This is a genomic window from Natronospira proteinivora, from assembly GCF_024170465.1.
In the GTDB taxonomy this organism is placed as follows: domain Bacteria; phylum Pseudomonadota; class Gammaproteobacteria; order Natronospirales; family Natronospiraceae; genus Natronospira; species Natronospira proteinivora.
Genome location: NZ_JALJYF010000003.1, coordinates 1 through 112685, shown reverse-complemented (window position 1 = coordinate 112685; position 112685 = coordinate 1). Strand labels below are relative to the sequence as shown.

The 112685-nt window shown below is 60.4% G+C and carries 115 protein-coding genes, 1 tRNA gene and 2 pseudogenes (1 of these 118 running past the window's edge); 39 read left to right on the top strand and 79 right to left on the bottom strand.

All coding sequences use genetic code 11. The features are described 5' to 3' along the window. Positions 1-1348: the 3' portion of a bifunctional 23S rRNA (guanine(2069)-N(7))-methyltransferase RlmK/23S rRNA (guanine(2445)-N(2))-methyltransferase RlmL gene (gene rlmKL, locus J2T60_RS13010; RefSeq protein ID WP_253451194.1), read on the top strand. The gene continues 728 nt to the left of window position 1, outside the view; the window shows 1348 of its 2076 coding nt (coding positions 729-2076); the start codon falls outside the window, past its left edge; the stop codon is at positions 1346-1348. 42 nt (positions 1349-1390) lie between these two features. Here rlmKL and J2T60_RS13005 read toward each other — a convergent pair whose 3' ends face one another. From J2T60_RS13005 to ttcA, 4 genes are all read right to left on the bottom strand, one after another. Continuing rightward, positions 1391-3226: a sensor domain-containing diguanylate cyclase gene (locus tag J2T60_RS13005; RefSeq protein WP_253451191.1), complete on the bottom strand. Its 1836-nt coding sequence runs from the start codon at positions 3224-3226 to the stop codon at positions 1391-1393. Between the two features lie 262 nt (positions 3227-3488). Beyond that, positions 3489-5141 (bottom strand): chaperonin GroEL, encoded by a 1653-nt coding sequence (groL, locus tag J2T60_RS13000; protein WP_253451188.1) that lies wholly within the window; start codon positions 5139-5141, stop codon positions 3489-3491. A gap of 67 nt (positions 5142-5208) precedes the next feature. Beyond that, a complete protein-coding gene (gene groES / locus J2T60_RS12995) occupies positions 5209-5499 on the bottom strand; it encodes a co-chaperone GroES (protein WP_253451185.1) in 291 nt (96 codons plus the stop codon). A gap of 230 nt (positions 5500-5729) precedes the next feature. Beyond that, a complete protein-coding gene (ttcA, locus tag J2T60_RS12990) occupies positions 5730-6557 on the bottom strand; it encodes a tRNA 2-thiocytidine(32) synthetase TtcA (protein ID WP_301288478.1) in 828 nt (275 codons plus the stop codon). An 88-nt stretch (positions 6558-6645) separates the two neighbouring features. Between ttcA and J2T60_RS12985 the strand changes: the two genes are divergently transcribed. From J2T60_RS12985 to purD, 14 genes are all read left to right on the top strand, one after another. After that, positions 6646-8316: a serine hydrolase gene (locus J2T60_RS12985; protein ID WP_253451182.1), complete on the top strand. Its 1671-nt coding sequence runs from the start codon at positions 6646-6648 to the stop codon at positions 8314-8316. A 103-nt stretch (positions 8317-8419) separates the two neighbouring features. Then, positions 8420-8743: a divalent-cation tolerance protein CutA gene (cutA, locus tag J2T60_RS12980; RefSeq protein WP_253451179.1), complete on the top strand. Its 324-nt coding sequence runs from the start codon at positions 8420-8422 to the stop codon at positions 8741-8743. Beyond that, a complete protein-coding gene (gene dsbD / locus J2T60_RS12975) occupies positions 8740-10620 on the top strand; it encodes a protein-disulfide reductase DsbD (protein ID WP_253451176.1) in 1881 nt (626 codons plus the stop codon). The genes cutA and dsbD overlap by 4 nt, the downstream gene beginning before the upstream one ends. A 38-nt stretch (positions 10621-10658) precedes the next feature. Continuing rightward, entirely contained in the window at positions 10659-11237 is a 579-nt protein-coding gene (locus tag J2T60_RS12970) for a TlpA family protein disulfide reductase (RefSeq protein ID WP_253451173.1), read from the top strand. Next, the gene (locus tag J2T60_RS12965; RefSeq protein ID WP_253451170.1) at positions 11234-11461 is read left to right on the top strand and encodes a hypothetical protein; all 228 of its coding nucleotides are present in this window, start codon (positions 11234-11236) and stop codon (positions 11459-11461) included. Before J2T60_RS12970 ends, J2T60_RS12965 begins: the two co-directional genes overlap by 4 nt. 20 nt (positions 11462-11481) lie before the next feature. Continuing rightward, a complete protein-coding gene (aroQ, locus tag J2T60_RS12960) occupies positions 11482-11919 on the top strand; it encodes a type II 3-dehydroquinate dehydratase (RefSeq protein ID WP_253451167.1) in 438 nt (145 codons plus the stop codon). Between the two features lie 34 nt (positions 11920-11953). After that, on the top strand, positions 11954-12424 hold the full coding sequence (gene accB, locus J2T60_RS12955) for an acetyl-CoA carboxylase biotin carboxyl carrier protein (RefSeq protein ID WP_253451164.1): 471 nt from the start codon (positions 11954-11956) through the stop codon (positions 12422-12424). 85 nt (positions 12425-12509) lie between these two features. Further along, positions 12510-13856 (top strand): acetyl-CoA carboxylase biotin carboxylase subunit, encoded by a 1347-nt coding sequence (gene accC / locus J2T60_RS12950; protein ID WP_253451161.1) that lies wholly within the window; start codon positions 12510-12512, stop codon positions 13854-13856. 127 nt (positions 13857-13983) lie between these two features. Further along, positions 13984-14871 carry a 50S ribosomal protein L11 methyltransferase gene (gene prmA / locus J2T60_RS12945; RefSeq protein WP_253451157.1) on the top strand — a complete coding sequence of 296 codons (888 nt, stop codon included), beginning with the start codon at positions 13984-13986 and terminating at the stop codon, positions 14869-14871. Positions 14872-14873: 2 nt separating this feature from the next. Further along, entirely contained in the window at positions 14874-15806 is a 933-nt protein-coding gene (locus J2T60_RS12940; RefSeq protein WP_253451154.1) for a DUF3426 domain-containing protein, read from the top strand. Positions 15807-15886: 80 nt separating this feature from the next. After that, on the top strand, positions 15887-16873 hold the full coding sequence (dusB, locus tag J2T60_RS12935) for a tRNA dihydrouridine synthase DusB (RefSeq protein WP_253451152.1): 987 nt from the start codon (positions 15887-15889) through the stop codon (positions 16871-16873). Continuing rightward, positions 16870-17220, top strand: a complete 351-nt coding sequence (gene fis / locus J2T60_RS12930) for a DNA-binding transcriptional regulator Fis (RefSeq protein ID WP_253451149.1) — start codon at positions 16870-16872, stop codon at positions 17218-17220. The genes dusB and fis overlap by 4 nt, the downstream gene beginning before the upstream one ends. A gap of 118 nt (positions 17221-17338) precedes the next feature. Then, entirely contained in the window at positions 17339-18904 is a 1566-nt protein-coding gene (purH, locus tag J2T60_RS12925) for a bifunctional phosphoribosylaminoimidazolecarboxamide formyltransferase/IMP cyclohydrolase (protein WP_253451146.1), read from the top strand. Positions 18905-19047: 143 nt separating this feature from the next. Then, a complete protein-coding gene (gene purD, locus J2T60_RS12920) occupies positions 19048-20343 on the top strand; it encodes a phosphoribosylamine--glycine ligase (protein ID WP_253451143.1) in 1296 nt (431 codons plus the stop codon). 297 nt (positions 20344-20640) lie between these two features. Here the strand turns inward: purD and J2T60_RS12915 are convergent, their stop codons facing one another. From J2T60_RS12915 to trxA, 3 genes are all read right to left on the bottom strand, one after another. Beyond that, positions 20641-21135: a hypothetical protein gene (locus J2T60_RS12915; RefSeq protein WP_253451140.1), complete on the bottom strand. Its 495-nt coding sequence runs from the start codon at positions 21133-21135 to the stop codon at positions 20641-20643. A 149-nt stretch (positions 21136-21284) separates the two neighbouring features. Beyond that, entirely contained in the window at positions 21285-22541 is a 1257-nt protein-coding gene (gene rho, locus J2T60_RS12910) for a transcription termination factor Rho (RefSeq protein WP_253451137.1), read from the bottom strand. Between the two features lie 66 nt (positions 22542-22607). Beyond that, positions 22608-22934: a thioredoxin TrxA gene (gene trxA, locus J2T60_RS12905; RefSeq protein WP_253451134.1), complete on the bottom strand. Its 327-nt coding sequence runs from the start codon at positions 22932-22934 to the stop codon at positions 22608-22610. A gap of 301 nt (positions 22935-23235) precedes the next feature. Between trxA and rhlB the strand changes: the two genes are divergently transcribed. Together rhlB and yrfG are read left to right on the top strand one after the other, a co-directional pair. Continuing rightward, complete coding sequence (gene rhlB, locus J2T60_RS12900) at positions 23236-24537, top strand: ATP-dependent RNA helicase RhlB (protein ID WP_253451131.1); 1302 nt, start codon at positions 23236-23238, stop codon at positions 24535-24537. Further along, positions 24530-25210 carry a GMP/IMP nucleotidase gene (gene yrfG / locus J2T60_RS12895; protein WP_253451128.1) on the top strand — a complete coding sequence of 227 codons (681 nt, stop codon included), beginning with the start codon at positions 24530-24532 and terminating at the stop codon, positions 25208-25210. Before rhlB ends, yrfG begins: the two co-directional genes overlap by 8 nt. A 12-nt stretch (positions 25211-25222) precedes the next feature. On the opposite strand, the gene cysQ is transcribed toward yrfG, so the two are convergent. Both cysQ and queD read right to left on the bottom strand, forming a co-directional pair. Continuing rightward, entirely contained in the window at positions 25223-26011 is a 789-nt protein-coding gene (gene cysQ, locus J2T60_RS12890; RefSeq protein WP_253451125.1) for a 3'(2'),5'-bisphosphate nucleotidase CysQ, read from the bottom strand. Between the two features lie 66 nt (positions 26012-26077). Continuing rightward, positions 26078-26440 carry a 6-carboxytetrahydropterin synthase QueD gene (gene queD, locus J2T60_RS12885; protein WP_445376066.1) on the bottom strand — a complete coding sequence of 121 codons (363 nt, stop codon included), beginning with the start codon at positions 26438-26440 and terminating at the stop codon, positions 26078-26080. A 139-nt stretch (positions 26441-26579) separates the two neighbouring features. On the opposite strand from queD, the gene J2T60_RS12880 reads away from it, so the two are divergent. The 4 genes from J2T60_RS12880 to rpmG all read left to right on the top strand — a co-directional run bounded on the left by J2T60_RS12880 (position 26580) and on the right by rpmG (position 28318). Beyond that, positions 26580-27434, top strand: a complete 855-nt coding sequence (locus J2T60_RS12880; RefSeq protein WP_253451118.1) for a PHP domain-containing protein — start codon at positions 26580-26582, stop codon at positions 27432-27434. Continuing rightward, the gene (locus J2T60_RS12875) at positions 27424-27633 is read left to right on the top strand and encodes a DUF465 domain-containing protein (RefSeq protein ID WP_445376064.1); all 210 of its coding nucleotides are present in this window, start codon (positions 27424-27426) and stop codon (positions 27631-27633) included. The genes J2T60_RS12880 and J2T60_RS12875 overlap by 11 nt, the downstream gene beginning before the upstream one ends. A 282-nt stretch (positions 27634-27915) precedes the next feature. After that, the gene (gene rpmB / locus J2T60_RS12870; RefSeq protein WP_253451115.1) at positions 27916-28152 is read left to right on the top strand and encodes a 50S ribosomal protein L28; all 237 of its coding nucleotides are present in this window, start codon (positions 27916-27918) and stop codon (positions 28150-28152) included. Positions 28153-28162: 10 nt separating this feature from the next. Continuing rightward, on the top strand, positions 28163-28318 hold the full coding sequence (rpmG, locus tag J2T60_RS12865) for a 50S ribosomal protein L33 (protein ID WP_253451112.1): 156 nt from the start codon (positions 28163-28165) through the stop codon (positions 28316-28318). A gap of 91 nt (positions 28319-28409) precedes the next feature. Here the strand turns inward: rpmG and J2T60_RS12860 are convergent, their stop codons facing one another. Further along, positions 28410-28898: a DUF192 domain-containing protein gene (locus J2T60_RS12860; RefSeq protein WP_253451109.1), complete on the bottom strand. Its 489-nt coding sequence runs from the start codon at positions 28896-28898 to the stop codon at positions 28410-28412. 77 nt (positions 28899-28975) lie between these two features. Then, positions 28976-29629 carry a hypothetical protein gene (locus J2T60_RS12855; protein ID WP_253451106.1) on the bottom strand — a complete coding sequence of 218 codons (654 nt, stop codon included), beginning with the start codon at positions 29627-29629 and terminating at the stop codon, positions 28976-28978. A gap of 123 nt (positions 29630-29752) precedes the next feature. Between J2T60_RS12855 and J2T60_RS12850 the strand changes: the two genes are divergently transcribed. Then, positions 29753-30373, top strand: coding sequence for a DedA family protein (locus J2T60_RS12850; RefSeq protein WP_253451103.1), 621 nt, complete (start codon positions 29753-29755; stop codon positions 30371-30373). 6 nt (positions 30374-30379) lie between these two features. Here J2T60_RS12850 and J2T60_RS12845 read toward each other — a convergent pair whose 3' ends face one another. Continuing rightward, entirely contained in the window at positions 30380-30949 is a 570-nt protein-coding gene (locus tag J2T60_RS12845; protein WP_253451100.1) for a DUF2845 domain-containing protein, read from the bottom strand. 110 nt (positions 30950-31059) lie between these two features. Between J2T60_RS12845 and J2T60_RS12840 the strand changes: the two genes are divergently transcribed. After that, complete coding sequence (locus J2T60_RS12840; protein ID WP_253451097.1) at positions 31060-31878, top strand: alpha/beta hydrolase; 819 nt, start codon at positions 31060-31062, stop codon at positions 31876-31878. 75 nt (positions 31879-31953) lie between these two features. On the opposite strand, the gene J2T60_RS12835 is transcribed toward J2T60_RS12840, so the two are convergent. Continuing rightward, positions 31954-32559 (bottom strand): chalcone isomerase family protein, encoded by a 606-nt coding sequence (locus tag J2T60_RS12835; protein WP_253451094.1) that lies wholly within the window; start codon positions 32557-32559, stop codon positions 31954-31956. Between the two features lie 177 nt (positions 32560-32736). On the opposite strand from J2T60_RS12835, the gene J2T60_RS12830 reads away from it, so the two are divergent. The 5 genes and pseudogenes from J2T60_RS12830 to J2T60_RS12810 form a co-directional block, all read left to right on the top strand. After that, positions 32737-34065, top strand: a complete 1329-nt coding sequence (locus J2T60_RS12830) for a pyridoxal phosphate-dependent aminotransferase (RefSeq protein WP_253451091.1) — start codon at positions 32737-32739, stop codon at positions 34063-34065. 64 nt (positions 34066-34129) lie between these two features. Further along, positions 34130-35098, top strand: coding sequence for a PhoH family protein (locus J2T60_RS12825; protein ID WP_253451088.1), 969 nt, complete (start codon positions 34130-34132; stop codon positions 35096-35098). Next, complete coding sequence (ybeY, locus tag J2T60_RS12820; RefSeq protein ID WP_253451084.1) at positions 35095-35637, top strand: rRNA maturation RNase YbeY; 543 nt, start codon at positions 35095-35097, stop codon at positions 35635-35637. The genes J2T60_RS12825 and ybeY overlap by 4 nt, the downstream gene beginning before the upstream one ends. 60 nt (positions 35638-35697) lie before the next feature. Beyond that, positions 35698-36585 (top strand): CorC family transporter, encoded by an 888-nt coding sequence (locus tag J2T60_RS12815; RefSeq protein WP_253451081.1) that lies wholly within the window; start codon positions 35698-35700, stop codon positions 36583-36585. Between the two features lie 131 nt (positions 36586-36716). After that, positions 36717-36920 (top strand): annotated as a pseudogene (locus J2T60_RS12810) (type II toxin-antitoxin system Phd/YefM family antitoxin); the annotation flags it as partial. 113 nt (positions 36921-37033) lie between these two features. Here J2T60_RS12810 and J2T60_RS12805 read toward each other — a convergent pair. The 3 genes from J2T60_RS12805 to J2T60_RS12795 all read right to left on the bottom strand — a co-directional run bounded on the left by J2T60_RS12805 (position 37034) and on the right by J2T60_RS12795 (position 39190). Beyond that, a complete protein-coding gene (locus J2T60_RS12805; RefSeq protein WP_253451078.1) occupies positions 37034-37906 on the bottom strand; it encodes a sensor domain-containing diguanylate cyclase in 873 nt (290 codons plus the stop codon). After that, positions 37906-38562 (bottom strand): NADPH-dependent FMN reductase, encoded by a 657-nt coding sequence (locus J2T60_RS12800; RefSeq protein WP_253451076.1) that lies wholly within the window; start codon positions 38560-38562, stop codon positions 37906-37908. The genes J2T60_RS12805 and J2T60_RS12800 overlap by 1 nt, the downstream gene beginning before the upstream one ends. An 85-nt stretch (positions 38563-38647) precedes the next feature. Continuing rightward, a complete protein-coding gene (locus tag J2T60_RS12795; protein WP_253451073.1) occupies positions 38648-39190 on the bottom strand; it encodes a class IV adenylate cyclase in 543 nt (180 codons plus the stop codon). A gap of 268 nt (positions 39191-39458) precedes the next feature. Here J2T60_RS12795 and J2T60_RS12790 point away from each other — a divergent pair, with 268 nt between their 5' ends. Then, positions 39459-40592, top strand: a complete 1134-nt coding sequence (locus J2T60_RS12790; protein WP_253451070.1) for an ion transporter — start codon at positions 39459-39461, stop codon at positions 40590-40592. A 23-nt stretch (positions 40593-40615) separates the two neighbouring features. Here the strand turns inward: J2T60_RS12790 and J2T60_RS12785 are convergent, their stop codons facing one another. Further along, positions 40616-41698: a DUF4236 domain-containing protein gene (locus J2T60_RS12785; RefSeq protein WP_253451067.1), complete on the bottom strand. Its 1083-nt coding sequence runs from the start codon at positions 41696-41698 to the stop codon at positions 40616-40618. 897 nt (positions 41699-42595) lie between these two features. On the opposite strand from J2T60_RS12785, the gene J2T60_RS12780 reads away from it, so the two are divergent. Beyond that, positions 42596-43438: an alpha/beta hydrolase gene (locus J2T60_RS12780; protein ID WP_253451065.1), complete on the top strand. Its 843-nt coding sequence runs from the start codon at positions 42596-42598 to the stop codon at positions 43436-43438. Between the two features lie 14 nt (positions 43439-43452). On the opposite strand, the gene J2T60_RS12775 is transcribed toward J2T60_RS12780, so the two are convergent. The 14 genes from J2T60_RS12775 to J2T60_RS12720 form a co-directional block, all read right to left on the bottom strand. After that, on the bottom strand, positions 43453-44343 hold the full coding sequence (locus J2T60_RS12775; RefSeq protein ID WP_253451062.1) for a hypothetical protein: 891 nt from the start codon (positions 44341-44343) through the stop codon (positions 43453-43455). Between the two features lie 157 nt (positions 44344-44500). Next, positions 44501-44971, bottom strand: coding sequence for a cupin domain-containing protein (locus J2T60_RS12770; RefSeq protein WP_253451059.1), 471 nt, complete (start codon positions 44969-44971; stop codon positions 44501-44503). 125 nt (positions 44972-45096) lie between these two features. Next, entirely contained in the window at positions 45097-45825 is a 729-nt protein-coding gene (locus tag J2T60_RS12765; RefSeq protein WP_301288479.1) for an alpha/beta hydrolase, read from the bottom strand. Positions 45826-45920: 95 nt separating this feature from the next. Next, the gene (locus J2T60_RS12760; RefSeq protein WP_253451056.1) at positions 45921-47639 is read right to left on the bottom strand and encodes a hypothetical protein; all 1719 of its coding nucleotides are present in this window, start codon (positions 47637-47639) and stop codon (positions 45921-45923) included. A gap of 101 nt (positions 47640-47740) precedes the next feature. Next, entirely contained in the window at positions 47741-48571 is an 831-nt protein-coding gene (locus tag J2T60_RS12755) for a hypothetical protein (protein ID WP_253451053.1), read from the bottom strand. Positions 48572-48648: 77 nt separating this feature from the next. Continuing rightward, positions 48649-49818, bottom strand: a complete 1170-nt coding sequence (locus tag J2T60_RS12750) for a DUF2971 domain-containing protein (protein WP_253451050.1) — start codon at positions 49816-49818, stop codon at positions 48649-48651. Positions 49819-49937: 119 nt separating this feature from the next. Then, positions 49938-50153, bottom strand: a complete 216-nt coding sequence (locus J2T60_RS12745; protein ID WP_084638734.1) for a GDCCVxC domain-containing (seleno)protein — start codon at positions 50151-50153, stop codon at positions 49938-49940. Beyond that, complete coding sequence (locus tag J2T60_RS13445; protein ID WP_103685823.1) at positions 50135-50518, bottom strand: MerC family mercury resistance protein; 384 nt, start codon at positions 50516-50518, stop codon at positions 50135-50137. Before J2T60_RS13445 ends, J2T60_RS12745 begins: the two co-directional genes overlap by 19 nt. A gap of 59 nt (positions 50519-50577) precedes the next feature. After that, entirely contained in the window at positions 50578-50973 is a 396-nt protein-coding gene (locus tag J2T60_RS12740; RefSeq protein WP_035525842.1) for a MerR family transcriptional regulator, read from the bottom strand. A 98-nt stretch (positions 50974-51071) separates the two neighbouring features. Beyond that, positions 51072-51287: a GDCCVxC domain-containing (seleno)protein gene (locus J2T60_RS12735; protein ID WP_253451047.1), complete on the bottom strand. Its 216-nt coding sequence runs from the start codon at positions 51285-51287 to the stop codon at positions 51072-51074. Further along, positions 51269-51652 (bottom strand): MerC family mercury resistance protein, encoded by a 384-nt coding sequence (locus J2T60_RS13440; RefSeq protein WP_366518319.1) that lies wholly within the window; start codon positions 51650-51652, stop codon positions 51269-51271. The genes J2T60_RS12735 and J2T60_RS13440 overlap by 19 nt, the downstream gene beginning before the upstream one ends. Positions 51653-51711: 59 nt before the next feature. Beyond that, positions 51712-52107 carry a MerR family transcriptional regulator gene (locus J2T60_RS12730; RefSeq protein ID WP_253451044.1) on the bottom strand — a complete coding sequence of 132 codons (396 nt, stop codon included), beginning with the start codon at positions 52105-52107 and terminating at the stop codon, positions 51712-51714. Positions 52108-52204: 97 nt separating this feature from the next. Next, the gene (locus tag J2T60_RS12725) at positions 52205-52663 is read right to left on the bottom strand and encodes a PH domain-containing protein (RefSeq protein ID WP_253451041.1); all 459 of its coding nucleotides are present in this window, start codon (positions 52661-52663) and stop codon (positions 52205-52207) included. A gap of 116 nt (positions 52664-52779) precedes the next feature. Beyond that, the gene (locus J2T60_RS12720) at positions 52780-53532 is read right to left on the bottom strand and encodes an endonuclease/exonuclease/phosphatase family protein (protein WP_253451038.1); all 753 of its coding nucleotides are present in this window, start codon (positions 53530-53532) and stop codon (positions 52780-52782) included. A 471-nt stretch (positions 53533-54003) separates the two neighbouring features. Here J2T60_RS12720 and lnt point away from each other — a divergent pair, with 471 nt between their 5' ends. Further along, complete coding sequence (gene lnt / locus J2T60_RS12715) at positions 54004-55509, top strand: apolipoprotein N-acyltransferase (protein ID WP_253451035.1); 1506 nt, start codon at positions 54004-54006, stop codon at positions 55507-55509. Between the two features lie 607 nt (positions 55510-56116). Here the strand turns inward: lnt and J2T60_RS12710 are convergent. Together J2T60_RS12710 and leuS are read right to left on the bottom strand one after the other, a co-directional pair. Further along, positions 56117-57046 (bottom strand): LPS-assembly lipoprotein LptE, encoded by a 930-nt coding sequence (locus J2T60_RS12710; protein WP_253451033.1) that lies wholly within the window; start codon positions 57044-57046, stop codon positions 56117-56119. Between the two features lie 65 nt (positions 57047-57111). Then, the gene (gene leuS / locus J2T60_RS12705) at positions 57112-59700 is read right to left on the bottom strand and encodes a leucine--tRNA ligase (protein ID WP_253451030.1); all 2589 of its coding nucleotides are present in this window, start codon (positions 59698-59700) and stop codon (positions 57112-57114) included. A gap of 190 nt (positions 59701-59890) precedes the next feature. On the opposite strand from leuS, the gene J2T60_RS12700 reads away from it, so the two are divergent. Next, the gene (locus tag J2T60_RS12700; protein WP_253451027.1) at positions 59891-61183 is read left to right on the top strand and encodes an aspartyl/asparaginyl beta-hydroxylase domain-containing protein; all 1293 of its coding nucleotides are present in this window, start codon (positions 59891-59893) and stop codon (positions 61181-61183) included. 42 nt (positions 61184-61225) lie between these two features. Here J2T60_RS12700 and J2T60_RS12695 read toward each other — a convergent pair whose 3' ends face one another. The 10 genes from J2T60_RS12695 to J2T60_RS12650 form a co-directional block, all read right to left on the bottom strand. Continuing rightward, positions 61226-63859, bottom strand: a complete 2634-nt coding sequence (locus J2T60_RS12695) for a M12 family metallo-peptidase (protein ID WP_253451025.1) — start codon at positions 63857-63859, stop codon at positions 61226-61228. A gap of 51 nt (positions 63860-63910) precedes the next feature. Next, positions 63911-64474: a hypothetical protein gene (locus tag J2T60_RS12690; protein WP_253451024.1), complete on the bottom strand. Its 564-nt coding sequence runs from the start codon at positions 64472-64474 to the stop codon at positions 63911-63913. Between the two features lie 232 nt (positions 64475-64706). After that, on the bottom strand, positions 64707-65897 hold the full coding sequence (locus tag J2T60_RS12685; RefSeq protein WP_253451021.1) for a DesA family fatty acid desaturase: 1191 nt from the start codon (positions 65895-65897) through the stop codon (positions 64707-64709). An 81-nt stretch (positions 65898-65978) separates the two neighbouring features. Next, the gene (locus J2T60_RS12680; RefSeq protein WP_253451018.1) at positions 65979-67982 is read right to left on the bottom strand and encodes a hydantoinase/oxoprolinase family protein; all 2004 of its coding nucleotides are present in this window, start codon (positions 67980-67982) and stop codon (positions 65979-65981) included. 60 nt (positions 67983-68042) lie between these two features. Continuing rightward, positions 68043-68858: a bifunctional DNA-formamidopyrimidine glycosylase/DNA-(apurinic or apyrimidinic site) lyase gene (gene mutM / locus J2T60_RS12675; RefSeq protein ID WP_253451014.1), complete on the bottom strand. Its 816-nt coding sequence runs from the start codon at positions 68856-68858 to the stop codon at positions 68043-68045. Next, positions 68851-69687 (bottom strand): DUF4340 domain-containing protein, encoded by an 837-nt coding sequence (locus tag J2T60_RS12670; protein WP_253451012.1) that lies wholly within the window; start codon positions 69685-69687, stop codon positions 68851-68853. The genes mutM and J2T60_RS12670 overlap by 8 nt, the downstream gene beginning before the upstream one ends. A gap of 13 nt (positions 69688-69700) precedes the next feature. Further along, positions 69701-71023, bottom strand: a complete 1323-nt coding sequence (locus tag J2T60_RS12665) for a GldG family protein (RefSeq protein ID WP_253451009.1) — start codon at positions 71021-71023, stop codon at positions 69701-69703. A gap of 2 nt (positions 71024-71025) precedes the next feature. After that, the gene (locus tag J2T60_RS12660; protein ID WP_253451006.1) at positions 71026-71778 is read right to left on the bottom strand and encodes an ABC transporter permease; all 753 of its coding nucleotides are present in this window, start codon (positions 71776-71778) and stop codon (positions 71026-71028) included. Then, positions 71775-72725, bottom strand: a complete 951-nt coding sequence (locus tag J2T60_RS12655; protein WP_253451003.1) for an ABC transporter ATP-binding protein — start codon at positions 72723-72725, stop codon at positions 71775-71777. Before J2T60_RS12655 ends, J2T60_RS12660 begins: the two co-directional genes overlap by 4 nt. A 99-nt stretch (positions 72726-72824) precedes the next feature. Beyond that, complete coding sequence (locus tag J2T60_RS12650) at positions 72825-73403, bottom strand: SRPBCC family protein (protein ID WP_253451000.1); 579 nt, start codon at positions 73401-73403, stop codon at positions 72825-72827. A gap of 164 nt (positions 73404-73567) precedes the next feature. On the opposite strand from J2T60_RS12650, the gene J2T60_RS12645 reads away from it, so the two are divergent. Continuing rightward, entirely contained in the window at positions 73568-75436 is a 1869-nt protein-coding gene (locus J2T60_RS12645; RefSeq protein WP_253450997.1) for a M1 family metallopeptidase, read from the top strand. Positions 75437-75500: 64 nt separating this feature from the next. Here J2T60_RS12645 and J2T60_RS12640 read toward each other — a convergent pair whose 3' ends face one another. Further along, positions 75501-76328, bottom strand: coding sequence for an ion transporter (locus J2T60_RS12640; protein WP_253450994.1), 828 nt, complete (start codon positions 76326-76328; stop codon positions 75501-75503). Positions 76329-76672: 344 nt separating this feature from the next. Here J2T60_RS12640 and J2T60_RS12635 point away from each other — a divergent pair, with 344 nt between their 5' ends. Further along, a complete protein-coding gene (locus J2T60_RS12635; RefSeq protein ID WP_253450991.1) occupies positions 76673-78652 on the top strand; it encodes a putative bifunctional diguanylate cyclase/phosphodiesterase in 1980 nt (659 codons plus the stop codon). Between the two features lie 286 nt (positions 78653-78938). Here the strand turns inward: J2T60_RS12635 and J2T60_RS12630 are convergent, their stop codons facing one another. From J2T60_RS12630 to J2T60_RS12620, 3 genes are all read right to left on the bottom strand, one after another. Beyond that, positions 78939-81140, bottom strand: coding sequence for a PDZ domain-containing protein (locus J2T60_RS12630; protein WP_253450988.1), 2202 nt, complete (start codon positions 81138-81140; stop codon positions 78939-78941). A 22-nt stretch (positions 81141-81162) separates the two neighbouring features. Beyond that, on the bottom strand, positions 81163-81816 hold the full coding sequence (locus J2T60_RS12625; protein WP_253450985.1) for a response regulator: 654 nt from the start codon (positions 81814-81816) through the stop codon (positions 81163-81165). 291 nt (positions 81817-82107) lie between these two features. Beyond that, positions 82108-82183 (bottom strand) — tRNA-Phe (locus J2T60_RS12620). A 165-nt stretch (positions 82184-82348) separates the two neighbouring features. On the opposite strand from J2T60_RS12620, the gene J2T60_RS12615 reads away from it, so the two are divergent. The 3 genes from J2T60_RS12615 to egtD all read left to right on the top strand — a co-directional run bounded on the left by J2T60_RS12615 (position 82349) and on the right by egtD (position 86474). Continuing rightward, the gene (locus J2T60_RS12615; protein WP_253450982.1) at positions 82349-84109 is read left to right on the top strand and encodes a serine hydrolase domain-containing protein; all 1761 of its coding nucleotides are present in this window, start codon (positions 82349-82351) and stop codon (positions 84107-84109) included. Between the two features lie 38 nt (positions 84110-84147). After that, positions 84148-85422 (top strand): ergothioneine biosynthesis protein EgtB, encoded by a 1275-nt coding sequence (gene egtB / locus J2T60_RS12610; RefSeq protein WP_253450979.1) that lies wholly within the window; start codon positions 84148-84150, stop codon positions 85420-85422. 86 nt (positions 85423-85508) lie between these two features. Further along, positions 85509-86474 (top strand): L-histidine N(alpha)-methyltransferase, encoded by a 966-nt coding sequence (gene egtD, locus J2T60_RS12605; protein WP_253450976.1) that lies wholly within the window; start codon positions 85509-85511, stop codon positions 86472-86474. A 6-nt stretch (positions 86475-86480) separates the two neighbouring features. On the opposite strand, the gene uvrA is transcribed toward egtD, so the two are convergent. The 3 genes from uvrA to ggt (J2T60_RS12590) form a co-directional block, all read right to left on the bottom strand. Beyond that, positions 86481-89336, bottom strand: a complete 2856-nt coding sequence (gene uvrA / locus J2T60_RS12600) for an excinuclease ABC subunit UvrA (RefSeq protein ID WP_253450973.1) — start codon at positions 89334-89336, stop codon at positions 86481-86483. Between the two features lie 445 nt (positions 89337-89781). Then, complete coding sequence (gene ggt / locus J2T60_RS12595; protein ID WP_445376063.1) at positions 89782-91431, bottom strand: gamma-glutamyltransferase; 1650 nt, start codon at positions 91429-91431, stop codon at positions 89782-89784. 59 nt (positions 91432-91490) lie between these two features. Continuing rightward, positions 91491-93203, bottom strand: coding sequence for a gamma-glutamyltransferase (gene ggt / locus J2T60_RS12590; protein WP_253450967.1), 1713 nt, complete (start codon positions 93201-93203; stop codon positions 91491-91493). A gap of 263 nt (positions 93204-93466) precedes the next feature. On the opposite strand from ggt (J2T60_RS12590), the gene metF reads away from it, so the two are divergent. Both metF and metH read left to right on the top strand, forming a co-directional pair. Continuing rightward, positions 93467-94408 carry a methylenetetrahydrofolate reductase [NAD(P)H] gene (gene metF / locus J2T60_RS12585; RefSeq protein ID WP_253450964.1) on the top strand — a complete coding sequence of 314 codons (942 nt, stop codon included), beginning with the start codon at positions 93467-93469 and terminating at the stop codon, positions 94406-94408. Next, a pseudogene (gene metH, locus J2T60_RS12580) lies at positions 94405-98141 on the top strand (methionine synthase). The gene metF and the pseudogene metH overlap by 4 nt, the downstream one beginning before the upstream one ends. A 564-nt stretch (positions 98142-98705) precedes the next feature. On the opposite strand, the gene rplQ reads toward metH, so the two are convergent. The 29 genes from rplQ to J2T60_RS12435 all read right to left on the bottom strand — a co-directional run. Continuing rightward, a complete protein-coding gene (gene rplQ, locus J2T60_RS12575) occupies positions 98706-99092 on the bottom strand; it encodes a 50S ribosomal protein L17 (RefSeq protein WP_253450962.1) in 387 nt (128 codons plus the stop codon). A gap of 39 nt (positions 99093-99131) precedes the next feature. Continuing rightward, positions 99132-100127, bottom strand: a complete 996-nt coding sequence (locus tag J2T60_RS12570) for a DNA-directed RNA polymerase subunit alpha (protein ID WP_253450959.1) — start codon at positions 100125-100127, stop codon at positions 99132-99134. Positions 100128-100144: 17 nt separating this feature from the next. Continuing rightward, on the bottom strand, positions 100145-100765 hold the full coding sequence (gene rpsD, locus J2T60_RS12565) for a 30S ribosomal protein S4 (protein ID WP_253450956.1): 621 nt from the start codon (positions 100763-100765) through the stop codon (positions 100145-100147). A gap of 70 nt (positions 100766-100835) precedes the next feature. Beyond that, positions 100836-101225, bottom strand: a complete 390-nt coding sequence (gene rpsK, locus J2T60_RS12560; protein ID WP_253450953.1) for a 30S ribosomal protein S11 — start codon at positions 101223-101225, stop codon at positions 100836-100838. A gap of 59 nt (positions 101226-101284) precedes the next feature. Beyond that, the gene (gene rpsM / locus J2T60_RS12555) at positions 101285-101641 is read right to left on the bottom strand and encodes a 30S ribosomal protein S13 (RefSeq protein WP_253450950.1); all 357 of its coding nucleotides are present in this window, start codon (positions 101639-101641) and stop codon (positions 101285-101287) included. 84 nt (positions 101642-101725) lie between these two features. Continuing rightward, the gene (rpmJ, locus tag J2T60_RS12550) at positions 101726-101842 is read right to left on the bottom strand and encodes a 50S ribosomal protein L36 (protein WP_253450947.1); all 117 of its coding nucleotides are present in this window, start codon (positions 101840-101842) and stop codon (positions 101726-101728) included. A gap of 47 nt (positions 101843-101889) precedes the next feature. Next, positions 101890-103227, bottom strand: coding sequence for a preprotein translocase subunit SecY (gene secY, locus J2T60_RS12545; RefSeq protein ID WP_253450944.1), 1338 nt, complete (start codon positions 103225-103227; stop codon positions 101890-101892). 3 nt (positions 103228-103230) lie between these two features. Next, on the bottom strand, positions 103231-103668 hold the full coding sequence (rplO, locus tag J2T60_RS12540) for a 50S ribosomal protein L15 (protein WP_253450941.1): 438 nt from the start codon (positions 103666-103668) through the stop codon (positions 103231-103233). A gap of 2 nt (positions 103669-103670) precedes the next feature. Then, positions 103671-103865, bottom strand: a complete 195-nt coding sequence (rpmD, locus tag J2T60_RS12535; protein WP_253450938.1) for a 50S ribosomal protein L30 — start codon at positions 103863-103865, stop codon at positions 103671-103673. Between the two features lie 5 nt (positions 103866-103870). Beyond that, positions 103871-104374: a 30S ribosomal protein S5 gene (gene rpsE, locus J2T60_RS12530; RefSeq protein ID WP_253450935.1), complete on the bottom strand. Its 504-nt coding sequence runs from the start codon at positions 104372-104374 to the stop codon at positions 103871-103873. A gap of 13 nt (positions 104375-104387) precedes the next feature. Then, the gene (rplR, locus tag J2T60_RS12525) at positions 104388-104741 is read right to left on the bottom strand and encodes a 50S ribosomal protein L18 (RefSeq protein ID WP_253450931.1); all 354 of its coding nucleotides are present in this window, start codon (positions 104739-104741) and stop codon (positions 104388-104390) included. 13 nt (positions 104742-104754) lie between these two features. Further along, the gene (rplF, locus tag J2T60_RS12520) at positions 104755-105291 is read right to left on the bottom strand and encodes a 50S ribosomal protein L6 (protein WP_253450928.1); all 537 of its coding nucleotides are present in this window, start codon (positions 105289-105291) and stop codon (positions 104755-104757) included. A 19-nt stretch (positions 105292-105310) separates the two neighbouring features. Further along, the gene (gene rpsH, locus J2T60_RS12515) at positions 105311-105709 is read right to left on the bottom strand and encodes a 30S ribosomal protein S8 (RefSeq protein WP_253450925.1); all 399 of its coding nucleotides are present in this window, start codon (positions 105707-105709) and stop codon (positions 105311-105313) included. A gap of 26 nt (positions 105710-105735) precedes the next feature. Further along, positions 105736-106041, bottom strand: a complete 306-nt coding sequence (gene rpsN, locus J2T60_RS12510; protein ID WP_253450922.1) for a 30S ribosomal protein S14 — start codon at positions 106039-106041, stop codon at positions 105736-105738. 14 nt (positions 106042-106055) lie between these two features. Next, complete coding sequence (gene rplE / locus J2T60_RS12505; protein ID WP_253450919.1) at positions 106056-106595, bottom strand: 50S ribosomal protein L5; 540 nt, start codon at positions 106593-106595, stop codon at positions 106056-106058. Between the two features lie 13 nt (positions 106596-106608). Next, positions 106609-106926, bottom strand: a complete 318-nt coding sequence (rplX, locus tag J2T60_RS12500; RefSeq protein WP_253450916.1) for a 50S ribosomal protein L24 — start codon at positions 106924-106926, stop codon at positions 106609-106611. Positions 106927-106945: 19 nt separating this feature from the next. Further along, positions 106946-107314 (bottom strand): 50S ribosomal protein L14, encoded by a 369-nt coding sequence (gene rplN, locus J2T60_RS12495; RefSeq protein ID WP_253450913.1) that lies wholly within the window; start codon positions 107312-107314, stop codon positions 106946-106948. Between the two features lie 64 nt (positions 107315-107378). Beyond that, entirely contained in the window at positions 107379-107645 is a 267-nt protein-coding gene (rpsQ, locus tag J2T60_RS12490) for a 30S ribosomal protein S17 (RefSeq protein WP_253450910.1), read from the bottom strand. Beyond that, entirely contained in the window at positions 107642-107842 is a 201-nt protein-coding gene (gene rpmC, locus J2T60_RS12485; protein ID WP_253450907.1) for a 50S ribosomal protein L29, read from the bottom strand. The genes rpsQ and rpmC overlap by 4 nt, the downstream gene beginning before the upstream one ends. Beyond that, complete coding sequence (gene rplP / locus J2T60_RS12480) at positions 107842-108255, bottom strand: 50S ribosomal protein L16 (protein WP_253450904.1); 414 nt, start codon at positions 108253-108255, stop codon at positions 107842-107844. Before rplP ends, rpmC begins: the two co-directional genes overlap by 1 nt. Positions 108256-108266: 11 nt before the next feature. Continuing rightward, a complete protein-coding gene (gene rpsC / locus J2T60_RS12475; RefSeq protein WP_253450901.1) occupies positions 108267-108941 on the bottom strand; it encodes a 30S ribosomal protein S3 in 675 nt (224 codons plus the stop codon). A 12-nt stretch (positions 108942-108953) separates the two neighbouring features. Further along, positions 108954-109286, bottom strand: a complete 333-nt coding sequence (gene rplV / locus J2T60_RS12470) for a 50S ribosomal protein L22 (protein WP_253450898.1) — start codon at positions 109284-109286, stop codon at positions 108954-108956. A 14-nt stretch (positions 109287-109300) separates the two neighbouring features. Then, positions 109301-109573 carry a 30S ribosomal protein S19 gene (gene rpsS / locus J2T60_RS12465; protein WP_253450896.1) on the bottom strand — a complete coding sequence of 91 codons (273 nt, stop codon included), beginning with the start codon at positions 109571-109573 and terminating at the stop codon, positions 109301-109303. Positions 109574-109594: 21 nt separating this feature from the next. Continuing rightward, on the bottom strand, positions 109595-110425 hold the full coding sequence (gene rplB, locus J2T60_RS12460; protein ID WP_253450891.1) for a 50S ribosomal protein L2: 831 nt from the start codon (positions 110423-110425) through the stop codon (positions 109595-109597). A 34-nt stretch (positions 110426-110459) separates the two neighbouring features. Next, a complete protein-coding gene (gene rplW, locus J2T60_RS12455; RefSeq protein ID WP_253450888.1) occupies positions 110460-110756 on the bottom strand; it encodes a 50S ribosomal protein L23 in 297 nt (98 codons plus the stop codon). Next, the gene (rplD, locus tag J2T60_RS12450) at positions 110753-111364 is read right to left on the bottom strand and encodes a 50S ribosomal protein L4 (protein ID WP_253450885.1); all 612 of its coding nucleotides are present in this window, start codon (positions 111362-111364) and stop codon (positions 110753-110755) included. The genes rplW and rplD overlap by 4 nt, the downstream gene beginning before the upstream one ends. Before the next feature lie 9 nt (positions 111365-111373). After that, positions 111374-112015 (bottom strand): 50S ribosomal protein L3, encoded by a 642-nt coding sequence (rplC, locus tag J2T60_RS12445; protein ID WP_253450882.1) that lies wholly within the window; start codon positions 112013-112015, stop codon positions 111374-111376. Positions 112016-112220: 205 nt separating this feature from the next. After that, positions 112221-112532 (bottom strand): 30S ribosomal protein S10, encoded by a 312-nt coding sequence (gene rpsJ / locus J2T60_RS12440; RefSeq protein WP_253450879.1) that lies wholly within the window; start codon positions 112530-112532, stop codon positions 112221-112223. Between the two features lie 61 nt (positions 112533-112593). After that, a partial coding sequence (locus J2T60_RS12435) for an EF-Tu C-terminal domain-related protein (protein ID WP_510184477.1) occupies positions 112594-112685 on the bottom strand: 92 nt, incomplete at its 5' end.

Here is a 112685-nt window from a genome sequence, read left to right as displayed (position 1 = left end):
CAAGGCCTTGAGTGAGTTGGAGCCCCCCGAGGCCCGTCTGGTGGGCTATGACCGGGACGCCAACGCGGTGGATTCGGCCCGCCGCAATGCCCAGAGCGCCGGGCTGGACGGCTGGCTGATTTTTGCCCAGCGCGAGGCCGGTGAACTGCGCCCGCCGCCGGGCACTGAACGCGGCCTGGTGATCAGCAACCCCCCCTATGGGGAGCGCATGGAGGAGCGGGAAAGCCTGCCCGCCCTGTTCAGCGAACTGGGCGAGCGCCTGCGCGGGCCCATGCACGGCTGGGCAGTAAGCCTGCTGACCCCGGACATCGGCTTCTGCCGGCATACCGGTCTGGACCGACGCAAGGAGCAGCGTTTTCGCAACGGGACCATCGACTGCCGTCTGGTAAGCCTGTGGGCGCCACCGCCGCGGGAAGGCCGGGACCTGGAAAACCGCCTGGAGAAGAACCTCAAGCACCTAAAGCGCTGGCTCAAGCGGGCCGAGACCGATGCCTATCGGGTCTATGACGCCGACATTCCCGAATTCGCCCTGGCCGTGGACCGCTACGGTGATCATGCCGTGGTCCAGGAGTACGCCCCGCCCAAGGAAATCTCCGTGGCCAAGGCCGAACGCCGCCTAGCCGCCGGGCTGGCCGCCATCGCCCGGGCCCTGGGGTTGCCGGGTGAAAACGTTCACCTCAAGACCCGGCGCCCGCAAAAGGGCAGCCAGCAATACGGCCGCCTGGGAGACCGGGGCCTGACCCTGGCGGTGCACGAGGGCCCGGCCCGCCTGGAGGTCAATCTCACGGATTATCTGGATACCGGCCTGTTTCTGGATCACCGCCCCGTCCGCCAGTGGGTGCGGGAACGGGCGGCGGGCAAGGACATGCTCAATCTCTTCGCCTACACGGGAACCGCCACGGTCCAGGCGGCTTTAGGCGGGGCCAAGAGCACCACCAGCGTGGACCTGAGCCGGACCTATCTGGACTGGGCCCGGCGCAATCTGCACCTCAACGGTTTCGACCAGGGCGATCATCGCCTGATCAAGGCCGACTGCGTGCAATGGCTGGCCACTGAACGGGCGCAATGGGATCTGATCCTGCTGGACCCGCCCACCTTCTCCAACTCCAGCAACACCGACACCACCCTGGATATCCAGCGGGACCATCAGCAGCTGATTCAACTCAGCCTGGACCGCCTGCGTCCGGGAGGCCTGCTGATCTTCTCCTGCAATCTGAGAAATTTCAAAATGGCATTTGAAGCTGGTGAGGGGATATCAATAAAGGACATGAGCGGGCCCAGCATTCCCGAGGATTTTCGCCGCAATCAGCGGATTCACCAATGCTGGTTCATCGAGAAAACAGCATGAACCAGGGGCGTCGGCCGGGTGCTTCGCTATTCTAGGCCCACTTCAACCGTGCTTTTCCTGCTCGGGCACCGGGAGGGGCGCCAGGCGATACACCGCCCCCTCAAGCCGGGCCTCGTGAAGAACCTGGCGGGCCCGTCTGACCACCGCCTCGGGGCTATCCTGTTCCCCGAATTCGGCCAGGCCGAACACCCCCGAGAGGGAAAAGGGAATGTCTTCATAGACGAAATCGCCACCCGTCAATCGCTCGCTCAATAGCCGGGCTGCCTCCAGGGCATCATCAGAATCCACATCCGGCAGCAGAAGGGCAAACTCCACCCCTTCCAGGCGGGCCACGAAATCGCCCGGCTGGGTCGATGCCGCCAGCTTTTCGGCAAAATCGGCGATAGCCACATCCCCCGCCTCCGGCCCCAGGCGATCATTGATCAGACTGATATCGTCCAGGGCACAGATAATCAGCGACAAGGGACGGGACCGACGTTGCTGGCGGGCCCATTCATAGGCCACCCGCTCATTCCAGGCCCGACGGTTGGGTAAGCGAGTCAGGGGATCCAGCACCGAACGCCGGGAAGCCGTGCGCAGGCTGTCCCGAAGCTGATCGCTTTCCTTCTCCAGATCGGCCACCCGCTCACGCATTTCCCGCAATCGGCGCTCCATGGCCCGCTCTCGATCATCGTCCAGCTGCCGGCGCAGGCGAATCCCCTTGCCCAGGGAATCCACATGACGGGTGATCTGCTGCTGCAGTTGGCTCATATCCTGTCCATCCGACAGGGAATGGCGCAGCCGTGACAACTCGCTGTCCAGCTGCTGATCCAGGCCATGGGCCTTTTCCGCGGCCCGCCGACGCTCTTCATCTTCGGCATCAAAATGCCCATCCAGCTCCGCCAGGCGACTGAGGGTCTTTTCCAGGAAATGGTGCAGTCCCTTGCGCTCCTGTTCCAGCTGCGTGCGGAAATGCCGAATCACCCCGGTCAACTCGGCCAACCAGCCGGTGAGGCGTTTGGGATCGGAAAAGACTTCATCCGCCTGGCGAACCAGGGCATCGGCGGTATCCGCAAATTCATCGGGCAAGCGCAAGGCCAGCACCACCTGCGACAAGGGCTTGCCACCGGGCAAGGGGAATTCAGCGGCCCGTTTCCCGGGCTCGTTGCTGGCCGGACTGGATGGCTGGGGCCGGGTTTCTCGCTCCAACAGTTCGGCCACTTCCGCCGCTACCGGTATCAGGGCTCGCGAGCCCTCATGCTTCAAACGACGCTTGAGGTCGTCGAAGGCATGCTGCTGTTCCCGGGCCCTGTGCTGATGCAAGCGCTCAAGCAATAACTGCATGGCCTGATTGCCCTTGTCCTCCGGGCTGTCTCCCCCGCCACCAAACAGTTTCCCAAACAGACCGTTCTCATTCGACTTGCGCTCGGCACTGCTCAACTTCTGGGTAACCAGGTTCTCCACCGCCATGGAAAGGGCGGGCAGATCATGCTGCCCAGCACCCCGAACCCGGCTAAGCAGGCTAAAAACCCGGGCGTCGTCCGGTGCGGTCTGGCGCAGGAGCAGCAGGAGATTCGTCAGGAAACGGCGGTAGGCATCATCGCCCTGCACGGGCTGCTGGGAAATATCCTCTTCGGCCAGCAGGCGGACCCGAGCGCTGACACCATCCACCAGCTTCAGGACATCATCACTGGCGGATTCCAGGTGGATCGCTTCGCGCAGCTTTTCCAGTCGCCGGTCCAATTCCCGATCCCCACCCAGGCCAAGCACGGCCAGACGACTGATGGCGGCACGCAGACGGGCCTCCAGTTGCTCAGCCGCCCCAGCTTCTTCGGACATCTTCTGGAGTGCTGTCTCATAACGGGACTTCCAACTCCCTCCCGCTGTCTCTTCGGACATGCTGAAGCCTTTCTGCTCAGGAAAAATGACAACTTGCTAGTGGGCTCACTTTCCCTAACATAGCACGAAGCCGGGGCCAGATTGAGAAAATCAGCGTATACTTCTCATGATACCGAATCCAAGTCCTGAATGGCGGCATGGCGGCTTCCCACAGTGACCGGCAGTAGACACCCGCCGATAAGTGGAAACAAAAAAAGGCCCTGCCTCCGAAGAGACAGGGCCTGAATCATCCCGAAGGATGTTTTGCCGGATGGCAGGCGTCTTACATCATGCCGCCCATGCCACCCATTCCACCCATGCCGCCCATATCGGCGCCGGCACCGGCGTTGTCGTCTTCCTTCGGCATATCAGCCACCATGGCTTCGGTGGTGATCATCAGGCCGGCCACGGAAGCGGCGTTCTGCAGTGCCGTCCGGGTCACCTTGGTCGGGTCCAGAATACCGAACTCGACCATGTCACCGTACTCACCGGTGGCGGCGTTAAAGCCGAAGTTGTCCTTGCCATCGGCCACATTGGAGACCACCACGTCCGGCTTGCCGCCGGCGTTGTAGACGATCTGACGCAGCGGCTCTTCCATGGCGCGACGCAGGATGTCCACACCGGTGTTCTGGTCGGTGTTGGCGCCGGTGAGCTTCTCGATACCCACGCGGGCACGCAGCAGGGCCACGCCACCGCCAGGCACGATGCCTTCTTCCACGGCGGCGCGGGTGGCGTGCAGGGCATCTTCCACGCGGGCCTTCTTCTCTTTCATTTCCACTTCGGTGGCGGCACCGACCTTGATCACGGCCACACCGCCGGCCAGCTTGGCAACCCGCTCCTGCAGCTTTTCCTTGTCGTAATCGGAGCTGGCATCCTCGATCTGGCCACGGATCTGGTCGACCCGCTCCTTGATGCGCTTGTTGTCACCACCGCCGTCAACCACGGTGGTGTCATCCTTGGAGACCTGCACCTTCTTGGCGGTACCCAGGTGATCCAGGGTGGTCTTCTCAAGCGACAGACCCACTTCTTCGGAGATCACGGTGCCGCCGGTGAGCACAGCCAGATCTTCCAGCATGGCCTTGCGGCGATCGCCGAAGCCAGGGGCCTTCACGGCAGCAACCTTCACGATGCCGCGGATGTTGTTGACCACCAGGGTGGCCAGGGCTTCGCCTTCAATTTCCTCAGCCACGATCATCAGCGGCCGGTTGGACTTGGCCACGTTTTCCAGCACCGGGAGCAGATCCCGAATGTTGGAGATCTTCTTGTCGTGAATGAGGATATAGGGGTCTTCCAACTCAGCGGTCATGCTCTGCTGGTTGGTGACGAAGTAGGGGCTCAGGTAGCCACGGTCGAACTGCATGCCTTCGACCACTTCCAGATCATTTTCCAGACCCTGGCCTTCCTCGACGGTGATCACGCCTTCCTTGCCCACCTTCTTCATGGCGTCGGCAATCAGGCGGCCCACTTCTTCGTCGGAGTTGGCGGAAATGGTGCCCACCTGGGCGATGGACTTGTCGTCATCGCAGGGCTTGGACAGCTTGCGGATTTCTTCGACAGCAGCCTTGGTGGCCTTGTCGATGCCCCGCTTGACTTCCATCGGCGCCATGCCGGCGGCAATGGCCTTCATGCCTTCGCGCAGGATGGACTGGGCCAACACGGTGGCGGTGGTGGTGCCGTCGCCGGCCAGGTCGGAAGTCTGGGAGGCGACTTCCTTGACCATCTGGGCGCCCATGTTCTCGAACTTGTCGTCCAGTTCGATTTCCTTGGCCACGGACACGCCGTCCTTGGTCACGGTGGGGGCGCCGAAGCTCTTGTCCAGCACCACATTGCGGCCACGCGGGCCGAGAGTCACCTTGACCGCATCGGCCAGGGTGTTGACACCGCGAACCATGCGGTTGCGGGCGCTTTCACCAAAACGGACTTCTTTAGCAGCCATTGCTGTTCACCTCTTTGAAATTGGCTTTATCAAACAAAAAATCGGGTCGTGCACCGGGTGCGCGCTATCAGCCTTCGAACACGGCCATGATGTCGTCTTCGCGCATCACCAGCACTTCTTCGCCTTCCACCTTCACTTCGGTGCCGGCGAACTTGCCGAACAGGACCTTGTCCCCGACCTTCACGTCCAGGGCCCGGGTCTCACCGCTGTCCAGCGGCTTACCGTTACCCACGGCGACCACTTCGCCCCGAACGGGCTTTTCGGCCGCGGAATCGGGGATCACAATCCCGCCTTCGGTCTTGGTTTCTTCTTCCACGCGCTTTACGACCACGCGATCATGCAAGGGACGCATCTTCATGGGAGTTTCTCCTCCACAGGTTCATGTTGGCTTTGACAGAGGGTGAGCCCTACGCCGGCGGGCGAAACGCCACGCCTTTGTTAGCACTCACCGGATTCGAGTGCTAATAATAGGGATGGACTTTGCAGAGTCAAGGGGGGTGGGGTGAAAAAAAACCCGATCTAGGCCTGTGGTGGGAGCTCCCACAGTCTAGCCGGAGGCCCTCCAGCCAATCGCGGATAAATCCGCTCCTACGGGGTGGTGTTTTCAGGGGTTGCCCCGGCATCGGCCCGCAGGCCGGCGAAATCAAACAGGTCCCGGTCGGCCAGCTGGGAGGGGGAGACATTCTGAATGGCGGTGAAGATGGAATCGATCCGCCCCGGTGCGGTGCGCTCCCACTCGGCCAGCATGGCCTTGATGGCCTGGCGCTGGAGGTTGTCCTGGGAGCCGCAAAGATTACAGGGGATGATGGGATAGTCCCTCGCCCGGGCATAGCGGACGATCTCGCTTTCCTGGCAATAGGCCAGGGGCCGGATCACCACATTGCGTCCATCGTCGGACTTGAGCTTGGGCGGCATGGCCTTCAGACGCCCCCCGTTGAAGAGATTCAGAAACAGGGTCTCAACGATGTCGTCCCGGTGATGGCCCAGGGCAATCTTGTTGAAGCCTTCCTGATGGGCGTATTCGTAGAGCGCCCCACGCCGCATCCGCGAGCAGAGTCCACAAAAACTCTTGTTCTCCGGCACCACCCGCTTGACCACGCTGTAGGTGTCCTGCTCGATGACGTGATAATCCACCCCCAGGGATTCCAGATACTCCGGCAATACATGCTCGGGGAAGCCCGGCTGCTTCTGATCCAGATTCACCGCCCGCAACTCAAAGCGGATGGGCGCAGCCCGCTGCAATTGCAACAGCAAGTCCAGCATGGTGTATGAATCCTTGCCACCGGAGAGACAAACCATCACCCGGTCACCATCCTCGATCATCTTGAAATCCTGGATCGCCCGGCCGGTCTGGTTACGCAGACGCTTGCCCAGGCGACGGGCGGTGGAACTGATATCTTCGGCGGTGGCAGACATAGGCGGAGCCTGTTGTATTCTCGTCAGGATGAAACGGTGGAATGCCTCTATTGTACCCGTCCGGCTCCCGCAGCGGCCATGGCCGGCGATGGTCCTACTGTCCTTGCTGCTATGGGGCCTGCTGTTCCCGTTGCCACTGGCCGCCGACAGCCAGACCGGGGCTGCCATCCCGGACTTCCTCCTCCAGGCCGCCCAGGAACGGGTGGAGGCCGGCCATTACCAATCCCTGATCATTGGCGTACGCCAGGGAGATGCGGTCAGTTGGAGCAGCTTCGGCCGCATCCACCCCAACGGCCCACCGCCGGAACCGGACAGTGTCTTCGAGATCGGCTCCCTGACCAAGCCCTTCACTGCCGCCCTGCTGGCCCTGGCGGTGGAAGACGGCTCACTCAGCCTGGAGACACCGATAGCCGAGATTGCCGGCAGCGACAGTCCCCTCAATCAACGGCTGCTTGAGGAAGTCCAGCTCTGGCACCTGGCCACCCACGTCAGCGGCCTGCCCAACACCCCGGATGACCTGGACCCGGTGGACCCCAATCGTCTCTATGAGGACTACGGCAGCGAACAGCTGCAGGGCTTTCTCTCCAACCATCCCCTGGCCACGGAACCGGAAAGCCAGTTCGCCTACTCTAATCTGGGCTATGCCCTGCTGGGGGAATTGCTTGAAGAACACGCCGATACGCCCTTCGAAACCCTGCTGGATGAACAGCTGCTCACCCCCCTTGGCTTGAACGACACCCAGCTGCGTATCAGTCCCGAACAGCGGGACCGTCTGGCCCCGGGTTTTGATTATGATCTGCGACAGGCCCCGGCCTGGGAGATGCCGGCCTTCCAGGCGGCCGGCGCCCTGAAGTCCTCCCCCCGGGATCTGTTGGCCTGGGTGCACGCACATCTGACGATGGATGACGATCCCCTTGGCCGGGCCCTCGGCCACCTGAGCATGCCCCAGCTATCCATGGGACAGGACGATCTGGCCATGGGCCTGGGTTGGCACCTGGTCAATGGTGACCGCGGCCCCCTGGCCTGGCATGAGGGCCGAACCGCCGGACACGCCAGCTTTGCCGGCTTCGACCCGGATAATCAGCGCGCCGTAGTGATCCTGGCCAATACCGGCAACAGTCTGCGGGAACTGGGGCTGGCAGCCCTGGGGGCTCGGGACAGCATCCCGCCTCTCCGTGAAGCAGAAGCCCTGGATCCACGTCTCGGTGCCCTGTACGCCGGTCGTTACCGAATGAGCCCGGGCTTCGTGGTCAGCGTGCGCCTGCGTGAAGAAGGCTTGTTCATCCAGGCACCGGGAAGACCGGCCCTGCGCCTCTACCCCCTGGACGACGAGCGCTTTTTCACCCGCGGCGTGGATTCGGAAGTGATTTTTGAGGAAGATGCTGACGGCGCCGTCAGCAAACTCATCATCAAGAGTGGCGGCGACATCAAGGAAGTGGGCCATCGCATGACAGCCACCGAGCACCACGCCTCCCGGCAAGTGCAGCCGCGTTCAAGCGAGGCCCTGGACCGCCACAGTGGACAATATCGCCTGGAAAAGGGGCTGGAGCTGAGCGTCCGGGTGGATGGGGAACGATTGCTGGTGGAAACCGCCGGTGGCCCGCCGCAATCCCTGTATCCGGCCGAAGAGGGACGCTTCTTTCATCGCAACCAGCCCATGGAGTTGCTGTTTCCGGACAGGGGCAACGGGGAACCTTCGGAAGAAATCATCCTCTATCGCAATGGCTACCGCCTGAAAGGGCAGCGACTGTCCGAGTAAACCGCGAACCATCCACCGGATGCCCGGGGCGCTGGCAAGGACTGCTCTGCCACGTTATGCTCCCGGGTCCCAACATCAGGGTTCCAACATTAAGCCGTTTCCTATGAGTGATCATTACGTTCTGCTCTGCACCTGTCCCGATGACAAAACCGCCCGGGAGATCGCCGGACAGCTGGTAGCCGAGAAGCTCGCTGCCTGTGTCAACATACTGCCCGGCCTGACCTCGGTGTATGAATGGCAGGGGCAGGTGGAAAGCGATCCGGAGGTCCTGCTCATCATCAAGACGGCGGGCGATCGGCGACAGGCCGTGATTGAGCGGGTACCGGCCCTGCATCCCTATGAAGTACCCGAGGTCATTGCGCTGCCCATCGAGGCCGGCTTGCCCGCCTATCTGGACTGGATTATTGATGAGACTCGACCGCGATGAGACATAGTATTCCCGGGCTGCCTTCCTGGCTGACGGCTCTGTTTTTCACCGTTCTGCTGGCCCCCACCCTGCTCGGCGCCCAGATCGTGGGCGAAGGCCAGCAATCGGGTGATTTCGGCGATACCGCTGGTCTGTCCGGGGGCGATTTTCTGCACCCGGACGAAGCCTTTGTCATGTCGGTCCATTCCCCCCGGGACGACCTGATTCAGGTGGAATGGAACGTCGCCGAGGAATACTACCTCTACGAGCATCGCTTCGATTTCAGTATTGTTGACGGCGAAGGCAATCTGGGCGAGGCCCGGTTCCCCGAAGGCCTGCTCGAAGAAGACGAATTCTTCGGCGAAAGCGTGGTGCACCGAGATCACCTGGTGATCGAGATTCCCGTGGAAGGCGCTCAGGCCGGGGAAGAATTGCTGATCAATGTCCGCTACCAGGGCTGTGCCGACGCCGGTCTCTGCTATCCCCCCATGGACCAGAGCAGTCCGGTGGTCATGGCCTCCGGCGGGGTCACGGCCAGCACCAGCGCGAACGGGGCCGACGATCTCGCCCTGTCGGAACAGGATCGCCTGGCCAGCCTGGTGGCAGATGGCCAATGGTGGCTGATTGCCGCCCTGTTCTTCGGCTTTGGCTTGCTGCTCAGTTTCACTCCCTGCGTGCTACCCATGGTGCCCATCCTCTCCAGCCTGATCATTGGCCGGGGGGAACAAATCAGTACCCTGCGGGCTTTCGGCCTGTCCCTGACCTATGTCCTGGCCATGGCCCTGACCTATACCGCCGCCGGGGTTGCCGCCGGCCTGCTGGGCCATAATCTGCAGGCCACCCTGCAACACCCAGTGGTTCTGATGACCTTCGCTCTGGTTTTTGGTCTTTTGGCCATGGCCATGTTCGGCTTCTATCAATTGCAGGTGCCGGCACGCTTTCAGGAGGCCCTCAACCGCCTCTCCAATCGCCAGCAGGCCGGCCGCTACACCGGCGTTGCCATCATGGGCTTTCTCTCGGCCCTGATCGTGGGCCCCTGCGTGGCGGCTCCCCTGGCCGGTGCCCTGCTGGTCATTGGCCAGACCGGCGATGCCCTGCGTGGCGGCGTGGCCCTGTTCTCCATGTCCATGGGCATGGGGGTCTTGCTACTGGTGGTGGGTACCTCGGCAGGCCGCCTCATGCCGCGCACCGGGGCCTGGATGAATGCCGTCAAGATCGCCTTCGGCTTCCTGCTGCTGGCGGTGGGCGTCTGGATGCTGGAACGCATCCTGCCCGGCCCGGCCGCGCTGTTGCTGTGGTCGGCACTGCTTGTGATGGCCGGGGTCTATCTGGGCGCCCTGGACAGCCTGCAATCGGACAGCAGTGGCTGGCGGCGCTTTGGCAAAGGCAGCGGATTGCTGCTGCTCACCTGGGGCCTGGTCCTGTTGGTGGCGGCCGCCGCCGGTGGCCAGGACCCGCTGCGCCCCCTGCACGGCATCGCCCTGGGCGGCGGTGAAAGCCGCGAGGCCAACGTCCCGGCCTTTACTGAAATCGATAATCAACAGGGCCTGGACAATACCCTGGCCGGGGCCGAGGAAGCGCCGCGTGATCGGCCCTTGATGCTGGAATTCTACGCCGACTGGTGCGTGGACTGTATTCGCATGGAACGCCGAACCTTCACCGACCCGGAGGTGCGCGCGGCTCTGGACGATTTTGATCTGCTCAAAGCGGATGTGACCCGCTATACCGACGAGCATCGGGCCCTGCTGGAACACTTTGACCTGTTCGGGCCCCCGGCCATTCTCTTCTTCGACCGCCATGGAGAAGAGATGCGCGGCCTACGCCTGGTGGGTGAGAAAGGACCTCAGGCTTTTCAGGATCACCTGAGTCGTGTGCAGAGCGAATTTGATCGCGACTGAATCCATTGCCAGCCCCAACTGGCCGGAGTGTACTGACCATGAAAAACAGCTTCCCCGCCCTGCTGATTGCCGTGATGATTGGTGCCGCTGCCCTGGGCTATGGCCTCTACCAGTGGATGGGCCCGGAACCGGACGGCGAACCCGCGGACCGGGAAACCGCCGCCCGGGAAAGCGGCCAGCTGACCGAGACCCTACCCAGCTTCAGCCTGCCCGATCCCGATGGCCAGGAACGGCATATCGATGAATGGGAAGGCGATATTCTGGTGATCAACTTCTGGGGCACCTGGTGCGCCCCCTGCCGCGAGGAAGTACCGCTGCTGATCGAACTGCAGGAAGAGTACGCCGACCGGGACGTGACCGTGCTCGGGATCGCCCTGGACGAGCCGGAACCGGTAAACCGCTTCGCCGAAGATTTCGGTATCAATTACCCGCTCATGGTGGGCGAGAACGAAACCCTGGAAGTATTGGAGGCCTTCGGCAGCGCCACCTTGGGCATGCCCCACACCTTCATCGTGAACCGGGAAGGCGAGGTAGTGAACTTCCACCTGGGCCTGATCGAACCCGAGGACGTTGAACCCATGATGGCGCCGGCCTTCGCGGAGGAATCCGATTCATGAGCCGGCCCGCGACCGGCCGGCCGCTGAGGCAAAAAGCCTTTATGTCTAAAGCTGCGGCGAATTACCCCCTAATTCCGGCGAAATGCCGGAATTTTTTTGCCCCAGCCGTGGACAAGTCGGATTTCATGATCCACAATTACTCCTTCGAATCCTGCCCGGATAAGGCGCCCATCGGCGTCGAAACGGCGCGGAACAGCATCCAACAAGGCGCCCACTGGCGCTGATTCCCTGGCGGAGAGAGCCCTTGGCGGACTTTCTGGTGCTAAACGGCCCCAACCTGAACCGGCTCGGCAGTCGCGAGACCTCAGTCTACGGCAGCCAAAGCCTGGCCGATATCAACACACGGCTACAGACGGTGGCCGGGGAACTCGGGCATGGAATCGACTTCTTTCAGAGCAATGCCGAACACGCCTTGATCGAACGCCTGCACCAGGCCGCCGACCAGGACGTGGATTGCCTCATCTTCAATCCCGCCGCTTTCACCCATACCAGTATCGCCCTGCGGGATGCGGTGCTGGCGGGTGAGCTGGCGATGATCGAGGTGCATCTGAGCAACCCGGCCAGCCGGGAAGCCTTTCGGCATCGCTCCTATTTCTCGGACATTGCCATCGGGACCATCTGCGGCCTGGGCGCCTTCGGTTATGAATGCGCCCTGCTGGCGGCGGACAAGCGGTTCGGGTGAGCCCCAAACGACAAACCGAAACAACGGGAGCCTTATGGATATCAGAAAAGTAAAACGACTGATCGAACTGCTGGAAGAATCTGGCATCGCCGAGATTGAGATCACCGAGGGTGAGGAATCCGTGCGCATCAGTCGTGGCCACCCCGCCGGGGCCCAGCCCCAGCAGTATATGGCCGCCCCACCACCCCAGCCCCCCCAGCAGGCCGCGCCCCAGCCGGCCGCCGAGAGCGGCGGTAATCCGAGCCAGGAAAGTGAAGACGACACCCCCGCCGGCCACAAGCTGGAATCCCCCATGGTGGGGACCTTCTATCGTGCCCCCTCTCCCACTTCCAAGAACTTCGTGGAAGTCGGCCAGCAGGTCAAGGAAGGGGAAACCGTCTGCATCGTGGAAGCGATGAAGATGATGAACCAGATCGAAGCCGACAAGTCCGGCACCATCAAGGCCATCCTGGTAGAAAACGGTGAACCGGTGGAATACGGCCAGCCACTGTTCGTGATCGGCTAAAGCAGCCGAGACCGGTCCCTTATGGACCCTTTCCGACCGCCCCGGGCGGTTGCTTCATTCGCAAGTCATGACAGGAAACGAATCAATGCTGGACAAGGTTCTCATTGCCAATCGTGGCGAGATCGCCCTGCGGGTGCTACGCGCCTGTCGCGAACTCGGCATCGAAGCCGTGGCGGTGCACTCCAAGGCGGACGAAGAGCAAAAACATGTGCTGCTGGCCGATGAATCCGTCTGCATCGGCCCCCCCTCCTCGGCCGAAAGTTATCTCAACATGCCGGCCATTATCAGCGCGGCGGAAGTCACCGACGCCAATGCCATTCACCCCGGCTACGGTTTTCTCTCCGAGAACGCCGATTTTGCCGAGCGGGTGGAGCGCAGCGGTTTTATCTTCATCGGCCCCAAGGCGGACACCATTCGCCTGATGGGGGACAAGGTTTCAGCCATCAAGGCCATGAAGGAAGCCGGCGTACCCACGGTGCCCGGCTCCGGCGGGGCCCTGGATGACGATGACAAGACCAATCTGCGGATTGCCGCGGAAATCGGTTATCCGGTCCTGATCAAGGCCGCTGGTGGCGGCGGTGGTCGCGGCATGCGGGTGGTGCATGAGGAAAAGGACTTGGTGGAGGCCATCAACACCACCAAAAACGAAGCCAAGGCCGCCTTCAGCAACGACATGGTCTACATGGAGAAGTACCTGGGCCGGCCCCGCCATGTGGAGTTCCAGGTACTGGCCGACGGCCAGGGCAATGCCATTCACCTGGGCGAGCGGGACTGCTCCATGCAGCGCCGCCACCAGAAGGTGATCGAGGAAGCCCCGGCTCCGGGCATCACCGAGGAAGAACGCCAGCGCGTGGGTGAACGCTGCGTGCAGGCCTGTCTGGAAATCGGCTACCGGGGCGCCGGCACCTTCGAGTTCCTCTATGAAGATGGCAACTTCTACTTCATCGAAATGAACACCCGGGTGCAGGTGGAGCATCCGGTCACCGAGATGGTGACCGGGGTGGATATCGTCAAGGAACAGCTGCGCATCGCGGCCGGCGAAAAACTGGGCTACAAGCAATCCGATATCAAGATCCAGGGCCATGCCGTGGAATGTCGGATCAATGCCGAGGATCCCCGCAGCTTTGCCCCCTCGCCGGGTCGGATTGTTAACTGGCATGCGCCGGGCGGGCCAGGCATCCGTGTGGACTCTCATGTCTACAACGGCTATACCGTGCCGCCCTATTACGACTCCCTGATCGGTAAGCTGTTGGCCCATGGCTCCACTCGGGACTCCGCTCTCAAGCGGATGCGTCAGGCACTGACCGAAATCGTGGTGGAAGGGATTCGCACCAATGTGGCCCTGCACCAGGATCTGGTCACGGATGAAAACTTCCAAGCCGGGGGCACCGATATCCATTATCTGCACAAGAAACTGGACGGCGAAGCCTGACGGCAGGATCACCGCCATCGCGGATGATCACCACGCTGAATCAGCAACGGCCCCATGCCCATCACGGTACTGATTGCCATCGGTTCCGAGAGAGGATGGGGCCCGTTTTTTTCTAACAGGACAAGCCATGAACTGGCTAAAACTTTCCATCAAGGCCGGCGAGCTGGATGTGACGGACATTGAGGCTGCTATGGAAGCCCTGGGGGCCCAGGCGATTTCCTATGAGGATGCCGGTGATCAGCCCCTACTGGAACCGGGGGCCGGCGAGACGCCGCTCTGGAACGAGACCATCGTGACCGGGTTGTTTTCGGCCGAGCACGGCCATCAGGCCCTGATCGATGACCTGATCCGGGACTGGCCGGGCAACAGCGTGCCGGACTATGAAATCGAAGTGCTGGAAGACCGGGATTGGACCCTGGCCTGGGCCGATCACGCCAAACCCCTGTGCTTTGCCGACAAGCTCTGGATTCTGCCTGGCGAGACCGATATGGATCTTGCGCCGGAAGCGATCACCGTGCGTATCCCCCCCGGACTGGCCTTCGGCACCGGCAGTCACCCTACCACCGCGCTGTGCCTGAACTGGCTCGCCCAGCGGGTCCAACCCGGCATGCGGGTGGTGGATTATGGCAGCGGCTCCGGCATCCTGGCGGTGGCCGCCGCCCGCCTGGGGGCGAAATCGGTGCTGGCCGTGGACAATGATCCCCAGGCCCTGGTTGCCACCTGGGACAATGCCCGAGCCAATGACGTGGCCGGACGCATCCAGGCGGTAGCACCGGACAATTGCCCGGCCATGCAGGCCGATCTGGTGATTGCCAATATCCTGGCCAATCCCCTGATTGAACTGGCACCCCGTATTCTGGCTTTGTTGGCCCCTCGGGGCGAGCTGGCCCTCACCGGTGTCCTGGAAGACCAAAGCGAGCGTGTGACCAAGGCCTATGCCGATCAACTGATGGACATCCGCATCGAGCGGCGGGAAGATTGGGTCCTGATCCGGGGCAGAAAGGTCGTGACCTGAGCATGTTCACCCAGTGTCCAAAATGCGGCAGTTATTTCCGGGTCCGGGATGAGGAACTGCATGCCGCCAGCGGGGAGGTACGCTGCTCCCTTTGCACCAACACCTTCAATGCCCTCAGTCACCTGGAACCCGAACTACCGGAGACCGGCGACGAGACGGAGGAGAACAGGGAACCGGAAGCAGCGTCGGAATCAACACCGAGCACTGCCGACGAACGCGACCCCCTGACTCGGGATCTCTTCGATGAAGTGGCCGAGTCAAGACCCGAAACCGCACCGGAAGAGACCCCCGAACCGAACCCCGGCCTGGAGGAAACCACCGCCACACCCAAATGGTCGGCCCCGCCGGAGGGAATGAGTACGGCCCTGAGTCCCTTCGAGGCCAGTGAACAACGCACCCCGCCCTCCCGTGGCGAATCGGCGCTCTGGATGCTGGGCAGCATCCTGCTGCTGTTGTTGCTCGGGATTCAATTGATTCATGCCGAACGCCATTACTGGACCCAGCATGCCTGGCTGGGAGAACCGGTTTCCCGGGTCTATGAAACCGTCATCGGCGAGGTTCCCCGGGAACGAAACCTGTCCCAACTGGATGTGATCCGTACCGACATTGCCGGCGCCGATGGCGAAAGCGGCAATCTTCGGGTCACCGGCGTGGTGGAGAACCAGGGGGATCGGGACCAACCCCTGCCGGCGGTCTATGTCCGTCTGGAAGATCGCTGGGGACTGAACATGGGCCATGGTTTCTTCGGCCCCCAGGACTGGATCTACCGGGAACAACTGCCCAGCGGTTTTCCCGCCCGTTCCCGCCTGCCCCTGCGCCTGGAACTCAGTGACCCCGGACGCGATGCGGTGGGTTTCCACATCGAACTGTGCTGGCCACAGGAAGAAGGCTATGCCTGCCGCCCCCAACGGGGGGGCGCGGCCTTCACCCGTTAGCTTTTTTAGGTGTCAATCCCTTTTCCCGCTGGCTGGGAAACGCTAGACTTTCCGGTCCGCTGATCAGTCGGGCCACGGCCATGCAGATTGCTTCCATCAAGATGCCCAATCCAGTGGCACTGGCCCCCATGGCCGGGGTCACGGACCGGCCTTTTCGCCAGCTCTGCAAGCGCCTGGGTGCCGGCTTTGCACCCTCGGAGATGGTGACCTCAGACCCGTCGCTTTGGAACAGCCGCAAGACGCGTCAGCGGCTCGACCACGCCGGGGAAGTGGATCCCATCATCGTCCAGATCGCCGGGGCCGAACCGGCCATGCTGGCAGATGCAGCACGGTTCAATGTGGATCACGGCGCCCAGATCATCGATATCAATATGGGCTGCCCGGCCAAAAAGGTCTGCAACCGCATGGCCGGCTCCGCCCTGTTGGCGGACGAGGCCCTGGTGGCCCGAATTCTGGAAGCGGTGGTCAATGCGGTGTCCGTGCCGGTGACCCTGAAATGCCGTACGGGACCGTCGCCGGACCACCGCAATGCGCTGAGGATTGCGCGAATTGCCGAACAATCCGGTATTCAGGCCCTGGCGGTGCATGGTCGAACCCGGGCCGATAAATATCGGGGTACGGCGGAGTTCGAAACCATTCGGCAGGTGAAGGCCGCCGTTTCGATTCCGGTGATCGCCAACGGGGATATCGACTCAGCGGAAAAGGCGCGGGAAGTACTGGACTTCACTGGCGCAGACGGCATCATGATAGGTCGGGCGGCCCAGGGCCGCCCCTGGATTTTCCGGGAGATCAACCATTATCTCGAGACCGGGCAACACCACCCGCCACCCGAGGCGGCGGAGATCCGGCAAGTCATGCTCGAGCACCTGGAAAATCTGTATGCCTTTTATGGGGAGTTCACCGGCGTGCGAATCGCCCGCAAACATCTGGGCTGGTATTCCCGTACCCGCCCAGACGGTGAGCCATGGAGAAAACAGGTTGTAAGACTTTCATCGGCCAGGGAACAGCTCGCATTAACGGAAGCGTGGCTGGCCGGTGAGGACTGGAGGGAGGTCAAGGCCGCATGAGTACTCGAGGAGCCGCCGTGGAAAACGCCATGGATAGCAATAACAACCCCTTAAAAACGTTTGTCGATTCGGAAAACAATCATTTTTCAGCGATTGAAGAGCAGACTCCGATGCAAGGTACTTCCCTGCGTCAAGCCATTGATCAGGCATTGGCACGATACTTCAAGGATCTGGACGGCACGGAGCCCAACGACCTCTATGCCATGGTCCTGCAACAAGTGGAGCAACCCCTGCTCCAGCGGGTCCTTGATTACACCGGCGGCAACCAGTCCCGGGCTGCGGAAATCCTGGGCATCAACCGCAGCACGCTGCGCAAGAAGCTTCGCCAGCACGGCCTGGTGGACTGAAGGTCACCAGACCCAATCGCCATTCTGAATGAAGCAATAGGCCGCCTCCATGGAGTGCGGCCGATTCCATCCTGATTCATCCAGTGACGTTTTAACGTCCCTCACAATGGAAACCAGCATGCAAACCATCAAACGGGCCCTGATCAGTGTCTCCGACAAGACCGGCGTGGCCGATCTGGCGCGCAGCCTACACAGTCACGGGGTGGAGATTCTCTCCACCGGCGGCACCGCCGCGCTGATGCGGGAAGAAGGTGTGCCGGTCACGGATGTCTCCGAGGTCACCGGCTTCCCCGAGATCATGGGTGGACGGGTCAAGACCCTGCATCCCAGGGTCCATGGCGGACTGCTGGGCCGCAAGGGTCAGGATGAGGCGGTGATGGACGAGCATGGCATCCAGGCCATCGACCTGTTGGTGGTCAATCTCTATCCATTTGAGCGGACCGTGGCCGATCCCGACTGCAGCCTGGAAGAGGCCATCGAAAACATCGATATCGGCGGGCCGGCCATGATCCGTGCCGCGGCCAAGAACCATGACCGGGTCAGCGTGGTCACCGACGTAAGCGATTACGATGCCATCCTGCGTGAGCTGGATCAGCACAACGGCCAGGTCAGTGAAGACACCCGCTTTCGCCTGGCGGTGCAGGCCTTTGCCTACACGGCCCGCTATGACACCGCCGTCACCGCGGCTCTGGACCGCTTCCAGCAAAGTGACCGAGCACAGGTCTTCCCTGACCAATACGCGTCCACCTTTCGCAAACGGGCCGATATGCGTTACGGCGAGAACCCCCATCAGTCGGCGGCCTTCTATGCCGACCTGCGGGCACCCGCCGGCACCATCACCACCGCCATTCAACACCAGGGCAAGGCCCTGTCCTACAACAATGTGGCCGATGCTGATGCTGCCCTGGAATGCGTCAAGACCCTAAGCGAGCCGGGCTGTGTGATCGTCAAGCACGGCAACCCCTGCGGCGTGGCCCAGTCGGCGGACCTGGCACAAGCCTATGACGCGGCCTTCAGCACCGATTCCACCTCCGCCTTTGGCGGCATCATTGCCTTCAACCGGGAAGTGGATGAGCTGACAGCGCGAACCATTGTGGATCGCCAGTTCCTGGAAGTGCTGATTGCCCCCGGCTTCAGCGATCAAGCCCTTCGCATCCTGAGCGAAAAGAAAAACGTGCGGGTGATGGCCACCGGCCAATGGCCGGATGCCCCTGTCCGCCAGCATGAATTCAAGCGCGTGGCCGGGGGACTGCTGATCCAGGACCGGGATGTGGACATCGTGACGGAATCCGATCTCAGTTTCCCCAGCCGACGGCAACCGGCGGCCGAGGAACTCAAGGCCCTGATGTTCGCCTGGCGGGTGGCCCGTTTCGTGAAATCCAATGCCATCGTTTATGCCGGGCCGGACCGCACCCTGGGGATCGGGGCCGGCCAGATGAGCCGGGTGGACAGTGCTCGCATCGGCGCCATCAAGGCCGAGCAGGCCGGACTGAGCCTGGACGGCGCCGCCATGGCCTCGGATGCCTTCTTCCCCTTCCGGGACGGCATCGATGCCGCCGCCGAACGGGGCGTGAAGGCCGTCATCCAACCCGGTGGTTCCCGCCGCGACGAGGAAGTCATCCAAGCGGCCAATGAACACGGCATCGCCATGGTCTTCACCGGCATGCGGCATTTTCGGCATTGAGCGTCCCGCTCAATGGCGAGCTACAAGCCACAAGCTGCAAGCTACAAGCAGTCGGTGCCAACGGATCACTCACTGCTTGTGGCTTGGGCGGGTGCTAGAATCCGCATAAATCTGAATATCCCCAAACCTTCGAAGGCAGCGCAATGAAAGTACTGGTTGTAGGTGGTGGTGGCCGGGAGCATGCCCTGGCCTGGAAGCTGGCCCATTCGGCGGAAGTCGATCAGGTGTTTGTGGCGCCGGGTAATGCAGGTACCGCCCGGGAGCCCCGGATTGAAAACCTGGCCATCAAGGACAGCGACATCGACGGCTTGCTGGACTTTGCCCTGAGCAAAGCCATTGATCTGACCATCGTGGGGCCGGAAGCACCGCTGGTGGCCGGCATCGTGGATCGCTTCCAAGAGAGCCGCCTGCGCTGCTTCGGACCCAGCCGGGCCGCCGCCCGCCTGGAAGGCTCCAAGGCCTTCTCCAAGCAATTCATGGAACGTTACGGCATTCCCACCGCAACCCATCGCAGCTTCACCGATCCACAAGCGGCTAAGGCCTGGATCCGGGAAATGGGCGCGCCCATCGTGGTCAAGGCCGACGGCCTGGCCGCCGGCAAGGGGGTGGTGGTAGCCCAAACCGTGGAAGAAGCCGAGGCCGCCGTGAACGACATGCTCCAGGGCAATGCCTTCGGCGATGCCGGCCACCGGGTGGTGGTGGAAGAGTTCCTGGAAGGGGAAGAGGCGTCTTTCATCGTCATGGCCGATGGCGAACATATCCTGCCCCTGGCCACCTCCCAGGACCACAAGGCCCGGGATGAAGGCGACAGCGGCCCCAACACCGGCGGCATGGGTGCCGTATCACCGGCCCCGGTGGTCACGCCTGAAATCGAACAGCGGATCATGGATGAAGTGATCCGTCCCACCGTGGCGGGCATGGCAGCTGATGGCCATCCCTATACCGGTTTCCTGTATGCCGGCCTGATGATCGACAAGCATGGCCGGCCCAAGGTGCTCGAGTTCAACTGCCGCTTTGGTGATCCGGAAACCCAGCCGGTGTTGATGCGACTGCGCTCGGATCTGGCCCGCCTCTGCCTGGAGGCCCTGGACCGGGATCTGCAGGACGTGGAGGCCCGCTGGGATGAGCGGGCCGCGGTGGGCGTGGTCCTGGCCGCCGGCGGTTATCCGGCCCAGTATCGCAAGGGGGATGTGATTGAAGGCCTGCCCCAGCGGGAAGACGGGGTCGAGAAGATTTTCCATGCCGGCACCAAGCTGGACGGTGAGCAGGTGCTCACCAACGGCGGCCGGGTGCTGTGCGCCACCGCCCTGGGCAACACCATCGAAGCGGCCCAGAAGCAAGCCTATGCCCTGGCCGACCGCATTCATTGGGATGGGGTTTACTACCGCCGCGACATCGGCCACCGAGCCATCGCCCACGAGCAAAAAGAACAAAAATAACCACCGCCCCACCCACCAGCCGTAGGAGCGGATTTATCCGCGATTCTGGGGGGGCTTTCTGTGGGAGCGGCATTACTCGGCTCATCCCTGAACCTCGCCCCTTCGGGGCCTTAGAGAGAACCTGGAAAGTCGGGGCAGGAATGCCCCTCCCACAGGCAACGCCACCCATTCATCCCCCTCCGTGATCTCCGTGGCTTCTCCGTGTGCTCCGTATTCCAAATACCGAACCCTCTAGGCCCCCGCAGGCCTATCGCGAATGAATTCGCTCCTACGGGTGTGCCGAGCATGTCCGTAGGCCTAGGCGTCTTCGGGCAGATACCAGGCGGCGAAGAAGACCTCCCAGTTCCGGCCCCCGTCCACGCTGTATTCCCAAAGCTGGTGAATCTCGCCGATATCAAAGAGCAGCTGATAGGCAATGCGGTGCAGAACCTCGCCTTCCTCGCTGTCCTGGGTGCCGGTGAAGATCATGTCCGCCCCGTCCGCCTGGCCGCTCAAGGTCAGGCTCATGCCGTCGCTGTCGCTCCAGACCATCTGCCAGCGGCGACCCCCGTCGCGGGCCGTGAACAGGGCCTCCCCTTCCAGACCATCCATGCCTTCCCAGCGCTCCCGCAGGGCACAGCCACCGGCACCTTCTCGGATTTCGCTATAACCCAGCACCTCGGTCTCGCCACCCATCACCACCCAATCGCCGGGCAGATAATCCATCGCCGTGGTCACGTCACCGCGACAGGCCTGGGCGGGCGTGACCATGGCTGAGATGAAGAGCGTGAGGATCAAAACCGTGATGCGCATATCCACACCTGGGTGTCTGCCCGAAAAGCCGTAGGAGCGGATTTATCCGCGATTGGGCCAGGAATGGCCCTCCCACAAAAACTCCCTTTTAATCGCGGATAAATCCGCTCCTACGGGTTCAAAAAAGGGGCCCGGAAGGCCCCTTTTTTTTATTTTCTCATCATCTGGAAGAATTCTTCATTTTTCTTGGTGTTCTTCATTTTATCGATGAGGAACTCAATGGCCTGGATTTCATCCATGGGATGCAGCAGCTTTCTCAGAATCCACATATGCTGCAACTCCTCCGGTGAAACCAGAAGCTCTTCCCGCCGGGTGCCGGAGCGATTGATGTCGATGGCCGGGAAGATCCGCTTTTCGGAAATACGACGATCCAGGTGCAGTTCCATATTGCCGGTGCCCTTGAACTCCTCATAGATCACGTCATCCATGCGCGAGCCGGTTTCCACCAGGGCGGTGGCGATGATGGTCAGGCTACCTCCTTCCTCGATGTTACGAGCCGCACCGAAGAAGCGCTTGGGCCGCTGCAGGGCATTGGCATCCACACCACCGGTCAACACCTTGCCGGAAGACGGCACCACGGTGTTGTAGGCGCGAGCCAGACGGGTGATGGAATCCAGCAGAATCACCACGTCCTTCTTGTGCTCCACCAGGCGCTTGGCCTTTTCGATCACCATCTCCGCCACTTGCACATGCCGGCTGGCCGGCTCGTCAAAGGTGGAGGAGACCACTTCACCGCGAACCGAGCGGCTCATCTCGGTCACTTCCTCCGGACGCTCATCAATCAGCAACACGATGAGATTGGCGTCGGGATTATTGTTGGCAATCGACTGGGCGATATTCTGCAGGATCATGGTCTTGCCCGCCTTGGGCGGCGAGACGATCAGACCACGCTGGCCCTTGCCAATGGGCGAGGCCATGTCGATGATCCGCGCCGTGATGTCTTCGGTGCTGCCGTTGCCCTGCTCCATTTTGAAACGGTCACGGGCAAACAGGGGCGTCAGGTTCTCAAACAGAACCTTGTTCTTGGACGCCTCGGGCTTGTCGAAGTTGATCTCCTGCACCTTGAGCAACGCGAAGTAGCGCTCACTCTCCTTGGGCGGACGAATCCGCCCGGCGATGGTATCGCCGGTGCGCAGGTTAAAGCGGCGAATCTGGCTGGGGGAGACATAGATGTCATCCGGCCCGGCCATGTAGGAACTGTCGGCGGAACGGAGAAAGCCAAAGCCGTCCTGGAGAATCTCCAGAACGCCATTGCCGTAAATCTCTTCCCCGTTCTTGGCATGGACCTTGAGGATGGCAAAGATCACATCCTGCTTGCGGCTGCGGGCCATGCCTTCGATGCCCATGGAATGGGCAAGATCGATCAGGTCCTTCGCGGATTTCTGTTTGAGCTCGGTCAGGTTCATTGTGCTTCTTTCGGTTGGATTACCGACCGCGCATCATCAATACCCCAATGCGCGGCCGATGGTCGATTACAGGTTGGTGTCGATAAAGGCGGTCAGCTGAGACTTGGACATGGCGCCCACTTTCTGGGCCTCCACGCTGCCATTCTTGAACAGCATCAACGTGGGAATGCCACGAATCCCGTACTTGGGCGGCGTCTTGGGGTTCTCATCAATGTTGAGCTTGACGATCTTGAGCTTGCCGTCATAGTCGCCGGCCAGCTCATCCAGAACCGGTGCAATCATCTTGCAGGGGCCGCACCATTCCGCCCAGTAATCCACTAAAACCGGAACATCCGATTCCAATACGTCTTCTTGAAACTTGTCATCCGAGGTATAGACGATTTCGTTGCTCACGATCCAAGGCCTCCAATTCAATCAGAGAGAAAAACGGGAAATCTGCGCGGAATCCGAACGGGAACGACGCCCTGAAGCGTCCAATGTGACGCGGTCGATGACTTAAGGCACAATAATGAAACCCGATGGGCCACCGCCCGGGGCTTCCGCAAGAATTTGGGTGTGCTGAATGCTCGGGGATACGAGCTTTCGCTGAATACTTGGACCCTATTGGAGCCCATTCGGACACAGATTTCAAGCCTTTCTCCCCGTTGGCGGCCAACAAGCCGCCCGGGACACTCGAATTTCGAACAGGCAAGCCATGCAAACCCATCTCAGCGAGACCCGATTCGACAGCCTGAAACTGGCCGACCCCCTGCAAAAAGCCATTGATGAAGCCGGTTTCAGCTATTGCACCCCCATCCAGGCCGAAACCCTGCCCCTGGCCCTGCAGGGACAGGATGTGGCGGGCCAGGCCCAGACCGGAACCGGCAAGACCGCAGCCTTTTTGCTGGCCCTGTTTGACCATTTGATCAAGCATCCGGCAGATGAGACGCGCAAACCCAACCAGCCCCGCGCCCTGATCCTGGCCCCCACCCGGGAACTGGCGGTGCAGATCCACAAGGACGCCGAGACCCTGGGTGCGCACACCGGCTTCAAGCTGGGCCTGGTTTACGGCGGCGCCGGCTACGAACAGCAGCGCCAGCAGCTGGAAAATGGCGTGGATGTGCTGATCGGCACCCCCGGGCGGCTGATCGACTACTTCAAGCAGCGGATTTTCGATCTGCGGGCCGCCCAGGTGGCGGTGCTGGATGAAGCCGACCGCATGTTCGACATGGGCTTTATCAAGGACATCCGCTACATTCTGAGAAAACTGCCCCACCCGGAAAAGCGCCTGAACATGCTGTTCTCCGCCACCCTCTCCTACCGGGTGATGGAACTGGCCTATGAACACATGAACAACCCCAAATCGGTGAAGGTGGACGCCGATCAGGTCACCGCCGACCGGGTCCGCCAGCGAGTCTACATGCCAGCCTCGGATGAAAAGGTGCGACTGCTGGTGGGGCTGCTCCAGCGCATCGACCCCAGCCGCACCATGATCTTTGTGAACATGAAGCGCACCGCGGAGGATCTCTCCGCCTGGCTCAAGGGCAATGACTTCAAGGCCGAGGTACTGTCCGGTGACGTACCCCAGCGCAAGCGCATGGCCCTGCTCAAGGAGTTTGAGACCGGCGAGCTGCCCATTCTCATCACTACTGATGTGGCAGCCCGGGGTCTTCATATCCCCGATGTCAGTCATGTCTTCAACTTCGATCTGCCCCAGGATGCCGAGGACTACGTCCACCGCATCGGGCGCACCGCCCGGGCCGGGGCCGAAGGCGACGCCATCAGCTTCGCCTGCGAGACCTGGGCCATGTCCCTGCCGGAGATCGAGGATTTCATCGAACAGCAACTGCCCAAGGAAACCCAGCATGATGACTTGCTGGTGGAGCTGAAACCGCGGGCACCCATTCAGCGCCACCGGGGCGGGCCCGGCGGCAAGAAGAAATCCGGCCGCCGACGCGGTGGTGGTCGTCCCGGTGGGCGGGGCCGGCCGGGACGCGACCGAGGCGGCAATGGCTAAGGCCAAAGCCCCTTTCTGGCCGGACACCGAGACCGTCCTGTTGGACATGGACGGCACCCTGCTGGATCTGGCCTTTGATAATCGCTTCTGGCTGGAGCGGGTCCCGGCCCATTACGCCCGCGCCAAGGGCCTGAGCTTCGACACCGCCCTGTCCGATCTGCGCCGCCAGATGCAGGCGGTGGATGGGCAACTGCAGTGGTACTGCCTGGATTACTGGTCGCAACGGCTGGGTTTTGATCTGGAGGCCATGAAGCTGGAACACCGCCGGGAAATCCGCATGTTGCCCGGCATCCGGGACTTTCTCACAGAGCTGACCACCAGCGGCCGGCAGGTGGCCATCGCCACCAACGCCCACCCGGCGGTGCTGGCCCTGAAGCTGGAAGAAACCGGACTGGATCAACTGGTGGGCCGTCAATACACCGCCCATGACTTCGGCGCGGCCAAGGAATCGCCCCGCTTCTGGCAGGCCCTGGAATCGGAAATGGGCTTTGACCCGGCCACCACCCTGTTCGCGGATGATTCCCTGGCGGTGCTGGCCTCGGCGCGGCGACACGGCATCGCCCATCTCTGCGCCGTTGCCCGCCCGGCCAGTAACCAGCCGCCACGCACCATCAGCGATTTCCCGGCCGTGGAGGCCCTGCCCGAACTGGGCCCGGTCCCGCCCAAACTCTAAACAGGCAGGCGGCTAGAGGTATTGGGTCCAGTCGGTCTTGGGGTCGCCGCTGGCCAGGAAACTGCCATTGAGCAGATCGGCCTTCTGGTTATAGCGAAAAGGCCGCCCTTCCAGATCCGTCACCTGACCCCCGGCCGCTTCCAGCACCGCCTGGGCGGCGGCGGTGTCCCATTCCGAAGTGGGCCCGAAACGCGGATACAGATCCGCCGCCCCTTCCGCCACCCGGCAGAACTTCAGGGAGCTGCCCGCCGCAAGGCGCTCGCAGTGGCCGATTCGTTCCATCATCCGTTCCACCTGCTCGCTGCCATGGGAGCGACTGGCGATCAGACGTGGCGGCGTGGCGGCGGGCCGCCGGGACTGAATGGCCTGAGGCGCCGCGTCCCCGTCCTGGCGGAAGGCCCCCACCCCGGCGCAGCCGAGATAGGTAATCCCCTTGACCGGCACATGCACCACCCCCACGGTCGCCTGCCCCTCATTGACCAGGGCGATATTGACGGTGAACTCGCCATTGCGCTTGATGAATTCCTTGGTCCCGTCCAGGGGATCCACCAGCCAATAGCTCTGCCAGCGGCGGCGATCCTCCCAGGTAATATCGGCGGCTTCCTCGGACAGGATGGGCAGCCCCGGGGTCAATTCGGCCAAGCCCTCGACAATCACATGGTGGGCGGCCATATCGGCCTTGGTCACCGGGCTGTCATCGTCTTTGACCTCCACCTCGAAATCCGTTTGGTAGACATCGAGAATGGCATCACCGGCCCGCCGTGCGATGGCGGCGATGGGCTCCAGGAAATCCTGATTCATACCTGATCCTTACTGAAAACGGCGTCGAAAAAAGAAGAGCTTGCGAAGGCGGCATCCCGCCGGGGCCTAGCGATTCGGCCCGCGATAGATACACCCGGCGGTGCAGGTCTCGGCCACCCCCACCCCCGACAGGCCGGGCAGCTCGGGTTCCAGCCGTTCCCAGATCCAAAGCGCAACGTTCTCGCTGGTGGGGTTTTCCAGGCCGGGTATCTCGTTCAGATAGTGATGATCCAGCTGTCGATACAGCGGCTCGAAGGCGGCCTTGATGTCGGCAAAATCCATCACCCAGCCGCTGTGCTCGCCCGGCTCGCCGCTGACATAGATATCAATCCGGAAGGAATGACCATGCAGGCGGGCGCATTTATGGCCCTCTGGCACATTGGGCAAGCGGTGGGCGGCTTCCACCCAAAAGGTCTTGTGAATCTCAATGGCCATGGGGCCTCCCGAATACAGCGGCGCTAAGCTAGCCCCCCATTATACCTGGACTCGTCGCCGTTACGGGCTGATATGATGGCGGATCACCCAAGCCGGTCGTTGCCAAGGCGGCGGCCAAGCAAACCGAGCAACCATGTTCAGCGATCTGGATCTACATACCCACAGCACGGCCTCCGACGGGCGCCTCAGCCCCGGCGAACTGGTGGCCCTGGCCGACCAGGCCGGCGTTCGCCGCCTGGCCCTGACCGACCACGACACCGTGGCCGGCCTGGCCGAGGCCGAGCGGGCGGCCGCCGAACACGAGATGACCCTGATCCCGGGGGTGGAGATCTCCGCCCAGTGGTCCCGGCAGGAGATCCATGTGGTGGGTTTGTGGATCGACCCCCGGCACCCGGCCCTGGAACAGGCTCTGGCCGAGCAGGCCGAACGCCGCAATCACCGGGCCGAGCGGATTGCGCGCAAACTGGCCCAGCGGGGCATCGACGGTGCCCTGGCCGGGGCCCAGGCCCTGGCCGATGGCGGCTCCGTGACCCGGGCCCACTTCGCCCGCTGGCTGGTGGACGCCGGCCACGTCAAGGATTTCCCCCAGGCCTTTCGCCGCTATCTCGGCAAGGGCAAGCCGGCCGCCGTGGGCATGGACTGGCCCGAGCTGGACACGGTGGTGGGCTGGATTCGGGCCGCCGGTGGCTTGGCCGTGCTGGCCCATCCGTTAAAATACCGCCTCACCGCCACCCGCCTGCGGGCGCTGCTGGCGGATTTCTCGGCCATGGGCGGGCTGGGCATGGAAGTGCGCTCCGGCGGCGAGGACGCCGAACGCCTGCGCCACTGCCTGGCCCGGGCCGAGGACTATGAACTGCTGGCCTCCATGGGCTCGGACTTCCATGCGCCCACGGACTGGCAACCCAGCCCCGGGCGGCTGCCCGTCCTGCCCGAGGGCACCCGAACCGTTTGGGACTATGCTGCCAGGGAGCTTCCCCGTGCTGGATGACGCCCAGATCGAAGAAATCAAATCACAAGTCGAGACCCTTGCCATGGAACACCGGGATCTGGACGACGCCATCCAGGCCCTGCAGGAAAGCGCCTCGGTGGATCACTTGAAGCTGCGGCGTTTGAAAAAGCGCAAGCTCCAGCTCAAGGACACCATTCAGCGACTGCGCAGCCAGCTGATTCCGGACCTGGACGCCTGAGCCACTACCCGCACCGAGCGCAGTTCCCGCCCCAGGCATGGCCGGGGACTCGTATTCGCGTCACTGCGCATTCACGTGCGAAAACGGCAACCCTCTGTTTTTGCAGCCTTTTATCGATTGAGCACGTCATTCCCTGCGGCCATAGCCCAGTCAATCTTGCCTCGCCAGGGCCAAACTGGTATAAAGTGCGGCTTTTCCGCGTTGGGGCCTTCATTTGTGGCCTCCGCTTGAACAGCCGGGGCCGCAGCCCGGTACAGAACGTATTTCAAGAGGAACCGAATTATGTCCAGAGTCTGCCAGGTTACGGGCAAGCGGCCGGCCAGCGGGAACACTGTCTCCCACGCCAATAACAAGCGGCGCCGCCGGTTCCTGCCCAATCTCCATACCCATCGTTTCTGGCTGGAAAGCGAGAAGCGCTTCGTGCGTCTGAAGGTCTCCACCAAGGGCCTGCGCATCATCGACAAGAAGGGCATTGACGAAGTCGTGGCCGACTTGCGTGCCCGCGGCGAAAAGCTCTAAGGAGGCGGCCATGCGCGAAAAGATCAAACTGGTGTCCAGCGCCAATACCGGCCACTTCTACACCACTTACAAGAACAAGCGGAACACCCCGAACAAGCTTGAATTCAAAAAGTACGATCCGGTGGTCCGCAAGCACGTGATGTACAAGGAAGCCAAGCTCAAGTAAGTCGGCTTTCACATTGGCTAAAGGCCCGTCCAGGTACTGCCTGGGCGGGTTTTTTTATACCTTGAAAATTTGTGCCTGCAGAAAACCCGGTCTAACGGGCGGTGGAGAGCGGGGGCAGTTCCTGAACGAGATCGCCCGCGGTGATGTCATGGGCGTCGAACCAGCCCTGATTCATTTCCAGAGCATAGGGAACGGCGCCGGGGGCCGGATAGCTGCGGGTGGTCATGGGTTCCATGGCCTGAATGTTGATGATCACACCCACCTCATCGATGTAGGCGATATCCAGCGGAATCCGGGTATTCTTCATCCAGAAGCTGAGATCGGCGGGCCGGGGGTAGACGAATAGCATGCCTTCATCGGCGGGCAGATAATCCCGAAACATCAGACCCAGTTGACGACTGCGGGGGTTGTCGGCAATTTCCACTTCAATGGTCTGACCGCCCACCCTCAGCAGCTGGCGTTCCAGACCGCTGTCACGCTCCCCGGATTCGCCATTGCTGCCGTTGTCCTGACCAGCACAGGCCAGAGAGCCAAACAGCAAGAGAAGCACCGGAAAGATCAGGCGGCAGGACTTATACATGGACGCACTTTCCCCAGAGATCGCCGCCCGCCGAGTACCGGCGGGCGGCGATACCATTCAGGCCGTTGCTCGGCCGCTTATTCTTCCGGCGTCACCACCCACGGGGCGGGCGGTTCCTCCACCGGATCGCTCAGGTCGAAATCACCCTGGAACTCCCGGTTGAAGCGGCTCAGGCCATAGGTGAAGCGCTCGCCGGGATGAACTTCCATGTACCAGGTATTTTCGGCACTGTCCGGAATACCTTCTTCATGGAAGAGATCCTGAGAGAACTCACCCACCGGAAACTCCTGGCGATAGGCACTGCCGAAGTCATCGGTGGTACCGCCATACATGTGCAGGGCCTCGGCACTGCCATCCGGATAACGATGATCGTGCTTGAGGGTGATGCTGTCATCGCTGCGGGTCAGGATCCAGGTCCGGGAGCGATTATCACCCACATGCAGGGGGATGCGGATCTCGCTTTCGCTGCACTCACGCACATGCATGATCACATCCACATCCAGCCAACCCTCATCGGCCTCTTCGTCATACTGGACCATTTCCCCGGCATAGGCATTGCCACACAGAGCCTGCAGGCGATCCCACCATTCATCCTGGGGATTCGGCTGCTCCTCGGCCTGATCCACCATGCCGGGCTCGTCGGTTTCCGGCTCCGGAACCTCGTCGGTTTCACAGGCCGCCAACATCAAGGCGGCGACCGGTATCAGCCAATAGCTGTAATGAAGCTTCATATCTCTCTCCCAAGCAGTTTTGTGATTACTGCGTGATTGCTGCGGAATTGCGTCAGACAGATTACAATGCCCGGTCGCCTCAAGTCACGCTTGGGGCGCAGCATATTGGAGTGGGGTTGAAACATGAATGAACTGCTGGTGGCCGAACTGGGGCAATGGATGCGCACCCATTACCTGATGGCCTCCCTGCTGATATTTTTGCTGATTTTCCTCGAATCCCTGCTACTCATCGGCTGGTTCATTCCCGCCGTGGTGTTGCTGGTACTGGCCGGGGGCCTGATTGCCGTGGATGCCCTGCACGTCCTACCGGTGACCGTGGCCGCCCTGTCCGGGGCCTTTCTGGGGGCCTCGCTGAATTTCTGGCTGGGCCGGCGTTACCGGGAACGACTCACCCGCCTGTGGCCCTTTTCCCGTCGCCCGGATCTAATCAGTCGGGGCCGGCTGTTCTTTCGCCGCTACGGCAGCCGCAGCATCTTCATTGCCCGCTTCACCAAGCCCCTGCGTTCCCTGATGCCGGCAGTGGCCGGCATGGTCCGCATGTCCCCCCGGCGCTTCATGATCGCCAATATACTCTCCATCTGCGTCTGGGCACCGGGCTATCTACTGGTTGGCTTTCTGGCGGTGGGCTCGGTCTCCCTGCTACCCGAGCCGCTGCGACTGCCAGCCCTGGCCCTGGGCATCGCCCTGATCCTGCTGGGCGCGGTCTGGAACTGGCGACGCCGACGCCTGGCCGCCGGGGCCTAGCAATCCCTAGCTGCCGCGGCTACTGCTGCGCTCGATGTTGACCACCTGGCCGTTGATCAGGGTGACAATGCGCACGAAGCGATTGGAACCGAAATCATAGATCCAGTCTTCCGCGGCCTGTCCGGCCTGATAGACCCTTCCCAGACCATCTACCCGGTAACGTTTTGAGGTAACCCGCAGTTCCTTGGAACGAGGCTCGCCACAACGGGCGGCCAGCTCCAGCTGGGTCATGCCGGTTTCCAGATTGTTGGGTGAGCAACTGCCGGGGGAACTGCGAAAGCCGTGCTTGCCGGTGCGAATCTGCACCAGCCGCCCGTCCTGAAAGCGCAGAAACCGCATCAGACGGTGGGGCCCGAAGTTGTACTGCCACTCCTCCCGGGTGGGCACATGTCCGTGGCGGACGGTATAGGCGCTATGCAGGGGCACCACCACATCCGGCTCGCCGCAATGCTCGCGTACCTCGAACATGCGATCCCCCGTCTTGACCAGTTTCCCGTTGCAACGCAGGCTGGCGTCGGCATCGAGACTGAGGCCGAGCAAGCTGAACAACAACAGGCACTGGATCAGGATTCGCATGGCACACCCGGCGTGGCATGAGATCAGGGTTTACCCTAGTCTAGACCATGTTCCGACCCCGGAATTCATCCTGATCCAGGGAAAGCCAAGGCGATACGGAGAAGCACACCATGCTGCGCTGGCTAATGATCTTTGCGGTGGCCTATCTGGCGGTGCTGGCCCTGTTGTGGGTTTTCCAGAACCATCTGCTCTATCAGCCCAATATGCCCACGCGAGACCTGCAGGCCGACCCGGCTGAGCGGGGCTGGGAATACGAGGATGTGCACCTCAGCACCGGGGACGGGGTCGAGCTGCACGGCTGGTGGATTCCGGCCTCCGAGGCTCGGGCCAGCCTGATCTTTTTCCACGGAAACGCCGGCAACATCTCCCACCGCCTGGAATCCATCGCCATCTTCCGGGAACTGGGCCTGTCGGTGCTGATCATCGATTACCGGGGCTACGGGCAAAGCGAGGGCAGCCCCTCGGAAGGCGGGCTGCGCCAGGACGCGAGGGCCGCTTGGACCCACCTGCGCGAGGATCGGCAGATCCCGGCCGAAGACATCGTGCTTTTCGGCCGTTCCCTGGGCTCAGCAGTGGCTTCGGAGCTGGCCCGGGAACACCAGCCAGGGGCGGTGATTCTGGAATCCGCCTTCCGCTCAGTGCCGGAGATGGCCCAGGCCGTCTACCCCTTCTTCCCCGCCCGCTGGCTGGCCCGCATGGATTACGACAACGAGGCCTATGTGCAAGACATCCAGGCGCCGCTGCTGATGGTGCACAGCGAGGATGACGAGATCATCCCCTATGAACAGGGCCGGGCCGTCTATGAAACTGCCAATCAGCCCAAGGATTTCCTCACACTGCAGGGCGGGCACAACACGGGCTTTCTGGACAGCCGCCAGCGCTACATCCAGGGCCTGGATCAATTCCTGAGTGAGTTGGCCGGGCTGTGACGCGGGCGGGCATGAAAAAAGGGGCAGCCCGCAAGCTGCCCCTTAAGGCTTTCAATCACGCTGTGCCGGGCAGTCTTAGTCCATGCCCAGCATGCCGTCGCGCAAATCGGTATCGGCGGGGTTTTCACCCAGGAAAATCCGCAACACGGCCAGATTGAACTCGGCGCCTTCCACCACGCCTTTCTCTTCACCGTTGATGGAGACAATCGTGCCCCGCTCGGGATCGTAATCGATGTCGATCCGATCACCCTCTTGCGGCGGCTCGAAAAAATCCTTGAAGGTCTCGATTTCCTCGGCCAGGGCTTCCCGCTCCGACGCCGGGGTGTTGTCTTCAAAACCGTCTTCCAGGGCCGACTGCATGCGGCTCAAGGACACATCCCGGATAAAGTTCAGGGAAATCCGGGAGGGGCCATGGCGGCTGATGATCTCCGCCGTGCTGCTCATGGGCTCGGGCAGATACAGCGCCCCCAGGTAGTAATCGCGGAAGAAGGCGCGACGAATGCCGGTGCCGTTCAGGCCCAGGGTCTTTTCCCCGATCTCCACCTCGGCCGGCAGGGAGAAACCCTCGATTTCCACGGTACGGTCGGCTTCCCCGTGCGGCTGTGCCGACTGTTCCTCGGCCATCAAGGGGCTGGTGAAGGCCAATGCGAGAATAGCCAGCAAGGCAAGTCGCTTTTTCATCGTTCTACCTCGAATAGTAATGGGAGTGAGGGAATACAAATTCCATCATATAGACCATGTACCGCCGTGCAAGTGCATTCTGTGCGGTGTCCGACACGCGGCCCACGGGGGTTGGCATATCTGCTATAAATCTCCCTATGGAGTTCGTCATCTTTCCCCCCTCACGCAGGAGACGGCATGTCGAATGCAGCGCATGACGATATCAATCCCGAATCCCTGGAGATCAACCTCAATCTCAATGTCCGCGGTCTGAGCCAATCGGCCACCCTGGCCATCAATGAAGCCAGCCGGGAACTGGCCGCCGCCGGGAGAGAGGTCTACCGCCTGGGCCTGGGCCAATCCCCCTTTCCGGTGCCCCAGGTGGTCACTCAGGCCCTGCGCGACCATGCCCATGAAAAGGATTACCTGCCCGTCAAAGGGCTCAAGGAACTGCGCGAAACCGTGGCGGACTATCACCGCCGGGCCGAGGGGATTGATGCCGACGCCGACCGCATCCTGATCGGGCCCGGCTCCAAGGAGCTGATGTTCATCGTCCAGCTCACCTATTACGGGGACTTGGTTATCCCCACCCCCAGCTGGGTCAGCTACGCCCCCCAGGCCCATATCATCGGCCGCCAGATCCGCTGGGTGCCCACCCGGGCGGAGAACGACTGGCGCCTGATGCCGGAGGAGCTGGACCGGGTCTGTCGCAATGACCCCACACGGCCGCGCATCATCATCCTCAACTACCCCTCCAATCCCACCGGGGACACCTACACTCTGGAGGAATTGAAGGAACTGGCCGAGGTGGCCCGCAAGTACCGGGTGGTGCTGCTCTCGGACGAGATCTATGGCGAGCTGCATCACCAGGGCGAGCATGTCTCCATCGCCCGCTACTACCCGGAGGGCACCATCATCAGCTCCGGGCTCTCCAAGTGGTGCGGCGCCGGGGGCTGGCGGCTGGGCACCTTCTGCTTCCCCCGCAGCCTGCGCTGGCTGCAGGACGCCATGGCGGTGGTGGCCAGCGAGACCTTCACCTCCACCAGCTCGCCCATCCAGTTCGCCGCCATCCGCGCCTTTCAGGGCGGCCCGGAGATCGAGCAATACCTGCGCGAGTGCCGCTATATGCTCAGCCTGGTAGGCCGGCATCTCTGGCGGGCCCTGTCCGAGACCGGGCTGTCGGTGACCCCGCCCGCCGGGGGCTTTTACCTGTTTCCGGATTTCTCGCCCCTGCGCGCCCGCCTGGCCGAGCGCGGCATTCACGACAGCGAAACCCTCTGCAAGCGCCTGCTGGCCGAAAGCGGCGTGGCGCTCTTGCCGGGCCGGGCCTTTGGCCGCCCGCCCGAGGAGCTCACCACCCGTCTGGCCTACGTGGATTTCGACGGCGCCGCGGCCCTGGCCGCCGCCCCGGATCTGCTGGCCGGGCGCATCAGCGAGGCGGATTTCCTGGAACGCTATTGCGGGCGGATGCTGGGCTCGGTGACCGCCATTCGGAAATGGTTGGAAGATTCGGGCGCCGGGGATTGATATAATAGGGGCTAAGCCCAATAGTGGACACTGAACCCATTTCCCGAGAGGTCTCCGTCTGGAATTGAACGCCCAACCGCGCTCCCTCGACATCAGTCTCGAACCGGTGGACAACCGCCGCCTTGCCAATCTCTGCGGTCAGTTTGATGAGCATCTGCGCCAGGTGGAACGCCGCCTGGGGGTGGAGATCAATAACCGTGGCAATCACTTCCGGGTCATCGGCGACGAGGGCCCGGTGGATGCCGCCGGCCAGTTGCTCCGAGCCCTGTATGACAGCACCGAGGAGCATCAGCTGAGCCCGGAGGCGGTCCACCTGCGCCTGCAGGACTCCGGCCTGGAAGCCCTGGTGGACGAGCGCGAGCACCCCGGCCAGGACGTGGCCGTCCAGACCCGTCGCGGCAAGATCACCGGCCGCGGCCCGGCCCAGAAGCGCTATCTCTACGACATGCAGCGCTCGGATCTGAGCTTCGGCATCGGCCCGGCCGGCACCGGCAAGACCTATCTGGCCGTGGCCAGCGCCGTGGAGGCCCTGGATACCGATCAGGTCCGGCGCTTGATCCTGGTCCGCCCGGCGGTGGAAGCCGGCGAGCGCCTGGGCTTTCTACCCGGGGACATGGCCCAGAAGGTCGACCCCTATCTGCGGCCCATGTACGACGCCCTCTATGAAATGCTGGGTTTCGAGCGGGTCAACCGCCTGATCGAACGCCAGGTGATTGAAGTCGCGCCCCTGGCCTTCATGCGCGGGCGCACCCTGAACGAATCCTTCATCATCCTGGACGAGGCCCAGAACACCTCCGTGGAACAGATGAAGATGTTCCTCACCCGCATCGGCTTCGGCTCCCGGGCCGTGGTCACCGGGGATGTGACCCAGATCGATCTCCCCCGCAATCAGACATCGGGCCTGCGCCACGCCGTGGAAGTGCTCAAGGATGTGGAAGACGTGAGCTTTACCTTCTTCACCGCCAAGGACGTGGTCCGCCATCCCCTGGTGCAGAAGATCGTCACCGCCTACGAACGTCACACGGACCAATGAGCCATCCCGACGCCCCCGAGCCCATGGACGACGAACCTCCCCCTAGTGGCCTGAACCTGGACCTGGCGGTGGAGATCGATGCCCCGGGTCTGCCCGAGGCGCCCGACTTCCAGCACTGGGCCGAAACCGCCCTGGCCTGGGCCGATGCCGACCCGGGCCGGCCCTCGGCGGTACTCTCCGGCCAGGCCCTGGAATTGGCCCTGCGCATTGTCTCCCCGGAAGAAAGCCAGTCCCTGAACCGCCAATGGCGGGACCGGGACCGGCCCACCAATGTGCTCTCCTTCCCCGGCGACGAGCTGCCCGGCCTGCCCTGGCGGCACCTGGGGGATCTGGTCATCTGCGCCGAAGTGGTGGCCCGGGAGGCGTCCGAACAAGACAAGCTTGAACAAGCCCACTGGGCCCATATGCTGGTCCATGGCGTATTACACCTGCTGGGCTATGATCATGAAGTAAGGGATCAAGCCGAGCACATGGAAGCCCTGGAAAAACGCATTCTGGATCAACTGGGCTTCCCCGACCCCTATCAGGACGAGACCTGAGACCTGGCGGCCGGCCCCCGGCTCCGCCCCTCTGTTTTCCAACACGCGAACCCCGAGACCATGAAGGAAGATCGACAACAGGACAGTGACAACAGCAACGGCTTCAAGGGCCTGCTGGAAAAGATCGGGCAAGCCATGTCCGGCGAGCCCCGTGACCGGGTGGAACTGGTGGACGTGCTCCGCGACGCCCAGCGCCGGGAACTGTTTGATGCCGACGCCCAGGCCATGCTGGAAGGCGTGCTGCAGGTCTCGGAAATGCAGGTCCGCGACATCATGATCCCGCGCGGGCAGATGGTGGTCCTAAGCCGCGACGACAGCCTGGACGATGCCCTGAAAATGGCCATCGAATCCGGCCACAGCCGTTTTCCGGTGGTGGGCGAAAGCCGGGATGAAGTCACCGGCATCGTCCTGGCCAAGGACCTTTTGCGCTACTTCGCCGAACGCCAGGTGGGCGGCTTCAACGTGCGTGAATACATCCGCCCGGCCAGCTTCATCCCGGAAAGCAAACGCCTCAACGTCCTACTCTCGGACTTTCGCAACAGCCGCAACCACATGGCCATCGTGGTGGACGAATACGGCGGTGTCTCGGGGCTGGTAACCATTGAAGACGTGCTGGAACAGATCGTCGGCGACATCGATGATGAAACCGACACCGAAGACGAGGAAGGCGATCTCACCCGCCACTCCCCCACCCGTTTCACCATCCGCGCCCTGATGCCCGTGGCCGCTTTCAACGAGGCCCTGGACGCCGACTTCAGCGACGAGGAATTCGACACCATCGGCGGCCTGGTCACCCACGCCTTCGGCCACCTCCCCCACCGGGGCGAGACCGTCACCATGGAAGGCTTCCGCTTCCGCATCCTCCGCGCCGACAGCCGCCGCATCCACCTACTGGAAGTCCAAACCCCCAAGCCAGTGGCCGAGAAGACGGACGATGAAAACGAGTAGAAGAAGAATACGGAGCAGAACGAAGGCCCCAAGAAAGAAACTGCCCCATCCATCAGTCATAGCGAATCCTATTGATTCGCTATGACTGAGCCTCTAGTTTTAGGGAGATACCATAGATTTGAGGGGGCCCCATGGACACAGTCAGTGAAGACCAATTCAGAGATAACCTGAATGCCTTTGTAGAGCGGGTAATTGACAGCCACACCCCGCTGAAAGTGACACGATCTTCGGGAGAAGCCTTCGTGATAATGAATGCAAAAGACTGGGAGCGGGAGCAGGAAACCTTATATGTACTCCAAAACAACAGTCTAATGCGCCAATTAGAAGAATCTGCCGTTAGGTAGTCGACTCAGTGTGGCTGCTGGCCCCTCAACGTCCCAATGGGAATTCTTAGGCGGTATGGCGTAGCTTGGTTTCAGGATCGGCGCGGCCGCCGATTTCGTAGACTTCAAGGCAGTAACCCGCCGGCCGAAAGACGCCTTTTCATGCGATACATCTCATCATCCGCACGGCTTAACAGGGTATCGGCATCGGCCCCGTCAGCCGGGTAACAGGCCACGCCAATGCTGCAGCTCGGCATTGAGACCCCGGCGAAGTCCGAACCCAGGGGCTCGGCCATGACGGCAACAATCTGGTCCAACTTCTCGGCAACCGCCCTTTCCGAGTCGATCTCCGTTAACAACACCGTGAACTCATCACCGCCCATCCGAGCCACCGTATCCGTCTCCCGAATACAGCGCTCCAGCCGACGCGCAATCACGCAGAGAATCCGGTCCCCCATCGCATGGCCGTGGGTATCATTGATGTGCTTGAAATCATTCACATCCAGAAACAACAGGGCCAGTCCGTCCCCATTGCGATGCGCGGCCCGTAGGCCAGTATCCAACCGATCCGTGAACAGCAAGCGATTGGTCAGCCCCGTCAGCGGATCATGATGGGCCAGGCGGCGCAATTCCTCCTCGGCCTCACTCAGGGCCGTCATATCCCGCGCCACACCCACCCGCACGCCCTCCTCCTCGATCCAGCGGGCCGACCACAGAATATGCACCACCCCGCCATCCTTGCGGACATAGCGATTACGGAAATCCAGATGGGGCTGCCCCGACATGACCCGATCAATGGAGGCCCGCGTCTCCGCCATGTCCTCCGGGTGCATATAGCCCGTAATCAAGGTGCCAATCATCTCCTCAGCCCGATAACCGAGCAGCGACTCACAGGCATCACTCACAAAGACAATCCGATCATCCCGATCCACCACAAACACCGGATCCAGCATCAGATGGATCAGCTTCGGATAAAGCGCTTCGAGATCAACAGGCATTAAGGCGCATTCCGCTGGGAGGGGTCGTTCTTAAAGCTTTTGATCATCCCATGCGGGTCCACCGCCTCGCGATGGGAGCAGGCCGCCTTGGCCCACCAGATCAGTTGCAAGAAAGTGCGATTGAAGTATTGGGCCCACTCATCCCCATCGACCCCTTCCTGGAACCCGCCGTCTTCGGCAAAGATATCCTGGGCCTTGGGCACGTGAATCATGGCCGAGACCGGCAAACAGCCCAGCTCCGACAAAAAGGTCCGCATGGCCACCGCCGCCCGCAGGCCACCCCATTGGCCCGCCGAATAGCTCACAATCGCACTGGGCTTATAGGAGAACAATGAACTGCCAAAGTGATTCAGCAGATTCGCCAGAGCGGGACTCATGCTGTGGTTATACTCCGGGCTCACCATCACATAACCATCCGCCTGCTCAATCTTCCCCGCCAGCGCCTCCAAGTCCTCCGGTACCTTGCGCTGGTGATAGGCAAAGTGGGGCTTGAACACCCCCTCCAGGGAATAATCCAGCGGATCCACAAGCTCCAACTCAAGATCCGCATGCTCACCCAGCACCGCCATACAGGCCTCAGCAACCCGGGCCCCCAAGCGCGGTGGATTCGGCGGGCTGCTGTCCCGCACTGTGCCGAGAAAGACGAGGATTTTCATAAGGCCGACCTCAAAATAAGCGTGAGACCCCACTTTACCTCAACAGCCGCCCCGAAAACCTGACCACCCAGCTCAATCCCAATCACTAACCACTCGACTTAACCCCATCACTCCCCCCTTCCGCCTCCAGCAAGTCCACATACGCCCCGGCAATGAGATCCGACGGTTCAATACCAAGCGAGGCCATCATCCGATCCGCAATCTGGCGCCCTTCCCCTTCGGATTGCTCCGCCCGAAGCACCACCTCAAGCTCAATAAACCGCCCAAGCCCGGCCACCTCATCCAAATGAATCCGGGTTTGCCCGGCAAGAAACAGCGTCCGGCGCTTCTTAACCACCGCCCGCACTCCGAGCGAGGCCGCCAACGCCGCCTTCAAAGAATCCGGCTCACCCACCGGCGAGCGCACATAGCTTGATTCCGCAGGCTCAAGGGAATCCGGCCGCTCATACTGAATCAACTCCCCCGAGCCATCCCCAAACTCGCGAAGCTTCAGCCGCCCCAGAGCCACATGAAAGAAGGTATCCTCCTGCTCAATCAAAACACCCGGCCCATCCGCCAACCGAGCCGCCACGCTCTCCTGCGACTCAAAATCCCGAGCCCGAGCCTTGATTTCTATATTGCGTGCCACTGGTCCTTCCCTATTCCATTCTGACTAACAAAAGCCTAGCGCCGTGCTGGCAACGAAACGTCAGCCTCGCACAGGCTAGACCAATATATTGAGGCATAAATCCCACAAACTTCATTATTTTCCAGACCGAGTGCCCTCTGCAAAATCTTTGCTATGCTCATTCACAGTGATTTACGGCTGAATAATGCACTGCTCCCCGGATCAGACCAATAGAATTTAGGCCGCCACTGGACTGGAATGCCGCCACAAGAAAAGGAACTCTTGGACCATGAGCAACACTCCAGCCTCCTCCCAATCGAAACGGTCAGTCCGCCAATGGCTTGATGGCGCCTTATTTGAGCCCCGCAGCAAAGCTCAATGGATTGTCTACTGGCTAGTCGTAGCACTGATCCTGAGCTCCGTTATCGAGCTGGCCATTGTCGCTCAATACCCCGAGGCAGCGACCGAGCACATGGGCGCCCTCCGTATATTCCACTTCGGCTTGGTGGTTTTCTTCACCATCGAGATTCTTCTGCGAGTTTTTACGCGGCCTGCACCACGGGCGTATCTCTTTACCTGGCAAGGTGCGATTGACCTCGTCGCCGTGGTTCCCGGACTGCTATCCCTTTTCGTCCCAACCGTAACCATAGACAGCGCCTGGATTCGCAGCCTGCGACTGCTCCGGCTAGTCCGAAGCAGCAGCCTGCTAAAACACGTGAAGAAGGCAAAGAACGAGCATCTTGAGGTACTTGCCCGGCTCTCGCCCTTCTTTGCCGGCGGGATTGCGCTAAAGGCTGCTCTTCTATACCTGGAAGGTTTGGGACTATGGCCCCGAATTCACGGTATCGATACCATGATTACCGTGATTGGCTTCGCCATCGGTATTCTACTGTCAACTCGCCTTGCCACGGTCCACACCCGAATCTATGGATTCGACCAACAAATGGAATTATTGACAGGAAGCGTCGAGGCGGCCCGACCTCATGTTAACGACGAAAGAAATGTCCTTTCCTGGCTCGACACCATCTACCGAATAATCGCCTCAGGTGGAGAAAAGACTGGTCTCGATGAAGCAAATGACGAGTTGAGAAAGAAAGAGGGCAAGAGCATCCCAGCGCCGATTTTCAACTCCATGCACCAGTGCGCCCAATTTCTGGTTCACCGGGTCCAAACACGAACCCCTCGGGTCTATACCCGACTACTAACGCGACTAACGGTCATTTACACCATAATGGTTATAGTGGCGATCCCCGGCCTAACAGGCCTGATTTCCAGCCTCCTGGTAATCTATGTACTCGGCGGAATGACTCTCATTGTCGAATTCATGGACAAACCATTCGATCCCCACGAAGATTCACTCATCAATTCCGACATTTCAGGTTTGGAGCGCTACTTGAAGCACAATGGGTTGTCTAATAAATGACGCTTCCAGTGACCCAACCCACTTCACCCAGAAACATGCGAGAGTCTCTCTAATGCAGATTTAAAAGGCTCACCAAACCCAGTGCGAGAGAGCTGAATACGCTCGTTGAGTCCAGTAACGCTAGAGAAAGCCAAATCTTCGTACAGCGCTATTGGCAGCTGACGATTATTGTTAAACCGCTTGTCTGGACCACCTTTCTTGTTCACGTATTGCCATGTGTAATCTACGACTTTAGCATCCTTCGGTAGCGCACCATCCTCTACGAACGTAGTCGATTCTATAGATACATTGAGCTCAGAGTAACTGACCGCGCCGACACCTCCGCTCTGAAACAGCAACACTTTATCTGGGAAAAAGTACAGCGTCGTTTTGCCAACTGGAATAGCCATTACTGGCACATTCGTTTTTACGTAAGGTGGATCCTTACATTGGAGATTAGTCTGTATTCGCTCAACAGCAAAGGCCGCACCGGCATTGCGCTTTTGATCACTGACACCACCTTTGGCAGAAATATGCCATACTACGGCACATCCGGATAGACGCTCAAACGCACTATGCAGGTCCTTATAAGGACTCTCCGCATCTTCCTCCAAATCATAAAGAATAACCGTCGTCTTCCTTAGCCTGTCCACATATGCTGCCGCTACGATCAGCAATCCCGCGACGACCACATAAGGGACCCAGGCAATATCGGGGAGATCGGCAGAGTAAACGAAATAAGCTCCCACCAAAGCTACCGCGACGGCTAGAGGCCACAGCCGGATCATCTTACGCTTCCTATTCATCTCCTCAACTAACTCAGCGGACGTCGAGTCAACCACTTCTGAGGCTTCTGCACTTGAGATCTCTTGGAGATCACTCTCCTCAGCCGCCTCGACAGGCCTACGTGGAACGTTGCTGCTCTGACGCTTTGGGCCTGTACTACCTTTTTCAGGCGGCAAGGCGGCTCGATAATACAGCCCGCCGCGCCCCATATGAACATAGTTTCCTCTAGGACCACTACCGACACGGAACCCCTTGACGACAGCCGAGATGCCCACGCCGGATTTCGATAGATTGAACCGAAATAGACCGAAACGTACGGACTTGCGAAGATAAAATGCCATGCTAGCCTCCTTGGCAAAATTGTTTCCCTCGGGGGTTGGGGCACCTGCGCTCTGGTTCAGATTCACCGAGACTGAAAGCTTGCGTAACAGTTAGGCGTAACGTTCTTCTTCCCAAGCAATACATCATAGGTAACCACCGCATCGTACTTCTCTCTGGTATCAAAATATCGACAATCGATCTTATTTTCTATTTGACCCAGAACGGTAAACGCATGAATCGTATTGCCGCCAGGCGCATATACCGAGTACTCTCCCGGAACCGAGACATATAACGTCATTGGTTTTGATCCGAGGTATCCTGAGATCCCATAACCCGCTATAAATGCCAGGACAATCGCCGAAATCCACGGAACGATTCTTACCATGAATCCCCCTCACAACGAATATCTAATGGTACCTAAGTAGTGACCAGATAATCACTCTCTGAGCCCCAAGTGACTTGCTTTCGGTATAAGGCTCCTTCTATACCCACTTCAATTTATGGGCATTTTAAATCAAACATACAAGCCTCTAACTCGAGTGAGTGAAGCCCCAAATTCGTTCAATCATTCACACTCACCTTTCATATTTCCTCTAAGCCACTCAAGCGGGCGCCGCTGATCTACCATGAATGCACACGTAGGGAAATGGCCAAAATGCGGCCTGGGTGTACTGGGATTCCAGACTGTAGCTTAGCTAGGACATGATTCCGGCTTATCCTTGGCTGTGAATTTAGCGTAGTGGATGCTGAGTCGGGTTTCCAGTTATACATTCTGGCACCGAGCTATCATAATGAAAGGCTAGTTTGAGCATTAAAATCGCTCATGGTCTAATTACCTAAAATCACGGCAGCTGGTAAGAAACCCTGTACTCTGGCCTGGACATCAGGCAATCCAGTTAAATTGAGGGGGAAATTCTGTGGGTAAGCGCACTCAGCGCGGCCTGGTGGCCGTGGGTTTGATTCTATTGGCCCTTGGCGGCTGCACCACCATCACCGTGGATGAACAGCGGATGATGCCCAGCTTTGGGCTGGGGCAGACGCTGCCGGAAGACTACTTGCTGCAAGACCACCACTTCGAGCGCTCGGATGGCAGCTCGGTCTATGGCCTGTCGGCCATTGGGGATCCAGCGCAGGTCACGGTGCTCTACTACGGGGGCAATATGCAGTCCGTGGACCGGGGCATGAGTCGCGTGGTGAGTAACTTCTCCGCCATGGGCCTGAACGTCTATTACTTTGATCGCCGGGGTCAGGGTCGCAATGCCGGCTCAGCAGGCATTGATACCGCCTTCGAGGATGCCAAGGCGGTGTATGAGTACGTTCGGGCCCAGGTGGACGGGCCGTTGATCCTGCACGGCCTATCACTGGGCGGCTTTGAGGCCGCCAGCCTCAGTGCCGAGGCCGATATCGATGCCCTGGTGCTGGAAGCCACGGCCACCAATGTGGATGATTTTGTGGAACATGCCCGCCTGCCCTGGTTTGCCCGGCCCTTCATCCGTCTGGAAGTGGACGAGGCCTTACGGGGCTTCGACAACCGGGATCACCTGGCCGACTACGACGGCCCGCTCCTGCTCCTGTCCGGGGAAGATGATCGCCAGACCGCACCGGTGCTGATGGAGAAGCTCTATGAGGCCAGCCCCTCGGAGCCGCGCCGCCTGGTCCTGGTGGAAGACGCCCACCACAACAACATCATGAGCCAGTCGCAGACCCGTGAGGCCTACCGGGCCTTTCTAATGGAGATCGGGCTGCTCAGCAGCGATTAGAGGCTTACAGGGGCTTACTGACTGTAAACCCTCATCTTGTACATCATGTGGTGAATGCGGTCGCGCATGAGGCCGGCGACTTTGACGAATTCCCGCCACTCGGCGTCCGGGCAGTCATCAATGGTCGAAAGATAGTCCTGCCAGCCCGCCGCCCGCTGGCCCTTGACGCCGGCCTCGGGCCGGCAGCCTTCCGCGGGCAGGCTGTCGCCATAGACCAGCCACTGGTTGAGGAGATCGTCGAGCAGGTGGGCGAAGACGATCATGCTCTGGATGGACTCGTGCAGATAGCGAGCATCAGCATCGTAGCGCCAAGCCATCTCGCGAAACTCATCCAGCGATGCGTTGGAAAGGCGCCGGGCGTCTTCCGCCGGAATGCCCTCACCATGATCCAGGGCCTCCCCGCGCAGGTAGTCGTGTAGATCCACCTCGCGCCCCCGGGCATCACGATCCCGGATCAGGGATCGGGCCATAGCGTGATGGACCCGGTCATGCATGATCTCGGTGATCCGAACCAGCTCGTACCAGGCCGAGTCGTCTTCCGCTTCCTCCAGGGCTTGGCGATATTGCCCCCATTGGCCACCTGAAATGCGGTGGCTGAAGGCTGGGACGTGTTCGGCATCGCCCCGCTCCTCGGCCCCATGCCGGGCCATCTTGGTCATCAGCTCATGCATGTGGTTATGAAAGCTGCCGAAGGCGCGCATGGAATGGGCCCAGGAGTCGTTTTCCTGGATGTGGGTGGAGATGTAATCCCGAAAGTCGCCACCGGAGATGGAGTCCATCTGGTAGTCATCCCGGTGATCCAGAGGACTTTCCGAACCGGCCTGGAGTTCGTTGGCAGCAAAACCGCTCAAAACCAGCATCACCATGGCGGGTATGGCGGAAACAATCGGTTTGAAACGATGCATGACAATCACCTTTGGTCGCTGACCTCGTCAGACCCCCGATGACGGTCGACGGTTCCAATACGGCTGTACGGCGATAAGGAAAGGCCCCTGGCCGCGCCTCCGGGCCAGGCCGCTAAGCACTGGCCCAGAGATACGACCACGGGCAATGGATGGGCTTTCAGTTACGCGGATCGTCGTCCGGATCGATATATTCGATGCCCCAGGGGCCGGTGCCATGCAGCTGGATGACGGTTTCCCCCTCGGCATAGCCGAACATGGGGTCCCCCGGCGGCATGATGGCCACACCGCCCGGGAGCAGCTTGCGGGTGGCGTCCTTGTCGAACTCTTCCCCGTGAGCGAAGTGCAGGGTCCCCGACAGGACCGTCACACGCTCATAGGCGGGGTGGATATGGGGAAGGATGCGATAGCCATCGGCCAGCCGCAGGCGGAAGGTAAAGGGCTCCTCCGCACTCAAATCGCCCTCGATAAAGGCGATCTCCGCCCCTTCCCCCATGGAGCCCACCGGCCCCCACTCCAGCTCATCCGGGGTCATCATCATGTGGCCATCGCCCCGATAGCGGTCCTCGTCCGCCATGGCACTGGTGGCCAGCAAAAAGACACAGCAGAAAACACCAAACACCGTTCTCATAACATCCCCTCCTTTCCGACATCAGCCGAAACCAACAGGCAATCCCTAGTCTAGTCGGGAATTGGAAATTTTCATGTCAGAAAAGGGCTCACCAAAACCGCCATTCGGCAGCCGCCCACCAAGGCCTACTCCCGTCCAAAGAGCCAGAGCATGCCTTCCCGGTAGCTATTGGGGCTATCCGCCGCATGGGTGCCGCCATCGATGGTGACCGGATGAATATCCCAGGGTGCCTTCTCAGCCCCTTCCCAAGCCTTGAACCAATCCAGCGCTGCCTCCCGAAGTCGAGGGAAATCTCGGGAGCCGCTTGTCACTACCAGACCCAGGTCGTCCCTGGCCGCGGCCGCCGGCTCGGAGAAAAACCGCTCACGCCCCGGATCAAAGGAGGGATTACTGGCAATCCGGCCCCAGAACAGGTCCAGCGCCGTAAAAGCCGAATAAAGCACCATGTACCCGCCCCGACTTTGGCCGAAGAGGATGGAACGCGAGGAATCATCCCGATAACGCCCTTCCACCTCAGGCATCAGCTCAGACTCGAGAAATTCATGAAAGGCCGGCGCACCGCCCTGCCCCTCCTCAGCATCGCCCGCAGGGGCGGAGAAATCGTAACCCCGCTTGTTCACAGATGGGTCAAAGCTGCCGTAGGCAATGCCCAGCACAATCACCTCGGGCAGGTCTTCATCGTATTCCAGAAAGAGCTGATTGGCCGCCAGGATCGGGAAAAGCGAGTCCCCGTCCAGCACATATACCACCGGATACTCACCATCCCCTTCGCCGTAGGATTCGGGAAGCCTTACATAGATATGGAAACTGCGGCCGAGTGCATCCGATTCATACTTGAAGTAATCACCGCTCAGGGCAGGGAGATAGTCTAGCGGCGCATCGCCAGCCGTAACCGGCGCATTTGTAGCGAGCAGAGCGAGCGGAGAATGCGTCCGCGTTGACGGCCTTGTTAGGCATCGCCCTCGAGTTCGTCGCTATTTGGCAGCAGAACATCACTCCACGCTATCTTTTCGTCACCTGATACTAGGACGTTTTCCGAATCACGAAGCCCATTGTGCTCTGGGTAGTTTTCTATTGCCATTTCAACAAGCTCTCTGGCTTTTCCAATATTTCCTTTTGCGCGATAACGCTCAGCCAGCTCTAAGCAAATACCTGCCTCCAGAACCCTAGGGGCCCGAAATCCACACTTGTTTTCTCTACTCTCAAAGTAACGGTTCACCGAGTTCTCATGAGCGTCCAAGTTCCATTCTGGAACCGATGAATATAGAAGATGAACGAAGAGGGCTTCGGGACTGGGAGCGGATAACTCAGCCTGATACCTGTCTTTGAATTCTTTAAATCCTGACATTCTTTTATCTTCTGGGAGAAGCCCATTGAACAAAACATATAGAGCGACAAAAGGCCTGCGCTCTGCCTCTTTTATACTGGGAACCAATTTTTCTGATTCCTCGAGGACAGGTGTAAGATCCGTAATTGTAGAATTTGATTCATTCAGAAGATGGGAGCCCAGTTGAGACAAAAAGCCTTCAAGCTTCATAGGCCCTGAATTTCTATTCAGTCCCTTAGTGTTGCCAACCCAGTATTGGGGCGCCAACGGGGCTTGCACTATACCAGCCCTCTCCAAACTGTAATCGTAAATTTGCTTGTCTGTTGTGGGCTGCCGATATATGAATTCCATGATCGCATGTCTAGCTACCCGGGAAAGGCCTTGCAGAGTAAGCCATGTCTTTCTATCAACTCTACAGGTCTCAGAGAACGATGCTCCATCAGTAAGAATCCTAGGAAGCTCTTGAAGTGTGTGTATGTATTGGGAACGAGCACGGTAGGCCTGCTTTAACGCCCTTTCCAGATCTTTTTTCGCAACAGGTCTCTCCGCGTCTATTGCTTCTTCCCTGAAGAAAGATGGAGCAAGATGATTCAATATAAATTCACGAAACCTGCGCGCCAGCGAAGTCTGCTCTGTCGCTAAAATTGCATTCCGCACACCTTCGGCAGTTTCGTCACTTGCTTGGGATAAAGCTCGATCTACGCGCGTTCGCCTCTTTGCGTCCACGTCTCCCCAAGTAGCTTCATGCCGATCAAAGTCTTGGGCAAGAGATTCAACAGCTGCAACCATTAATGTATATGCAAGCTCCAGGTCATCAGCAACCCTATGCATGCCGGTTACGTACGTTCTAATTGCTCGCATTACGCTTAAGAATGTTTTCCTTTCTAAGCCAATAAGCTGGTTTGTAAAATCGATCAAATATGCCTCTTCAGCTTGCTTGCAAGCTATTTCCTTATCAAAGACCCTTTTTACTAACAAATTTGGCGGATAAGGGGTAGACGGGCCACTCTGCCCGCCTATTAATCTATTTGTAAGCTCATGATCGGGCGTTGCGATGCAATTGAGAGCAAAAGACAATACAACGGAGAAATCGGATAGATATGGATCGATACCATGTGATACCAAAATCCCCGGACCATTTCCCTGAGACTCGACAAGCTCAGTAAACTCATACACCAAAGCAAGGGATTTTCGTAAATTAGATGTTGGAAGAAGAGACCCTGCGCTAGTTTCGATCTTTGCATCTCTGAAAAATTTTAGATTGGTGTAAATGACCCCCCGGAGGTGATTTTCATACCCCACGTCTCTTTGGAAGAGTTTTCCAGACGATATTTGTAGCAAAAGATCTCTCCCAACCTTTTTTGCCTAACGCCCGGCTCACGCGCCGGTTTGAAGCCGCGAAGGCGGCGAAAAATCGGTCGCCGTGCAGCCGATTGTTAGCTTCATAAACCACCGACGGATCGCTTAAACTCTTCTCGGTGCTTTTTGCGATCAGCCAACTCAGCCAGCAAGAACGCCAAGCACTGATCAATTAGCCTTGCCTGGTTGAGGCACTGCTCCTCCGAAAGGCTGTGGATTCCCTCGCTCAAGGCCCCATACAAGCGGCCAAGGGGATTCAATCCATCTGGTTTTAGATGAGCTGGAACGGCATCGTTCGCGATCTTTATTTTCTCAGCCATTGGGCAATTCGTACCCAGCTGTTCCAGTGCTGCGAGGGTTTCGGTTCCGGAAGATGACGCAGCTGCGTCTTCCCGAACCAATTCCAGCAATCTCCCTATATTGTCCTCAACCAATCGACGATAGTACGCAAACGCTCCGATTCCGTAGGCATTAGCTAGGCATGCAATTGCCTTCTCATAATTCGCAGCGTCATCCGCCATAAATCGTTGAACATGCCGATTCCTGGGAAGCCTAGGCCTGGGGTACTGGCCTGCCTTTTCAATATCTACGTGTTCATCAGTGACGAATTGGACGACGTAGTACCGTCTAGAGGCACGCCGACACGTCAAGCAGGTGAACTCGAAATATGACCTGCCAGTATCAAGCCGAGGGACTGCCATACCGGAACCCCCTCCCTTGGGCCGAATATCTCCAAATGGCCGGCGTTCTCCACAAACATCACAGTGATCATCAATCTGCTGAATGTGTAAGCTTGTTCGATTGACCGTAGGCAACCCATAGCGCCTCCGCGCATACAGCGGAGCAGATTCCAGGAAATCTTTGATCTCCTGATCGCTCAGTTCAGGCAATTCTTCCTTCGTTTGATCTGTCATCGGATTTCCAACATTTGAAGCTAACAGCAAGCTGAGGTGCGCAAGCTCGCGAGCGTCACCTCAAGCGTTTAGTTATATCAGTCAAGATCTTCTGCAAAGACCTTTCTCGCGCCCCTCGTTCCGTCGAACTCCAATCCGCATCCTTTCTGCCAATCGCTCAACCGTTGTTCAAACCCATTATTTTCAGGTTCGAGGCAATCACCTAGACCAAATATGTGAGTGGGTTTAACGACTATTTGCCGGCCCCGCGTAGATAGTTCAGCCTGCTGCACAAGGCAATCAAAAATTGTCCTTTTGTAGTCTCGACTCGCACTCAATTCATCTCTTCGTTCTGCTACGATCTCCAGAACTCGCGTCCTTGTTTCGTCGGACGCACGCGCACCCAGGATTACGCCCACTAATTGAGACGGCTCAAAACGGAACAACCTCTCTTGGCGTGAATATTCGACGCGTTCTCCGAAAAGCCACGACGCTGGGGAGCGTAGCGCGATACGAGATTCGCACTCATACGCCCACGAACGACTCTTGGTGAAATAGTGTTTTTGTTGCTCGGAAGCGAGATCGCGACGCTCTTGCTCTGAAAAGTCTACATTGGCGACGGACTCCGCAAACCGATAGAATGCATTTAAGTAGTTGGGCTCTTCTTCATAAGTGATATCACGGATCGGAAAACGTTTCGGAAGCCCCTGACTCATGTTCGGCGAGAAGCTTCTCGGCGTTTTTCTGGCGATAGATCGCTTCAAGGTCTCTTGGTACTGCCAAATCGACGACTGAATGCTCCGAAATACTAAGCAGAATCCTTCGTGACGCCCCGCGTAGTGGGACCAAAGAAGAGGTTCATCCGGAACTCTAGCGAATGAGACGAAATAATGTTCTTCTGGCTTGTAAGTCTCGTACGCCCGATAAATACACTCCGCCATTGCTATTTGAAAAATAGGATTGTCGATGCCAGCGCACGATCTAAGCATTTCGCGGTAGTCAAGTTCGGCTGCTTCATCAAATGTTAGCTCGCCGATGGAACACATCTGTTTTGCAAGAGCGTCAGCCACTGAAGGTTCCTGCGCTGAAAGGTCCCCGAGCGCCCACGTGAAAAGCCTGCGCCACCGATCGTAATCTACAGAGAATTTGTAGAATGCGGCGCCATCGAATGGGTCGTTACACTCTGCAGCGGATGAGAAGTACAGTTCGCTATACAGCAACTCCTTGAAGCTTAGCTCCGATGGCGGTCTGTATCGGTAGTAAAGCATCCCCACTTATCCTCATTCGGTGAACACGATATAACGCCTTGCATGAGGGGCGCAGTTGTAGCGGAGCCCGAAGGGCGTAGCGAAAAGTGCGTCCCACTCCATGCAATTGTTAGATGCCATTACTCGCAACACTTGCCTTCCTGTATTGGAGGGCATTTAATCGTACCAAAGCTACAAAAAACACAACAATCTCCCGCATTTGGTTTTAGGACCCTTTTGCAGGACTCGCAGTCATAGAAATATTGGCATGCGTCAGTTGGCATGGTTTCTGTTTTTTGATGACCACAGTGGGGGCATGTGATTTCCGATTGAAGCACTATGCCTGTGCTACGCATTGATTACACCTCCTAGCTTCCAAAGTGTTCCAAATGGCAGCAACCATCAGCCCAACCAGCGCAGAGTACAGTAGCCATCCCAGTAGCGAAATGTTGTAAACAACCACCAATGCACCAAAGCACACTACGGTTAAGGCTAATGGCCCGTACTTGCCATGTTTCCGAAATGACAGAAACGCGCCGAAAACTGCCAGCAGGCCGAATATTTGCACGATGTACGCAATGTGCTCGGAGTAAGGCAGTAAAGCAGATAAACCGACTGTGCTGGCAACGGAAGCAAGAAACGGAAGGCAGCAAGGAGCCGCAGCGGCTACCGCTGACACACTACTTCCGACACCACCAAAACTTAGAAGGGATTCTTTCATGGCATGAGACCTTGACTATTAAGACACGGTCAGTGTAAATCCCGTACCTAAGTACGGCGTCAATTCTTTTCTTCGATCAGGCTCTCTATGATGGGGCATCCCTCATAAGGCTTGCGATCTTTGCAACTGGCAACGGCTTGCTCCAAGACAGCTTCGATTTTGGCAAGATCATTCAATTTTTCACGCACCAGCAACAACTTCCGGTTAGCTACGCTCTCGACCTCCGCGCAATCGTATGCTGAAAGCTCAAGCAGGGAGGAAATTTCCGACAGCGTGAACCCAAGCGCTTGAGCGCGCTTGATGAAATACAGACGATCACGGTGAGACGTCGAGTAGTGCCGGTTCTCGCCGTATGGGCGCTCCGGAATATCCAGAAGCCCCCGCCGCTGATAGTAACGAACCGTCTCGACCGAAACTCCTGCACTTTTAGCAAGTTCACCTATTCTCATGATCATGGATGGCGTCTAACGTCTTGCATGAGGGGCGCAGTTGTAGCGGAGCCCAAAGGGCGTAGCGGAAAATGCGTCCCACTCCATGCAATTGTTAGATGCCATTACTCGCAACACTTACCTTCCTGTATTGGCGGGCATTTTATCGATCCAAAGCTACAAAAAACACAGCAATCTCCGGCATTTGGTTTTAGGACCCGTTTGCAGGATTCGCAGTCATAGAAATATTGGCATGCGTCAGTTGGCATAGTTTCTGTTTTTTGATAACCACAGTGTGGGCAAGTGATTTCCGATTGAAGAACTATGCCTGTGCTACGCATTGATTACACCTCTTGGTTTCCAAAGTGTTCCAAATGGCAGCAACTATCAGCCCAACCAGCGCAGAGTACAGCAGCCATCCCAGTAGGAAAATGTTGTAAACAACCACCAATGCACCAAAGCACACTACTGTTAAGGCTAATGGCCCGTACTTACCATTTTTCCGAAATGACAGGAACGCGCCGACAACTGCCAGCAAACCAAAAATTTGCACGATGTACGCAATGTACTCGGAGTAGGGTAGTAAAGCAGATAAACCGACTGTGCTCGCAACGGAAGCAAGAAACGGAAGGCAGCAAGGGGCCGCAGCGGCTACAGCTGACACACTGCTTCCAATACCGCCGAAGCTTAGGAGAGATTCTTTCATTACAAGCGACCTTTACAATTGAGACACGATCAGTATAAATCCCGTACCTACGTACGGTATCAACTCTTTTCTTCGATCAGACTCTCTATGATAGGGCACCCCTCATAAGGCTTGCGATCTTTGCAGCTAGCAACGGCTTGCTCCAAGACGGCTTCGATCTTGGCAAGATCAATTAATTTTTCGCGCACCAGCAGCAACTTCCGGTTAGCTATGCTTTCGACCCCCGCACAATCGGATGCTGAAAGTTCAAGCAGGGAGGCAATTTCCGATAGCGTGAACCCAAGCGCTTGAGCGCGCTTGATGAAATACAGACGATCACGGTGAGAGGGCGAGTAGTGCCGATTCTCTCCGTATGGGCGCTCTGGAATATCCAAAAGCCCTCGCCGCTGATAGTAACGAACCGTCTCGACCGAAACTCCCGCACTTTTAGCAAGTTCACCTATTCTCATCATCATGGGTGGCATCTAACGCCCCGGTTAACCGGCGCGGGCTTTGCCCGCGTCCGCGTTGAACCGGTTGTTAGACTTTTGGTGTGGGAATCTGCTTGGATACCTATTCATTTGAATCTTTTAATTGATCCATTGCGTTATCTATTTTGTCACGCCATTCTGCTGGCTCTTTAATCCCATGAAATTTAACCTCAGCCGTTGCCGATCCAGCTGAGTAAAATGACAGGTTACCTATCCCGAATAGCCTTTGGAATAAGCTCTGGTCTAGCTCAACACTTCGTAGGTCTTTTATCCGGACACTTTGCTGGTTTCTAGAAATTATCCCATAATGTCTGGAAACCCGGTTTCCATCAATTGAGAACTTCCAAGAGTACCGTTTAAAAGCGACGAACCCGAGAACAACAAGCGCTAATGCTAAGAATATACCGCCGCCGATCTCTGCTTCTCCTTCAGCTTCTGCGACTGTTCCGCCTAAAGCTGCAAGAAGTAAAAGAGCGGCTATCACGAATCCCGCCCAATAATTCCTCCAGGCAGGCCGAAGCTGTACGTTGATTTTTGGCATCATATATCTCCCTTTGTATTGGCTGTTGGAAACTTTGGCACTAAGTCTAACGCCCGGCTCACGCGCCGGTTTGGAGCCGCGAAGCGGCGGAAAATCGGTCGCTGTGCAGCCGATTGTTAACTGTTTATGCTCAGCGTCAACGGTACGTGGTCACTTATTGAAATCCACTCGTCGTGCTGACCGACCTGCAAACTACATTCTTCTGCAAAGTCTGACGAGGTGAAAACATAGTCGATGTGATAGGCCTTCTCGCGGTTCCGCTGCAAGAAAAATGTCGGGCTGGTCTCATTGCCCTGTTCTTCCTCGAAGACTCGATGATACTGGCTCTTGAAACCCATCTCGCTGAGCTCAGCAACTACGTCTGAGTGATTCCACCAGCGGTCCGGCTTATCCCAGCGCACATTGCTATTAAAATCGCCGAGAATGACTGTCTTTGGCCCGCTAAGATCGTCACGGTGAATCTGAAGGTACTTCCAGAATTGCCCCATGTAGCCAAATGCTTCTTCATTGCGCCCCTTCGTCCAGACGGCCAGCACGGTGAAATCTCTATTGATAGTGAAAGGGAGAAAAAGCCTGAGATCTTCCGTGCTCCAACTCAGTGTCTCACTTTTGCTGAAAAGCCCAGGGACGGAAAAGCTGCCACTCCAAGTTAACTTTTCGACTCGATGACCGTTTCGCGGAAAAATGCCGATGCCACGATTTTTTGACTCGCCCACCCACAGGTAAGAACCGGCCCACTCTCTATATGCGAGGGTCGATAGCGCAGGGTCTTCACACTCCTGAACCACCAAGACATCAGCTCGCAAGCTATCTGCTTCTGCAAGCTTTCGTCTGAGTGCTCCATTACAGTTCCAGGTTACAACTTTCATAGATAGAGACAGTTAACAGTGATTAGATCGCAGGCAAGGATATTGAATGAACTTGCCTGCAGTATATTGCGTCGGCCGGATTTCCCTGCCTATCATCATAACCACCTGACTTATCGGTCCTTTTAACTAATCGCCCACGTAATTGGCTGCGCATTCGCTTGACTGCAGTTCCCGTCACTTTCAATCATTCAGCCTCACCCGTCATATGTCACCTAAACGGCTCAAATAGACGCAGGTATTCAGCGGCTGGTGCATGGAATGCGCGCATAGGGAATGGACCGTGGTGACGGCTTGGGTGTGCTGGGAATTCAGGCTGTGGTTTGGCTGGGGCATGGGTCCGCCTGGTCCTTGGCTTTGGGTTCAGCGTAGTTCAAATCTGGCGGGGTTTCCATGCTTTGGGGGAGGGGTGTGCTTAATTGGGGGTCGGGGGCGTGCCATAATCGGGGTTTTGGCGGTGACGGGAGTGTTGTCTTGAGTCAGTTGCAGGAGTGGGTGCGTCGGCCCCGAAATGAGTCCTTGCTGAGTGTGGCGTCGGGGGTCTTGCTGGTGGGGGCCTTTGCGCCCTTTGGGCTGTGGCCGTTGGCGGTGGTGGCCCTGGCGGGGGCGTTCTGGCTGTGGTCCGGGCATGGGCCGCGGCGGGCCTTTTGGCTGGGCTGGTTGTTTGGCCTGGGCAGTTTCGGGGCGGGGACCTACTGGCTGTATGTGAGCCTGCATGTCTTTGGCAATGTGCCCCTGCCTTTGGCCATTGGCCTGATGGTGGCGCTGATCTGCTTTCTGTCCCTCTACCCGGCCCTGGTGGCGGCCATTGCGGGGCGGCTGGCGCCGGAGGCCGGCTGGCGGCGGGAGTTGTTGTTGCTGCCGGCCCTGTGGGCCTTTGCCGAGTGGTTCCGGGGCTGGTTCCTGACGGGCTTTCCCTGGTTGTCGGTGGGCTATTCCCAGGTGGACAGCCCCCTGGCCGGGCTGGCGCCGGTGATCGGGATTTACGGGCTGGGGTTTGTGCTGGCTCTGAGTGCGGGGCTGTTGCTGCAGTTTCTGGCCCTGCATCATCGGCGGCGGCTGCCGCCGGCGGCGGCCTTTCTGGCCCTGTGGCTGGCGGCGGCGGGCCTGGCCCAGGTGGAATGGACCGAGGCGGATGGCGAGCCCCAGCGGGCGGCGCTGCTGCAAGGGAGTATTCCCCAGGATCGCAAGTGGGATCCGGAGGAACGCCAGCCCACCATTGATCTGTACCGGGAGATGACCGAGGCCCACTGGGATCTGGCGGATGTGATCATCTGGCCGGAGGCGGCCTTGCCGGTGCTGTATCACCAGGTGCGGTTCCAGGTGCTGGATCCCCTGGCCGAGGAGGCGGCGGCCCATGACACGGAGTTGTTCATGGGCATGCTCACCCGAGAGGTGGAGGGGCATTTCTATAACACCATTCTCAAGCTGGATGCCGATGAGCATCATTTTTACCGCAAGAATCAGTTGGTGCCTTTCGGGGAGTTTTTCCCGGTGCCGGATTTCATTCGGAACTGGATGCGGATGATGAGTCTGCCCTATTCGGATTTTGAGCGGGGCGGTAAGGATCAGACGCCCTTGCAGTTGGGTGGGCGGCCCATTGCGGCTTCCATCTGTTATGAGGATGTCTTTCCCCGGGAGATTCGCCGGCCGCTGCCGGAGGCGTCTCTGCTGGTAAATGTGAGTAATGATGCCTGGTTCGGGGATACCATCGCGCCCCATCAGCATCTGGAGATTGCCCGCATGCGCAGTCTGGAGATGGGCCGGGAGATGCTGCGGTCGACCAATACGGGGGTTTCGGCGATTATCGGGCACCGGGGGGAGGTGCGTGAGCGGTTGCCGCAGTTTGAGACGGATGCGTTGGTGGGGGAATTTCAGCATCGTCGTGGGGCGACGCCGTTTGCTGTTATTGGGAATTGGGTGAATGTGCCGGTGTTTTTGGTTTTGATTGGGGTTGGGGGTTGGTTTCGGCGGCGGTAGAGGGGGGAAGGTTTAACACGGAGGTCACGGAGGGGACACGGAGGTCACGGAGATAATATCGTTTTGTGGGAGCGGCGTCCGCCGCGATTAATAGCGAGCTCGCTGGAAATCGCGGCGGACGCCGCTCCCACTGCCTTTAGCAGAGTGGGTGTCGCGGCAGGAATGCCGCTCCCACAGTTTTCAGTCCCGGATTGCATTTCTCCGTGGCCTCCGTGGATTCTCTGTGTTCTCTGTGTTCAAAACACTGAACCCTCTATGGCCCGTAGAGGCAATCGCGAATGAATTCGCTCCTACGGTGGGGTGGCGGACGCTGGGATCGGTAGTGAGTTTGGTGGGAATCGCGGCGGACGCCGCTCCCACTGCCTTTAGAGAGTGGGGTGTCGCGGCAGGAATGCCGCTCCCACAGCTTTGGGAAGGGATCACCTCTCAACCTATAGAGAGAGAATAATCGCGAATGAATTCGCTCCTACGGTGGTGGGTTGCTCCGTGGCCTACGTGGTTCTCCGTGATCTCCGTGTTCAAACAACTGAAGCCTCTATGGCCCGTAGAGGTAGTCGCGAATGAATTCGCTCCTACGGGGCGGCGGGCCGTTGCTAGAGACTCTGTGTCAGTCCAGCAAGCTGTCCAGGCGTTGGCGGAGGGTTTCGGTGATTTCCTGGCGGAGGGTCTCGCTGGTGGTGTGGGTTTGGCGGTCCACGTCTTCGGGGTCGGTGGGGTCTAGCAAGACTTCGCGGTCCAGCTCTAGCTGTTCGCGGGCGAGGCGGACTTCGCCTTCAGCGTCGAGGACTTCGAATTCCACTTCGTGATGGACCTGCAGGGTTTCGGGGCGGCCTTGTTCGTCCCGGGTGAGGACTTCGCTGCCGTAGTCGCTGCTGATCAGGCGCAGGACTACGGAGGCCTCGTCCTGTTCCCGGCTGGTGTCGATGGCCTCGTCCCGGTCGAAGTGGCGGTACAGGGCCTCGGCCAGGGGGCTGTCCGGGTCAAGGCTGTCGATGTGGATGACCTGGCTGTAGGTACGGGTTTCAGGCGGTGGCTGGTATTCGGCGGCCATGGCCTCGATGCGCAGGATCACGGACTGGACGATTTCCTCTTCCAGGGCTTGGCCCACGCGGGTGGCCTCCTGGCGGGTGCCTAGGGCGTCGGTGGGGTCGGCGCTGATGTCGCGGTGCAGGATCAAACGCTGGCGCTCGATCACCGGGCGGCCTTCGGCATCATTGACTTCGAATTCCACCCGGTAGCTCACCCGGATTTCTTCCGGGCGGCCGGCCAGGTTGACGGAGAGCACTTCCCGGCTGGAGCTGGCCCGGATCACCCGCACGATGGCGGTGGCCTCGTTTCGATTCCGGGTGACCCGGGAATCACCGCTGTCCAGGAGGCGGCGAAGCTCGCGGGCGAAGGCGCCGTGGGGGTCGCGGCTGTCGATGTAGATCACCGACATGACGTCCGGCAGTTGCGGGGCGCCGCGGAGCTGCCAGCCGCAGGCGGTGACCAGGGCGGCCAGTGTCAGCACCAGGATGTTAACCGCGACTTTTTTCACCTTGCCTGCTCCCTGGGTTTTTTCGCGGATGAATCCGCTCCTACGGTCGGGTCGAGAACCGGGGCTTAGACGACGATGTTGACCAGCTTGCCGGGGACCACGATCACCTTGCGTATTTCCTTGCCTTCCACATGGCGCTGGACGTTTTCATCGGCCAGGGCCATGTCTTCGATGGTTTGCTTGTCGGCGTCCGCCGGGACCTGGATGCGAGCCCGCAGTTTACCTTTGACCTGCACGGCGATTTCCAGCTCGTCTTTCTTGAGTGCGTCCGGGTCATGCTGGGGCCAGGCGGCATCCACGATGGCGCCCTCATGGCCCAGGGCTTCCCACAGCGCTTGCGTGATATGGGGGACGATGGGCGAGAGCACCAGCACGGAGGATTCCAGGGCTTCCCGGACCACGGCCCGGCCCTGATCGCTGTCGCCCTTGAAGCGGCCCACGGCGTTCATCAATTCCATCACCGCGGCGATGGCGGTGTTGAAGGTGTAGCGGTGACCGATGTCATGGTCGGCCTTGGCCAGCATTTCGTGGGTCTGGCGGCGCAGGGTTTTTTGATCGTTGTTGAGCGCGGCCACATCAAGGGCGGGGGCCGGGCCTTGGGCCACATGCTCCTGCACGGCCCGCCAGAAACGTTTCAAGAAGCGTTGCGCGCCTTCCACCCCGGCATCGGACCATTCCAGGGATTGCTCGGGCGGGGCGGCGAACATGGAGAACAGCCGGGCGGTATCGGCACCGTACTCTTCCACCATGGCCTGGGGGTCCACGCCGTTGTTCTTGGATTTGGACATCTTCTCCACGCCACCGATTTCCACCGGCTGACCGTCTTCCTTGAGTCGGGCTGTGACCACCCGGCCCTTGTCGTCCCGTTCCACGTCCACATCGGCCGGGTTGATCCACTGCTTGCGGCCGCCCTCGCCTTCCCGGTAATAGGTCTCGGCTACGACCATGCCCTGGGTGAGGAGATTGCGGAAGGGCTCGTCGCTGCTCACCAGGCCGATGTCACGCATGGCCTTGTGGAAGAAGCGGGCGTAGAGCAGATGCATCACCGCATGTTCCACCCCGCCGATGTACTGATCCACCGGCAGCCAGTAGTCGGCCCGATCGTCCAGCATGCGGTCGGCATCCGGGCAGGCGAAGCGGGCGTAGTACCAGGAGGACTCAAAGAAGGTATCGAAGGTGTCGGTTTCCCGCTCGGCCGGACCGCCGCACTGGGGGCAGCTGGTCTGGTAGAACTCGGGCATCTGTTTGATGGGCGAGCCGCTGCCGTCGAAGGTGACGTCCTCGGGCAGCACCACGGGCAGGTCTTTTTCCGGGACCGGCACGGCGCCGCAGTCCGGGCAGTTGATGACCGGAATGGGGGCACCCCAGTAGCGCTGGCGGGAGACGCCCCAGTCACGCAGGCGGTAATTGACCCGGCGCTGGCCGATGCCCTCGCCTTCCAGGCGCTGGGCGATCTTCTCGAAGGCCTCATCGGAACTGAGCCCGTCGTACTCGCCGGAGTTGACCACCTTGCCGGCGCCGCTGAAAGCGGCGTCCTGGATATCAATCTCGCTACCATCCAGGGGGGCGATCACCTGGCGGATGGGCAAGTCATATTTCTTGGCGAAGGCATGGTCGCGTTCGTCATGGCCGGGCACGGCCATGATGGCGCCGGTGCCATAGCCCATGAGCACGAAGTTGGCCACGAACACCGGGATCTCATCACCGGTGATGGGATGGAGGGCACGCACGCCCAGATCCATGCCCCGCTTTTCCATGGTTTCCATGGCGGCTTCGGAGACCTGGGCCTGGCCGCACTCCTGGATGAAGGCGGCCAGCTCGCCATTGTCCTTGGCGGCGGCCTGGGCCAGGGGATGCTCGGCGGCCACGGCCATGTAGGTCGCGCCCATGAGGGTGTCGGGGCGGGTGGTGAAAACAGTCAGCTGCTCGGCGCTGTCCTTGACCTTGAAACTCAGCTCCACCCCTTCGGAACGGCCGATCCAATTGCGCTGCATGGTGCGCACCGCTTCCGGCCAGCCATCGCCCAGGGTTTCGTCCAGTTCCTTGAGCAGTTCCTCGGCATAGGCGGTGGTGCGGATGAACCACTGGGGAATCTCGCGGCGCTCCACGGTGGCCCCGGAGCGCCAGCCCTTGCCGTCCACCACCTGCTCATTGGCCAGCACGGTCTGGTCCACCGGGTCCCAGTTGACCACGGCGTTTTTCTTGTAGACCAGGTCCTTTTCCAGCAGCTGGGTGAAGAACCACTGCTCCCAGCGGTAGTAGTCCGGGTCGCAGGTGGCGAATTCACGGGACCAGTCAAAGCCAAAGCCCAGGGATTTGAATTGCTCGCGCATGGCGCTGATGTTCTGGCGGGTCCAGGCGGCGGGTGCCACGCCCCGTTCCATGGCGGCGTTCTCGGCGGGCAGGCCGAAGGCGTCCCAGCCCATGGGCTGGAGCACGTTCTTGCCGCGCATGCGCTGGGAACGGCTGATCACATCACCGATGGTGTAGTTGCGCACATGGCCCATGTGCAGGCGGCCGCTGGGATAGGGGAACATGCAGAGACAGTAGAATTTCTCCCGCTGCGGGTCTTCGGTGACCTCAAAGGTCTTGTCGGCCTCCCAACGGGCCTGGACGCGGGCTTCAATCTCCTTGGGGGAATAGTCTCGGCTCATGGTCGGTCTTTTTTTGCAGTCGGTTTCGGGGCCAATAAGGGAAAGATCGGGCATTTTAACAGGCCGCCACAGAGATTACTCCCAATTGTGCCGTGTCCGTCTCTCAAAAGGCCGCAGCAGCACTTGAGCTCTCATCCACTCACAAGCGACAATCATTCGGTCCCGGCCACATGTCCATGGAGAACGCGGAATGAGATTGTCGTTGCAACAGGCAGCCAGCCAGATGAAGCAGGGCCAGCTCGGGCAGGCCAGGCAAATCCTGGATGCCATTTTGGCACAAGCACCCGACAACATTGAGGCCTTGCAGCTTCGTTCACGACTGGCCCGTCAGGAAGGTCAGGCTGATCTGGCTCGGGAGATGTTGACCAAGGCAATTGCCCGAGACCCCAAGCGTGCTGTTCTGCATTTCGACCTGGGCGTATTGCTGCTGGATCAGGAGCAATACCGGGAAGCGATCGACTGTTTTGAAAAAGCAGACCGGGTACGGCCCAATGTCCCGCATATCCTGCTGCATCTGGCGAGCGCCCTGGAGAATGCGGGTGAGGACTATCAGGCCGCGGTCGCCTACCAGCGCTGCTGGAGCTTGGCGCTGCAAGGTGGTCAAGGTCTCAAGCAATTGCCGCCGCCTCTCCAGGAGGCTGCCATGGGGGGGAAGCAGAAGGTCGTCGATATCGTCCGCCGTACGCTGGAGGACCGCTTACGGACCATTCGTGGGAGATACCCTGACGCGGATCCGTCGCGAATGGAGCGGCTCATAGCCTGCCTGTCGGGCGAAGCGACCGATGATCAGCCGCATCCTGGGCAACAACCGACACAACTATTCTTTCCGGGACTACCGGATGAGCCCTTCCTGGACCGGGAACGACCCCAGTGGGTCAAGGCCATTGAAGCGAAGACCGACGTCATTCGCGAGGAGTTTCTCGCCCTCTCTGAAGACAACAGCCTGATCAAGCCCTATATCAATTTCGATTCCAGCTCCCCCACCGCCGAGCATTGGAAGGATGTCAATCAATCGCTGGCCTGGGGCAGCTGCCATCTCTATAAGCGGGGCGAGCTGGTAAAGGAAGTGGCCGAGCGCTGCCCGGAAACGATTGCAGCGCTAGAGCAGACACCAATGATCAAGATTCCCGGCCATGCTCCGGAGATCATGTTCTCCGTACTAAAACCGCATACCCGAATCCCGCCCCATCACGGTTCCGTCAATGGTCGGCTTATTGTTCATCTGCCGCTTATTGTTCCAGAAAACTGCGGGAAACTGCGTGTGCGTGGCGAGGCCCGTGGCTGGGAAGTGGGCCGCTGCATGATCTTCGATGACAGCTACGAACACGAAGCCTGGAACGAGAGTGATGAAACCCGGGTAGTGTTGATCTTCGACATTTGGCATCCGGATGTCAGCGAAATGGAGAAGGAGGCCTTTTCAGAATTCAACCAGGTACTTTCCCGCATGAACCGCGATATTTTTGGAGATGAAAGTACTCCATAGCCGCCTCATACACCGGTTCATGTACCGGAACTGCCTCTAGCATCAGCCCCTATGCATCCAACGGCGACGGGCCGTCCAGATCAAGGCCAGCAACAGCATGCCCCAGAGCATGGGATCGGGGCGACTGTTGTCGCCGGGAGTCAGGCTGCAGCCGATGCCACTGGAGCTGTCGTCGGGACAGGACGTAGTGGTGCTGCTCTCGGGGCCGGCGGTATCGATTAGATCATGGTCGTTCACCGCTTCCACCCGCCACTGATAGGTGGTCTCGCAATCCAGCCCGGTGAGGCTGGCGCTGACGGTTTCAGCACCGGCATCGGAGGCGTCCACGGTCACGGTGGTGTCTTGAGCGAAGTCGGTGCTCTCGCCTTCCCCGGCTTCGCTGCCGTATTCCACCACCAGGGTCACGGCCCGGTCGCGGGTGTCCAGGGTGATCTCCAGGTCAACGCTGTCACGTCCGGCATCCACTTCGGCTGCGGACTCAATCACCGGTGAGGTGGGGTTCAATTCAGCCGCCAGATCGGTGATATCGGCCTCCCGGGGTGAGCCAACCGCCGTGGTGGACGCCGCGTCATAACCACGGGCGCTCACGGAAACAAAGCCGTATTCCACCAGGGCATCGGCCTCGAAGGCGAACTCGGCTACTCCCGAGGCATCGCTGTTGACCTCCAGGGAGGGCGAGTCAGAATCCGCCTCCAGATTGGCCAGCTCCAATGTAACCGTCTCACCCTCCAGCAGTCCGGTAACCTGGCCGCCAACTTGTCGGGGCTGGCCGTTGAGGCTCAGCTCGCAGCCGCCGCTATCATCCCGGCAGTCATTCCAATCGACTTCCTTTTCCTCCACCCCGCTACCGGCGAAGCGGAGGCGCAGCTCATCCTGCTCGTCTTCCATGCTGTCGGGCATGCCCAGGGTGAATTGCCCCTCCGCATCACTGCTGCGGGTATTGATAACCGTGCCATCGGCATCCAGGCCACTGACTTCCACATCCGCTACCGTATTGCCGTGGGCATTGTGAAGCTGGCCGGAAGCCAGGATCAGGCCTTCGGTAAAGTCACGCACGGCCACTTCCACATCCTGGAAGGGAGCGCCGCTGTCCACTTCAAAGACAAAGCGCACCGTATGCTCACCGGCCTCTTCCAGTTCGAAATCCCCGGACCGCCATTCACCATCGGCTTGGCCCTGGGAATCGAACAACACTTCACCATCCTGTTTTACCCACAGATGACGGTCATCGTTACCCGCCGGCAACTTCCATTCGAAACCGAAGATATCCGGCCCCATGAGCTGCATTTCCACATGGCTGGATTCGCCCCCGGCCAGCGAGCCACTGAAGGCGGTGGGTTCACCGTCGTCGCCATCACGGACCCGCCAGATGGCATCGCCTTCGGAAACCACATCGCCCACCACTTCAAAGGCGGCTTCCAGAGGATAGTCCGGCTCAAAATAATCGGCCACCCAGTGGTCGGTAAGATCCACCACCCGGCTGTTTTCCCGCTCATCGGCAATGCCGCTGGGCGAACTCTCCCCCGACGGAATAATGTCGGCATTGGAGAAATGATCCACCTCGGGGCAGTTCAAGGAGCTCTCGTCAGTGCACTGATTCCAGTAGGACATGATGGTGCGAAATTCCATATCGATGAAGTGCCCGAAGGCGTATTCCCGAATGGCACCCGACGGCGCCGGGCCGTTGGCCGGATCATGATGCAGCCCAAGGTTGTGGCCGATTTCATGGGCCATGGTCACGTTCTGCAGGCAGCTGAAATTCGGCTCGGAATTGGTAATGGAATAGCCCGAGCCGGGATTGAACTGCGCCGTCGTGCTGGGTGCCCAGGCAACGCCACAAAAGTTGGCATAGTTGCCCACCAGGGCCACCAGGTCGGCAGCGTAACGCTCCCTCAGGGCCGTAATCTGGGCATCGCTCGCCATCTCACCCAAGTTTTGCGAGCCATCCGCGGGTTCATCCAGGTCCACCGGATGCAGGCCCACCACCCGAATGCGGGCGTCATTCTCGCTGTTGAAAAAACCGGTGTTGGTGACATCGGCCGCGCTGCGCATGACATCCCGCAGCAGCAATTCATCACCCACATCGGCCATCGCCTGGTCGGTATAGACCAGCAAGACATCTATCACCGCCGGCTCATCCGTGTCTTGGGGGGCTGTTTGGGCCGGGGCGTCCTCGCGGCTTTCCGGTACCGGAACACCCTCTTCCGGATGGGGTGGCGGTAGATAATCATCGCTCTGCTCGCCCAGCCACTGTCGGCCCTGGGCATCGCTGCGCAGACTATATCGCTGGCCTTCCACCCGCAGGCGGCCGGTAACCCGGCCGTCATTGACGGTGTAGGTGGCGGTACCCACGGCATGGGCGCCGCTGTAGAGCCGGCCCCGCCAGGTGAAGCTGCGTTCCCCCCGGTGCTCGATTTCGCCGGTGACGGCCCGCAGGTTGAGGCCCTCGGGCAAAGTCAGCTCATGTTGCTCGCCCAGCAGTTGGGCGGGACTCACCGCCACCGGCCGGGGGGATTTAAACCAGTCCTGGTCCAGCATCTTGGGCATTTCGCTTGCCGCCGTTTCCGGCAGCGACTGCATGAATCGTTCCTCGCCGGCGGAAAGGGCAGTGGCGGCGGTAGCAAAACCCAGGGCTGTCCCCAGCGCCAGGTTGCGAATAGTGGTCCCGTTCAACATGGTAATTCTGCTCCCTAAATTGATTTTTTTGTGCTGGTCGCAAACGCCCCGCTAGGCCGGCCCTTCTTCTTCGTCGGGTTCTTCTGGGGTCAGTGGCCCGCCGGGCGGATGGGGGTCCGGCAGGCGGGATTCGTCTACCCGCAGCAGGCGGTGGCTGCCGTCGGACTCGGTCTGGAGCACGTAGCGGCGCCGCTCGAGGCGGAACTGACCTTCAAGGCGATTGTTCCGGAGGCTGATGGTGAAACTGCCGCCGGCACCTTCGTCCAGAGTGGCGTCGCCCCGAAGCACGCGGCGGGGATCGCCCTCGGTATCGCGGATGCGCAGATTCACCCGGCCCAGTTCCGGCAGGGTCATAAAGCCTTCCAGCTGTTCACCGGCCGACAGGCCCCGCAGGGCGTCGATATCCACGGCGACCCGCCAGGCAGCATCATAGGGACCGTATGCATCCGGTTCGCTCACCGGTTCGTTGAGGCTGACCACCGTATTGGCTTCGGCGGTATCGGCTTCGGAAGGCGTGGTCTGATCGGCTTGCGCTTCGTCTGCCACTTCCTGGGCACGGTCGTTGCCGCAGGCGGCCAGCAGGATCAGGCAGGCGATGAGGGCAATGAATTTCACTGGGGATCCTTATCTTCAAACAAACTGGGCCACTCGGGGCAGACAGTAACGCTATTTCTCTGCTAAAACAGGCACTAGGCGCATCAGACACTGACGCTGGTATAGCGTATCCAAGTGCGAGAGCCAATACTGAGAACTCCGTCACAGAAATGGTAGAGCGGGCTATCGGGCACAAAAACGGGGCCCGGTGGAGCCCCGTTTTTTGGGTGCTGCTTGTGCCTGCCTGTAAGGCTCAGGCCGCCTGGGGCATGCGATAGCGCTGGAGGCTGCGGGCGAATTCCTGGAGATGGCGAATGCCGGATTGCTCGGCTTCCCAGCACCAATTCTTGAAGCGCTGCAGCACTTGCTCATTCTGGGCCGTGGTCTCCCAGATGGACTTGAGCTGCTCCCGGTACTGATAAATCGTTTCCAGGGTGCCGTGCTCTTCCAACAGGTTGTCCAGCCGCTCGCGATCCTTGCTGTCCAGCAGCTCGGGCTCGCGAATCAGCAGGCGCCGGGCCCGGCGGATCATACGATGTCCCCGGTCACGCAGGGATTCGCGAATGGCGGGGATGGTCACACTGCGGCTGTAGGCGCGCAGGACATGCAGACGGTTGGTCACCACAGCACGCACGGTTTCCAGGTCCGGATAATGTGGTTCGTTTTCGGCCTCCTTGAGCAGCGGCTTGGGGGCCACCCGGCGAACGCGGGCCAGGCCCACTGCACTTAAGGTCTTGAGCCAGACCCAGCCGATGTCGAACTCCCAGGGGCGCAAGCTGAACTTGGCGGAACTGGGAAAGGCGTGGTGATTGTTGTGCAGCTCTTCGCCGCCCAGGATCAGGCCGATGGGCGTGACGTTGGTGGCCGCATCCCGGCACTCGAAGTTGCGATAGCCCCAATAATGGCCGATGCCGTTGACCACCCCGGCGGCCAGCAGGGGAATGGTCATCATCTGAATGGCCCAGATGGTCAGGCCCAGGACGCCCAGCAAGCTCACATTGAGCACCAGCAGGAGGCTGACGCCGAGAATGGGTAAGCGGGTATAGACATTGCGTTCCAGCCAGTCGTCCACGGTGCCCCGGCCATACTTTTCCAGCGTTTCCGGCTTGGCGGCTTCCTGCTGGTAAAGCTCGGCGCCCTGGAAGAAGACCTTGCGCAACCCCATTACCTGGGGACTGTGGGGGTCTTCTTCGGTTTCGCAGCGGGCATGGTGCTTGCGGTGAACCGCCACCCAGGCCTTGGTGGTCATACCGGTGGTCATCCAGAGCCAGAATCGAAAGACATGACGAACCGCCGGATGCAGGTCCACCCCTCGATGGGTCTGATCCCGATGCAGGAACAGCGTCACGGCCATCACCGTGAAGTGGGTGGCCAGAACGGCATACAGCACATAAGCCCAGCCGGGCAGGCCCAGAAGACCGTCTGTCAGAAGATTCAATGGCATGATGGAAAAATCGCTCCCGGAGATACAACACATGGTGACCGGCCACCGGGTTACCCCGACGGCCCGCCGATCATAAACAGTCTAACGTGATTGGGCGACGGATTCGTGACAAATCAGACGCAGATTGCCCAGCCGGTCTCGTTTCACCGACCAGCCCGCCGCTACCCAGGTGGTGCCGACGGCATCCGCCACCCGCAATGGCCCGTCCAGGGGCTGATCCAGCGGAATGGCATCACGATGCAACAGTCTTGTATTAGGACTCCCCCCGCTGAAAGCAAGTTCCTCTGAGCCCGAGCTTGGGGACGCCGATGATGACAGACGGTGAATCGCCTCTTCCCCGGCCGCCGACACCCGCAGGGTAACCAGTTCCACCGGCCGCTCCAGGGCATGGCCATAGGCCTGGCGATGGGCCTGGTGAAACTCCGAGGCCCGGGGCAGTCCACCGGACCAGGGCAGGTTCAGGGCATGGGCCTGGCCCTGGTAGCGCAGGTCCACCCGGTAGTCCAGACGGATGGCCTCGGCGGCCACCCCGTCGCTGACCAAACCGGCCCGGGCTTGCTCGGCCAGATCGGCGAAAGCGGCCTCCACATCGGGGCCCGTCAGTTCCGACAGGGGCCGAGCCAGGGAGCGGGATAGCTCCCGGGTCGGCGGGGTCATGGTCATGCCCAGTGCCGACAGGACCCCGGCGTGGACGGGCACCAGGGCTTCATCCATGCCCAGGCGTTCGGCCAGGGCACAGACATGCAGGCCGCCGGCCCCGCCAAAGGCGGCCAGAACGAAGTCCCGGGGATCCCGGCCCCGTTCCACCGAGATCACCCGCAGGGCCCCGGCCATGGCTTCTTCCACCACCGTGAGCACGCCCTGGGCGGCGGCTTTGAGATCGCAGTCCATGGCCTCGGCCAGGGGCTGTATGGCCTGCTCGGCGGCGGCCCGGTCCAAGCTCAGGCCACCGCCGAAGCCGCCCTCGGGGATCCGCCCCATGATGAGATTGGCATCGGTGACCGTGGGCTGGCGCCCGCCGCGCCCGTAGCAGGCCGGGCCCGGGTCGGCCCCGGCCGAGGCCGGCCCCACCCGCAACACCCCGCCTTCATCCAGGTAGGCAATGGAACCACCCCCGGCGCCGATGGTATGCAGATCCACCATGGGCACCGGCACCGGCAGACTGGATTCCCCGGCATTGATGTGGCCGTTGTCGCTCAGGCGGATCTCCCCATCCAGCATGGCCACGTCACTGGACGTGCCGCCCATGTCGAAACTCAGCAGGCGCTCGGACTCGATCTGCCGGCCGATGGCCATCAGCCCGCGCAGCCCGCCAGCCGGGCCGGAGAGCAACAGATGCACCGCCCGATCGGCGGCATTGGCCGCGTCCATCAGCCCGCCGCTGCTTTGCATGATTTTCAGGTCGCTGTCCGGCAGGGCCTGCTTGAGCCGCCCGATGTAGTCCGAGACCCGGGGCCCCACATAGGCATTCAGCCAGGTGGCCATGCCCCGTTCGTATTCCCCGTATTCAGGCAAGACCGAGGAGGACAGGGAAATAAACAGGCCCGGGCCCGGCCCCTTGTTAAAGGCCTCCGAGAGGGCCTCGGCCAGGCGCTGCTCATGGCCGGGGTCGCGGAAGGAGAACAGCAGATTGATGGCCACCGACTCCACCCCGGCGGACTCCAGGGCCTCGATCAAGGCCGTCACATCGGCCGGGTCCAGCGGGGTCAGCTCCCGGCCCTCGGCATCCAGGCGGGCCGGGACCGAGAAGCGCGGCATGTCCTGCAGGGGGCCCCGGTCGCTGGGCGGTTGCAGGTCATAGAGACGGCGGCGGTTCTGGCGGCCGATCAAGAGCAGGTCTTGGAAACCGGCATTGCCCACATAGGCGGTGCGGGCGCCCTTGCCTTCCAGCACCGCATTGGTGGCCACGGTGGAGCCGTGGGCCAGGCGCAGGCCGCGACCATCCAGGCCCATGGCCCGAATCCCTTCCAGGATGGCCTTTTCCGGGGCCTCGGGGGTGGACAGACACTTGTGCACCCGGACCTCATCGCCGTCCAGCAGGACGAAGTCGGTGAAGGTGCCGCCGGTGTCGATGCCAAGCATCATGCTGTCTCTCCCAAGCCGTGAACGTCGCGGTTGATCATACGGTGTGATGCCCCGAAAGAACTAGCGCTGACAGCGGGGACAGAAGTAGGTGGCCCGCTGGGCGATCACCTCCCGGCGGATCAGGCTGGCGCAATGGGGGCAAGGCGTCGCGGCCCGGTCGTAGACCGACAGGGACTGGCTGAAATAGCCGGGCCGGCCATCGGAATCACTGAAATCCCGCAGGGTGGTGCCGCCCTGTTCGATGGCGGCGGCCAGGGTGGTCTTGATGGCATCGGCCAGGGCGGCATAGCGGGCGCGGCTGATACGCCCGGCCGGACGGCGGGGGTGGATGCCGGCCAGAAACAAGGCCTCGGAGGCGTAGATATTGCCCACCCCCACCACCGTGGCCGAATCCATCACAAAACCCTTCACCGAGGTGCGACGGCCCCGGGAACGGCGATAAAGCAGCTCCCCATTGAAGGCCTCGGACAGAGGTTCCGGACCCAGGCCCATGAGCCGGGGGTGCTTGGCCAGCGGGGCCTGGGTGAATAGCAGAAAGCCGAAACGGCGGGGATCGTTGAAGCGCAGGCAATGGCCGGTATCCACCACCAGATCGATATGGTCGTGCTTGTCCGGGGCCCGGCCATCGGTGATCACCCGCAGGCTACCGGACATGCCCAGATGCCAGATCAGGTGGGCGCCATCCACGTCGATCAAAAGGTATTTGGCCCGGCGGTCCACGGACTGGATGCGGCGCCCGGCCAGATTCTCGGACCAGGCCGGGTCCACCGGCCAGCGCAGGCGTGGCTCACGCACCACCAGGGTCTCGATGGTCCGACCGCTGAGAAAGGGGGCCACACCCCGCCGGGTGGTTTCGACTTCCGGTAGTTCAGGCATCCGGCAACAGGGCGTTTTTCTGCTCGAGGGGGAAACGGTAGCGTAGCCCGGTCTCCGGGTTGGCCAGTACCAGGGCGGACTCGGATTCAATGATCCGGAAATGGGCCAGCTCACCATTGGCGAGATGGACTGTGACGCTGGGGACCTCGTCCGCCTCGGCGGTGTCCGTCCAGGCCAGCACCGAGGCCGCCTCGGCCTGGCGCCAGTTACTCAATAGCTGACTCAGGTCCGTGGCCGACAGGCGGGTGTCGCCCTCAAGGGCCCAGGCCCCGCTCTCATCCCGGGCCAGGCGGCCCTGGGGGAATTCAATGGCCTCGATGGGCGCTTCGGAACGCAGCAAACGGCGGTCGATGATGGACTCCACCTGGCGGTCGAACTGGAAAAAGAATACCTCATCCAGTAGCAACACTTCCTCATTCATGGCCAGATAGCGGCGGCGGTTTACCGGCTCGGCATCCCCCACCGTGATCTCGGTACCGTCCACGTGGATGGCCAAGTGAGGAGCATCCAGGCCAAAGCGGACCGGGTCCACGTCCTCCAGGGCATAGCGGCCATGCACCGGCAGACGCAGCAGGCTCACCAGACGTCCCATGCGTTCCGGGTGCAGGGGAGCGGCGATGGGTTTGATCAGCTGCCATTCGCCGTCCACCTGCACCGCCTGCCATTGCGTCAGGCCTTCGGCCTCCACCCGCAGGGTCTGGATGGAGGCAAGGGGTTGTTCCAGCAGGGGGTCACCGCCGCCCCGCTCGGACAGGGAGAGATAGAACAACCCGGCGATGACGGCCAAGCCGCCCAGCAGGGCAATATTGAGTCGAGCTCGGCTTCCCATGATCCAACCCCGCTCAGCGGCGACGACGCCACCAGACCCACAGGCCGGCGGCCAGGAAAAGACCCGGCAGGATCATCAAAAACAGCACCCCGATGGCGGTATAGGCGTTGCGGCTGAGATCCAGCTGACGGTCGGGGGCACTGCGCACCGGCACCGACAAGGTGACCGGATCCGCCGAGACCCAGTTGAACAGGCGCTGGCCCAGTTCCAGATTGGCCCCATTGCCGATGAAAGCATTGCTGAGAAAGGCGGTGCTGCCCACCACGGCCACCCGCTGTTCCCTTTCCATGTCCTCGTCTTCCAGATTCCGGGTCATCAGCATACCCAGATCAAAGCGGCCACTGCCCAGGCGCTGGCCGTCCAGATCCACCAGCCAGGCATCGCGGCTGGTGGAGAGGATGGGCTGGCGGTCCCAGTCATCCACGCCGGAAGCATCCACCATGGTGACATGGGGGAAAAGGGTGACCGCCTCCATGGGCTCGGTGACCGAATCGTCTCCGTAATTGAAGATCAGCACCATGCTCGGGTCATCGATGCCCAGGGCCTGGCCGGTCTCGTCCTTGACAGTGGCCTCGGGCAGGCCCAGGCCCAGCTTATCGGCCAACTCGGGCATGAGATTGCCGTAGGGGTCCACCAGCCAGAGCAAATGCCCGCCATCGGCCACATGCCGCCGGACCCGGTCCATCTCCCCGGGCAGCCATTCGCCCCGGCTGCCGGCAATCACCAGCACGGCGGTGTTGTCCGGAATACCGTCCCGGGCGATATTGACCCGCTGAATCTGCAGGCCCTGATCCTGCAGCTGCTGGCCCAGCTGGCCCAGATCATGGTTGGCCTGGCCCATTGGGTCCGGCTCACCATGGCCCTGGGCGAAGACCACGAAGCGATCCGAGGCCCGGGCCGCACGGGCCAGGGCGTTGGTGATGCCGGCCTCGGTGAAGCGGTCCACGGCTTCCCGCTGATCGCCCACCTGCACGAAAATCTCGCCGGCCTGGGTAACACCAAACTCCCGGCTGCGCTGGGGTTCCAGGTCGGGATCAATGAATTCCAGTTCGATCTCCGATTCCACCTGGCGATAACGATCCACGATCCGATCCACCCGCTCCCGCAGGGCCGGCTCATCGCCGATAAAGGCGACAAAACGGATGGGTTCGTCGATATCCCGCACCAGGGTTTGACTGGATTCGGAGAGACTGCCCCGGGCCCCGGCGGTCCAGTCGGCGGTGACATCGAAGCGCACGCTGAGCACCGCCAGGCCGATCACCACCGCCAGCAGCAACAGCACCGTCACCCCATTCTGGGCGCGATTAAACCAACGTGTTCGGGCATCGATTTTCATGGTCAGCTCTTGAGACGTTCCGCATCCAGACGGTGCATGGCCAGGCCCAGAAATAGCCCCATGAACAAGAGGTAATAGGCCACATCCGACAGCGCCACCTGGCCCCGGGTGAGATTCTGGAAATGGCCGATGATGGAGAGATAGGCCACCAAGGGGGCGTCTTCCGCGCCGGGACTGGCCCAGTCAATCATCCACAGCAATAACAACAGGCCGAAGGTGGTGATGGCGGCGATCACCGGCTGGCGGGTCAGGGACGACATATACAAACCGGCCGCGGCAAAAGCCCCCACCAGCAACCACAGGCCCAGGGCACCGGACAACCATTTGCCCAGATCCAGCTGGGTGCCGATCTGCAGGCTCAGGGGCATGAGCGCCACCACGCCCACCATGATGGTGAGCAGGGCCAGGATGGCCAGGAACTTGCCCATCACCACCTGCCAGACGGCCACCGGCGAGGACTGCAGCAGGCGCAATGTGCCACTGCGGCGTTCCTCGCTGATCAGACGCATGGTCAACAGCGGCACCACCAGCAACAGCAACATGGCCGCGGTGGCGAACAGGGGGGCGGCGATCATGTCGGTCACCCCGGGGGCTTCCGGCTGGCCGGCGAAGGCCGGCTGGAGTTGATCCACCCAGGTATCCACCTGAATCAGAAACACCCAGGCATGGATAAAACCGGTCACCGCCAGCACGGTCCAGGCAAGGGGGGAGAGAAAAAGACTGCGGAGTTCACGTCCGGCAATGGCCAGCATCATGCGGCGTCGGCCTCCTCGCCACTGGTGAGGGAGACAAAGATCTGTTCCAGGTCCCGGGTCTCGGGTTCCAGGCGATACAGGGACCAGCCCCGGTCCACGGCCAGCTGGGCCACGGCCGGAGCCAGTTCCTTATTGCCGGCATGGTGCAGACGAAACTGCCCCGGGCCCAGGGTTTCCACCCGGCTGACACCGGACAACCCGGCCAGCGGATCCGCCTCGGCCTGTTCGGAGAGATGCAGCTTGAGGCGACCACCACCCTCCCCTGCATCACCCAGCTCGGCCATGGGGCTTTCAAACACCAGCTGCCCCCGCACCATGATCTGGACCCGGCTACAGACGGCTGCCACTTCGGGCAGGATGTGGGTGGAAAGAATCACCCCGTGATCCCGCGCCAGGGTCTGAATCAGGGCCCGAATCTCGCGCACCTGATTGGGGTCGAGCCCCACGGTGGGTTCATCCAGGATCACCAGCGCCGGCTCGTGAACGATGGCCTGGGCAATCCCCACCCGTTGCTGATAGCCGCGGGAGAGCTGGCCGATGGGCCGGTGGCCGACGTCGGCCAGACCGCAGCGTTCACGGGCAGTCTCCACCGCCGCTTTTACGCGGCGCCGGGGCAGGCCTCGCAGACGAGCAGCGAAACGCAGGTATTCGTCCACGGTGAGTTCCGGGTACAGGGGGGGATGCTCGGGCATGTAACCGATATGGGCCTTGGCCTGGGCGGGGGACGCCAGCAGATCAATGCCGCAGATCTCCACCTCGCCCCGGCTGGGGGCCAGGCAACCGCTGAGCATGTTCATGGTGGTGCTCTTGCCCGCCCCGTTGGGGCCCAGAAAACCCAGCACCTCGCCGCGTGCCAGAGAGAAGCTGAGCGAGGAAACCGCGGTCTGTCCGCCGTAATCCCGGCCCAGCTCCCGGCACATCACCAAGTTGTTCTGTCCCTCGTCCATTCAAGCAGTATCCCGTAGATGCAACGAGCCGGAGTGTAACCCAAAAGAATCGCTTTGATAGTCCCCCGATCACCCTCGTGATCCGGCCCGGCTGTGGGACTAAGGCGAATCATTTTCCGGGCTGTCATCCCGCTCCTCAGGGAAGGGCGTGCGATCGGCCTCGGTGCGTACCTTGAGGTGGGTAAGGCCACTCAACATGGACTCCCCCAAGGCGTCCTGGCGGAAATAGATCATATACCGATCCAGAGGGTTGGCACCGGCTTCCAGGTCCACCGACCAGGTCACCCGCTGCCGGGTCCGTTCCGGTTCGATTTCAAAGCGCCCTTCCCCCGACATGCGCGGCCCCACACTGAGATGGTGAACCACAAAGGCACCGTCCTCGGTATTGCGTACTTCATAGCGCCCATCGGGCTCCCGTTCACTCTGCCATTCCAGGATCAGGCCTTCGCCCCGATCCTCGCCCACACTATGAATCTCCATCGCCGGATCCCGCTGGGCCCAGGGGGACCAGTCCGGAAAATGTTCGGGATCGATCAGGTAATCGTGAATCAGCGAGGGAGGTGCCTGGATGGCCAAGCTCCGCTCCACCGTCACCTGGGCCGGCATGAACAAGGCGATAATCACCAGCAGCAGGAGGGCAGCCAGCAAGAGTCCGAGGGAATAGATTAATTTGGACATGATGCGCCTCGCATAATGAGCAATGCCCTTAGTGTACCGATTCCATCGCTTGGAACCACTGCCCCGGACGGGCCGAGCATGTAAACTGACCGTTCACAAGACACCGGCCTCAGCGGGCCGGACGCTGATCCATCAACGGTGACCCGATCGAGGGGGAGAGACCGATGCTTCGCAAGATGATTCCCGGATTGGCCCTGGCGGGCCTGTTGCTCACTGCCTGCTCTCCGGAACAGGAGGCCCCCACCGTGGTGGCCGATCCCCACAGCCATGCCGACCCCACCCAGTTCCGGGTCCAGCATGTGCATATGGACCTGGATGTGGATTTCGAGCGTGAGGTGCTGGATGGTTGGGCCCGACTGGATGTGCGCCGAATTACGCCCACCGCCGAGACCCTGACCCTGGATACCCGGGCCCTGGATGTTCACAAGGTGGAGGTCCCCGAAGGCGAAGGCTGGACGGAAACCGACTTTGAAATGGGCGAGGCCCACCGGCACCTGGGCGCTCCCCTGCACATCAATATGCCCCCCGGCGCGGAACAAGTGAAAGTCCATTACACCACCAGCCCCGATGCCTCGGGATTGCAGTGGCTGGATCCGGCCCAGACCGCCGGTGGCGAGCATCCCTTCCTGTTCAGCCAGGGCCAGCCCACCCATGCCCGCAGCTATGTGCCGCTACAGGACATGCCCCAGGTGCGCATCACCTATAGTGCCGAATTGCGCCCGCCGGAAGGGCTGTTTGCCCTCATGAGTGCCGAGAATGACCCCCATGCCGAACGGGACGGGGTCTTTCAGTTCAACATGCCGGAGGCGGTGCCGCCCTACCTGATCGCCCTGGCGGTGGGGGATATCCACTTCGAAGCCATCAGCGACCAGGTGGGGGTCTATTCCGAGCCCCGCTACCTGGACGCCGCGGTAGAGGAATTCGCCGTGACCCAGGACATGCTGGAGGCGGCCGAGGTCCGTTTCGGGGAATACGACTGGGGCCGCTATGATCTGCTGGTACTACCGCCCAGCTTCCCCTATGGCGGCATGGAAAACCCGCGGGTGTCTTTCGTCACCCCCACCATCATCGCCGGTGACGAAAGCCTCACCTCATTGATCTCCCATGAACTGGTGCATTCCTGGGCCGGCAACCTGGTAAACAATGCGGCCTGGCGGGACCTGTGGCTGAACGAAGGCGTCACGGTGTACATGGAATACCGCAACATGGAAGACGTCTATGGCCGGGAACGGGCCGACATGGAATCGGTGATCGGCTACCAGGGCCTGCAATCGGCCCTGGATTCCCTGCCCGAGGAGCGCCAGATTCTGGCCGTTGATCTCAGTGATGCCGCGGCCGACGAGGTATTCAGCCTGATCCCCTACCAAAAGGGCCGGCTGTTCATCACCGAGATCGAGGAACGCTTTGGCCGGGAAGCCACGGATGATTTCCTGCGGGGCTATTTCGACCGTTTCGGTTTCCAGGCCATTACCACCGAGCAGTTCAAGGAGCATCTGCTGGAGAACCTGATTGAAGGCAATGAAGATGTGATGTCGGTGGAACGCGTCCGGGAGTGGATTTATGAGCCCGGCATGCCGGAGGGTTATCCGGTGCCCCGCTCGGAAGCCTTTGAACGGGTGGATGCCTTGAGCGAACAGTGGCTGGCCGACGAGGCCGGCATCAGCGACATCCGGGAGGCTGACTGGCACGCTCTGCAGTGGATCTATTTCCTCAACAATCTACCGGAGGAGCTCTCCCGGGCCCGGCTGGATGCTCTGGACGAGGCCTTTGATCTGACTGGCTCGGCCAATTACGAGATTGCCGCCGCCTGGCTGGAGATTGCCATTCGCAATGACTACGGCCCGGCCATGGACCGCCTGGAAGAATTCCTGATGGAGGTGGGCCGGATGAAGTTCCTGAGTCCGCTCTACAGTGCCTTGGCGGAAACCGATGCCGGGCGTGAAAAAGCAGAAGCCATCTATGAACAAGCCCGTGCGGGTTATCACCCCCTGGGGCGGGAGACGGTGGAAGCGATCCTTTATCCGGAGGAATAAACCTTCTCCATAAGGGATAAATCAAACGGGGACGGCGAAAGCTGTCCCCGTTTTTTGCGTGCCGCTACTGCCTTCGCTCCAATCGGTCCACCTTGCTGTGGAGCTCCTCGATCAGATGCATCATGCGCTCTCTTTCCCGGTGGGCCTTCTCATCCCGCTCCGCCTGCTTGGCCTCCTCTTCGGTCCAGTGCAACTCCTGCATGGAATTGACGATGATGCCGATGAAGAGATTCAGCACCGTGAACGAGGACATCAGGATGAAGACAATGAAGTAGACCCAGGCAAAGGGATAGACCTCCATCACTGGACGGGCAATATCTTCCGACCAACCCTCCAGGGTCATGATCTGGAACAGGCTGTACATACTCGCGCCCACATGACCAAACTGACGCGGGAAGTCCTCAGCAAACAGTTCCGTGCCCATTACACCGAACACATAGAAAACAATCAGCAGCAATAGGCCGATCCAGCCAATGCCGGGAATGGCCTTGAGCAGGGATTCGGTGACCACCCGAAGATGCTTCACGGTGGACAGCAGACGCAGCACACGCAGGATACGCAGGGCCCGCAATACCGACAGACCAGCGGAATCCGGCACCAGGGAAATAGCCACAATCAGGAAATCAAAGACATTCCAGCCATCACGGAAGAAGCGCGGCCCCCAGGCCAATAGTTTGCCGCCCACCTCCAGCACGAAGACCGCCACGATCACGCGATTGATCCAGATCATCCAGTCCCCGGCCACGGCCCGGGCTTCGGGCGAGGTCTGCAGACCCAGGATGACGGCATTGATGAGAATCAGGGCAACGATGAAATTGCGAGGCCAGGGGCTCTCGATCCAGTTGCCCAGCACTTCTCTCCAGGATGGGTTTGTCTCCCCACGGGCTGCCATCTGTTGCTCTCCTGCCGGAATGCCTGAAAACGGCGCATTCTACCTCATATGCCGAATGGCCGTGCCGCCGTACATCACCCTTCCAGGACCTCCCAAGCACAAGGGGGTTGGCCTTGGGTCATCCTTGCGATAGTTTGTGCTCAAGTGATATGGATGATTTTTATGGCCGCGTGTAAGCCAATTAATTTCATGGAAGGCGGCACGGGCTTTACATAAGGAGGGTTACCCATGGTCGTCCCTCCCTGCCCCGCTTGACGCTTCCTGCCAGGAAGCGTCGACGTCGGCCCAATTTGCGCCACTCATTCCCCAGGCCTTCTTTACATGAACGGCTGGAGCGCTGCTGAATGACTGCGGATACAGAACGACAGGTTCGCGCCGAAAGATTGCGAATCCTCTACCACAGCCACCGCGCCAGCTATGTGGCCGCGCTCGTAGTGGCGGGCCTGGCCGCCTTGTTGTTCGCCGACAAGGCGAGCCAATGGCTAATTAACCTGTTTCTGATCTGGATCCTGTTGGCGGAAGGCAGTCGGGCCATCACCCAACTCTTGTTTTACTGGCGAGGGGAAAGCCGCCTGGCTCTCCAGTTGGAGGCCTGGGAATGGACATTCATCATAACCGGACTGTTCGCAGCCACCGCCTGGGGTTTTGCCGGTTTCATCTTCTTTACCCCCGATGATCCTACTTACCAGGCCAGCCTGGCCCTGGTACTGGTAGGGATCAACGCCTTGGCAGCCGCTGCGGCTTCCTCCCACTTTCGTTTCGTACTGGGTTTTTTCGCTATAAGCACGCTGCCGTACCTGCTGCAGCTGCTGTTTGGCGCGGGGGAATTCAGTCTGCCCCTGTTGGTAATGATGCTGGCGGTGGGGGTCGTTCTACTGATCACCGTCTGGTGTAACCGTTGCAATCTCACGGACCTGCTGGAGCTGCGATTCTCATACTCCAATATGGCCCAGGACTTGGCCGATGAGATCTTTGCCAAGCAGGAGACCGAATCCCGGCTGGATCGGCTGGCCCGCTACGACCCGCTCACCGGGCTGGCCAATCGCAGTCTGTTCCGGGAAGAATTGAATCATCGCATCAGCGATCAAGACCGGCGGGGCCAACGCCTGGCCGTGGTGTTTGTGGACATTGACCGCTTCAAGGCTGTAAATGACTCCCTGGGCCATGCCGCCGGTAATACCATTCTGGAGGAAATCGCCCATCGACTGAGAAGTCTGCTGCCGGACCAGGATTTACTGGCCCGGCAGAGCAGCGATGAATTCCTGATCTGCCTGCCGCTCTCCGACACCCGGCATCGCCTGTCTCACCGCCTGGATCAGATGATCCAGGCCATCAACCAGCCGCTAACCGTTGATGACAATGAATTGCGGATCAACTGCTCCATTGGCGTGGCCTTCTTCCCGGATGATGCCCATTCGGCCGAAGCCCTGATACAGCATTCGGACCTGGCTATGGCTCGCGCCAAGCAGCGCGGTGGCAACACCTATCAGTACTTCCAGGCCGAAATGCATCATCAGGCGATGCAACGCCTTTCCATGGAATCGGCCCTGCGCAAGGCCCTTAATGGCAATGAATTGCATCTCAATTACCAACCTCAGGTGGATGCCAGCACAGGCCGGGTGGTGGGGGTGGAGGCACTGGCCCGCTGGAACCATCCGGATCTCGGCCCCATTTCGCCGGGTGAATTCATCCCCCTGGCCGAGGACACAGGACTGATTGGTCCCTTGGGCAAATGGGTGCTGGCGGAAGCCTGTCGGCAAGCACACCACTGGCTCAGCGTGACCGAATCCCGCTTCTATATGTCGGTAAACCTGTCGGTGGGGCAATTCGACCGCAACCATCTGCTGGAGGATGTACAGGAGATTCTGCGGGACAGCGGTCTGCCGGCGGAGAATCTGGTATTGGAAATCACCGAAAGTCTGGTGATGGATGATCCGGAGCACCATATCCCCTTGCTGAGGGAGCTCAAATCCCTCGGCCTGCAGCTGGCGCTGGATGACTTTGGTACCGGCTACAGCTCAATGAGTTACCTGCGTCAGCTCCCCATTGATATTCTCAAGCTGGACCGGCAATTTGTCCGCAACGTGGCCGGCAGCGACGAAGAAGCGGCCATTGCCCGGGCCACCATCACCATGGCCGACGAGTTGGGCCTGCATGTGGTGGCGGAAGGAGTGGAAACTGCGGAACAGCTACGCTGGCTACGCCAGCAAAATTGCCATCTGGTACAGGGGTTCTTTTTCAGTCGACCGCTTGAAGGGGCCGACTTCGAGGATTTAATCCGACTACCCCAGGCCAAACTGAACGAGCATTGGCCCGAGTACTGACACCATGCAACCCCGCCAAAAAAAAAACGCCCCGGCCGAGCCGGGGCGTTGCTTCCCGCGCCATTTGACGCGACCCGACACCGATGGTGCCGATTTCGAGAGGCGACCCGCGTTCAGTACCCAGTTGACGGAGTCTTACCCTCTCCCCTCCACTGTTACAGCATGGACCTCATTCGCCGTGCCGCCCCGGGCATCCAAGCCCTCAAGCGACACTCTCAGCTTAGTGCATTGCCGTGAATCCGCCACCCCCCACATGGGGTGCACCAGAGAGGGGGCTCGTCCTCGTCTAGACGGCGAGTGGCAGGGAAAAACGCACCTCGAGCATCCAGTCCTGTCCGGCTTCCCGACGGATGGATGTCTGTAATTGCCCACCCAGTTCCTCCATGCGGGTGCGCATATGATACAAACCGCGACCGGGGCGCAGCTCGCCGCTCTCAATCAGGGATTCGGGCAGACCATTATTCACCACCGAGCCTTCCAGGCCACCTTCCACTGCCTCCAGACGAACCCGCACCCACTCGGGTTGAGCATGGCGCAGGGCATTGGTCAGGGCCTCGTCCAGTACTCGCCGCAGATTGATTCGGTAGCGGGGGCTCAGGGCCGCCTCGGCCAGATCGCCACTGTGATTTTCCCACCGCAAGGTCACATCGGCCGCGTCGGCCCGCTGGGCCGCCTCCTCATGCCAGTCGAACAGCACATCATCCAAGCTGGTACTACCCTTATCGTCCAGGGCCACGATGGTATCCCGCAGGGCATCCAGGGCCTTGCGGGCCAACTCCGCCTGCCGATCAGTGGTGGCGGAGTGAATCAGGGCCAATACTCGCCCCCCCACATCGTCATGCAGATCCCGAATGATGCGGGCGCGTTCGTTCTTGGCCCCTGCCTCCTCGGCTTCCCGGATCCGGAACAAACGCCGCGCCACCGTGAGCAGGGACTCCACAGTACGACCATCCCGACTACTGAACAGGCGGCTACCATTTTCAGCGTGATGCAGACAGTAGGCCGCGCCGTCTCCGATGCTGGGCACCATCAACTCGGCACCGTATTGCCGAATGCCCACCGCCTCGGCGGGCCCTTCAAGGGTCTGCACGGAGAGAGGGTTGAACAGGGACTCGAGGGTTTCAATCCAGCGCTGATCGGCCCCCTCCAGCCCCCGGGCCTGGACAATCGATTCCGCCAGCCCGGGCAGTTTCTCTTCAATTGCCCGCCGGGGCCGACCAGTCAGCATGGACCAAATCCATCCCCGCAGGGGAAGATAGCCCCAGGCTACTAATAGAACGGCCAGGCCCACCGCCTCCACATGCCCCAGGCCAAGAAACACCACCAGCGCCAGGTCGATCAACACCACCAGCAAGCCGCCCAGGAACCACAGCCAGGCCAAAAACCACCATTGGTCCAGATCGAAGAGTCGATAACGCACCACCCCCAGGGCAAAGCCCACGTACAGGGTCACCGCGAAACCGGAAATGAATATCTGGGGGAAGAATGGCTCCTGCCCCATGAGGGTGGGCACAAAATAAATCACCATTGCCACGCCCATGCTCAGGAACACCGACAGAAATATCCATTTCAGAGCGGCCCGGTCCACCGGATCATGACGGGACATGCGCCATTGCTGCAGCGCCAGCAACACCGCGACAGCATAGAAAGCCATCAAAGGCAGATAGAAGGTATGCCAAGGCAAATCCAGCAGTTGCAGGTTTTCATTCAGCTGATACAGGACAAGACCTGCCAGGGTTCCGTGCAACAGCCCCACCCGAGGCACCCGCCGGGGATAGTTGGACAGCAGGCAAATCAAGCCGGCCAGCAGTAAAGCCAACCCCACATGATTGATCCGCAGCAGAGTGTCGAACAGGGGCGTGGACAGGGCCAGTTCCCGGCCAACCCAAACCGCATGGGCACCGGTCGCCATGAAAAAACCCACACCGGACAAGGCCAGAAAGGCGGGCGCCTTTTCTCCCTGGCGAAAGACCCAGGCAGCCGCACTGATCATGAGCGCCATCAGACCGAAAAGGTGGAATAGCCAGAAATCCAGAGGCAGGGACCCGAGAGGACGTAAGTCCCGGGGCTGAATTTCCACCTGGGTGGAATCCGTCTTCAGGGTGACGCGCTCCTGGGACAGGGCCTCATGAATGAGGCCCTGAAAAACCAGATAATCATTGTAAGCGGCAAAGCTGTAACGGGTATGGGGCTCAAGCGTGGGGTCGTAATCGTTCAGGGACAGAAGAAAGGGGGCATGCCCCACGGCGATGATTCGGTCGCCAACCTCGAGCGTCTCCTCCGCCGGTGACCCCTCCATCACCCGAGTGACTACCACGCCCGCTTCCTCCGAAGGGGCTACCGTGACACCCAACCAGGGTCCGCGCAAAGCCAGCACGAGACTCAGGGCGATCACCACCAGGCCGGCAACGAGAATGCAGGCGAGCATGGGCAAGGGAGCCATGCTCACGGAGCGGCGGCGGGCTGGTGACGGAGCAGCTGCCGTCATCTGTCTCCCTCGCGACCCAGCATCAATTGTCGTTGTGGCCCGTTCCCACCAGACCATAGCCAATCGCCTCGCGAATGGCCTCGGCCCGTCCGGACACATGCAACTTGCGATAAATGGATTTCACATAGCCGGCCGCGGTGTTAGCGGTAATATCCAGCGCCTTGCCGATGTCATGCCGATTAAAGCCCCGGGACAGCAGGCTCAGGACTTCCATCTCCCGATCCGTCAGCTTCGGGGCATCGGGTTCGGAACGGCGGGCACCGCCGGCCAGGTAGCGGAGAATGCGGCGAGAGACGCCCGGAGACAAGGGGGGATCGCCCCGGGCAATGCCCTTGAGCTGGGTCACCAAGCGTTCGCGCGGCTGGTCCTTGAGCAGATAGCCCTTGGCGCCGGCCCGGATGGCCGCGAACAGATGCCGGTCGTCATCATAGATGGTGGTGACCACAGCGAAGGTGTCGGGGTAGTCTCCCTGGATATCCACCAGAATATCCACGCCACTCCCATCGGGTAGGCTCAGATCCACCAAGGCCAGATTATAACCGGCGTCCAGGCGGCTCTTGGCCCCGGTCAGGGTGGCTTCCTCATCCACCACGGCCCCCGGAAACGCCTCCCGGGCCAGTGCCACCAGCCACTCGCGGGTATCCGGGTTATCTTCAATGACCAGAATGGATTCCATGAAAGGCCCTCAACGATCGCAGAACGAATCTGCATCCCATGACGGCTAGATCAGCCGGACACCGCCCAAGTGTACTCAGAGAGCGGCCCGGATGCACCTATCCCCCTGAAAATGACAATTCTCAGCCATCCTGAACGAAGCCAAAGCCAGCTCACCGCCCACTCAGTTTTCAGGGCTTCACGGCTTGATTCGTTGGGGTTGTCGAGGTGGCGAACGCCACTTAACAATGGGCTCGACTTCCTCAACATCGGCGTCGAAGGCTCTGACAAGTACAAAAGGGGGAATCAAGAATGGTGGCCAGGGACGGAATCGAACCGCCGACACGGGGATTTTCAATCCCCTGCTCTACCGACTGAGCTACCTGGCCGTATCCAAAGCAGACTTTTTCGACCACGGACGCGGGACACGCCTGCGGGAAGGGGCGTATTAAACCGTCCACGGGCCTTCCCGTCAAGGGGCGAAACCCATTTGGCGACAAATCGCCCGCAGGCGCTAAACTGGTCCCTACCCACATCAAGCCCTGGTCATCACCATGCAGCGTGTGCGCACACCCGGTTTTCTGCTACTGGCACTGTTCCTGGTTGCCCTTCCGGCGCTCGCCTCAGCCAACCATTCCGAAGCCGCATCGGACTCGGTGGCGGCGCAGCTGGGCAAGTGGAGCTTTTCCGGCCTGATCATCGAAGGTCAGGGGGATCAGCTTACCAAGCTTCATGCCCTGGGCTGGGCAGACCGGGAGGGCCGCCTGCCCTTTGGTCCCGACACCCGCCTGCCCTGGCTGTCCTTGAGTAAATCGCTCACAGCCGCCTTGCTGTTGCGTATGGAAGCGGATGGCCAACTGGCCCTCTCCGATACCCTGCCCCGCCATTTCGACGGGGTGCCCGGGACCATGAGCGCCATGACGCTGGAACAATTGCTGAGTCATCAATCCGGTCTGGCGGCCCAGCTGCGCCATCCGGGCGCTGAAGGCCCACCCGAATTCGAAGCCATTGACCGGGCCACCCTGGAACAGCGGGTCTGGCGCAGCGAGCCCCTGGCGCGGCCGGGGCAACAATTCATCTATTCCAATCTGGGCTACAACCTGGCGGCCGCGGCGGCGGAAAGGGCCGGGGAATTGGATTTTGCCAGCCTGCTTGAAGCCCGGCTGTTCCAGCCTGCGGGAATGAATTCGGTGCATCTGGGCCGGGGGCCGGCGGGCAGCGTGGAGGCGACGGCGTATGAGCTGGGCTATCGCTGGGGCCGTTTCAGTAAACGGGCCTGGCCCGAGGGCAAACCAGGCTGGAATCTGATCGGCGCCGGTGGCCTGAGTAGCGATAGTCATGGCCTGATCGATCTGCTCATGCTGATTCGAGGGGCGGAACCCATGGCCGAACTGGCCTCCAATTGGCGCCGGGCGCGGCTCACCACCGCCAGTGGAGAAGCCTATGGACTGGGTCTCAGCCGTAGCGAGGATGCCCAAGGAGAACGAATCGGCCATGAGGGAGGCTTTGGTCCGTTCTCCACGGAAATCGCCTGGTGGCCGGAACAGGATCGTTGGCTGATCATTGCCAGCACCACCCGGCATTTTCGGGCCTGGGATGTTCGGCGCCTGCTCAGTGATCCGGACAGGACTCTGCCGGCAGTACCCACGGAGTCCCTGGCACTGGACCTGGCAAGCGGCCGCCATTGGCGGGTCCATCACCCCGAGGGGGGTTGCTGGCTGATCAGTCCCCGGGAGGATCGCCTGGAGATCCGCAGTGAAGGTCCGGGCGCCAACCAGTCCCTGCTGGGCGCCGCCTCCGACCGTCACGATCAGGTCATTACCCGGGCCCATGTGGATCGTCTACGGGCCTTGCTGAGCGAAACCGAACACCGCCCATCGGCCCGGGATTCACGCGAGGCCGCGGTGATGCGCCAACTGCGTGAAGAAAGCCGTGATCACTTGCAGGACCGGCTTGAAGGTATTGATGTTCTCAGTCACCAGACCGATGTCCATGACGACACTACCCACTACAGCGAGTTTCGCCTCCGCAGTCGCCAGGACAACGTGGCCCTGCGTATCCGGCAGGATGCATCGGGGCATTGGCGTGAGCTGGAATGGTCGCCCCGGGAAACCGGGGTAACCGCCGTTCTAAGATCCATAGACGACGCGCGTTTAAGCGGTATTGAAACCCATCGTCTTGAAGCCACGGAGGAACTGCACCTGCAAGATGATGGCCGGCTGATCACCGAACAGGGCTGGCGATTGAACCTCAATCAGCGAATTCCCGTCTCAATGCATGACGGTCTTTTTGACAGCCCCTGCGGCCCTGACTAATCTGACCATTCACTCGCTGACCATCACCGGGAGCCACCATGAGCGTCATTCAGTCAGTGACCGCCAGCGAGTCCGGCAAAGACCTTCTGAGCCGCTTCCAGGCCACGCGGGCCCAGAGTGAACAGCTGTGCAAGCCCCTTTCACCCGAGGACATGACCGTCCAGACCATGCCGGATGTGAGTCCAAGCAAATGGCATCTGGCCCATACCAGTTGGTTCTTTGAACGCTTTCTCCTGCAGGAACTGGCCCCGGATTATCGCGTTTTCCATCCTCGCTTTGATTACCTGTTCAATTCCTATTACTTCACCCTGGGGCAGATGTTTCAACGCCCGAGAAGGGGTCTACTCAGCCGCCCAGGGGTCTCGGAGATTCTCGACTACCGGGCCCATGTGGATGCGGCCATGGCCACCCTGATCCGTGAGCGGGGTGATGAGCCGGCCGTTGCCCGGCTGGTGATACTGGGCATCAATCATGAACAGCAGCACCAGGAACTGATCCTCACCGATATCAAGCATGTGCTGGGGAGCAATCCCCTGTGGCCGGCCTATCATGACAAGGCACCATCGACGGCAAGCCCGCCCGAGGCCTTGCAGTTCCATGCCGGCGTGGATGGCATTCATAGCATCGGCTATCAGGGTGATGATTTTCATTTCGATAATGAAGGCCCCGGACATCAGGTGCTGATCCGTCCCCACACCCTGGCCCACCGGTTAATCACCAATGGGGAGTACCGGGATTTCATCCGCGACGGCGGCTATCAAGACCCGGCCCTGTGGCTGTCCGATGGCTGGTCCACAGTCCAGAATGAGGGCTGGAATCGGCCCCTTTACTGGGGCGAGGACCTGGAAACCCTCTTTACCCTGGCCGGGCCCCAGCCGCTGGACCCCCACGCCCCGGTCTGCCATGTCAGTTTCTATGAGGCGGAAGCCTTCGCTCGCTGGGCCGGTTATCGCCTGGCCACGGAAGCGGAATGGGAACTAGCAGCACGCCAGCAATCGCCCCAGGGTAACTTCCAGGATGACGGCCTGTTCCAGCCACGGGGACTTGAAAAAGACCGTGGCAAACTGGGCCAGCTCTACGGGGATGTCTGGGAGTGGACCGCCAGCCCCTATGCCCCCTATCCCGGCTATGAACCACCCAAGGGCCCGGTGGGGGAATACAACGGCAAGTTCATGTGTAACCAGATGGTCCTGCGGGGTGGTTCCTGCGCCACCCCGCAGGACCATATCCGGGCCAGCTACCGGAACTTTTTCTACCCGCATAGCCGCTGGCAATTCAGCGGCATCCGATTGGCCAAGGATTTGCCGGGCTGAAGGGCTGCGGCCCGGCCCGGCAAAAGACCGCGACGAACACCGTCGGCATTGGCCCATAACCCCCTTGGACAGGGATTGGAAAAACCATGATAAGCAAGAAGAAAAAGGATGCCCTGCAGGATCAGCAACCCTCCGCCCAGACGTTTCTGGCCGAGGTCATTGAAGGCTTGTCCGCGCCGCAGAAATGGATTTCCTCCATGTATTTCTATGACGCGGAAGGCTCCCGTCTTTTTGACCGCATTTGTGAATTAAGCGAGTACTACCCCACTCGCACGGAACTCCAGATCTTCAATGAGCATATCGATGCCATCCGGGATACCCTGGGCGAGTCAGTGCTGCTGATTGAACCGGGCAGTGGCAGCAGCCTCAAGACCCGAACCCTGCTGGCGGCTCTTCGTAATCCGGCCGCCTATGTGCCCGTTGAGATTTCCAAGGATCACTTGCTGGCGGCGGTCCAACGTCTGGAAGCGGAATTTCCCCATATCCCCATCCTGCCGGTCTGCGCCGACTTCACCAGTCCCTTTCAAATCCCCAAGCCGGAGCAGCCTCCTCAACGCAGTGTGATTTTCTTCCCCGGCTCCACCATCGGCAACTTCGACCCGGAGGATGCCGTTGAGCTATTAAAGACCATGCGAAACAAGGTGGATGACAACGGCGGGCTGCTGATCGGCGTGGACCTGCGCAAGGACCCCATGATCCTGGAAAAGGCCTATAACGATCATGATGGGGTCACGGCCCAATTCAATCTGAATCTATTGAGACGCATCAACCGGGAGCTGGATGCCGACTTTGATTTGGACGCCTTCAGTCACCGGGCTGTCTGGAACGAGGCCCAAAGCCGTATTGAAATGCATCTGGTCAGCGAACGAGAACAGACGGTCACCGTGGGCGGGCAGGCTTTCCATTTTCAGGCAGGGGAATACATTCTCAGTGAGTCCAGCTACAAATTCACCTTCCGGGGGTTTGAAGCACTGGCCGCCCAGGCCGGCTGGACGGTGAAACGATGCTGGACCGACAACCGGGAATGGTTCTCGGTCCAGTATCTGGAGTAAGCCGATTCAGGATTTGGCCTCGGCGGCCTGGCGATGGGTCTGGGCGAGGACGTCCGCCAGGAAACGGCCGGTGTGGGAGGCCGGGTTGGTAGCCACGTCCTCGGGAGTGCCGGTGGCCACCACCATGCCGCCACCACTGCCCCCCTCGGGGCCCATATCGATGATCCAGTCGGCAGTCTTGATCACGTCCAGATTGTGTTCGATCACCACCACGGAATTGCCGTTCTCCCGTAGCCGTTGCAGCACGCCCAGCAATTGCTTGATGTCATGGAAATGCAGACCGGTGGTGGGCTCGTCCAGGATATAAAGGGTTTTGCCGGTATCCCGCTTGGACAATTCCCGGGCCAGCTTCACCCGCTGGGCCTCGCCGCCGGACAGGGTGGTGGCATTCTGCCCCAAACGCACATAGCTTAGACCCACTTCCATCAGGGTCTGCAGCTTGCGTTTCAGGGTGGGCACCGCCTCGAAGAAATCCAGGGCATCTTCAATGGTGAGATTCAGCACCTCGGAAATGGTCAGGCCCTTGTAGCGGATATCCAGGGTCTCCCGATTGTAGCGGGCCCCGTTGCAGACATCGCAGGGGACATAGACATCCGGCAGAAAGTGCATCTCCACCTTGATCACGCCATCACCCTGGCAAGCCTCGCAACGGCCACCTTTGACGTTGAAGCTGAAACGGCCCGGCTTGTAGCCCCGGGAACGGGCTTCCTGGGTGCCGGCAAACAGTTCCCGGATGGGTGTGAACAGGCCGGTGTAGGTGGCCGGATTGGAGCGCGGGGTGCGGCCGATGGGGCTCTGGTCGATGTCGATGACCTTGTCTATCTGCTCCAGGCCTTCAATATCATCACAGGGAGACGGGGTCACGCTGGATCGATTGATTTCCCGGGCCAGGAATTTGTAGAGGGTGTCGTTGATCAGGGTGGACTTGCCGGAGCCGGACACGCCGGTAACGCAGGTCATCACCCCCAGGGGCAGGTCCACATCCACCTGCTTGAGATTGTTGCCCCGGGCGCCGCGAATACCCAGGTGGCGGCCCTTTTCCAAGGGCTTGCGCTTTTCGGGGATTTCGATGCGCCGATGCCCGGAGAGGTATTGGCCCGTGAGCGAGGCACTGTCGTTTTCCACCGTCTCCGGCTTGCCCTGGGCCACGACACGGCCACCATGGACGCCGGCCCCCGGGCCCATGTCCAGGACATGATCGGCGCTGCGAATGGCTTCTTCATCATGTTCCACCACGATCACGGTATTGCCCAGGTCCCGCAGGCGGAACAGGGTGTTGAGCAGGCGCTTGTTGTCCCGCTGGTGGAGGCCGATGGAAGGCTCATCCAGGATGTACATCACCCCCACCAGGCCAGAGCCGATCTGACTAGCCAGGCGAATCCGCTGGGCTTCGCCGCCGGAGAGGGTCTCGGCGCTGCGTTCCAGGCTCAGGTAATCCAGGCCCACATCCACCAGGAATCCCAGGCGCTCGATGATCTCCTTGAGGATTTTTTCAGCAATCTTGCCCCGCTTGCCGGGCAGGTTCAGGCCCTTGAAGAAACCGGTAGCCTCGCCCACCGACAGCCGGGCGATGTCCGGCAGGGTGCGGTCGGCCACGAAGACGTGGCGGGCGGAACGGTTCAGACGGCTGCCATGGCATTCCGGGCACTGGCGGCTACTGACATAGCGGGCCAGCTCTTCCCGCACCATGCTGGATTCGGTTTCGTGATAGCGGCGCTGCATATTGGGCAGCACCCCTTCAAAGGGATGGTGTCGGGTGACGGTGCCACCCCCCGGGTTGGGGTATTCGAAGCCGATTTCTTCCTCGCCACTGCCCCAGAGCAGGGCTTGGCGGACATCCTCGGACAGCTCATTGAAGGGGGTGTCCGGATCAAAGCCGTAATGGGCGGACAGGGCCTTGATCAAGCGCCAGTAATAGGGATTTCGGCGGTCCCAGCCGCGCACCGCACCGCCGGCCAGGCTGAGCTCCGGGTCCCGCACCACCCGGTCCGGATCGAAATACTGGTTCACACCCAGGCCATCACAGCTGGGGCAGGCGCCGTTGGGATTATTGAAGGAGAACAGCCGGGGTTCCAGTTCGCTCAAGCTGTAGCCGCACTCGGGACAGGCGAACTTCTCGGAGAAGATCAGCGGCGCCCGCTGGGGCTCGTCCATAAAGGCCACCTGGGCACTGCCGTCCGCCAGTCGCAGGGCGGTCTCGAAGGATTCCGACAGCCGCAGGGCCAGGTCATCCCGCACCCGGAAACGGTCCACCACCGCCTCGATGGTGTGCTTGCGGCGCAGATCCAGCTTGGGCGGATCATCCAGCTCCACCACCTCACCGTTGATCCGGGCCCGGATAAAGCCCTGGGCCCGCAGTTCCTGGATCAACTGCACATGCTCACCCTTGCGATGATCCACCACCGGCGCCAGCAGCATGCACTTGGTCCCTTCCGGCAGGGTCAGGACCTGATCCACCATCTGGCTGATGGTCTGGGCATCCAGGGTGATGTCGTGATCCGGGCAGCGGGGCTGGCCGGCCCGGGCATAGAGCAGGCGCAGATAGTCGTGGATCTCGGTCACCGTCCCCACCGTCGAGCGGGGATTGTGGGAGGTGGACTTCTGCTCGATGGAAATCGCCGGCGACAGGCCTTCAATGTCGTCGATATCCGGCTTTTCCATCATGGACAGGAATTGCCGGGCATAGGTGGACAGGGACTCCACATAGCGGCGCTGGCCTTCGGCGTAAATGGTGTCGAAGGCCAGGGAGGATTTACCCGAACCGGACAGGCCGGTGATCACGATCAGCTGATCGCGGGGCATTTCCACGTCGATGTTCTGAAGATTGTGGGTGCGGGCACCCTGAACGCGTATGGACGCCATGGAACGGTTTGACCTGTTTGCGGGAAAGAACAGGCCATTTTACCGCCTCGGAGCAACCCGCGGCTAGCCGGGATTCCCCCAGCAATCCCTTTACAGACACCGCAGGGGATATAGAGACGGCTCGGATGTGTCTGAGCTCGGTTTTTGTGACACAGAGGACACGGAGAATCCGCAGAGGGCCGCAGAGAATTCTTGTTGCTCTGTGGCCCTCTGCGGATTCTCTGCGCCCTCTGCGTTTAGAAAACACCACGCTCGCCCTGCCCCACAAACTACCCCTTCGTGTCCTTCTGCCTTTCTTCGTGCCCTTCGTGTTGGATTTTTGTATTGAAAACCAGCCACGAAGGTCATGAAGAAAGGCAGAAGGACACGAAGGATCGCTAAGGTTACCGACTGCGGGAAGGAATAGGGGCTGTGGGAGGGCCATATGGCCCTCCCACAGGTGGATTCAATAGCCGCTGGCTTGGCCGTCTTTGCGGTATTCCGAGGCGCCCCGCCAGAGGCGGTCCACCGGATTGTAGGCAATCGCCTGGTAGCCGCCGAAATGGCCCTGCCCGACACGCACCTGATGGCCACGGTCGCTCAAGGCCTCGGCGGTGCCCTCCGGGAAGCCCGGCTCCAGATTGACCACGCCCCCATCCTCGGGGGCAGTCTTGCCGGTGGGGCCGGCGCTGCCGTCGTGGCGAATGCGGGGGGCATCGCCGGCGGCCTGGAGGTTCATGCCGAAGACCAGCAGGTTGAGCAGAATCTGCACCTGCCCCTGGGGCTGCATGGCCCCGCCCATGACGCCGAAACTGAGCCAGGGTTCGCCATCGCGGGTTACAAAGCCGGGCATGATGGTATGGAAGGGGCGTTTGCCCGGGGCAATCACATTGGGATGGCCCGGCTGCAGGCTGAACAGGGCGCCCCGGTTTTGCAGGGAGAAACCCAGCCCCACCGGCACCACGCCGGAACCCATGCCCATATAGTTGCTCTGGATCAGGGAGACCATCATGCCGCTCTCGTCGGCCACGGTGAGATAGACGGTATCTCCGGCATCCAGCCGGGGCTCGCCGGCGGACACGCTCCGAGCGGCCTTGGTCGGATCGATCAGGGTCCGGCGCTCATTGAGATAGGCCTCGTCCAGCAGGCCCTGGACCGGCACCCGTTCAAAATCCGGGTCGGCGTAGAAGCGGGCCCGGTCGGCGAAGGCCAGCTTCTTGGCCTCCACCAGCAGATGGACGTGATCGGGACTGCCGAAGCCGGCCGATTTCAGGTCCCAGGGCTCAAGCAGCTTGAGCATCTGAGCGGCCACCAGACCCTGACCGTTGGGCGGGAGCTGCCAAACAGTCTTGCCCTGGAAATCCACGCTCACCGGCTCCACCCACTGGGCCTTGTAGCCGGCCAGATCCTGTTCCGCCAGCAAGCCGCCGGCCTGTTGCACGGTCTCGGCCATGCTGCGGGCCACCGGGCCCTGGTAGAAGACCTGCTCGCCGTTCTCGCCGATCTGGCCCAGAAGCCGGGCCAGGGCAGGATTGCGGAAACGCTCGCCCTTGCGCGGGGCACGCCCGGAGGGCAGGAAGGTGGCGGCAAAGCCCGGCTGCTCGGCCAGGCGCTCGCCTTCACGCGCCCACTCCTCGGCAATCACCTCGCTGACGGGGAAGCCTTCCTCGGCCAGCGACACGGCCGTGGCCAGGACCTCGCTCATGGGCAGGCGGCCGTGCTTTTCATGCAGGGCAAACCAGCCGCCCACCGCCCCCGGCACGCTGATCGACAGCGGGCCCTGATCCGGGATCCGCTCATGCCCCTTGCCTTCAAACCAGCTGCGGGTCCCAGCCGTTGGGGCCCCGCCACTGGCATTCAGGCCCGTGATGGCCTTCTCATTGGGGTCCCAAAGCATGGCAAAGAGATCACCCCCCAGGCCGGCGCCGGTGGGCTCCACCACACACAGCACGGCATTGGCGGCAATCGCCGCATCCACCGCACTGCCCCCCGACCGCAGGACCCGCAAGGCCGCCTGGGTGGCCAGGGGCTGGCTGGTGGCAGCCATGCCATGACTGGAAAAAATCTCCGAGCGCGTGGCCCAGGACTCACGAGGATAACGCCCACTCATGTCCATTTCCTTTGTATTATCCGCTGATAGGCGATGTTGCAAGGCATTGTGCCACAAGGAAGGCCCTAGAAGCCCGCGGCCTGGCCATCCTTGCGGGGTTCGGAGGCCCCATAAAACACACCGGACTCGGGACAACGCATGATGGCCTGGTAACCGCCGAAGCCGGCACCGCCCACTTCCACTTGGTGACCGCGCTCACGCAGGGCTTCTATGGTCTCGCGGGAAAAACCCGATTCCAGGTGGATGGTGCCGCCGTCTTTCATTTCATCCCCTTCCGGTTGGGAACTGCCCAGATGGGAAATCCGGGGCGCGTCCCCGGCTCCCTGCAAGGACATGCCGAAATCGATCATATTGATCATGATCTGGGCATGGGCCTGGGGCTGCATGGCACCGCCCATGACGCCATAGCTCATCCACGGCTCCCCGTCCTTGGTGACGAAGGCGGGAATGATGGTGTGGAAGGGACGCTTGCCGGGTTCCAGGGTATTGGGATGATCCGGGTCCAGATTAAACATCTCGGCCCGGTTCTGAAGGATGAAACCCAACCCGTCCGGGGTCATGCCGGAACCCATGCCGCGATAGTTACTCTGGATCAGGGACACCATATTGCCTTCCGAGTCTGCCGTGGTGAGGTAAATGGTGTCGTTCTCGTCCAGGCGGGGATCGCCGGCGGGGAATTCAGTGGCGGCCTTTTCCTCGTCGATCAGGGCACGGCGGCGTTCGGCGTATTCCTTGGAGATGAGCTCTTCCACCGGCACATCGACAAAATCCGGGTCGGCGTAGAAGCGCGCCCGATCTTCAAAGGCCAGCTTCTTGGCTTCGGTGAACAGATGGACGTAGTCCGGGTCGTCCAGGCTGTACTCGGACAGGTCCCAGGCCTCCAGGATGTTGAGTATCTGCAGCCCGGCAATGCCCTGGGTGTTGGGCGGCAACTGCCAGACGTCATAGCCGCGGTAATTGGTGGAGACCGGATCCACCCAGGTGGATTCATGGGCGGCCATGTCCTCGGCGGTGAGAAAACCACCCTGGCGCTGCATGTAGTCTTCGATGATCTCGGCAATCTCGCCTTCGTAGAAGGCCTCACGGCCGTCTTCCGCCACCTGGCGAAGGGTGTTGGCCAGATCCGGGTTCTTGAAGATATCCCCCTTGCGGGGTGCGCGTCCGTCGGGCATGAAGGTCTCTGGAAAATTCTCGTATTCCTCCAGCACCTCGGCATTGCGCTCCCAGAAATAGGCAATCACCTCGGTGACTGGGAACCCCTCCTCGGCATAGTGGATGGTGGGGGCCAGCACGTCTTCCATGCCAATACGGCCGAAGCGCTCGTGCAATTCGAACCAGCCGTCGATAGTCCCGGGCACGGACACCGGCAGGGGGCCGCGCTGGGGAATGCGGTCGTAGTCGTTTTCCTCAAACCAGTCCCGGGTCATGGCCTTGGGCGCTCGACCACTGGCATTCAAGCCATAGAGGCTTTCAGATTCAGCATCCCAGACAATGGCAAAGAGATCACCGCCGATGCCGTTGCCGGTGGGCTCGGTGAGGGCGGTCATGGCATTGGCGGCAATGGCCGCATCAATGGCATTGCCCCCGTCCCGCATCACCTGCAGGGCCACCTGGGTGGCCAGAGGCTGACTGGTAGCCGCCATGGCCCCGGTGGCCAGCACATCGGAACGACTCAGCTGGGTATCGGTTTCCACCCGGTCCCAGGCCAGGGCATTACTGCTGATCAGTAAAGCCAGGGCGGTCCCCAGAGACAAGTTCATCAAGCGATTCACAAACATGGGACACTCCCGCGATTGTAGGCCAATCCCGCACAATAGCAGATTGGCTTATCCCGGATGAATATAAGCAGACGCTTGACAATACCACCGGTCTCTACCATTCTGAATACGAAAGCGCCGATTTGATGTCCAGCTTGCGGGCGCTCAATAAATGCAGCTAAAGCGGTGAACGCCGCTCCCGCCACTGTTCCATGTGGCACTGCCATTTTCCCCGCAAGCTTTCCCGAATCGGCGCCCGGTCATCACACGGGAGTCGCCGAATAATGAGCCAGTTACCCACCGAAACCTGGACTGAAGACACCGAGTCCCGCCTGCGGGTCTCGTTTGAATTCTTTCCGCCCAAAACCGAAGCCATGGAACGCCGGCTGTGGTCCTCCATTCTGGCGCTGGCGCCGCTGAATCCCCGCTTTGTGTCGGTGACCTACGGGGCCGGAGGCTCCACCCGGGAACGCACCCACGCCACGGTGCGCCGGGTGCTGGACGACACCGATCTGACCCCGGCGGCCCATCTCACCTGCGTGGATGCCTCCCGGGCCCAGGTGGATGCCGTGGCCCAGGACTACTGGGATTCCGGCGTGCGCCACCTGGTGGCCCTGCGGGGTGACCCGCCGTCCGCCGAGAGCGGCTTTCGGGCCCATCCCGATGGCTACGCCAATGCCGCCGAGCTGGTGGCGGGTCTGAAGAAGATCGGGGATTTCGATATCAGCGTGGCCGGCTATCCCGAGGTCCATCCGGAGGCCCGCTCGCCACAAGCCGATATCGACTACCTCAAGCGCAAGGTGGATGCCGGGGCCAATCGCATCATCACCCAGTACTTCTTCGACAGCGATACCTTTTTGCGCTGGCGGGACCGGGTCCGGGCCGCCGGCATTGATGTACCCCTGGTGCCCGGCATTCTGCCGGTGAGCAATTTCGCCACCGTGGCCCGCTTCAGCGAAGCCTGCGGGGCCCATGTACCCCGTTGGCTGCATCGTCTGTTCGACGGCCTGGACGACGACCCGGACACCCGCCAGCTGGTAGCGGCCACGGTGGCCTCGGAGCAGTGCCTGGACCTGCAGGCCGAGGGCGTCGAAGAATTTCATTTCTACACCCTCAACCGGGCCCAGCTGACCAAGGCCATTTGCCGGATGCTGGGGATCTGTCCCGGCCGGGGCGCGCCGGCGGCGGATTCGGCCCGGGACGTAACCACGGAGGTGCATCCATGAGTGAGTCCCTGCACAAGGCCCTCTCGGAACGCATTCTGATCCTGGACGGGGGCATGGGCACCATGATCCAGAACCTGGATCTCAGCGAGTCCCAGTTTCGCGGATCGCTGTTTGAGGATCACGATCATGAACTGACGGGCAACAACGATCTGCTGAATCTGACCCAGCCGGAGCGGATCCGTCAGCTGCACCGGGACTATCTCAATGCCGGGGCGGAGTTGATCGAGACCAATACCTTCAACGCCAACCGCATTTCCCAGGCGGACTACGGCCTGGAGGATCAGGTCCATGCCATTAATGCCGAAGGCGCCCGCCTGGCCCGGGAAGTGGCGGATGAAGTCCATACCCAGAGCGACCGGCCCCGCTGGGTAGTGGGGGTATTAGGGCCCACCAATCAAACCGCCTCCATCTCCCCCGATGTGAATGATCCGTCAAAACGCAATGTGCGCTTCCGGGACCTGGTCTCGGTCTATTACGAGGCGGCCAAAGGCCTGGTGGCGGGCGGGGTGGATCTGTTCATGGTGGAGACCATTTTCGACACCCTGAATGCCAAGGCGGCCCTGTTTGCCCTGGACACCCTGTTTCAGGATCAGGGCCGGCGCTGGCCGATCATGATTTCGGCCACCATCACCGATGCCAGTGGCCGCACCCTGTCCGGCCAGACGGTGGAGGCCTTCTGGCATAGCGTGATGCAAACCCGTCCCTTCAGCGTGGGGCTGAACTGCGCCCTGGGGGCGGACCAATTGCGCCAGTACGTGAATGAGCTGGGCCGGGTGGCCCCGGTGCCGGTAAGTGCCCACCCCAATGCGGGCCTGCCCAATGAGCTCGGTGAGTACGACCAGAGCCCCGGGGAAATGGCCGAGCTGATCGGCGAATGGGCCGAACGCGGCCTGATCAACATCATCGGCGGTTGCTGCGGGACCACGCCTGAGCATATCCGCGAGATTGCCGAAGCCGTCGCCGCCCATCCGCCGCGGCGTTTACAGCACGACCAGAAGGACATTGCCTGATGAGCGAACGGGATACCCGAGGACCGCATCTTTGCCTGTCCGGGCTGGAACCCCTTCGAATCGGCCCCGAGACCGGTTTTGTGAACATTGGCGAACGAACCAATGTCACCGGCTCGGCGCGTTTCCGCAAACTGATCGAGGCGGAGGATTATGAAACCGCCCTGGAGGTGGCCCGGCAACAGGTGGAAGGCGGCGCCCAGGTCATTGATGTGAATATGGATGACGGGCTGCTGGATGGGGTGGCCTGCATGCGCCACTTTTTGGATCTGGTGGCCACTGAACCGGACATCGCCCGGGTTCCCATCATGATCGACTCCTCCAAATGGGAGGTGATCGAGGCGGGACTGCAATGTGTCCAGGGCCGGCCGGTGGTGAACTCCATCAGCCTCAAGGAGGGGGAAGCGGAATTCCTGGAGCAGGCCCGCCTGTGCCGGCGCTATGGCGCGGCGGTGGTGGTCATGGCCTTCGACGAGCAGGGTCAGGCGGAAAGCGCGGATCACAAGGTGGCCATCGCCCAGCGGGCGGTCAAGCTGCTGACCGAGCAAGCCGGCTTTGATGCCACCGACATCATCATCGACCCCAATATCTTCGCGGTGGCCACCGGCATTGAGGCCCATAACAACTATGCGGTGGAATTCATTGAAGCGGTTCGGCGCATCAAGCGGGAACTGCCGGGGGTGTTCACCAGCGGCGGCCTGTCCAACGTCTCCTTCTCCTTCCGGGGCAACAACCCGGTGCGGGAGGCCATGCATTCGGTCTTCCTCTATCACGCCATTGCCGCCGGCCTGGACATGGCCATCGTCAATGCCGGTCAGCTGACCGTTTACGAAGACATTCCCGAAGACCTCCGCGAACGGGTGGAGGATGTGATCCTTAATCGCCGTGACGACGCCACCGAGCGGCTGCTGGAGATCGCCGACGACTACCGGGACCAGGGCAAGCGGGAGAAGGTCAATCACGCCTGGCGGGAAGAGCCGGTGGAAAAGCGCCTGGAACATGCCCTGGTCCACGGCATCGTGGAACACGTGGAAGCGGATGTGGAAGAGGCGCGCCAGGCGGCGAAACATCCTCTGGACGTGATCGAGGGCCCGCTCATGCAAGGCATGGGCGTGGTGGGCGATCTGTTCGGCTCCGGGCGGATGTTTCTGCCCCAGGTGGTGAAATCCGCGCGGGTGATGAAAAAGGCGGTGGCCTGGCTGATCCCCTATATCGAGGCGGAGAAGGATGACCGCCAGGGGGCCAAGGGCAAGGTGCTGATGGCCACCGTCAAAGGCGATGTCCACGACATCGGCAAGAACATCGTCTCGGTGATCCTGCAGTGCAACAACTATGAAGTGATCGATCTGGGCGTGATGGTGCCCGCGGAAAAAATCCTGGATGAGGCCGTGGCCCACGGGGTGGACATCATCGGCCTGTCGGGCCTGATCACCCCCTCCCTGGATGAAATGCAGCGGGTGGCCTCCGAGATGGAGCGCCGCCAGTTCCGCCTGCCCTTGATGATCGGCGGGGCCACCACCTCCCCCACCCACACGGCCCTGCGAGTGGCCCCGGAATACGCCGCCCCGGTGGTGCATGTGAAGGATGCCTCCCGGGCGGTCAATGTGGTCTCCCGCCTGATCAACCGAGAGCAACGGGAGGCCTTTGCCAGCGAGGTGGCCGAGGAGCACGAACGTCTGCGCCAGCGCCGCGCCGGAAGAACGTCCAAAAAACGCCAGATCCCCCTGGCGGCGGCCCGGGCCAATGCCTTTGACCCCGAACCCCGGCATTATCCACCGGTGGAACCGGCCCAGCCGGGCCTGCATACCGTGGATGATGTGACCATCGACCAGTTGCGTCCCTATATCGACTGGACGCCGTTTTTCCACGCCTGGCAGCTCAAGGCCAGCTACCCCCGCATCCTCAAGGACCCGGACCGGGGCGAGGTGGCCCGCCAGCTCTTTGATGAAGCCCGGGCCATGCTGGATCAAATGGCCTCGGAGCGCTGGCTCCGTCCCCGGGGCGTGGTGGGCCTGTTTCCGGCCGGGGCCCGGGGTGATGACGTGCTGATCTTCCAGGACGAGCAGCGAAAGCAGGAGCGCTGCTGCTTCCACTTCCTGCGTCAGCAGACCCAGCGCCCCACCGGCAAACCCAACCTCTGCCTGGCGGATTTTGTTGCACCGATTGATTCAGGCGTTCCGGACTGGATGGGGGGCTTTGCCGTCACCGCCGGGCTGGAGCTCGCCGAATTGAGCCGCGCATATCGGGACAAGGATGATGATTACAACGCCATACTAGTGGAGTCGCTGGCCGATCGCCTGGCCGAGGCCTTTGCCGAGTATCTCCACGAGCGGGTAAGAAAGGCCCTCTGGGGCTATGACCGGGATGAGGACCTGGACTACACCGCCCTGATTCGAGAGGAATACCGCGGCATCCGCCCTGCCCCGGGTTATCCCGCCTGTCCAGAACACACCGAGAAGGGCCTGATCTGGGACCTGTTGGATGTGGAAGCCCGTACCGGCATGCAGCTGACCGAGAACTACGCCATGTACCCGGGGGCCTCGGTGAGCGGTTTCTACTTCGCCCACCCCAAAGCCCGCTATTTCGGCCTGGGCCAGATCAGCCAGGACCAGGTAGCCGACTACGCCGAGCGCAAGGGCTGGCCCCTGGAAGAAGCCGAACGCTGGCTCGCCCCCAACCTGGCCTACGATCCCGCTAGCCGCTCATTGAAAGATACCGGGTCTTGAGGGATTAAAAGCGAGACACGAAGGACACGAAGAAAGGCAGAAGGGGACGATGGCTGACAGGCTTTCTGGTTCGTAGTGAATGGCTCGGAAGATTGCTGGGTCTGATGGGGAACACGGAGGCCACGGAGGAGCCACGGAGATCACGGAGAGGGTCATTGGGGTTTTGTGGGAGCGGCGTCCGCCGCGATTGGTAAGGAAGCTGCCGTTTGATCGCGGCGGACGCCGCTCCCACTTCTCACCGAATTATTCGCGGATAAATCCGCTCCTACGGCGACATCCCATCCGTAGGAGCGAATTCATTCGCGATGACGCCGGCCCCACACAGCGAGCGTACACTCACTCCGTGATCTCCGTGGCTCCTCCGTGCCCTCCGTGTTAAAACACCAAACCCAAATCCAGCAAGGCAGCATCAACCGCCCCAGAGCCCATCCAACTTACCAACCCTTCGTGCCCTTCTGCCTTTCTTCGTGTCCTTCGTGTTCGCCTTTTCCAAGACATAGAAAAACCGGGACATAAAAAACCGGGCGCTGGGCCCGGTTTTTTGATCTTGCTTGAAGCGGTCGATTACTCGGCGGCTTCTTCTTCCTGCGGTTCGGCACGACCCACCAACTGCACGATGGCCATGGGGGCGTTATCGCCGTCACGGAAGCCGCATTTGAGGATGCGGGTGTAACCGCCGTTGCGCTCTTTGTAGACCGGGCCCAACTCATTGAAGAGCTTGGTGACCAGTTCACGGTCACGCAGCCGGTCAAAGGCCCGGCGACGGCCAGCCACACTGTCGTCCTTGGCCAGGGTAATCAGGGGCTCTACCACGCGGCGGAGCTCCTTGGCCTTGGGGACCGTGGTTTTGATCTGTTCATGACGCAGCAGCGACGCGGCCATATTGCGGAACATGGCCTTGCGATGGCTGCTGTTGCGATTCAGTTTACGACCTGCCTTGCGGTGACGCATGACTACTTTCCTGAAATAGTGACTTATCCGAAGCCCGGCTTAGGCCGAGGCTTGCTTCTTGTCCTGGAGGCTGGACGGCGGCCAGCCTTCCAGCTTCATGCCGAGGGACAAACCGTGCTGAGCCAGCACGTCCTTGATCTCGGTCAGCGATTTCTTGCCCAGGTTCGGCGTCTTGAGCAGCTCCACTTCGGTGCGTTGAACCAGATCACCGATGTAGTGGATGCTCTCTGCCTTGAGGCAGTTGGCCGAACGGACCGTCAGCTCCAGCTCATCCACTGGACGCAGAAGGACCGGGTCGATCTGACTGTCTTCTTCCGTGCTGGCTTCTTCGCTGTCTTCAAGATCCACGAAGACGGACAGTTGATCGCTGAGAATGGTAGCCGCCCGGCGAATAGCTTCTTCCGGATCAATGCCGCCATTAGTCTCCAGATCAATGATCAGCTTGTCCAGGTCCGTCCGCTGATCCACACGCGCCGCTTCCACGCTGTAGCTTACGCGACGGATGGGGCTGTAGGTGGCGTCCACCAGCAGCCGGCCCACGGGACGACTCTCATCGTCGACGCTGCCACGCTGGGAAGCGGGCTCATAGCCTCGACCCCGGCGCACCTTGATCTGCATATTCAGCTCGCCACTGGCGTTCACGTTGGCCAGCACCAGGTCCGGGTTCATGATTTCCAGCTCATGATCCGTTTGCAGATCACCCGCAGTCACCACACCCTTGCCCTTCTGCTTAACCGTCAGCGTGGCTTCCTCGCGGGAATGCATGCGCATGGCCACCTGCTTGAGATTCAGCAGGATTTCCAGCACATCTTCTTCCACACCTTCCACGGTGCTGTACTCGTGAACCACGCCTTCAATCTCGGCCTCGGTCACGGCAGCACCGGGCATGGAGGACAACAGCACTCTACGCAGGGCATTACCCAGCGTATGACCGAAACCACGTTCCAGCGGCTCCAGGACAACTCGGGCGCGAGTTGCGCTGATTTCTTTCACGTCAATATGACGCGGCTTTAGAAACTCACCGACAGATGACATCTAGTCAAACCCCGCAATTACTTGGAGTAAAGCTCGACCACCAGGTTTTCGTTGACATCCGGAAGGATGTCGCCGCGATCCGGGGCAGCCTTGAAAATACCGGTCATTTTCTTCTCGTCCACTTCGATCCAGGACGGGAAACCGGCTTCCTTGGCCATATCAAGCGCAGATTGGATACGCAGCTGCTTCTGGGACTTTTCCCGAACGCTCACTTCATCCTCTGCCTTGACCTGGTAGGACGGCACATTCACCAGCTCGCCATTCACCAGGATGCCCTTGTGGGACACCAGCTGGCGTGCTTCGGCCCGGGTGGAGGCAAAACCCATGCGATAGACCACGTTATCAAGACGGGTCTCAAGCAGGGTCAGCAGGTTCTCACCCGTGGAACCCTTACGGCGAGCTGCTTCTTTGTAATATTTGCGGAACTGGCGTTCGAGAACGCCGTACATGCGCCGCAGCTTCTGCTTTTCCCGGAGCTGCAGACCGTAATCCGACAGGCGACCACGGCGATTGCCATGCTGACCCGGAACAGAATCGATCTTGCACTTGGACTCCAGCGGGCGCATGCCGCTTTTGAGGAACAAATCTGTCCCTTCGCGACGCGCCAGTTTACAAGTTGGTCCGATGTATCTTGCCATGTCTCAAACTCTCCGAGGCTTGCTGTACCGGGCGGCTGCCCGGACAGCAATCACGATGGATTGCCTTGCCTTACACGCGGCGCTTCTTGGGCGGACGGCAGCCATTATGCGGAATTGGCGTCACGTCCGTGATATTGGTGATGCGGAAACCGGCGTTGTTCAGAGAACGTACAGCGGATTCGCGGCCAGGACCGGGGCCCTTGACCCGCACTTCCAGGTTCTTCACACCGTAATCCTGAGCGCCCTGACCGGCACGATCGGCAGCCACCTGGGCGGCAAAGGGGGTGCTCTTACGCGAACCCCGGAAGCCGGAACCACCAGAAGTGGCCCAGGATAGGGCATTGCCCTGACGATCCGTGATCATCACGATGGTGTTATTGAAGCTCGCCTGAACATGAGCGATGCCATCAACAACTGTCTTTTTCACCTTCTTTTTGGTGCGGGTGCCAGCTTTGGCCATTTCAATCTACCCTTGGTTACTGAATCTTGTCTCATCAAGACCCGTTGTATCCGCTGGAATCAACGGGTGATGGGGCGACGCTTACCCTTGCGGGTGCGCGCGTTAGTTTGGGTCTGCTGCCCTCGAAGGGGCAGGCCACGGCGGTGACGAATACCACGGTTGCAGCCCAGATCCATCAACCGCTTGATGTTCATGGCAGTTTCCCGGCGGAGATCACCCTCCACGACGAACTTGCCCACCAAACCACGGATGCTGTCGATCTCACCTTCGGTGAGGTCACGCACCTTGGTATCCGGCTTTACATTGGCCGCTTCACAGATCTGCTGGGACCGGGTACGACCGACTCCGTAGATCTCTGTCAGCGCGATCACCACATGCTTGTGGGTCGGGATGTTAATACCTGCTATACGGGCCATTTCGGCTAAACTCCTGACTCGCCTCGCGCGGGAAACGCGACAATATACCTCAGATCGCCTCGGCGATCAATCTATGGGACCGGATCAACCCTGACGCTGTTTATGGCGGGGGTCGCTGGTGCAGATCACCCGAACCGTCCCGTGACGGCGAATAATCTTGCAATTCCGGCAAATTTTCTTGACCGAAGCTCGGACTTTCATGGTTCAGTCTCCTGCGCCACCCATCGGCGGCTCAAACCGTTACTGGATTAACGGGGACGGCCAGCGCGGCCGTAGCCCTTCAAATTCGCTTTCTTAAGCAGGCCATCGTACTGATGAGACATCATGTGCGCCTGAAGCTGGGACATGAAATCCATCGAGACGATGACAATAATCAGCAGAGATGTACCCCCGAAATAGAAGGGAACGTTCCAACCGACGATCAAGAACTCCGGCAACAAGCAGACAGCCGTGATGTATATGGCCCCCCAGAGGGTAAGCCGAGACAGCACGCCGTCCACATAATCCGCCGTCTGACGCCCCGGGCGAATGCCCGGAATAAAGGCGCCGGAGCGCTTGAGGTTGTCTGCCGTGTCACGGCTGTTGAACACCAGAGCCGTGTAGAAAAAGCAGAAAAACATGATCATGCCGGCATAAAACAGCGTGTACACCGGCTGACCGGGCTGCAGGGACTGGACCAACTGCTGAATCCAACCCGGGCCCTGATCCTGGGTCCACCCAATCAGGGTGGACGGGAACAGAATAATACTGGAAGCGAAGATGGGCGGGATCACCCCGGCCATGTTCAGCTTCAGCGGCAAATGACTGCTCTGGCCGCCATACATGCGCCGACCTTGCTGGCGCTTGGCGTAGTTCACGGTAATCCGGCGCTGCCCACGCTCGATGAACACCACAAAAGCGGTCACGGCCAGGGCCAGGAAGGCCAGGATGATACCGAAAATCGTGGATAGCTCACCGGTCCTGATCAGTTCCAGCGTGCCGCCCATGGCGGAGGGCAGACCAGCCACAATCCCGCCAAAGATGATCAGGGAAATACCGTTACCGATACCCCGCTCGGTAATCTGCTCACCCAGCCACATCAAAAACATGGTGCCGGTTACCAGCGTCACGGCACAGACAAAGGTGAACTGGGCCGGCGGAATAATGGACACGCCCTGATTGGCCAGCGCAATAGAGGCGCCAATGGACTGGAAGGTTGCCAGGACCACCGTGCCGTAGCGGGTGTACTGAGTAATCTTCCGGCGTCCGGCCTCGCCTTCCTTCTTCAACTCTTTGAGCTGAGGAATCACGGCGGTCATCAGCTGCATGATAATGGCAGCCGAGATGTAGGGCATGATCCCCAGGGCGAAGAGGCTGAAACGTTCCAGCGCCCCGCCGGAGAACATGTTGAACATCTCCAGGATGGTGCCGCGCTGGGCCTCGAAGACCTGGGCCATCTGGACCGGATCAATACCCGGCACCGGGATGTGTGCACCAATCCGGAATACGATCATGGCACCAAGAACAAACAGCAGGCGCTGCTTGATCTCAGTGGCTCGACCGAGACTACCGAGATTGGAAGGGACCGCGCCGCCGCCAGCCGCCATGACTTACTCCTCGATCTTTCCGCCGGCGTCCTCAATGGCCTTGCGCGCCCCCTTGGAGGGCACCAGACCCTTGACCGTGACGGCTTTGCCGCCCAGATCGCCGCTAGCGATGATTTTGACCCGCTCGGCCTTGCTGTGAACCAGCCCGGCCTTGCGAAGTACGGCGATATCAATCACGTCAGCTTCCACTCGTGTCAGCTCGTCCAGGCGGATCTCATCCGCCATGGCGGCCGTGCGCGAACGAAAGCCCACCTTCGGCAGGCGACGCTGCAGCGGCATCTGACCACCTTCAAAGCCGACCATTACGGTGCCGCCGGAACGTGCCAGCTGACCCTTGTGGCCCTTGCCCGAGGTCTTGCCCAGGCCGGAACCGGCACCACGACCAAGGCGTTTGCCTTCGGGACGTGAGCCTTCCGCGGGCTTCAATTCATTCAGTCGCATAATCAGGCTTCCTCTACCTGCAACAGGTACGAAACACGATTGATCATGCCGCGGTTTTCAGGGGTGTCCTGAACATCCACGGTATGGTGCATACGGCGCAGGCCGAGCCCCCGCACACAGGCCTGATGATTCTTCAGGCGGCCGTGCATGCTGCGGACCAGCGTGACCTTGATTGTTTTGTTACCTTTATCAGCCATCGGTCTCAACCCGTGATCTCTTCTACGGACTTTCCGCGCTTGGCGGCCACCTGCTCCGGAGAGCGGACTTGCGTCAGCGCGTTCATGGTAGCGCGCACAACGTTAATGGGGTTGCGCGAGCCATAGCTCTTGGCGAGCACGTTCTTCACGCCGGCCACTTCACAGACGGCACGCATGGCACCACCGGCGATAATCCCGGTACCGTCGGAAGCTGGCTGCATCAGCACCCGGGTCGCGCCGTGGTTGGCACGCATGGGGTACTGGAGTGTGCCTTCGTTCAAGTGGACGGACTGCATGTCTTTACGGGCTTTTTCCATGGCCTTTTGAATGGCCAGGGGGACTTCCCGGGCCTTGCCATAGCCAAAGCCAACTTTTCCATTGCCGTCGCCGACCACTGCCAAGGCGGTGAAACCAAATTTCCGGCCGCCTTTCACCACTTTGGCCACACGATTGATGGCGACCAGCTTTTCCTGGAGATCGTCCGTCTGCTTCTGTCCGGGTGCTGCCATGATAGTTACCTATTCAGAATTTCAATCCGCTTTCGCGTGCCGCATCGGCCAAGGCCTTGACCCGGCCGTGATACCGGAAGCCAGAGCGATCAAAGGCCACCTGCTCGATGCCAGCGGCCTTTGCCTTTTCCGCAATGGCCTTACCCACTGCTTCCGCAGCGGTCACGTTACCCGTGCCCTTCAGGGACTTCTTCAACTCGGGCTGTACCGTGGAAGCGGCAGCCAGAACCTTGCCCCCATCCGGTGCAATGACCTGGGCATAAATATGTCTCGGCGTACGATGAACACTCAGACGATGAGCGCCGATCTGCCGGATGTTGGCGCGCGCCTTGCGGGCACGACGCGTGCGAGCCGTTCTCTTATCCATTGCTCACCTACCGTTATTTTTTCTTGGCCTCTTTACGGACCACACGTTCATCCGAATACCGGATACCCTTGCCCTTATAGGGCTCGGGGGGACGGAAGGCACGGATCTCTGCCGCAGCCTGCCCGACCTTCTGCTTATCCACGCCTCTGACCACCACCTCGGTGTTACTCGGGGTTTCAATGGTCAGGCCTTCCGGCACCGGATAATCAACCGGATGGGAAAGACCCAGCGTCAGACTCAGGGATTTCCCCTTTGCCTGGGCCCGATAACCCACGCCGATCAGCTCAAGCTTCCGCTCAAAGCCAGCCGACACTCCGGTCACCATGTTGTTCAAGAGCGCGCGGGTTGTACCCGCCATGGCTACCTGGCGGCGGTCGCCCTGCTGACGAGCGGCCACACGCAGGCTCTTGTCCTCCTGCTCCACGGTCACATCGGGATGGAGCTCCATGCTGAGTTCACCCTTGGAACCTTTGAAGCTCACCTGGGTGCCACTCTGCTTGAATTCAACCCCATCCGGCAGGGTGACCGGCGCATTTGCAATCCTGGACATCGCTAAAACCCTGCGTCAGTTACGAGACGAAACAAATTACTTCACCGCCATTACCCGACTCGCGGGCAACACGGTCACTCACCACACCCTTGGATGTGGATACGATCGCCACACCGAGACCCCCATCGACCTTGGGCAGTTCATCGCAGGCCTTAAAGACCCGCAGCCCTGGCCGGGAAACCCGACGGATCGTCTCTATCACGGGCTTACCCTCAAAGTACTTCAGGGCAACTTCCATGGTCTGCTTATTGCCGGTTTCTTCCTTGACGGAGAAATCGGCGATGTAGCCTTCATCCTTCAGGACCTGGGCGATATTGGCCTTGGTCTTGGAGGACGGCAGGCTGACCGTGGCTTTACCCGCACGCTGAGCGTTACGGATACGGGTCAGCATGTCGGCGATCGGATCAGTCATACTCATTGCGTTATTCCTCGTTCCAAACGCCCTTACCAGCTGGACTTGGTCAACCCCGGGATGTCACCACGCATGGCGGCTTCCCGCAGCTTGGTCCGACCCAGGCCGAAGCGACGATAGTAACCGTTAGGACGACCGGTAATCCGGCAACGATTCCGTACGCGAACGGGACTGGAGTTCCTCGGCAAACTAGCCAGCTTCTCCACCGCGATTTCGCGATCGTCTTCGCTGGAACTAGGATCCTTGATGATGCGCTTAAGCTCGGCACGCTTGGCGGCATACTGGGCCACCATTTTTGCGCGTTTACGCTCACGCTCAACCATTGATTTCTTGGCCATTTCTCAGCCCCTACTCAGTTCTTGAACGGGAAGTTGAAAGCAGACAACAGGGCCCGGCCCTGCTCGTCGTCTTTCGCCGTCGTGGTAATGGTGATATCCATACCGCGGATGGCATCGACCTTGTCGTACTCAACTTCCGGAAAAATAATCTGCTCTTTCACACCCAGGCTGTAATTGCCGTGGCCGTCAAAGGCCTTGACACTCAGCCCGCGGAAGTCACGAACCCGGGGAACCGCCACATTAATGAGACGATCCAAAAATTCGTACATACGCTCCCGGCGGAGGGTCACCTTGGCACCAATGGGCCAACCGTCCCGGATCTTGAAGCCAGCTACCGATTTGCGCGACTTCGTGATCAGAGCCTTCTGGCCCGTAATCTTCGCCAAATCGTCAACCGCATGCTCAAGGACTTTCCGGTCACCCACAGCCTCACCGAGACCCATATTGATGGTGACCTTGGTGATCCGGGGGACCTCCATGGGGTTCTCAAGGCTGAGATCCTTCTGGATCTGGCCCTTGAGCTTTTCATTGTATAACTGCTTAAGTCTCGCCATCGGGATCACCTACTTAAACGTCGACCGCTTCGTTGGTGGACTTGAAGATGCGAACCTTGCGGCCGTCCTCCAGCCGCCGGATTCCGACTCGATCACCTTTCTTGGTCACAGGGTTGAACATCATCACGTTGGAGATGTTGATGGGCATCTCACGATCAATGATGCCCCCACCCTGGCCACGGTTCGGGTCGGCCTTTTGGTGCTTCTTCGCGATATTCACATTCTCGACCACGATATGGTCCTCGTCCACCACACGCAGAACGGTACCTTGACGGCCTTTGTCCTTGCCTGCGATGACGATCACATCGTCGCCTTTCTTAATCCGGTTCATCGTCAACCTCTCCGTTCGCTCACAGCACCTCGGGGGCGAGCGAGACAATTCTCATGAATTGGTCGGTTCGCAGCTCACGGGTCACCGGTCCGAAAATACGGGTACCGATGGGCTCAAGGCGCGGATTCAGCAGGACAGCCGCATTGCTGTCGAAGCGAATCACCGAACCATCCGGGCGACGCACACCCTTGCGGCTACGAACCACAACAGCGTCGTATACCTCGCCTTTCTTCACACGGCCCCGAGGGATCGCTTCCTTCACGCTGACCTTGATCACGTCACCGATCCGCGCGTAGCGACGCTTGGAACCACCCAACACCTTGATACAACGAAGGCTACGAGCCCCGCTGTTGTCTGCGGCGTCCAGCAGTGTCTGCATCTGGATCATTTTCTCTACCCCTGCTAAGTCGGCCAGTCAGCCGGGCTGGCGGCCAACCCGTGTAGTGCTCGGTTTATTCCGAAGCCCGTTCCACGATCTCGTGCAACCGCCAGCTCTTCCGCTTGGACAGCGGACGGCATTCTGCAATGGTGACCACATCACCATCGCGGCACGCGTTCTCTTCATCATGCGCCAGGAGCTTGGTGCTCCGGCGAATGTACTTTCCATACAGCGGATGGGATACACGCCGCTCGATATAGACCGAGATGGTTTTGTCACCCTTGGTGCTCACCACTCGGCCCAATATCGTGCGCGGGGTTTGCGAATTCGTCTCACTCATTGCTGTTCACCCGCCTTCTGTTCATTCAGAACCGTCTTGATGCGTGCGATGTTCCGACGGACCTTGCTGACCTGGTCCGGACGGCTGAGCTGGCCGGTGGCCTGCTGCATCCGCAGATTGAACTGTTCGCGCCGCAAATCAAGCAGCTCCTTGTTCAACTCTTCCGAATTCTTCTTACGCAGATCTGAAACTTTCATTACATCACCTGCCGGGTCACGAAGGTGGTCTGCACCGGAAGTTTGGCTGCGGCCAGGCGAAATGCCTCACGCGCCAGATCTTCACTGACCCCTTCCATCTCATAAAGAACACGCCCGGGCTGAATCTGGGCAACCCAATATTCCACGTTACCCTTACCCTTACCCATGCGAACTTCCAGGGGCTTGGCGGTAACTGGCTTGTCCGGAAAGATCCGGATCCAGATTTTGCCGCCACGCTTCACGTGACGTGTAATGGCGCGACGCGCCGCTTCAATCTGGCGAGCAGTAATGCGGCCCCGCGTGGTTGCCTTCAGACCGAACTCACCGAAATCCACGGTGTTACCAGCCTGCGCCACGCCACGGTTGCGGCCCTTGTGCTGCTTACGAAATTTTGTTCGTTTCGGCTGCAACATGACAGCGTCTCCTACTTCCGCGCCTTCTCATCGGCTTGAACCTGGCCGATGGTGCTGGGATCCAGGATTTCGCCCTTAAAGATCCAGACCTTTACGCCAATAATGCCGTAGGTGGTCTGGGCTTCGGCGAAGCCATAATCAATATCCGCACGCATGGTGTGCAGCGGTACCCGGCCTTCCCGATACCACTCACTGCGGGCGATTTCCGCACCATTGAGCCGGCCGCCGACGCGAACCTTGATGCCTTCGGCACCCAGGCGCATGGCATTACCCACGGCGCGCTTCATGGCACGGCGGAACATAATGCGGCGTTCCAGCTGCTGTGCGATGCTCTCCGCCACCAGCTGGGCATCCAGCTCGGGCTTGCGAACTTCTGCAATGCTGACGCGCACATCCATACCAAGGCGTTCGGACAGCTCCTTGCGAAGCTTTTCGATGTCCTCACCCTTCTTGCCAATCACAATACCCGGGCGAGCGGTATGGATCGTAATGCGGGCGCTCTTGGCCGGACGCTCGATCTGAATCCTGCTAACCGAGGCATGCGCCAACTTCTTCTTGATGTAATCGCGCAGCTTCAGGTCTTCCAGCAGCGTATCGGCGAACTCGCCACCTTCCGCAAACCACTTGGCGGTCCAGTCAGTGGCTACGCCAAGCCTGAAACCGGTTGGATGAACTTTATGACCCATGTCAAATCACCTTCACTCGTCAGCCACTGAAATGGTGACGTGGCTCGTCCGCTTGAGAATCTGGTCGGCACGCCCCTTGGCCCGCGGCTGGAAGCGCTTCATCATCGGACCTTCATCGACGAAAATCCGATCCACCTTGAGCTCATCCACATCAGCGCCTTCATTGTTTTCTGCGTTGGCAATTGCCGATTCCAGCAACTTCCTCAGAATATGAGACGACTTTTTCGTGCTGAACTCCAGAATCTGGAGGGCCTGGTCCACGGGCTTACCCCGGACCTGATCCGCAACCAGCCGACATTTCTGTGGCGAGATTCTGGCGAACCGAAGTTTTGCATTTACCTGCATGGCTCGCTACCTCTTTACTTCGACTTCTTGTTGGCCGCATGACCCTTGAAAGTCCGGGTCAACGCAAACTCACCGAGTTTGTGGCCGACCATGTTTTCGGACACCAGTACGGGCATATGCTGCCGGCCGTTATGGACCGCGATGGTCAGCCCAACCATGTCGGGCGTAACCATGGACCGGCGCGACCAGGTCTTGATGGGTCGACGATCATTGTTCTCGGCCGCCGCGCGAACCTTCTTCGCGAGGTGGGGATCAATGAAAGGACCTTTTGTAATTGAACGTGGCACGTGCCTACCCTCTCGATTCCGTTACTTCTTGAGCCGACGGCGACGCACGATCATGTTATCCGTGCGCTTGTTATGCCGCGTCTTGTAACCCTTGGTGGGCTGGCCCCAGGGACTGACCGGATGACGGCCCCCCGAGGTACGACCTTCACCACCACCATGCGGATGGTCCACGGGATTCATGGCCACACCGCGAGTCTTGGGCCGGAAACCGCGCCAACGCTTGGCGCCGGCCTTACCCAATTGGCGGAGACTGTGTTCCTGGTTACCCACTTCGCCGATGGTGGCGCGACATTCCGCGTGCACCTTGCGCACCTCACCGGAGCGCAGGCGAATGGTGGCATAACCCGCTTCACGAGCCAGCAACTGACAGGCCGTACCCGCGGAGCGAGCCAGCTGCGCGCCTTTGCCGGGCCGCAGTTCGACGCAATGCACCGTGCTACCCACTGGAATGTTGCGCAGCGGGAGGGCGTTACCCACCTTGATGGGCGCCCGATCACCGGACATCACCGGGTCGCCGGCCTTCAAGCCACGCGGCGCGATGATGTAGCGGCGCTCGCCATCGGCATACAACACCAATGCCAAATGCGCGCTGCGGTTCGGATCATACTCCAAACGCTCGATGCGACCCGCCACGTCATCCTTGTTGCGGCGGAAATCCACCACCCGGTAGCGACGCTTGTGGCCGCCACCCCGGTGACGCATGGTCGTCCGACCCGCGCTGTTCCGACCACCGGTGCTGTGCTTCTTCTCCACCAGCGGGGCGTAAGGCTCACCCCGGTGCAGCTCGGCGTTCTTAATCTGAACGACGAAACGGCGTCCGGGCGAAGTCGGTTTTGCTTTCTTCAGTGCCATGACTTCGAATCCCTGTTCGATTCAGGCGAGGACCTCAGTCCCCACCCATGAAATCAATGTCTTGTCCGGCGGGCAGCGTCACATAGGCCTTTTTCCAATCCTGCCTACGGCCAAACTGCATACCGAAACGCTTGATCTTGCCTTTGTGATTCACCACGCTGACCTTTTCGACCTTCACGTCGAAAAGCATCTCCACTGCGCGGCGGATCTCCGGCTTGCTCGCATCCCGACGGACCTTGAAGACCACCTGGTTGTGGGCTTCGGCCACATCGGTGCTCTTTTCCGAGACATGCGGACCGAGCAGCACGGTCATCAGTCGCTCTTGGTTCATGACAGCCACTCCTCGATGCGACGCAGGGCGGGCACCGTCAGCAAAACCTTGTCAAAACCCACCAGGGAGACAGGGTCCAGCGCGGCGGTATCTCGCACATCCACTTTGGGCAGATTGCGTGCGGAGAGATAAAGCGCCTCGGTCACGTCTTCAGTCACGATAAGGACATTGTCCAGGCCGAGCTCTTTCAGCTTGCCAGTCAGGGCGCGGGTCTTGGGCTCATCCACATCAAAGGACTCTGCCACCAAGAGGCGATCCTGGCGCACCAGCTCGGACAGAATGGACCGGATCGCTGCCCGGTACATTTTCTTATTCACTTTCTGGCTGTGGTCCTGGGGCTGAGCGGCAAAAATCTTGCCACCACCGCGCCACATCGGGCTGCGGATGGTACCAGCACGGGCACGGCCGGTACCCTTCTGACGCCAGGGCTTGCGACCACCGCCACGAACTTCCGCGCGGGTCTTCTGGGCGCGGGTTCCGGCCCGACCGGCTGCCAGATACGCCACCACCACCTGGTGGACCAGCGTTTCGTTGAAATCCCGACCAAAGTTCACGTCAGAGACGGAAACCTTTTCCTGGCCAGAGGCGTTGTGCACCTGAAGTTCCATGTAACCTCCTTAACTGGCCGAGTTCGCAGGGCGGATGATGACGTCCGAGCCCTTGGAACCGGGCACGGCACCCTTGACCAGCAACAGGTTGCGCTCGGCATCCACTCGAACCACTTCCAGGTTCTGGGTGGTGCGGCGCACATTACCCATGTGGCCGGACATCTTTTTGCCCTTGAAAACACGGCCCGGGGTCTGGTTCTGGCCAATGGAACCCGGCACGCGATGAGAGAGGGAATTACCGTGGGTCTGACGCTGGCCGCGGAAATTATGCCGCTTAATGGTACCAGCGAAACCCTTACCAATGGTGGTGCCAGTCACGTCGACTTCCTGGCCCGGCTCGAACATGTCGACCCGAATTTCACCGCCCAACTCCAGGTCCTCGCCCTCACCCTCGGTGAGACGAAACTCCCAGATACCGCGACCTGCTTCCACGCCGGCCTTGGCGAAGTGCCCGGCCTGCGCCTTGGTCACGCGATTGGGACGCCGATTGCCCGTGGTCACCTGAAGACCCCGGTAGCCGTCGGATTCGACCGATTTGAGCTGCGTGATACGGTTCGGCTCGACCTCGATCACCGTGACGGGCCTGGAAGCACCGTCCTCGGTGAAAACACGGGTCATGCCGCGTTTCCGCCCTACAACACCAATAGCCATCTTTCCTATCCTCGTTCACCGCGCCGATTTCGATTGACCAGCGCTGTATACAATTTGGCTCGACTTGAGCGCCGAGCCCAATTCCTGACCCGGAAATGCAGACCCGGCACAGGCTTGCCCCTGTACCGGGCCAAAAGAGCCCGCTATCTTAGCACTCAGCGAGCCCCTTGAAAAGCCCCTCAATGGAAGCGCGCTTCCGGGCTGATCAGTTCAGCTGAATCTGGACATCCACGCCCGCGGCCAGGTCCAGACGCATCAGGGCATCCACCGTCTTGTCGGTGGGCTCCACGATGTCCATCAACCGCTTGTGGGTGCGGATTTCATACTGGTCCCGCGCGTCTTTGTTGACGTGGGGCGAGATCAGGATGGTGTGCTTTTCCTTGCGAGTCGGCAGCGGGATGGGGCCCTTGACCTGGGCACCGGTCCGCTTGGCCGTCTCGACGATCTCCTGGGCCGAGCGATCGATCAATCGATGATCGAAGCCTTTAAGCCGGATTCGGATATTCTGATTCGACATGTTACTTATCCCTTCGGGATGCTCGAGCCGGGGCCGACTCACGCCGGCCCCGATTCAATACTTAGTCAAGGATCTTGGAGACCACGCCGGCGCCCACGGTACGACCGCCTTCGCGAATAGCGAAGCGCAGACCGTCTTCCATGGCGATGGGGG

What these genes read in the sequence shown, in the direction of transcription:
- rpsJ (WP_253450879.1), bottom strand. Translation starts at nt 112,532, where the DNA reads ATGTCGAATCAGAATATCCGAATCCGGCTTAAAGGCTTCGATCATCGA.
- J2T60_RS12880 (WP_253451118.1), top strand. Translation starts at nt 26,580, where the DNA reads ATGTTCAGCGATCTGGATCTACATACCCACAGCACGGCCTCCGACGGG.
- rpsC (WP_253450901.1), bottom strand. Translation starts at nt 108,941, where the DNA reads ATGGGTCATAAAGTTCATCCAACCGGTTTCAGGCTTGGCGTAGCCACT.
- mutM (WP_253451014.1), bottom strand. Translation starts at nt 68,858, where the DNA reads ATGCCTGAACTACCGGAAGTCGAAACCACCCGGCGGGGTGTGGCCCCC.
- rpmG (WP_253451112.1), top strand. Translation starts at nt 28,163, where the DNA reads ATGCGCGAAAAGATCAAACTGGTGTCCAGCGCCAATACCGGCCACTTC.
- accC (WP_253451161.1), top strand. Translation starts at nt 12,510, where the DNA reads ATGCTGGACAAGGTTCTCATTGCCAATCGTGGCGAGATCGCCCTGCGG.
- rpmC (WP_253450907.1), bottom strand. Translation starts at nt 107,842, where the DNA reads ATGAAAGTTTCAGATCTGCGTAAGAAGAATTCGGAAGAGTTGAACAAG.
- leuS (WP_253451030.1), bottom strand. Translation starts at nt 59,700, where the DNA reads ATGAGCCGAGACTATTCCCCCAAGGAGATTGAAGCCCGCGTCCAGGCC.
- J2T60_RS12680 (WP_253451018.1), bottom strand. Translation starts at nt 67,982, where the DNA reads ATGATGCTTGGCATCGACACCGGCGGCACCTTCACCGACTTCGTCCTG.
- J2T60_RS13005 (WP_253451191.1), bottom strand. Translation starts at nt 3,226, where the DNA reads ATGTCCGAAGAGACAGCGGGAGGGAGTTGGAAGTCCCGTTATGAGACA.
- rplN (WP_253450913.1), bottom strand. Translation starts at nt 107,314, where the DNA reads ATGATCCAGATGCAGACACTGCTGGACGCCGCAGACAACAGCGGGGCT.
- J2T60_RS12695 (WP_253451025.1), bottom strand. Translation starts at nt 63,859, where the DNA reads ATGTTGAACGGGACCACTATTCGCAACCTGGCGCTGGGGACAGCCCTG.
- J2T60_RS12775 (WP_253451062.1), bottom strand. Translation starts at nt 44,343, where the DNA reads ATGCATCGTTTCAAACCGATTGTTTCCGCCATACCCGCCATGGTGATG.
- J2T60_RS12625 (WP_253450985.1), bottom strand. Translation starts at nt 81,816, where the DNA reads ATGGAATCCATTCTGGTCATTGAAGATAACCCGGATACCCGCGAGTGG.
- rpsD (WP_253450956.1), bottom strand. Translation starts at nt 100,765, where the DNA reads ATGGCAAGATACATCGGACCAACTTGTAAACTGGCGCGTCGCGAAGGG.
- J2T60_RS12570 (WP_253450959.1), bottom strand. Translation starts at nt 100,127, where the DNA reads ATGTCATCTGTCGGTGAGTTTCTAAAGCCGCGTCATATTGACGTGAAA.
- rpsN (WP_253450922.1), bottom strand. Translation starts at nt 106,041, where the DNA reads ATGGCCAAGAAATCAATGGTTGAGCGTGAGCGTAAACGCGCAAAAATG.
- metF (WP_253450964.1), top strand. Translation starts at nt 93,467, where the DNA reads ATGAGCCAGTTACCCACCGAAACCTGGACTGAAGACACCGAGTCCCGC.
- rplF (WP_253450928.1), bottom strand. Translation starts at nt 105,291, where the DNA reads ATGTCCAGGATTGCAAATGCGCCGGTCACCCTGCCGGATGGGGTTGAA.
- rpsH (WP_253450925.1), bottom strand. Translation starts at nt 105,709, where the DNA reads ATGAGTATGACTGATCCGATCGCCGACATGCTGACCCGTATCCGTAAC.
- J2T60_RS12915 (WP_253451140.1), bottom strand. Translation starts at nt 21,135, where the DNA reads ATGCGCATCACGGTTTTGATCCTCACGCTCTTCATCTCAGCCATGGTC.
- rplC (WP_253450882.1), bottom strand. Translation starts at nt 112,015, where the DNA reads ATGGCTATTGGTGTTGTAGGGCGGAAACGCGGCATGACCCGTGTTTTC.
- rplP (WP_253450904.1), bottom strand. Translation starts at nt 108,255, where the DNA reads ATGTTGCAGCCGAAACGAACAAAATTTCGTAAGCAGCACAAGGGCCGC.
- J2T60_RS12815 (WP_253451081.1), top strand. Translation starts at nt 35,698, where the DNA reads ATGAAGGAAGATCGACAACAGGACAGTGACAACAGCAACGGCTTCAAG.
- J2T60_RS12805 (WP_253451078.1), bottom strand. Translation starts at nt 37,906, where the DNA reads ATGCCTGTTGATCTCGAAGCGCTTTATCCGAAGCTGATCCATCTGATG.
- groES (WP_253451185.1), bottom strand. Translation starts at nt 5,499, where the DNA reads ATGAAGATGCGTCCCTTGCATGATCGCGTGGTCGTAAAGCGCGTGGAA.
- dusB (WP_253451152.1), top strand. Translation starts at nt 15,887, where the DNA reads ATGCAGATTGCTTCCATCAAGATGCCCAATCCAGTGGCACTGGCCCCC.
- rplD (WP_253450885.1), bottom strand. Translation starts at nt 111,364, where the DNA reads ATGGAACTTCAGGTGCACAACGCCTCTGGCCAGGAAAAGGTTTCCGTC.
- J2T60_RS12730 (WP_253451044.1), bottom strand. Translation starts at nt 52,107, where the DNA reads ATGATGATGAGAATAGGTGAACTTGCTAAAAGTGCGGGAGTTTCGGTC.
- purH (WP_253451146.1), top strand. Translation starts at nt 17,339, where the DNA reads ATGCAAACCATCAAACGGGCCCTGATCAGTGTCTCCGACAAGACCGGC.
- J2T60_RS12700 (WP_253451027.1), top strand. Translation starts at nt 59,891, where the DNA reads ATGAGATTGTCGTTGCAACAGGCAGCCAGCCAGATGAAGCAGGGCCAG.
- cutA (WP_253451179.1), top strand. Translation starts at nt 8,420, where the DNA reads ATGAGTGATCATTACGTTCTGCTCTGCACCTGTCCCGATGACAAAACC.
- fis (WP_253451149.1), top strand. Translation starts at nt 16,870, where the DNA reads ATGAGTACTCGAGGAGCCGCCGTGGAAAACGCCATGGATAGCAATAAC.
- rpmB (WP_253451115.1), top strand. Translation starts at nt 27,916, where the DNA reads ATGTCCAGAGTCTGCCAGGTTACGGGCAAGCGGCCGGCCAGCGGGAAC.
- ttcA (WP_301288478.1), bottom strand. Translation starts at nt 6,557, where the DNA reads ATGTCTGCCACCGCCGAAGATATCAGTTCCACCGCCCGTCGCCTGGGC.
- J2T60_RS12855 (WP_253451106.1), bottom strand. Translation starts at nt 29,629, where the DNA reads ATGAAGCTTCATTACAGCTATTGGCTGATACCGGTCGCCGCCTTGATG.
- J2T60_RS13440 (WP_366518319.1), bottom strand. Translation starts at nt 51,652, where the DNA reads ATGAAAGAATCTCTCCTAAGCTTCGGCGGTATTGGAAGCAGTGTGTCA.
- J2T60_RS12640 (WP_253450994.1), bottom strand. Translation starts at nt 76,328, where the DNA reads ATGGCAGCCCGTGGGGAGACAAACCCATCCTGGAGAGAAGTGCTGGGC.
- rplR (WP_253450931.1), bottom strand. Translation starts at nt 104,741, where the DNA reads ATGGATAAGAGAACGGCTCGCACGCGTCGTGCCCGCAAGGCGCGCGCC.
- J2T60_RS12785 (WP_253451067.1), bottom strand. Translation starts at nt 41,698, where the DNA reads ATGGCATTTTATCTTCGCAAGTCCGTACGTTTCGGTCTATTTCGGTTC.
- rplO (WP_253450941.1), bottom strand. Translation starts at nt 103,668, where the DNA reads ATGCGACTGAATGAATTGAAGCCCGCGGAAGGCTCACGTCCCGAAGGC.
- J2T60_RS13445 (WP_103685823.1), bottom strand. Translation starts at nt 50,518, where the DNA reads ATGAAAGAATCCCTTCTAAGTTTTGGTGGTGTCGGAAGTAGTGTGTCA.
- rplB (WP_253450891.1), bottom strand. Translation starts at nt 110,425, where the DNA reads ATGGCACTGAAGAAAGCAAAACCGACTTCGCCCGGACGCCGTTTCGTC.
- rpsE (WP_253450935.1), bottom strand. Translation starts at nt 104,374, where the DNA reads ATGGCAGCACCCGGACAGAAGCAGACGGACGATCTCCAGGAAAAGCTG.
- J2T60_RS12800 (WP_253451076.1), bottom strand. Translation starts at nt 38,562, where the DNA reads ATGAAAATCCTCGTCTTTCTCGGCACAGTGCGGGACAGCAGCCCGCCG.
- J2T60_RS12720 (WP_253451038.1), bottom strand. Translation starts at nt 53,532, where the DNA reads ATGAAAGTTGTAACCTGGAACTGTAATGGAGCACTCAGACGAAAGCTT.
- J2T60_RS12685 (WP_253451021.1), bottom strand. Translation starts at nt 65,897, where the DNA reads ATGCCATTGAATCTTCTGACAGACGGTCTTCTGGGCCTGCCCGGCTGG.
- J2T60_RS12735 (WP_253451047.1), bottom strand. Translation starts at nt 51,287, where the DNA reads ATGCGTAGCACAGGCATAGTTCTTCAATCGGAAATCACTTGCCCACAC.
- J2T60_RS12655 (WP_253451003.1), bottom strand. Translation starts at nt 72,725, where the DNA reads ATGGACGAGGGACAGAACAACTTGGTGATGTGCCGGGAGCTGGGCCGG.
- rplW (WP_253450888.1), bottom strand. Translation starts at nt 110,756, where the DNA reads ATGAACCAAGAGCGACTGATGACCGTGCTGCTCGGTCCGCATGTCTCG.
- J2T60_RS12665 (WP_253451009.1), bottom strand. Translation starts at nt 71,023, where the DNA reads ATGAAAATCGATGCCCGAACACGTTGGTTTAATCGCGCCCAGAATGGG.
- J2T60_RS12630 (WP_253450988.1), bottom strand. Translation starts at nt 81,140, where the DNA reads ATGACGGCAGCTGCTCCGTCACCAGCCCGCCGCCGCTCCGTGAGCATG.
- rpsQ (WP_253450910.1), bottom strand. Translation starts at nt 107,645, where the DNA reads ATGAGTGAGACGAATTCGCAAACCCCGCGCACGATATTGGGCCGAGTG.
- ybeY (WP_253451084.1), top strand. Translation starts at nt 35,095, where the DNA reads ATGAGCCATCCCGACGCCCCCGAGCCCATGGACGACGAACCTCCCCCT.
- dsbD (WP_253451176.1), top strand. Translation starts at nt 8,740, where the DNA reads ATGAGACATAGTATTCCCGGGCTGCCTTCCTGGCTGACGGCTCTGTTT.
- J2T60_RS12650 (WP_253451000.1), bottom strand. Translation starts at nt 73,403, where the DNA reads ATGTCCAAATTAATCTATTCCCTCGGACTCTTGCTGGCTGCCCTCCTG.
- J2T60_RS12755 (WP_253451053.1), bottom strand. Translation starts at nt 48,571, where the DNA reads ATGACAGATCAAACGAAGGAAGAATTGCCTGAACTGAGCGATCAGGAG.
- J2T60_RS12670 (WP_253451012.1), bottom strand. Translation starts at nt 69,687, where the DNA reads ATGGGAAGCCGAGCTCGACTCAATATTGCCCTGCTGGGCGGCTTGGCC.
- rpsM (WP_253450950.1), bottom strand. Translation starts at nt 101,641, where the DNA reads ATGGCCCGTATAGCAGGTATTAACATCCCGACCCACAAGCATGTGGTG.
- rpsK (WP_253450953.1), bottom strand. Translation starts at nt 101,225, where the DNA reads ATGGCCAAAGCTGGCACCCGCACCAAAAAGAAGGTGAAAAAGACAGTT.
- rplV (WP_253450898.1), bottom strand. Translation starts at nt 109,286, where the DNA reads ATGCAGGTAAATGCAAAACTTCGGTTCGCCAGAATCTCGCCACAGAAA.
- prmA (WP_253451157.1), top strand. Translation starts at nt 13,984, where the DNA reads ATGAACTGGCTAAAACTTTCCATCAAGGCCGGCGAGCTGGATGTGACG.
- J2T60_RS12835 (WP_253451094.1), bottom strand. Translation starts at nt 32,559, where the DNA reads ATGAAAAAGCGACTTGCCTTGCTGGCTATTCTCGCATTGGCCTTCACC.
- rplE (WP_253450919.1), bottom strand. Translation starts at nt 106,595, where the DNA reads ATGGCGAGACTTAAGCAGTTATACAATGAAAAGCTCAAGGGCCAGATC.
- J2T60_RS12965 (WP_253451170.1), top strand. Translation starts at nt 11,234, where the DNA reads ATGAGCCGGCCCGCGACCGGCCGGCCGCTGAGGCAAAAAGCCTTTATG.
- J2T60_RS12770 (WP_253451059.1), bottom strand. Translation starts at nt 44,971, where the DNA reads ATGAGAACGGTGTTTGGTGTTTTCTGCTGTGTCTTTTTGCTGGCCACC.
- purD (WP_253451143.1), top strand. Translation starts at nt 19,048, where the DNA reads ATGAAAGTACTGGTTGTAGGTGGTGGTGGCCGGGAGCATGCCCTGGCC.
- J2T60_RS12645 (WP_253450997.1), top strand. Translation starts at nt 73,568, where the DNA reads ATGCTTCGCAAGATGATTCCCGGATTGGCCCTGGCGGGCCTGTTGCTC.
- J2T60_RS12985 (WP_253451182.1), top strand. Translation starts at nt 6,646, where the DNA reads ATGGTCCTACTGTCCTTGCTGCTATGGGGCCTGCTGTTCCCGTTGCCA.
- yrfG (WP_253451128.1), top strand. Translation starts at nt 24,530, where the DNA reads ATGGCTAAGGCCAAAGCCCCTTTCTGGCCGGACACCGAGACCGTCCTG.
- rhlB (WP_253451131.1), top strand. Translation starts at nt 23,236, where the DNA reads ATGCAAACCCATCTCAGCGAGACCCGATTCGACAGCCTGAAACTGGCC.
- J2T60_RS12860 (WP_253451109.1), bottom strand. Translation starts at nt 28,898, where the DNA reads ATGTATAAGTCCTGCCGCCTGATCTTTCCGGTGCTTCTCTTGCTGTTT.
- rplX (WP_253450916.1), bottom strand. Translation starts at nt 106,926, where the DNA reads ATGAACCGGATTAAGAAAGGCGACGATGTGATCGTCATCGCAGGCAAG.
- cysQ (WP_253451125.1), bottom strand. Translation starts at nt 26,011, where the DNA reads ATGAATCAGGATTTCCTGGAGCCCATCGCCGCCATCGCACGGCGGGCC.
- ggt (WP_253450967.1), bottom strand. Translation starts at nt 93,203, where the DNA reads ATGTTTGTGAATCGCTTGATGAACTTGTCTCTGGGGACCGCCCTGGCT.
- egtD (WP_253450976.1), top strand. Translation starts at nt 85,509, where the DNA reads ATGATAAGCAAGAAGAAAAAGGATGCCCTGCAGGATCAGCAACCCTCC.
- uvrA (WP_253450973.1), bottom strand. Translation starts at nt 89,336, where the DNA reads ATGGCGTCCATACGCGTTCAGGGTGCCCGCACCCACAATCTTCAGAAC.
- rpmD (WP_253450938.1), bottom strand. Translation starts at nt 103,865, where the DNA reads ATGGCTGATAAAGGTAACAAAACAATCAAGGTCACGCTGGTCCGCAGC.
- J2T60_RS12970 (WP_253451173.1), top strand. Translation starts at nt 10,659, where the DNA reads ATGAAAAACAGCTTCCCCGCCCTGCTGATTGCCGTGATGATTGGTGCC.
- J2T60_RS12740 (WP_035525842.1), bottom strand. Translation starts at nt 50,973, where the DNA reads ATGATCATGAGAATAGGTGAACTTGCTAAAAGTGCAGGAGTTTCGGTC.
- J2T60_RS12660 (WP_253451006.1), bottom strand. Translation starts at nt 71,778, where the DNA reads ATGATGCTGGCCATTGCCGGACGTGAACTCCGCAGTCTTTTTCTCTCC.
- J2T60_RS12745 (WP_084638734.1), bottom strand. Translation starts at nt 50,153, where the DNA reads ATGCGTAGCACAGGCATAGTGCTTCAATCGGAAATCACATGCCCCCAC.
- J2T60_RS12940 (WP_253451154.1), top strand. Translation starts at nt 14,874, where the DNA reads ATGTTCACCCAGTGTCCAAAATGCGGCAGTTATTTCCGGGTCCGGGAT.
- J2T60_RS12725 (WP_253451041.1), bottom strand. Translation starts at nt 52,663, where the DNA reads ATGCCAAAAATCAACGTACAGCTTCGGCCTGCCTGGAGGAATTATTGG.
- J2T60_RS12830 (WP_253451091.1), top strand. Translation starts at nt 32,737, where the DNA reads ATGTCGAATGCAGCGCATGACGATATCAATCCCGAATCCCTGGAGATC.
- rpmJ (WP_253450947.1), bottom strand. Translation starts at nt 101,842, where the DNA reads ATGAAAGTCCGAGCTTCGGTCAAGAAAATTTGCCGGAATTGCAAGATT.
- accB (WP_253451164.1), top strand. Translation starts at nt 11,954, where the DNA reads ATGGATATCAGAAAAGTAAAACGACTGATCGAACTGCTGGAAGAATCT.
- J2T60_RS12845 (WP_253451100.1), bottom strand. Translation starts at nt 30,949, where the DNA reads ATGCGAATCCTGATCCAGTGCCTGTTGTTGTTCAGCTTGCTCGGCCTC.
- J2T60_RS12615 (WP_253450982.1), top strand. Translation starts at nt 82,349, where the DNA reads ATGCAGCGTGTGCGCACACCCGGTTTTCTGCTACTGGCACTGTTCCTG.
- J2T60_RS12790 (WP_253451070.1), top strand. Translation starts at nt 39,459, where the DNA reads ATGAGCAACACTCCAGCCTCCTCCCAATCGAAACGGTCAGTCCGCCAA.
- secY (WP_253450944.1), bottom strand. Translation starts at nt 103,227, where the DNA reads ATGGCGGCTGGCGGCGGCGCGGTCCCTTCCAATCTCGGTAGTCTCGGT.
- egtB (WP_253450979.1), top strand. Translation starts at nt 84,148, where the DNA reads ATGAGCGTCATTCAGTCAGTGACCGCCAGCGAGTCCGGCAAAGACCTT.
- groL (WP_253451188.1), bottom strand. Translation starts at nt 5,141, where the DNA reads ATGGCTGCTAAAGAAGTCCGTTTTGGTGAAAGCGCCCGCAACCGCATG.
- J2T60_RS12840 (WP_253451097.1), top strand. Translation starts at nt 31,060, where the DNA reads ATGCTGCGCTGGCTAATGATCTTTGCGGTGGCCTATCTGGCGGTGCTG.
- ggt (WP_445376063.1), bottom strand. Translation starts at nt 91,431, where the DNA reads ATGGACATGAGTGGGCGTTATCCTCGTGAGTCCTGGGCCACGCGCTCG.
- J2T60_RS12750 (WP_253451050.1), bottom strand. Translation starts at nt 49,818, where the DNA reads ATGCTTTACTACCGATACAGACCGCCATCGGAGCTAAGCTTCAAGGAG.
- rplQ (WP_253450962.1), bottom strand. Translation starts at nt 99,092, where the DNA reads ATGCGTCACCGCAAGGCAGGTCGTAAACTGAATCGCAACAGCAGCCAT.
- rho (WP_253451137.1), bottom strand. Translation starts at nt 22,541, where the DNA reads ATGAACCTGACCGAGCTCAAACAGAAATCCGCGAAGGACCTGATCGAT.
- J2T60_RS12635 (WP_253450991.1), top strand. Translation starts at nt 76,673, where the DNA reads ATGACTGCGGATACAGAACGACAGGTTCGCGCCGAAAGATTGCGAATC.
- J2T60_RS12850 (WP_253451103.1), top strand. Translation starts at nt 29,753, where the DNA reads ATGAATGAACTGCTGGTGGCCGAACTGGGGCAATGGATGCGCACCCAT.